The sequence below is a fragment of the Micromonospora sp. WMMD737 genome, assembly GCF_049179055.1.
Taxonomy (GTDB): domain Bacteria; phylum Actinomycetota; class Actinomycetes; order Mycobacteriales; family Micromonosporaceae; genus Micromonospora; species Micromonospora reichwaldensis.
This window is the reverse complement of the sequence record NZ_JBMHMH010000001.1, coordinates 3212267-3312500: the sequence shown is the minus strand read 5'-3', so window position 1 is coordinate 3312500 and position 100234 is coordinate 3212267. Positions and strand designations below refer to the sequence as shown.

The following is a 100234-nucleotide window of genomic DNA, read 5'->3' as shown; positions in this document are numbered from 1 at the left end:
GCAATCAGGTGTTGAGTGCAAGTACACAAGGGAGCTTGACTGTGAGACTGACAGGTCGAGCAGGGACGAAAGTCGGGACTAGTGATCCGGCACTTGCGAGTGGAAGCGGTGTCGCTCAACGGATAAAAGGTACCCCGGGGATAACAGGCTGATCTTCCCCAAGAGTCCATATCGACGGGATGGTTTGGCACCTCGATGTCGGCTCGTCGCATCCTGGGGCTGTAGCAGGTCCCAAGGGTTGGGCTGTTCGCCCATTAAAGCGGTACGCGAGCTGGGTTTAGAACGTCGTGAGACAGTTCGGTCCCTATCCGCCGTGCGCGTAGGATACTTGAGAAGGGCTGTCCCTAGTACGAGAGGACCGGGACGGACGAACCTCTGGTGTGCCAGTTGTCCCGCCAGGGGCACGGCTGGTTAGCTACGTTCGGAAGGGATAACCGCTGAAAGCATCTAAGCGGGAAGCTCGCTTCAAGATGAGGTATCCCACCCACCTTTGGTGGGGTAAGGCCCCCAGCTAGACGACTGGGTTGATAGGCCGGAAATGTAAGCCCGGTAACGGGTTCAGTTGACCGGTACTAATAGGCCGAGGACTTGACTACTAAGCTGCTACGCGTCCACTGTGCAACTCACAGCAAACGAACAACAGACCACGGTGTGTGTGGTGTTGTTTGATATGTTGATAGAGTTACGGCGGTCATGGCGGAGGGGAAACGCCCGGTTACATTCCGAACCCGGAAGCTAAGCCCTCCAGCGCCGATGGTACTGCACTCGGGAGGGTGTGGGAGAGTAGGACACCGCCGGACAATCTTTCAGTTCAGGGTCACCCTTGTCGGGGTGGCCCTGAACTGCGTTACGGACCCTTTTCTGCCGGGGCGGAAAGTCGAACCCCCGGGGACCCCCCCGAGTCCAAGTGGTGCGGGCGGAGATCTAGGTGGTGCCGGCGGAGTGTCCCCGGCAGCCTGGCGGGGAACCCGCGGCCCCGGCCTGGCAGGCATTCCGCTGCCCGATCGGCCCTGCTTCGGCGCACCCACCCGGACTCGGGCCGGGCCGCAGAGCATCAGCGTCGAGCCGGGCCAGGCCGCCAGAGCATCAGCCTCGGGCCGGGCCGCCAAGGCGTCAGCCGCGGGTCTGGATCTCCTCGCGCATGGCGCGGAACAGGCCGCCGGCGTCGTCGACGGAGCGACCCGGGAACATCGCCATCACCACGCTGCCGTGGTCGGCCCACCCGCAGACCGCGAAGTCGCCGCCGTCGCCGCTGGTGTTGCCGCACTTCATCACGCCGCCCAATCGCCCGGCGGGCACCTCGCGCAGCCCCGTCACCTTGCCGGTCTCGTCGCTCAGCAGGCCGAAGAGGCTGTCCAGGTCCCGCTCCGGCTGCCAGAGCACTGTCGTCCCGCCGAAGATCGGCACCGGGCGCTTGTCGTCGGCGGGATCCCGGTAGACGGTGCCGAAGCTGCTGTCCAGGTCGATGCCGGCGGCGAATCCGCTGCGCAGGTAGTCGGAGGTGCTGCGGGCCCGGTCGCTGTCGTCGCGTACGAGGCCCGCCACCCGGTCCGGGGTGGCCAGATCGGCGTCCTTCTGCTGGGCGATCCGCATGCCGGCCGTGCCGAGCACCGTGGCCCCCGCGAGCCCGACCACCGCCGCCAGGGCCCACGCCGCCCGCCGGCGCCCCGACCACGTCCCCCGCCGCTCCGGGGCGCTCTCCGGGTCCCGGTTGCTGAGTTGGATGGGCTCGTCGGTCAGGTCGATCGGTTCGGGCCCGTCGTCGAACGGGCGATCGGTGAGATGTGCGTCGGACATAGCCGACACCGTACGCGAACGGCAGGTGGCGCACGTCGGGTCCCGGGAAGCGCTCCGTAGACTTTCAGGGTGACCGAGAGACTGGATGCCCGACGCCCCGACGCCCCGACCCTTGCCGGCCAGTACCAGCCCGGCGAGGTGGAGCAGCGACGGTACGAGCAGTGGGTAGCCGCCGGCCACTTCCGGGCGTCGGCGGAGAGCGACAAGCCCCCCTTCACCATCGTCATCCCGCCGCCCAACGTCACCGGCTCCCTGCACATGGGCCACGCGCTGGACCACACCGTCCAGGACGCGCTGGTGCGGCGCAAGAGGATGCAGGGCCATGAGGCGCTGTGGCTGCCGGGCATGGACCACGCCGGGATCGCCACCCAGAACGTGGTCGAGCGGCAGCTCGCCGGCCAGGGCCTGTCCCGGCACGACCTGGGCCGGGAGAAGTTCGTCGAGCGGGTGTGGCAGTGGAAGGCCGAGTCCGGCGGCGCGATCCTCGGGCAGATGCGTCGCCTCGGCGACTCCGTCGACTGGGACCGTGAGCGCTTCACCATGGACGAGGGCCTGTCGCGGGCCGTCCAGACCATGTTCAAGAAGCTCTACGACGACGGGCTGATCTACCGAGCCAACCGGATCATCAACTGGTGTCCGCGCTGCCTGACCGCGCTGTCGGACATCGAGGTGGAGCACACCGACGACGACGGCGAGCTGATCTCGATCCGGTACAGCGACGACGTCGTGGTCGCCACCACCCGGGCCGAGACGATGCTCGGTGACACCGCCGTCGCCGTGCACCCGGACGACGAGCGCTACCGGCACCTGATCGGCACCGAGGTGGCCGTGCCGTTGACCGACCGGCGGATCCCGATCGTGGCCGACGAGCACGTCGATCCGAGCTTCGGCACCGGCATGGTCAAGGTGACCCCCGCGCACGACCCGAACGACTTCGAGATCGGCCAGCGGCACGACCTGCCGTCGCTGACGATCATGGACGAGCGGGGCGTCATCACCGCGCACGGCCCGTTCCAGGGCCTGGACCGCTACGAGGCCCGCCCGGCGATCGTCGCCGCGCTGCGCGAGCAGGGCCGGATCGTCGCGGAGAAGCGGCCGTACGTGCACGCGGTGGGGCACTGCTCCCGGTGCCGGACGACCGTCGAGCCGCGGCTGTCGCTCCAGTGGTTCGTCAACACCGCCCCGCTGGCCGAGGCCGCCGGCGACGCGGTGCGCGACGGCCGGGTGAAGATCGAGCCGGCGGAACTGGCCAAGCGGTACTTCGCCTGGGTCGACAACATGCACGACTGGTGCATCTCCCGCCAGCTCTGGTGGGGCCACCGCATCCCCGTCTGGTACGGCCCGGACGGCGAGATCGTCTGCGTCGGCCCGGACGAGGAGCCGCCGGGCGGCGAAGGCTGGCACCAGGACGAGGACGTCCTGGACACCTGGTTCTCCAGCGGCCTGTGGCCGTTCTCCACGCTCGGCTGGCCAGAGCGCACTCCCGACCTGGCGAAGTTCTACCCGACCAGCGTGCTGGTCACCGGCTACGACATCCTCTTCTTCTGGGTCGCCCGGATGATGATGTTCGGCCTGTACGCGATGGACGGCCGGCCGCCGTTCCACACGGTGGCCCTGCACGGCATGGTCCGCGACCAGCACGGCAAGAAGATGTCGAAGTCGTTCGGCAACGTGGTCGACCCGCTGGACTGGATCGAGCGGTACGGCGCCGACGCCACCCGGTTCACCCTCGCCCGGGGCGCCAACCCGGGCGGGGACGTGCCGGTCAGCGAGGACTGGTGCCAGGGCTCCCGCAACTTCTGCAACAAGCTGTGGAACGCCACCCGCTTCGCGCTGCTCAACGGCGCGCACACCGAGGGACCGCTGCCGGCGACCGACACGCTGTCGACGGTCGACAGGTGGATCCTGTCCCGGCTGGCGCACGTCACCGCCGCCGTGGACGAGCAGTTCGAGGCGTACGAGTTCGCGAAGGTCTGCGACCTGCTCTACCACTTCGCCTGGGACGACGTCTGCGACTGGTACGTGGAGCTGACCAAGCCGGTGCTCGCCGAGGACGGCCCGGCCGCCGAGGCCAGCCGCCGGGTGCTCGGGCACGTGCTGGACCAGCTGCTGCGGCTGCTGCACCCGGTGATCCCGTTCGTGACCGAGGAGCTGTGGACCGCGCTCACCGGCGGCGAGACGGTGATGACGGCCGCCTGGCCGGTGGCCGACCGTACCGGAGTCGACGACGCCGCGGAGGTCGAGGTCGGCACCCTCCAGCGGGTGGTGACCGAGATCCGGCGGTTCCGCTCGGACCAGGGGCTGCGCCCGACGCAGCGGGTCGCCGCGCGGCTCGACGGCCTGGCCGCCGCCGGCATCGCCGCGCACGAGCCGCTGATCCGGTCGCTGGTGCGCCTCGACGCGGCCGACGACGGCTTCCAGGCCAGCGCGACCCTCGCCATGCCCGGCGACGTGAGCGTGGCCCTGGACACCCGGGGGACGATCGACGTGGCCGCCGAGCGGGCCCGGCTGACCAAGGACCGGGCCGCCGCCGAGAAGGAGGCCGCGCAGGCCCGGGCGAAGCTCGGCAACCCGGCGTTCGTCGACAAGGCGCCGGAGCCGGTGGTCGCCAAGATCCGCGACCGGCTCGCCGTCGCCGAGGCCGACCTCGTCCGCATCGACGCCGCTCTGGAGGCGCTGCCCTCGTGACCGACCGCACCGATTTCGCCGCCGTCGAGGCCGAGCTGGCCGAACGCGGGTTCACCCGCATGGCCTTCGAGCTGGACAAGATCGAGTCGCTGCTGGACCTGCTCGGCAGCCCGCAGCGGGCGTACCCGTCGATCCACCTGACCGGCACCAACGGCAAGACCTCGACGGCCCGGATGATCGACTCGCTGCTGCGGGCGTTCGGGCTGCACACCGGCCGCTACACCAGCCCGCACCTGGAGAGCGTCCGGGAGCGGATCAGCCTGGACGGCGAGCCGGTGGACGAGGGACGGTTCGTCGCCACGTACCGGGAGGTCGAGCCGCTCGCCCGGCTGGTCGACGAGCGCTCGGCGGAGCCGCTGACGTACTTCGACATGACGACCGCGCTGGCCTTCGCCACCTTCGCCGACGCCCCGGTGGACGTTGCGGTGGTCGAGGTGGGTCTCGGCGGCGCCGAGGACGCCACCAACGTGATCCAGGCCGGGGTGTGCGTGCTCACCCCGGTCGGGCTGGACCACACCGAGTGGCTCGGCGACACCATCCAGGACATCGCGCTGGCCAAGGCGGGAATCATCCACAAGGGCGCGACGGTGATCTCCGCGGCGCAGGAGGAGGAGGCCGCCGGGCCGATCCTGGAGCGCTGTGCCGAGGTCGGCGCGACCATCGCCCGGGAGGGCGCCGAGTTCGGGGTGCTGCGGCGGGCGGTCGCCGTCGGCGGGCAGGTGCTCACCCTCCAGGGCCTCGGCGGCGTCTACGAGGAGGTGTTCATCCCGCTGCACGGTGCCCACCAGGCGCAGAACGCGGCGGTGGCGCTGGCGGCGGTCGAGGCGTTCCTCGGCGCCGGGGCGAAGCGGCAGCTCGACGTCGAGGCGGTCCGGGAGGGCTTCGCCACCGCCAGCTCGCCCGGCCGGCTGGAGCGCGTACGCAGCGCGCCCACCATCCTGCTCGACGGGGCGCACAATCCCCACGGGATGGCCGCCACGGTGGCCGCCCTCCAGGAGGAGTTCGCGTTCAGCAAGCTGGTCGCGGTGGTCGGCGTCCTCGCGGACAAGGACGCGGCCAGCCTGCTGGAGCTGCTGGAGCCGGTGGTCGACCAGGTCGTGGTGACCCGTAACAGCTCGCCCCGGGCGCTGCCCGCCCGGGAGCTGGCCGCGCTGGCGGCGGAGGTCTTCGGGCCCGAGCGGGTGGAGGTGGCCGAGGAGATGCCGGACGCGATCGAGGCGGCGGTGGCGATGGCCGAGGAGGACGTACCGGGGGAGCTGAGCGGGGTCGGGGTGCTGGTCACCGGGTCGGTGGTGACGGTAGCCGACGCCCGTCGGCTGCTGAAGCGATGACCGGGCCGGAGCGCGCCCCCGCGGCCGACGGCAACCCCGCAGGGCGCCCGCCGCGCCGCTCCGGGCTGCGCAACCCGGAGCGGGCGGTCCGTGGCCTCGGCGCCGGCACGCTCAGCCTGGAGGCGCTGGTGCTGGTGCTGGCCATCCAACCGATCCGGGTGGTCGGCGGCGACCTGGGCGGCGCCGCGATCGGGGCCGTGGTGGCGCTGGCCGTGGCGGCGGTGCTGCTCGCCGGCATGATGCGCCGGCCGTGGGCCTGGCACGCCGGCACCGCCCTGCAGGGACTGCTCATGCTGGCCGGCCTGCTGCACTGGTCGCTGCTGGTGCTGGGGATCGTCTTCGCCCTGGTGTGGGGCTACGCCCTGCACGTGCGCCGGATCATCCTGGGCTGACGGGTCAGGCCTCGCGAGCTGGGCTGACGGGTCAGGCCTCGGCGCGTTCCCGCCACTGGGTGAGGGCGATGCCGTGGCCGTCCGGGTCGCGGAACGCCGCCGCCCACACCTCCAGCTTCGTGCCCCGGTTGACCACCCGGGGGGCGTACGTGAACCGGACGCCCGTGCCGCGCAGCCGCTCGTAGGCGGAGCCGATGTCGTCGACCTCGAGGTTGACGTGCACCAGCCGGCGGCTGATCGGCGCGGCCTCGGTCACCTCGCGCAGAACCAGGCGGGTCGTCCCGGAGGAGAGGACCGCGTTGCCGGAGCCCCGGTCGACCTCGGCGAAGCCCAGGTCGCGGTAGAAGTCCAGCGAGCGGGGCAGGTCGGTGACCAGCAGGGTCAGCCCCACGCCGGCGATCGGCGACCCGAACTCGTCGCCGGCCGCCGCGGTCTCCTCGTCGTCGGCGTCGGGCGTCGCCGGGCCCGGACCGAAGATCGCCTCGTCCAGTTCCTCCGGGCTGATCCGGTCGTCGCGGACCCGGTCGCGTGGCGGGGCGGGATCGTCCAGGGGCAGGTCGAGCGGATCCGCCGGCGCGGCCATGTCGGGGCGCTCGCCGGGCGCGTCGAACCGCTCCTCGGCTGGCGGGCGGGGCGTCGGGGTGGCCCGGCGCGGCAGGGTGCCGGTGGTGGGCTGCTCGACGAGCGTGCCCTCCAGCACGACCGGCCCACCCGGACGCTGGTGCATCACGACGGGCTCGCGCTCCTCGGGCCGCCCGACCCGGTCCCCACCGAGCGGATCGCCCAGGGGATCCCCGACGGGGTCGCCCAGCGGATCGCCCACCGGCGCCCGGAAGTCGTCGCGGAAGTCGTCGCGGTAGTCGTCCCGGAAGTCGTCGTCCGGCGCCCGGTCCGCCCACGGCGGGGCCTCCTGCTGGATCAGCACGTCGTCCAGCGGCTCGGTGCCCGCGTACTCGGGCGGCAGGTCGGCCGCGACGGCGGCGGCGGTCTCCGCGTGGGTGGGCACGTCGTCCCAGAGCACCCGGACGTGGCGCTGGTCGTCCAGGGCCACCCGGATCGGCAGCGTCTGGCCGAGCGACGGCCACTTCGCCACCGGCACCCGCGGCTCGATGATCTTCTTGGACCGGGGCGGCAGCCCCGGGGCGTCGATCACCAACTGGAGTTCGCAGCGGCCGAAGGCGTACTGGGTGGGCGGCTCGGAGGCGCTGTGCACGTGCCCTTCGCCGATCACCCAGGTGCGACCGCCCCCGCGCACCGTGGCCAGCGCGATGGCCAGCACCAGCAGGGCGACGCCGAGCGCCACGATCGCCCAGCTCGTCATGCCCAGGCCGAAGAGGACGACGAAGGTGGCCACGGTGCCCAGCACCGCGGCGATCAGCTTGCGTACCGGTGCGATGGGCCGGTTCCCGCCATTCGCCACAGTGGACCTCCCGAGGGTCAAGGGCCAGGCTAGGCCGGATCGGCCGCCGGAGGAAGGACCGGCCGCCGCGCCGGTGCCGGGACCGGGTCGCTAGGCTGACCGTACCCAGCCCGACCGTCTTCCGCGCACAGGAGGAACCCAGCGTGTCCAGCAGCAGCCCCGATGAGCGCACCCTCGTACTGATCAAGCCCGACGCGGTCCGCCGCGGGCTGGTCGGCGAGGTGATCTCCCGCTTCGAGCGCAAGGGGCTGCGGATCGACGCGATGGTGTCCCGGACGATGGACGCCGCGCTGGCCGACGAGCACTACGCCGAGCACGTCGACAAGCCGTTCTACCCGCCGCTGAAGGACTTCATGACCGGCGGCCCGCTGGTGGCGCTGGTGCTCTCCGGCGACCAGGTCATCGACGTGGTGCGCGGGCTCGTCGGCGCGACCGACGGGCGTCGGGCGGCGGCCGGCACGATCCGCGGCGACCTCTCCCTGTCCAACCGCGAGAATCTGGTGCACGCCTCCGACTCGCCGGACAGCGCGAAGCGCGAGATCGCGCTCTGGTTCCCCGAGTTGGTCTGAGACACCCGCCGTCGCGGGGCCGGTGCGCGTCGCGCGCACCGGCCGCCTGCGTCGCGTCGCGGACCGTCACACCTCCGTGGGGAGGTCGGTGCGGCAGGTCACGGCGATCCGGTTCCACACGTTGATGGTGGCGATCGCCATCAGCAGGTCGGCGAGTTCCTTCTCGGACCACACCTTCGCCGCCGCGTCCCAGACGTCGTCGGGCACGCCGTGCTCGCCGAGCCGGGTCACCGCGTCGGTGAGCGCCAGCGCGGTCCGCTCCCGCTCGTCGAAGAAGGGCGCCTCCCGCCAGGCGGCGACGGCGAAGAGCCGCCGCTCCGACTCGCCCGACGCCAGCGCGTCCCGGCTGTGCATGTCGATGCAGAACGCGCAGCCGTTCAGCATCGACGCCCGCAGCTTCACCAGCTCCAGCACCGTGTGTTCGACGTTCGCCCGGACGTACTTCTCCAGCCCCAGCACGGCCTGGTACGCCTGCGGTGCCACCTCGGCCACGTTGATCCGTTGCATGACGGCCCTCCTCGGTCCGGTCTGTGTCGTCACCCATCCGACGACGCGCGCAGGCGCGGCGTGACACCGGCAGGCGTGAGCATGGTCACGCCGCTCGGCACCCCGGGCAGCCGGTGACCGGGCGGGTTTACTCGGCGGCGATCTTCGTGGGTGGTCGGGTAACCTTGGCGGTCGTAAGGCGATGACCCGGCCATCACCGGTGAGCCTCCGGAAGAACAGCCGGTTCACCCCGGCCCAGTAGAACCGGACGGGTCCGGCCCGTCACAGCCGGCCAACGAGCGGGCGGTCGATCCTGGCCGCCAAGCGGGGTGGTACCGCGGGCCTGCCCGGGGGCGCCGTCGAGGCGTACCCGAGAAGGCTCGTCCTCGCAGACCCACACGACAGTGAGCTGCGCGAGGAGAGCGACCCCCGATGGTCTATCCGTTGCACGAACCGACCGCCGCCGGCGTTCCGGCCAGCCCGGACCTGCCCGCGGTCGAGCGCCGCGTGCTGGAGCACTGGACGGCCGACAAGACCTTCGAGGCCTCCGTCGAGGCCCGACCGGCCTCCGGCCGGCGACCGGAGACCGGAGACGCAGCCGGAGGCGGCGTCGCGGGCGACGCCGACAACGAGTACGTCTTCTACGACGGCCCGCCGTTCGCCAACGGCCTGCCGCACTACGGCCACCTCTTCACCGGGTACGTGAAGGACGTGGTGCCGCGCTACCAGACGATGCGCGGCCGGCGGGTGGAGCGGCGCTTCGGCTGGGACTGCCACGGCCTGCCCGCCGAGGTGGTCGCCGAGAAGCAGCTGGGCATCACCAGCAAGGCGGAGATCCTCGACCTCGGCGTGGCCCGGTTCAACGAGGCGTGCCGCTCCTCGGTGCTGGAGTTCACCCACGACTGGGAGCGCTACGTCACCCGGCAGGCCCGCTGGGTCGACTTCGCCAACGACTACAAGACCCTCGACCTGGACTACATGGAAAGCGTCATGTGGGCCTTCAAGACCCTGCACGACAAGGGCCTGGTCTACGAGGGCTTCCGGGTGCTGGCGTACTGCTGGCGCTGCGAGACGCCGCTGTCGAACACCGAGACCCGGATGGACGACGTCTACCGGGACCGGCACGACCCGACGCTGTCGGTCTGGTTCGCGCTGACCCCCGACGAGAGCGCGCCGGAGCTGGTGCGCGGGCCGGTGCGCCTCGGCGTCTGGACCACCACGCCGTGGACCCTGCCGTCCAACCTCGCGCTCGCCGTCGGCCCCGACATCGAGTACGCCGTGCTGGAGCGCGACGGGCAGCGGTACGTGGTCGGGGCGGCGCGGCTGGCCGCGTACGCCAAGGAGCTGGAGGGCTACGAGCAGGTCGGCACCGTGTCCGGCCGGGACCTGGCCGGGCGGCGCTACACCCCGCTGTTCGACTTCCTCGTCGAGCAGGCCGGCCCGAACGCCTACCAGGTGCTCGGCGCGGAGTTCGTCACCACCGAGGACGGCACCGGGATCGTCCACCTGGCCCCGGCCTTCGGCGAGGACGACCAGAACGTCTGCAACGCGGCCGGCATCCCCACCATCGTCACGGTCGACGACCACACCCGGTTCACCGCGCTGGTGCCGCCGTACGAGGGCGAGCAGGTCTTCGACGTCAACAAGCCGGTGATCCGGGAGCTCAAGGAGCGGGGGGTGGTCCTCAAGCAGGACACCTACACCCACTCGTACCCGCACTGCTGGCGCTGCGACACCCCGCTGGTCTACAAGGCGGTGTCGTCGTGGTTCGTCGCGGTGACGAAGTTCAAGGACCGGATGGTCGAGCTGAACCAGCAGATCAACTGGACGCCTGGGCACATCAAGGACGGCTCGTTCGGCAAGTGGCTGGCCAACGCCCGCGACTGGTCGATCAGCCGGAACCGGTTCTGGGGCTCGCCGATCCCGGTGTGGAAGTCCGACGACCCGAACCACCCGCGTCTCGACGTCTACGGCTCGCTGGCGGAGATCGAGCGGGACTTCGGCGTACGCCTGACCGACCTGCACCGGCCGGCGGTGGACGAGCTGGTCCGTCCGAACCCGGACGACCCCACGGGGAAGTCGATGATGCGCCGGGTGCCGGAGGTGCTGGACTGCTGGTTCGAGTCCGGCTCGATGCCGTTCGCCCAGGTGCACTACCCGTTCGAGAACCGCGACTGGTTCGAGCACCACTACCCGGGCGACTTCATCGTCGAGTACATCGGGCAGACCCGCGGCTGGTTCTACACCATGCACGTGCTGGCCACCGCGCTGTTCGACCGGCCGGCGTTCCGCAACTGCCTCAGCCACGGGATCCTGCTCGGCTCCGACGGGCGCAAGATGTCCAAGAGCCTGCGCAACTACCCGGACGTCTACCACGTGTTCGACTCGTACGGCTCGGACGCGATGCGCTGGATGCTGATGTCCTCGCCGGTGCTGCGCGGCGGCGACATGGCGGTCACCGAGCCGGGCATCCGCGACGCCGTCCGGCAGGTGCTGCTGCCGCTGTGGAACGTCTGGTACTTCTTCTCGCTCTACGCCAACGCCGACGGCTACTCGGCGAAGCGGAACACGACGAGCACCCACCTGCTCGACAGGTACGTGCTGGCGAAGACGAACGAGCTGGTGTCGACGGTCCAGGAGCAGATGGACGCGTACGACATCTCGGGCGCCTGCGTGACCGTGCGGTCCTACCTGGACGCGCTGACCAACTGGTACGTGCGCCGCTCGCGGGACCGGTTCTGGTCGGGCGACGCCGACGCCTTCGACACCCTGTGGACGGTGCTGGAGACGCTGTGCCGGGTGGTGGCGCCGCTCGCGCCGCTGACCGCCGAGGAGATCTGGCGCGGCCTGACCGGGGAGCGGTCGGTGCACCTGACCGACTGGCCGTCCGCCGGGGAGTTCCCGGCCGACCACGAGCTGGTCGCCGCGATGGACGCCACCCGGGAGGTCTGCTCGGCGGCGCTGTCGCTGCGCAAGGCCAAGGGCCTGCGGGTGCGTCTGCCGCTGTCGACGCTGACCGTGGCCTCACCCGTCGCGGCGCAGCTGCGGCCCTTCGGCGACCTGGTCGCCGACGAGGTCAACGTGAAGGCGGTGGAGTTCACCGACGAGGTGTCGGCGTACTGCCAGCAGGTGCTGACCGTGGTGCCGCGCGCGCTCGGCCCCCGGGTGGGCAAGCAGGTGCAGCAGGTCATCAAGGCGGTCAAGGCGGGGGAGTGGGAGCTGGTCGACGGCGCCCCGGTCGCCGCCGGCGTCACCCTCGCCGAGGGCGAGTACGAGCTGCGCCTGGTCGCCGCCGACGCCGAGCACTCCGCCCCGCTGCCCGGCGGCGAGGGCGTGGTCGTGCTGGACACCGAGGTCACCCCCGAGCTGGCCGCCGAGGGGCTGGCCCGGGACGTCGTCCGGGTGGTGCAGCAGGCCCGCCGCGACGCCGACCTGGACGTCTCGGACCGGATCGTGGTGGCGTTGTCGGCCGGTGAGGAGGTGCGTGCGGCGGTGGCCGCGTACACCGACTTCGTGGCCCGCGAGGTGCTGGCCGACTCCGTCGACTTCGCCGACGGGGTGGACGGCTTCACCGGAGAGGTGGGCGAGGGCGAGCGGGTGACCGTGGCCGTCCGCAGGGTATGAGTCGGTGAGACGGGGGCGGCCCGGCGCAGTGTCGCCGGATCGCCCCCACCGGCCCTGACATGCCTGCTCACCAGGCGGTCGACCCGCCACCCGGGCGACGACGCGTGGACCCGTCGGTTACGGTGACACCGCCTGTTCGCACACACTCCGCCGGAGGACCAGTGCCCCTGCTCTACACCATCGGCAAGCTCACCGTGGCGCCCGCGCTCCGGCTGGCCTTCCGTCCGACCGTGGAGGGGTTGGAGCACATTCCGGACACAGGGGGTGCGATCTTCGCGGGCAACCACCTCTCGGTCGCCGACGAGCTGTTCCTCGGCACCGTGGTCCCCCGGCACCTGGCGTTCTGGGCCAAGTCGGAGTACTTCAAGGGCACCGGCCCGAAGGGCGCCCTCTCCAAGCACGTGCTCACCGGCCTGGGCGCCATCCCGGTCGAGCGGGCCGGCGGTCGGGCGGCGCTGTCCGCGTTCGACGCCGCCATCCCGGTGCTGAAGGCCGGCGACCTGGTCGCGGTCTATCCGGAGGGGACCCGGTCGCCGGACGGCCGGCTCTACCGGGGGCGCACCGGGGCGGTCCGGCTGGCGGTGGCGGCCGGCGTGCCGGTCATCCCGGTCGGCATGACCGGCACCGACAAGGCCCAGCCCATCGGCACCCGGGTGCCCCGCCCCGGCCGCGCCAAGATCACCATCCGGTTCGGCAAGCCGCTCGACTTCACCGGCCGGTCGGACGACCGCACGTCGCTGCGCGAGATGACCGACGAGGTCATGGCGGAGATCCAGAAGCTCACCGGCCAGGAGTACGTGCCCCGCTACGCCCCGCCGCGCGGGCACTCCGCCACCCCCGGCGACGCCCCGGCCTGAGCCCGGGCGCGGGGCGGCCGGAGCCGCGCCGCTGCGCCGTCGCGGGCGTGGGACCGCAGCGGTCCCTCGACCGGGCCGGCCCGACGGCGTCGGGCCGGTGGAGCCGCTACTTCTGGTTGGTCGTGACCATCTGCTCCCGCAGGGTGCCGAGCAGGGCGGCGCTGTCGTCGAGGGAGAGCCGGGTGAAGACCGCGGTGGCGATGCTGCCGTGGTCGACCGAGGTGCACACCACCACGTCCTGGCCGTCGGCGCGTCCCACCGCGCAACGCTGGTGCCGGCCGCGTACGCCGGTGTCGATGACCTGGGCCTCGCCGAGGGAGTACTGCCCGGTGAGGCGGGTGATCTCGTCCTCCGCGTCGGACTCCGGGGTGAACCGGAAGCCGGTGCCGCCGAAGATCGTCACCCGCTTGCCGGCGGGCGTGGCGTAGACGCCGGCGAAGGTCTTCTCGGCCAGCCAGTGCGCCTTGCGCACGTCCGCCTCCAACTGCTTGGCGGCCGCCTTGCTGGTGTTGTCGTCGCGCAGCCGCAGGTCGGCCACCTCGGCCGGCAGGCTGGCCTCGGCCGGGTACTGCGACGCCATCGGCACCCCGTAGTAGGCCGGGCAACCGCAGCAGCAGGCCAGCATGAGCAGCAGGAACCACGGCCAGCGGCGACGCTTGCGGGCGGGCCTGGGGGCGTACCCCCTGGGGGCCTGCTGGCCGGGTGGCGGGCCGGCCGGCGGCGCCGTCGCCCGCCGTTGCCTCGGCGGCGCGGGCGGCGGAGGCGGTGGTGGCGCCGGGCGGGCCGGGCCGGGCGCCCGGGAGACCGGCGGCGGGGAGACCGGGTAGGCCGCGGGCGGCGGGGAGACGGGGTACGCCGACGGCGGCGGGGCGGCCGGGTACGCGGCCCGCGGCGGTGCGGGGCGCGGTGGCTCCGGCGGCGCGGGGGAGTGCACGGGCGGCGCGGAGTGCACGGGCGGCGCTGGCGGCCCGGAGTACGGCCTGGGCGGCGGCGCGGCGGGGTAGGGCAGCGTCGGCGAGGGCGGCGGGGGCGGCGGCAGGTCCCACCCTCCGGTGTCCGCGCCCGCCCACGGGTCGACAGGCGTGCGGTGCTCGGCGGGCTGCTCGGGCGGGGGCGCCGGCGGAGGCGCCGGCACCGGGGGGATCTCGGCCGACTCGCCCCAGGCGCGCTTGCGCGGCTTCGGCGGGGGTACCGCCGCCGAACCGCTCCACCGGGGCGCGGGCGGTTCGGCCGGTAGCTCGTCGCGGGGGAACATCCGGGTGCCCTGCGGCCCCACGGCCGGTGGCTCGTCGCCGGGGAACATCCGGGTGCCCTGCGGTCCTGCGGCCGGCGGGCCGTCGTCGGGCAGCAGGCGGGTGCCCTCCGGGCCGGTGCCGGCGTCCCGCCCGGGCCCGGCGTCCCGGGTGCCCTCGGCCCCGGTGCCGTCGGCGTCCTGCGGCGCGGTGGCGTCACCCGTGTCCGGCCGGTCGGCGGCGTCACCCGAGCCGTGCGGCGCGGTGGCGTCGCCCGAGGCATGCGGCGCCGTGGCGTCGCCCGGGTCCGGCAGCGCGGCGTCGGCCCCGGCGCCGCGCGCCCCCGCGTCGTCCGGGTCCTGCCTTGCGACGGACGTCGCGGTCGGCCCGGGGTCGTCGGTGGGCAGCTCACGGGTGCCCTCCGGGCCCGTGCCGCCGGCGGGGGCGGGCGTTGCGGGGGAGGTCGGGGGCTCCTCGGTGACCGCCGGATCCGGACCCTGGTCCTGACCCGGGGGGCTCCCGTCGGCCGGCCGGTCCGTGCCCGGCTGCGGCTGCGGCATCGCGGCAATCTCCTCTCGCGCCGGTCCGAGGTTAGTACCGATGCGCCAGCGGGGCGATTCCGGCCACCGCCGTCGCCGGTACCGCAGGGCCGGGGCGGGCGCTGCGACGTGCCGGGGGCGCGGCGACCGGCGCCCCGAGGGCGTGGCGACCGGCGTGCGCGCGGTGGCCGCCGCCGGGCCGCGTACCCTTGGGCATCATGAGCGTCCCGTCCACCACGCCGCGCCCCGCCGCGGCCAATTCCGTCTGGCCCCTGCTGGAGCCGCTGCTGCCCCAGGTGACCAAGCCCATCCAGTACGTCGGTGGCGAGCTGGGCGCGGTGGTCAAGGACTGGGACGCGGCGGCCGTGCGCTGGGCGCTGATGTACCCCGACGCCTACGAGGTCGGCCTGCCCAACCAGGGCGTGCAGATCCTCTACGAGGTGCTCAACGAGCTGCCCGACGTGCTCGCCGAGCGGACCTACGCGGTCTGGCCGGACCTGGAGAAGCTGATGCGCGCCCACGGCGTGCCGCAGTTCACCGTCGACGCGCACCGCTCCGTGCGCGACTTCGACGTCTTCGGCGTCTCCTTCTCCACCGAGCTGGGCTACACCAACCTGCTCACCGCGATCGACCTGGCCGGCATTCCGCTGCTCGCCGCCGACCGCACCGACGCCGACCCGGTGATCGTGGCCGGCGGCCACGCCGCGTTCAACCCGGAGCCGATCGCCGACTTCGTCGACGCCGCAGTGCTGGGCGACGGCGAGGAGGCGGTCCTGGAGATCACCGGGATCGTGCGGGAGTGGAAGGCCGAGGGCTCCCCGGGCGGGCGCGACGAGCTGCTGCTGCGCCTGGCCCGCACCGAGAGCGTCTACGTGCCGCGCTTCTACGACGTGGACTACCTGCCCGACGGCCGCATCCAGCGGGTCGTGCCGAACCGGGCGGACGTGCCGTTCCGGGTGCACAAGCGCACGACCATGGACCTGGACGCCTGGCCGTACCCGAAGAAGCCCCTGGTCCCGCTGGCCGAGACCGTGCACGAGCGGTACGCCGTGGAGATCTTCCGGGGCTGCACCCGGGGCTGCCGGTTCTGCCAGGCCGGCATGATCACCCGGCCGGTGCGCGAGCGCTCCATCACCACCGTCGGGCAGATGGTGCGGGAGGGGCTGGAGTTCTCCGGCTTCCACGAGGTGGGCCTGCTGTCGTTGTCGTCGGCCGACCACTCTGAGATCGGCGACATGTGCTCCGGCCTGGCCCAGCAGTACGAGGGCACCAACGTGTCGCTCTCGCTGCCGTCGACCCGGGTGGACGCGTTCAACATCGACCTCGCGCAGGAGCTGTCCCGCAACGGGCGGCGCACCGGCCTGACCTTCGCCCCCGAGGGCGGGTCGGAACGGATCCGCAAGGTCATCAACAAGATGGTGTCGAAGGAAGACCTGATCCGCACCGTCGTCACCGCGTACACGAACGGCTGGCGGCAGGTGAAGCTGTACTTCATGTGCGGCCTGCCCACCGAGACCGACGAGGACGTCCTCGAGATCGCGGACATGGCCCACGAGGTCATCCGGGCCGGCCGGGCCGCCACCGGCTCGAAGGACATCCGCTGCACGGTCTCCATCGGCGGGTTCGTGCCGAAGCCGCACACCCCGTTCCAGTGGGCGTCGATGGAGCGGCCGGAGGTCATCGACGGCCGGCTCAAGATGCTCAAGCAGGCGATCAACGCGGACCGGTCGCTCGGCCGGGCGATCGGCTTCCGCTACCACGACGGCGAGCCGTCGCTGATCGAGGGCCTGCTCAGCCGGGGTGACCGGCGGGTCGGCGCGGTGATCCGGCGGGTGTGGGAGAACGGCGGCCGGTTCGACGGCTGGAGCGAGCACTTCTCCTACCAGCGCTGGGTGGAGGCGGCGACCGAGGTCCTGCCGGCCTTCGGCGTCGATCTCGACTGGTACACCACCCGCCAGCGCGACGAGCTGGAGGTCCTGCCCTGGGACCACCTGGACTCGGGCCTGGACAAGGACTGGCTCTGGCAGGACTGGCAGGACGCGCTCAGCGAGTACGAGCAGGACGACTGCCGGTGGACCCCGTGCTTCGACTGCGGCGTCTGCCCGTCGATGGACACCGAGATCCAGATCGGCCCGACCGGGAAGAAGCTCCTCCCGCTCACCCCGATCAACGGTCTGAAGCTCCCCACCGGCGCCCAGCAGTAGCCCCTGCGCACGGCGGGCACGCCCGCCGTGCGCAGGGTTGATCATGTGGTTATCGTCAGCGGCACGCGAGTCGCGAGCAGTGCCGTCACGATCAACCGGTTCCGACACGAGGAGCACGACGATCAGTAGGAAACCACAGCCAGAGGGCGGCCAGGCACCCGTCGTGCAGCGGGTCCGGATCCGGTACGCCAAGCGCGGCCCGCTGCGCTTCACCTCGCACCGGGACTTCGCCCGGGCGTTCGAGCGGGCGCTGCGCCGGGCGGGCGTGCCGATCGCCTTCTCCCAGGGCTTCACCCCGCACCCCAAGATCTCGTACGCCAGCGCGGCCCCGACGGGCGTGGCGAGCGAGGCGGAATACCTGGAGATCGGCCTCCGCGAGCAGGTCGACCCGGCGGAGCTGCGCGCCGCGCTGGACGCCGCCCTCTCGCCCGGTCTCGACGTGCTCGACGCCGTCGTGGCCGCCGGCGGGAGTCTTGCCGACCGGATCGAGGCGTCGCACTGGCGCATCGAGCTGCCCGAGGTCGACCCGGCCGTCCTGCAACGGGCGGTTTCCGCCTTCACGGCCGCCGAGGAAGTGCTGGTCGAGCGGATGACCAAGCAGGGCCGGCGCACCTTCGACGCCCGGGCAGCGGTGATCCGCATCGATGTGATCGCGTCGCCGGAGACGCCTTCCGGGGCACCGGCCGTACCGTGTGCGATACTCGAACTGGTCGTGCGGCAGGTCACCCCCTCCGTGCGGCCCGATGACGTCCTTTCCGGCCTCCGCGTGGTGGCCGACCTGGAGCCGCCGGTCTCGCCGAGGGTGATCCGGCTGGCACAGGGCACGCTGACCGCGCAGGATGCGATCGCGGATCCGTTGGAAGCGGACCGCGACGGGGCAACCATCGGTGAACGCTGACCGTCGGTCGGCGTTCAGGTAGGCAGACTTCGGCGGTCGCGCACCGTGCGCGCCCGGCGGAAACACTTTTGCGGCGACCCTGCGTGGCAGCGCTCACCCGCGCCCGGGGCAGCCAGAACTGGAGAACGTCCATGCTCGAGAACGAGCCCGAGGGCGGCGAACGGACCGGTTCACAGCCGGCCGACGAGACCGCTGACAACAGCACCGTCGACAACTCCGCCGGGGCGGAGAACGCCGCCGGCACCGCCGACGCCGGAACCGGCGGGGCCGAGCAGGCCCCGGCCGCGCCGGTCAAACGGCGTACGACCCGGCGACGGACCACGCCACTGAACCAGCCGGAGCAGACCGAGGTGCCGGTCGAGGCGTCGACGGCGCCCGTGCCGGGCCGCGGCGAGGCGCCCCAGGCCGAGGTGTTCGCCCCCGTCTCCGGTGATCTCGACGCCGCCCCGAAGGCGACGCGCCGCCGCCGCAAGGCCACCACCGCGAAGGCCGCCGAGGACACCACCGCGCCGCCCGCCGAGGCCGCCGGGCAGGCCCCCGAGGCCGCCGCGCCGCCCGCCGCGGCGGACCAGGCACCCGCCGAGCCGGCCGCGCCGCCGGCCAAGGCGACGCGTACCCGCCGGAAGAAGGCCGCCCCCGCCGCGGCTGAGCCGGCCGCGGAGACCCCGACCGACGCCCTCGGAGCCGGCACCGCGCCCACGGAGCAGCCGCCGGCCGCCGCCGGCATCGAGCCGGAGGCCGGCACCGGGTTCGGCGCCGCCGCCCCGCCCGCCGCGGTCAGCGGCGCGGAGAGCCGTTCCGGCGAGGTCCCGCCCGGCGTGGCGGTCACCCCGCCCGCCGAGGAGGAGCCGACCGAGGCCGTCGAGCCGGACGTCGAGCCGGAGCCGGTCGTCGAGCCCGAGCCCGTTGTCGAGCCCGAGCCGCGCACCCGCCGCCGGCGGGCCGCGCTCTCCGCGCCCACCGTGCTGTTCATGGCCCCGCAGCCGGAGGACGTCCCGGTCGCCCGGGTCGTGGTTCCCGCGCCGGAGCCGGAGGAGCCCGCCGCCGAGGAGCCGGCCGAGCCGGCGCGCCGCCGCCGGCGTGGCCGCCGCGACGTCGAGGCGGTCGAGGTCGTCGAGGCCGAGGAGCCGACCGAGGAGGCCGAGGAAGCCGCCGAGGACGAAGACGAGGACGAGGACGAGAGCGCCGCGGCCCGCCGCCGGCGCCGCCGTGGCCGTCGCGGCCGCGGCCGGGGCAAGGGCGGCGCGGAGGACGCCGAGGACGAGGAGTCCGAGGAGGCCGCGCAGGCCGAGGCGGAGGAGTCCGAGTCCGAGGGCGACGAGGACGAGGAGGCCGAGGGCGGCGACGCGCTGACCCGTCGCCGTCGTCGTCGCCGCCGCCGGGGCGCCGGTGACGTCGAGGCGGGCGCCGACGACGGCGTGCCGACCGTCGTCAAGATCCGCGAGCCGCGCAAGACCGTCGACGAGGTGCAGGGCGTCTCCGGCTCCACCCGGCTGGAGGCCAAGCGGCAGCGCCGCCGCGACGGCCGCGAGCAGCGCCGGACCCGGCCGCCGATCCTCAGCGAGTCGGAGTTCCTGGCCCGCCGGGAGGCCGTCGACCGGGTGATGGCGGTACGCCAGCGCGGCGACCGGACCCAGATCGCCGTCCTGGAGGACGGGGTGCTCGTCGAGCACTACGTCACCCGCAACTCCTCCGGCACCATGGCCGGCAACGTCTACCTCGGCAAGGTGCAGAACGTCCTGCCCAGCATGGAGGCGGCGTTCGTCGACATCGGGCGCGGGCGCAACGCCGTCCTCTACGCCGGCGAGGTCAACTGGGACACCACCGGCCTGGAGGGGCGGGCCCGCTCGATCGAGCAGGCGCTGCGCTCCGGCGACTCGGTGCTGGTGCAGGTCACCAAGGACCCGATCGGCCACAAGGGCGCCCGGCTGACCAGCCACATCGCGCTCTCCGGCCGACACCTGGTCTACGTGCCCCACGGCAACGCGTCCGGCATCAGCCGCAAGCTGCCCGACACCGAGCGCAAGCGGCTGCGGGACGTGCTGAAGAAACTGGTGCCGGACGGCGCGGGCGTGATCGTCCGGACCGCCGCCGAGGGCGCCAGCGAGGACGAGCTGGCGCGCGACGTCAAGCGGCTCCAGGCGCAGTGGGAGGACATCCAGGCCAAGGCGGCCGAGGGCGGCGCCCCGGTGCTGCTCTACGAGGAGCCGGACCTGGTCATCCGGGTCGTCCGGGACCTGTTCAACGAGGACTTCCGCGAGCTGGTGATCGAGGGCGAGCAGTCGTACGACATCGTCGAGTCGTACCTGTCGCACGTCTCCCCGGACCTGGTCGCCCGGCTGCGCCGGCACGTCGGCGCGGCCGACGTCTTCGCCGAGTACCGGATCGACGAGCAGATCATCAAGGGGCTGGACCGCAAGGTCTTCCTCCCCTCGGGCGGGTCGCTGGTGATCGACCGGACCGAGGCGATGACGGTCATCGACGTCAACACCGGCAAGTACACCGGCTCCGGGGGCAACCTGGAGGAGACGGTCACCCGCAACAACCTGGAGGCGGCGGAGGAGATCGTCCGCCAGCTCCGGCTGCGCGACCTTGGCGGCATCGTGGTGATCGACTTCATCGACATGGTGCTGGAGTCCAACCGTGAGCTGGTGCTGCGCCGGCTGACTGAGTGCCTGGGCCGGGACCGGACCAAGCACCAGGTCACTGAGATCACCTCGCTCGGGCTGGTGCAGATGACCCGCAAGCGGATCGGCGCGGGCCTGCTGGAGGCGTTCAGCGAGACCTGCGAGTGCTGCAAGGGCCGGGGCCTGATCATCCACACCGAGCCGGTGCCGGAGAAGCCGCGTTCCGGCGGCGGCAGCGCGGGGGAGAAGGTCAAGGCGGTCGCCTCGGCCGTGGCCGCCCCGGCGGCACCGGAGCAGGGCACCGGCACTTCCCGGCGGCGGGCGCGCAAGAGCGCGCCGGCCGAGCGCACCGTGGCCGAGGTCACCGAGACCGACGCCGACGCCGCGCCGAACGCCGAGTACCACGACACCATGGGCTACGACCTGTCCCGCTACGAGGCGGACACCGCCGCCGCCGGAGAGGTCGCCGACAGCCAGACGGGCGAGTCGGCGCGGCTGGCCGCCCCGGACGACCCGGACGCGCTCTCCGACGCCGACGGCGACGAGTCGGAGGGGGGCTCCGGCCGGCGCCGGTCCCGCCGCAGCGGCGCGCGGCGGCGTACCCGGCCGTGACCGGCTGACCGACCCGACGTGTGACAGGGCCCCTTCCCGGTGATGTCCGGCGGGAGGGGCCCTGTCGTATGGTCGATCCCCGGCCACGATCGGCCGCCTGCGGTCAGGAGAAGAACGATGCGCCGTATGCTCGCCGTCACCGCGCTCACCGCCGTCCTGCTCTCCGGCGCCGGATGCGCGGCCGAGCGCCCGGAGCGGGCCGGCCCGACCGGCGGCGCACCGAGCGGTGGCGTCACGCCGGGCGGATCCGTCGGCAGCGGGGCGCCGGGCACCGGGCCGGGGGCCGGCAGCGGGGCGGCCGGCGGCAACGCGCCCGAGGTGTGTGCCGCGGCACAGCGGGCCGGCGAGACGGCCGTGCGGACGTACGTCGAGGAACTCGGCAAGATGGTCGCGGCGGTCGGGGCGGACGACGCCGCGGCGGCCCGGACCGCCCGGGACCGCATCTCCACCGCGCTGACCGACTGGCGCAGCACGCTGCGGCGCGAGTCGACCCGGGCCGAGGACGCGCAGCTCAAGACCCTCCTCGCGGACATGGCGGCGGAGGTCGGCACGCTGGGCACCGACGTCGACTCGATCGACGAGACCGGGCTCGACCGGCTCCGGCAGCGCCTCGACCAGCTCTGCGCCCGCTGACCGGCGGGGCCGGTTTGGGCGTCGGCCCTCCGATGGCGTACGCTGGCCTGCGGTGCACTTTGGTGTACCGAGTTCTCGCGTGCCCGCGCCGCCGTGCCTCTGCTACCCGGCGAGCCGCCGCGGGAACAACCGACCGGCAACGGTGGGAAAGACGCCAGCAGCCTCAACGACAGGGAGTCCGCCTCCGATGTACGCGATCGTCAAGACCGGCGGCAAGCAGTACAAGGTCGCCGAGGGCGACGTGATCGAGGTCGAGAAGCTCGTCGGTGCCCCCGGCGACGCGGTGAAGCTCACCGCGGTGCTCCTCGTCGACGGTGACGACCTGGTGACCGACGCGGCGAAGCTTGCCAAGGTCGCGGTGTCCGGCGAGATCGCCGCGCACACCAAGGGCCCGAAGATCCGGATCCACAAGTTCAAGAACAAGACCGGCTACCACAAGCGCCAGGGTCACCGCCAGCCGTTGACCCAGGTCAAGGTGACCGGCATCTCCAGCGGGAAGTAGGTCGTCCTCAGATGGCTCACAAAAAGGGTGCGTCCAGCTCGCGTAACGGCCGTGACTCCGCGGCGCAGCGGCTCGGCGTGAAGCGCTTCGGTGGTCAGGTCGTCAGCGCGGGTGAGATCCTCATCCGTCAGCGTGGCACCAAGTTCCACCCCGGTGACCTGGTCGGCCGCGGCGGAGACGACACGCTCTTCGCGCTGGCCGCCGGTTCGGTCCAGTTCGGCACCAAGCGCGGTCGCAAGACCGTCAGCATCGTGCCGCAGCAGTAGTTCGAAGGCGTTGCGGGCCGCGGACCTCGTGTCCCGGCCCGCTTCGCTTTTTTCGTGCGGGGCGTGAACCTCGCTGGAAGGATTGACGCCCGTGGCGACGTTCGTTGACCGGGTCGTCCTGCACCTGCAGGCCGGCGATGGTGGGCACGGTTGTGTCTCGATCCACCGGGAGAAGTTCAAGCCGTTCGGCGGCCCCGACGGCGGCAACGGCGGGCACGGCGGCAGCGTGTCCCTGGTGGTCGACCCGCAGGTGACGACGCTGCTGGACTTCCACTTCCGCCCGCACGTGAAGGCCGAGAACGGCAAGGGTGGCGCCGGCTCGAACCGGGACGGCGCGAACGGCCGCAACCTCGTGCTCAAGGTGCCGAACGGCACCGTGGTGCAGGCTCCCGACGGCACGGTCCTGGCCGACATGGTCGGCGCCGGCACGACCTTCGAGGTGGCCCGGGGTGGGCGCGGCGGCCGGGGCAACGCGTCGCTGGCCAACGCCCGGCGCAAGGCCCCCGGCTTCGCCGAGCTGGGCGAGCCCGGCGAGCAGCTCGACGTGGTGCTGGAGCTCAAGAGCGTCGCCGACGTCGGGCTGGTGGGCTTCCCGTCGGCCGGCAAGTCGTCGCTGATCTCGGTGATCTCCGCCGCCAAGCCGAAGATCGCCGACTACCCGTTCACCACCCTCGTGCCCAACCTGGGCGTGGTGCGGCTGGACAACCACACCTTCACCGTCGCCGACGTGCCCGGCCTGATCCCCGGCGCGGCCACCGGCAAGGGGCTGGGCCTGGAGTTCCTCCGGCACATCGAGCGCTGCGCGGTGCTCGTGCACGTCATCGACACCGCCACCCTCGAGCCCGGCCGGGACCCGGTCGCCGACATCGACACCATCGAGGCCGAGCTGACCGAGTACGGCGGCCTGGCCGACCGTCCCCGGCTGGTGGCGCTCAACAAGGTCGACGTGCCCGACGGCCGGGACCTGGCCGAGATCGTCCGCCCCGACCTGGAGGAGCGCGGTTTCCGGGTGTTCGAGGTCTCCGCGGCGACCCGGGAGGGGCTCAAGGAGCTCATGTACGCCATGGCGGAGCTGGTGGAGCAGGGGCGCAAGGCCGCGCCGCCGGCCGAGGCGACCCGGATCGTGATCCGCCCCCGGGCGGTCGACGACGCCGGCTTCACCATCGAGGCCGCGGCGGACGGCGCCTGGGTCGTGCACGGCGTCCGTCCCGAGCGGTGGGTGCGGCAGACGAACTTCGACAACGACGAGGCCGTCGGCTACCTGGCCGACCGGCTGGCCCGCCTGGGTGTCGAGGAGAAGCTGGGCAAGGCCGGCGCGGAACCGGGCGACCTGGTCCGGATCGGCGAGCGGGAGTTCGACTGGCAGCCGACCCTCTACGCCGGGGCCGACTTCATCCCCGGCAACCGGGGCACCGACGTCCGGCTGGAGGAGAAGTCCACCCGGGCGTCCGCCGCGGAGCGGCTGGCGGCCCGCAAGGCCCGCCGGCAGCGCCCGGAGGACGACGTCGAGGGCACCGACGCCGACGTCTCCGACGACGTCGACCCGGCCGACGGCTTCGGCGACGCCGGGCCGGTCCGGGAGGCCGGCCCGTCCGACGGACCCGGTCCTTCCCAGGAGCCCGGTCCGTCCCGCATCGCGGCGGCGGGCGACGCCGAATAGCCCGCCCCGGCGGGCGACGCCGAATAGCCCGCCCAGCGGGCGATGCCGAATAGGCCGCTCAGGCGGGCGACGCCGGATGGCTCGTCGCGCTCCGTGCGCGGGTCGACTGCCGGAAACCTGCCCGAAATCCCCGCCGCCTAGCGTGGCCTGATGCTGATCGAGTCCCGCCCCGCCACCGACGCGGAGATCGACGCCCTGGTCGCCGCCCAGCAGCGCGAGCTGCGGGCGGCCGACGGCGGGCTGGACGGTCAGGCGACCGTCACCCACGACGACATCCGCTACCTGGTGGTGGTCGCCGACGGGCGGGCGGTCGCCTGCGGCGGGATCCAGGCGCTCGACGCGGGCACCGGCGAGGTGAAGCGGATGTACGTCCGCCCGGCCTACCGGGGGCGGGGCATCGCCCGGCAGTTGCTGACCGCGCTCGAGGAGTTGGCCTTCCAGCAGGGGTACGCGGTGCTCCGCTTGGAGACCGGCACGTACCTGCCGGCCGCGATCGGGCTCTACACCTCCAGCGGGTACGAGCCGATCCCGGTCTACGGCGAGTACGTCGGCAACCCGTACAGCGTGTGCTTCGCCAAGCGGCTGCGCGTGCCGGCCTGACGGGGCCGGGCGGTCAGTCGCCGGTGTGCGCGTGTTCGGCGGTGACCGGCTTCGACTCCGGCGAGGCGTGCTGACGCAGGAAGATGCTCAGCACGATCAGCGTGCCGACGGCGAGGAACTCGCTCTGCCAGTTCTGCATCGACTGGAACCAGAAGTCGCTCGTGCCGAGGAACTCCCACGCGCCGATCGGCGGCGCCCCGCTCTGCAGTGCCTGCTGCTGGTTGTAGTCGGCGGTCCCGCCGAGCAGGTGGCCGACGAACGAGCCGGCGAAGATCATCAGCAGCGCGATGGAGAGGCTGTTGCGGTAGACCACCAGGGGCAGCCCGCCGGCGCGTACGGGCCAGGGGGAGTCCGGGGTGGCCCGCCGCTCGTCGTCCTCGGGCCGGTCGGTCTGCCCCACCGGCTTCGACTCCGCCGACCCGCGCTGCACCAGGTAGGCGGTGAGCAGGACGTAGCCGCCCATCTGGAGGAACTCCGACTCCCAGTTCTCGAAGACCGACTCCATGAAGTGCCCGGTGCCCAGGTACGCCGGCCAGCTGGTCGGCGCGGCCCCGAACTCGGCCAGCTCCTGGTTGTACGTCTGCCAACCGAACACGCTCTGCAACACCAGGAAGACGAAGAAGGCGCCGAACATCGCCACGGTCAGCGCGTTGTCACGCAACCACCTCGGCATGACGACCTCCTCGTCGACGGACCTCCGACCTGCGTGCCCGAAGGGCGCGGCGGGCAAACGCCGCCACGCGGCGCGGGTCAGGGGCGGTCGAAGGGGTCGTCGGCCCGGGTGCCCGTGCCCACCTGGTTGGAGAGCAGCAGCCCGAAGGCGAGCATGCCGAAGCCGAGGACCAGGTGCAGCCAGTTGTCGGCGTCGTTGACCGGGATGAAGTTCGCCGCGCTCTCCCGGTCGATCGCGAAGCCGTACAGCCACAGGCCGAGGTAGAGGGCACCGCCGCCGGCGAGGAAGACCCGGGCCCCGGCGACGCTGCGGGCCAGCAGCAGGCCGGCCAGTCCGAAGCCCAGGTGCAGCGCGTTGTGCAGGATCGACACCTGGAACAGGCCGAGCAGCCGGGCCTCGGAGTGGTGGCCGGCGAACGTCATGTCGGCGTAGTTGACGGTGATGCCGGGGATGAACCCGAGCACTCCGATCAGGGCGAAGACCCCGGCCGCGGCCACGGCGGCGAGCTGCACCTTCGGCTTCGGGCCCGCCGGGCCGCCGCGTGCGTGTCGTGCCATCGATTCACCTCCGTGGACCCGCGGAACGCCCTGCCCGCGGCGCCGGCGGCGGCGGGAGTGTCCGCCACTGCGCGTGACAATGCCGACACGCGATCCGGCGATCCTCCATTTTGTAGCGGCCCGGCGGCGGCCCGCAGGGAAAGTCACGAAGGAGGTATGGAACCGGCGACGCAGGGTAGGTCAAGAGATGCGACGGCAGGAACCGGCCGGCGCATCCCCCCAGCACACGCAGCACACACCCGCGAAGACTTTCCGAGCGGAAGGGAAATCATGACCTACGATCTGTCACCCACGACTTCCACGTACGGGCAGGATTCGAGCAACGGCAGCGGCGTCCGCGAGCAGGCCCGTCAGGTCGGCTCGGAGGCCAAGCACGCCGGCGGCGCCGTCGCCGAGACGGCCAAGGAGCAGGGCCGGGAGGTCGTCGGCGAGGCGAAGCTCCAGGCGCGCAACCTCTACGGCGAGGCCCGCAGCCAGCTCGCCAGCCAGGCCGGCGACCAGCAGCGGCGCGCCGCCGGCGGGCTCCGTTCGCTGGCCGACGAGATGCGCTCGATGGCCGAGCAGGGCGGCCAGGCCGGCCCGGTGAGCGAGATCGCCCGCCAGGCCGCCGACCGGGTGCACGGCGTGGCCGGCTGGCTGGAGCAGCGCGAGCCCGGCGACCTGATCGCCGAGGTGCGCGACTACGCGCGTCGCAACCCGGGCACCTTCCTGGTCGGCGCCGCCGTGCTGGGTGTGCTCGCCGGCCGGCTGACCAAGAACATCTCGGCCGCCGGCGACGGCCAGGGTGGCAACGGCTACCCCGCGTACGGCTCGGGCGCCGGCTACGACCCGGAGCGGACCGCGGTCATCCCGACCCCGCCGGCCCCGCGCGCGGTGCCGGACGCCGTACCGCCGGGCGGCTACCTCGACCCGACCCCGGGCGCGTACGCCGACCCGCAGACCACCACCAGCTACGCCGACCCCGCCGGTGGCGTCGGCCAGCCGTTGCCGCCGGTGAGCCAGACCGACCCGCTGCCGGGCGTGCCGTCGACCGGGACCACCCGTCCGTGAGCCCACGAATCACCCGAAGGGAGGCGGCGGCATGAGCATGCCGACGCAGGGGGCGGGGCTGGACTCCGGCTACCACCCCCACGACGCGGACGAGGTCAGGGGCAGCTCGATCGGTGAGCTGATGCGCCAGGTCACCAGCGACCTGTCGACCCTGATGCGGCAGGAGGTCGAGCTGGCCAAGGCCGAGATCCGCCAGGAGGGCAAGAAGGCGGGCAAGACCGCCGGCTTCTTCGGCGGCGCCGGCTTCGGCGGCTACATGGTGGCCCTCTTCCTGTCGCTGGCCCTCTGGGCCGGGCTGTCCAACGTGATGGACGCCGGCTGGGCGGCGCTGATCGTGGCCGTCATCTGGGGCGCGATCGCCGCGATCCTCTACACCAAGGCCAAGAAGAGCGCCGAGCACATCCGCGGCCTCAAGCAGACCAACGACAGCGTGCAGCGGATCCCCGACGCGCTCAAGCCCCACCCGCAGGAGGTCACCCGATGAGCACCGACCCGGACCAGATCCGCCGGGAGATCGAAGCCACCCGGAACAACCTGAGTTCCGACGTGGACGCGCTGGCGTACAAGGTCAGCCCCGCCCGCATCGTCGACGACCGCAAGCAGCGGGCCCGCAACGCACTGCAGAATGTGAGGGACAAGGTGATGGGAACCGCTTCCGACCTGGGTCACAGCACCAAGCACGGCGCCCACGCGGTGGGCGACCACGCCTCCTCGGCGGCGTCCACCGTGAGCGACAAGGCCCACTCGGCCGCCTCGACGGTCAGCGACAAGGCGCACTCGGCGGCCTCGACGGTCAGCGACGCCGCGCAGCGGGCGCCGCACGTGATCCGGCAGAAGTCCGAGGGCAACCCGCTGGCCGCCGGCCTGATCGCCTTCGGCGTCGGCTGGCTCGCCTCCTCGCTGATCCCGGCGACCCGCCGCGAGCAGCAGGTGGCGTCGCAGGTCAAGGAGAAGGCCGGCGAGCACGCCGGGGCGGTGAAGGAGAAGCTGGGCGAGGTCGCCAACGAGCTGAAGGAGGAGCTGCGCGAGCCGGCGCAGCACGCCACCCAGTCGGTCCGCTCGACCGCCCAGGACGCGGTGCACGCCGTCAAGGACGACACCCGTTCGGCCGCGCACGACGTGAAGGACCAGGCGCAGCAGTCCCGCGAACAGGTGCGGTACTGACCAGCCCGATCACCGTACGCCGCAGCTCGCGGCCACTCCCGGAGCACCGTCCGGGGAGTGGCCGCGAGCTGTCGTGTGCGTGCCGGGCGGGTGGCGGTGCCCAGAGTCAGCGCAGGTGGCGGCGGAGGGTGCGTTCGAAGTGGGCGGCGCGGCGCACCCGGCCGCCCGCGTAGCGGACCCCGCCGAGGAGCAGGCGCCGGCCGACGGCGAGCCAGCCGCACACGCCGCGCTCCAGCACCCAGAGCGGGGCCGCCAGGGCGGTGGCCGGCGGGAAGACCGCGGCGCCCCCGCCCCTGCGCCGGCCCGCCTCGGCGAGCGCCACCGTGGTCACGGCCGCCCCGAGCAGCAGCGTCGGCCGCCGGGTCGCGACCGCCGCCGCCAGCGCCGGCAGGACCGCGAGCGAGGTGACCAGGCGGGCCGGCTGGGCCAGGTCGTCGTACGCCTGGCGGACCCGTTGGCCCAGGAAGTGGGCGGTGTCCGGCGGCAGCCGGCGTACGTGCAGCCAGGCGGGTGCCGCCTCGGTCCCCCCGTACGCGCGCACGGTGCGGATCAGCTCCAGGTTCTCGAAGAGCACGTCCGGGTCGTATCCGCCCATGGCGAGGAAGGTGCTCCGGCGTACCGCCAGGGTGCCGGGGTAGTCGGCGCCGAGCGCCCGGTTGAGCAGGGTGCGCCCGGTGTCCCACCACGCGTGCCAGGGCAGCGGATCGAAGTAGTTCTGCGGCCGGACCAGGTCCACCCGGTCGAGCAGCCGGTGCACGGCGAGCAGCCCCGCGTCGTCGTACCGGACGTCGTCGTCGGCGATCACCACGTGCTCGTGCCGGGCCGCGCCGACGCCGGTGAGCACCCCGGTCACCTTGCCGTTGACGCCGCGCAGGGCGGGATCCGGCCGCAGGTGCCGGACCAGGCCGCGCCAGGCCTCCGCGTGCCGGGCGAACACCTCCGGCGACGATCCGTCGACCACGGTCACGTCCACCAGGGCGCTCAGCCGCCGCAGGTAGGCGGTCAGTTCGGTCAGCCCGGCGTCGTCGGTCCAGCGCAGCGGCAGCACGTACGCCATGGGAAGCCGGCGCTCGGCGGCGCCCCCGGCCGTCGGCGCGCCGGTGCCGCGGCCGTCGCCGCCGGGAGCGGCACCGGCCGGGCGGGCCGGGGCGCTCACGCCCGCTCCGGGCGGCGGTAGACGGAGACGTGCTCGCGGCTGTGGTCGGTGAACGGCCGGCCGGACCAGTCCTCCCACCGGTGCTCGCGGCGCAGCCCGGCCAGCTCGGCCATCAGGTCGAGCTCCGCCGGCCAGGCGTAGCGGTGGTTGGCGGGCAGCAGGCGCACCCCGTCGTTGCCGATCCGGACCTTCGTGGTGGTCATCCGCTGCTCGGCGGGGTGCAGCAGGGCCGCCTCCAGCAGCACCACGTCCTCCGCCACCCGCACCGGCCGCAGCGCGCCGCCGGCGCGGAAGGCGCCCGGGTCGGGCACCCACGCCTCGACGACGAACCGGCCGCCGGGACGCAGGTGGGCGGCGGCGTTGCGGAAGCAGGCCACCTGGGCGGCCTGGTCCGGCAGCGCGAAGATCGTGTTGAACGCGAGCACCACCAGGGCGAACTCGCCGGGCACCCGGGTCTCGGCGAAGTCGCCGACGGCCACCTCGATCTTGTCCCCGCCGGGCTTGGCGCGCAGCCCGGCGGCCATCTCCGGGGAGCCCTCGACACCGGCGACGGTCAGTCCCCGGTCGACCAGCGGCAGGGCGAGGCGGCCGGTGCCGATGCCGAACTCGCACACCGGGCCGCCGTCGGCGAGCGCGGCGAGGCGCTCCACCGCCGCGTCCGGTGTCAGGTGCGCGTACGTCTCGTCGTAGACGTCCGCGGCGTGCCGGCCGTACTCGCTGGCGTCGAAGGACACGGAGCCTCCCGGTGGCGGTGGGTGCCCGCAGCAGGTGCCCGGTTATCGACCGGGCAAACCGGCGCGTCGTTTCGGTCGGGCGGTCCCGGGTAGCGCAACTGGTGCGGGTGGTCGATCCCCGGGCACCCGGGTGGAGGAGACGAGATGACCAGCAACGGAACGAGGTGGGCGCTGCTCGGCGCCACCACCGTGACCGTGGTCGGCGTCGGCAGGGCGGTGGCCCGTCGACGACGCCGGCACCAGCCCGAGCGCCGCGACGGCTGGTACGTGGTGCGGCGCGGGGTGACGATCGACAGGCCGGCGGCGGCGGTCATCGGCTTCTGGACCGACCGGGAGCGGATGGACCGGGCCCTGGCCGGGTGGGCGACCCTGGAGCGGCTCGACGACGACCGGTGGCGCTGCGTGGCGCGGGACCCGGCCGGCGGGGGCACCGAGTGGCGGTCGGAGATCACCGTCGAGGGACCCGGGCGGCTGCGCTGGCGGGTCACCGACGGGCCGGAGCAGGAGGGCACGGTCCACCTGACGCCAGCGCCCCGGGACCGGGGCACGGAGGTCCGCGCCGAGCTGCGGTGGCGCTCCGGGCCGCTGCGCCGGGCGTTCGGACTCCTCGGCGGCGACGACCCGGACCAGGCCCTGCGGGACGCGCTGCGCCGGGTGAAGGCGCTGGTGGAGTGCGGCCAGGTCATCGACACCCGGCGGGACCCGTCCGGGCGCGGCCCGGCCCAGGAGAAGGCGACCGACAAGGTGCGGGAGAGGCTGCGGACGGGAGGGCGGGCATGAGGGCGCTCTGCTGGGAAGGCGTCGGCAAGCTGGCCGTACGCGACGTGCCGGAGCCGCGGATCCGCGCCGAGGGCGACATCATCGTCAAGGTCGGCGCCAGCAGCGTGTGCGGCTCCGACCTGCACCTGATCAACGGCTTCCTGCCGGCGATGCGGGAGGGCGACGTCCTCGGCCACGAGTTCATGGGCGAGGTCGTGGAGACCGGCCCCGGCGTACGGCGGCTGCGCGTCGGCGACCGCGTCGTGGTCGGCTCGGTGGTGGCGTGCGGCGGCTGCTGGTACTGCCGCACCGAGCAGTACTCGCTCTGCGACAACTCCAACCCGCAGCCGGTCTTCACCGAGAAGCTCTGGGGCCACTCGCCGGCCGGCATCCTCGGCTACTCGCACGCCGCCGGTGGCTACTCCGGCAGCCACGCCGAGTACGTCCGCGTGCCCTTCGGCGACATCGGGGCGTTCCAGGTGCCCGACGGGGTGCCCGACGACTCGGTGGTGTTCGCCAGCGACGCGATGCCCACCGGCTGGATGGCCGCCGACTTCTGCGCGTTGAAGGGCGGCGAGGTGGTCGCGGTCTGGGGCGCCGGCGGGGTCGGCCAGATGGCGGCCCGGTCCGCCCAGCTCCTCGGCGCCGAGCGGGTGATCGTGATCGACCGGCTGCCGGAGCGGCTCGCCACCGCCGCCGACCGGCTCGGCGTGGAGACGGTCAACTACGCCGAGACGGATGTGCTGGAGGCGCTGCGGGAGATGACCGCCGGCCGGGGGCCGGACGCGTGCATCGAGGCCGTCGGCATGGAGTCGCACGACGTCGGCCCGGTGTACGCGTACGACAGGGCGAAGCAGGCGGCTCGGCTGCAGACCGGCCGCCCCACCTCGGTCCGGCAGGCGATCATGGCCTGCCGCAAGGGTGGCACGGTGAGCATCGTCGGCGTCTACGCCGGCCTGGTGGACAAGTTTCCACTCGGCGCGGCGATGAACAAGGCGCTGGTGCTGCGGATGGGGCAGATGCACGCCCAGCGCTACATTCCGATGCTGCTGGACCGGATCGCGGCCGGCGAGATCGATCCCGGTTACCTGGCCACCCACCCGATGTCGCTGGAGCAGGGCGCGCGGGGCTACGAGATGTTCGAGAAGAAGGAGGACGGCTGCCTACGCAGCGTCCTGCACCCGGCCTGAGCGCGATCGCGACCGCACCGCCCCGGGGCCGTCGAGGTCCCCGGGGCGGTGTCGGGTTCAGGCCGTGCGGCGGACGTTGGTGACCAGGAACCCGCTCGGCGGCAGCGCCGGCATCCGGTGCAGGCTCAACGCCAGGTCCTGCGGTGGCACGTCGTACCGCATCGTCGTGGTCAGGTTCGTCACCGCCCGCTTCATCAGCTCGATCGTGATCCACTCCCCGGCGCAGCGGTGACCGGTCAGGTGCTCGCCGCCGCCCTGCGGCACGAGGGCGAACGGGTCGCCCCGCCAACCGGTGAAGCGCTCCGGCCGGAACCGCTCCGGTTCCGGCCAGAGGGCCGGGTGGTGGTTGGTGCCGTACAGGTCGAGCAGCACCCGCCGGCCGCGCGGGAAGTGGTAGCCCTGCCAGTCGAACGAGCGCCGGACCCGGGCGGCGGCCACGGGGAAGAAGGGGTAGTAGCGGCGTACCTCCTGCACGAAGCTCTCGGCGGCCTCGTCGCTCTCCCGGACCCGTTCCCGCCAGGCCGGGTGGTCGTGCAGGGCCAGCGCGGCGAAGACGATGAAGCGGTCGACGGCGACCGTGGGCCGCAGCACGTTGAGCAGCTCGACGGCCGCGATCCGGCGGGGGAGCAGCCGCCCGTCGGCGTCGCGGTGCTCGGCGACCACCCGCAGCGCGCTGCCCTCGGGGGCGGGGAGCGCGCCGGCGCGCTGCCGGTCGACGAGCTGGCCGATCCAGCGTTCGCCCCGGCGGCGGCCCCACAGGCCACGCCAGTGCTGGGGGCCGAGCGCCGCCGGACCTTCGATCATCGCGTGCAGCTCGGCGGTACGCCGGTCCACCTCGGAGTTCGCGAGCGGCACGCCGGCCCAGGCGCAGACCGCGCGGGTCAGCATCCGGCCGACCTCGTCGTAGAGCACCACCGGCCCGCCCGACTCCCAGGACGGGACGCGGGCCCGCCACTCGTCGTCGAAGAGCTGCGCGAGCTGCCGGACCGCGGCCGGCGTCATCATCGACATGAACATGGCCTTGCGGTCGGCGTGGTCCGCCCCGTCGAGGCCCTGCACCCCGCCACGGCCGGTGAGGGTGCGCTGCGCCCGCTTCGGCATGGCGCCCGCCCGAACGAAGCGCTCGGTGTCGTAGAAGAGCTCCGCCGCCGCCCGGCCGCGCAGGCAGATGGTGGGCTCCAGCAGCAGCCGGGCCTGGAAGATGTCGGTGCCGTGGCGGTCGCAGCGTCGGCCGACGAAGCGGTAGCCGTCGCGCAGGAACGCCACCGAGCTGTCCGGGCTGCGCTCCGTCGGGATGGTCGCCATCGGGCCTCCTGACCGAAGGTGGCGGCCGTTGCCGGCCGGGTCCTGTCCGTCCCTCTGCGTCTACCCGGGCCGGCGTGCCTGAACCCCGCCGCCGGGTCGGCCGCGGCACGGGGCGGGCGGCGGGTGGTGCCGGGAAGGGGCCAGCGGACGACGCGTCTGCTGGCCCCTCCCAGGGACGCGGCGAGCTGGTTTCCTCGGGGGAGCGGTCCGCGCCGGTCCGCCGCCGGGACGACCCCGGCGGTGGCCGGGACGGAACGCGGGCGGTCCACCGCAGGACGAGGCCGCCCACGATCGCCACGGGGAGGACGCATGCGTGACAACAGGCCGGCGTACTGGCGGCAACGGCAGGCGCGGGAGGCGCTCGGCGCGGCAGGGGAGGTCGCCGGCGCGTCGTTGATCGCGCCGCCCCGCCGCTCGGCCCGGCCCGGCCGGTTCTTCACGGTGCACCTCGGCTTCACCGCCGTCGACCTGGCGTCGGCCCGGGAGTTGGCCGTCGGGTACGCGGAGGCGCTGAGTCTGCTGCGACCCGAGGTGGCCCTGGGCGCGTCGGCGCTGTCGCCGGCCGAGGCGTGGCAGCAGACCGAACGGTTGTTCTGCGGCGCGTCCGGCCCGGACGGCGAGCGCTGCGCCGACGTCGCCGGCCATCCCGGCTTCCATCACGCGCCGGGGCCGGGCGGGCTCGGCTGGGGCGACGGCGACTAGCCCGTCATTCGAGATCACCGATGCGGCAGTCGCGCGTGCGGGCGATGGGAAAGGTCGACCCGTAGGCGCGGCTGTCGGATATCCGTCGCGGACGCGAATCCGCGAGCGGACGATCGCATTTGCCGTCTCCGAAAATTGCCGTGTCGGGAATCCCGCCACCAGCCCATTCCGAAGCGGCGACAGCCCTGCTGAGGAATTGATCTCAGAATCCGCGCCGGAGCAACCTCGCCGCCGGCCGCCCGTTTTGTGGGTATTTAACGGGCGAATTTGCGCCGCCCGCGACTCCGAAAGGTCGGCCCCGATCACCAATGCCGGAAGTACCTCGTTTGTTCACCGAGGCAACCGCGCCAGGTGTTCGGGAGGTTGACTCCCCACCAGGCGGAAAACGACCGCTCCTGCGAGTTCGGGGGAATCGCACATGCACGTGATGCTGGCCTGGTTCGCCGACGACAATCTGTCGGAGAGCGCCCGGCGTGCCGCGAGACATCGCTTTGAAACGGCGGTCGCCGACGTGGTGCCCGACAGTTTCGTACGCCACGAATTCGGCGCCGACGACTGGGGCGTGACCGTCCTGCACCGCAGCGACCAGGGCGCCTACCGGTGGCCGGCCGTCGACACCGTCGGGCCGGTCACCGCCGTGTCGCTCGGGCTGCCCGTGGGCGTCGACGTGACGGGCGGCCCGGCGGCGCTGGCCGGGCGCCTGCTGGCGGGCGGGGAGGTGCACCGCGAGGTGGTGCCACCGTTCGGCCTGCTGGCCCTCGACGCGGCCGGGAACTTCGCCCTGCAACAGGACTGGATCGGCATGTGCCGGGTCTTCACGGGGCGGTCGGCCGGCCTGACGGCCTTCTGCACCCGGCCCGGCCTGCTGGCCGCGTTCCTGCACGGCGACCTGCGGCCCGACCTGGACGGCTGGGCGTCGTACACCCTCTGCGGGCACTTCGGCGGCGACAGCTCCCCGGTGCGGGGCGCCCGACTGCTCCGCCCCGGCGAGCGGGTGACCGGCCGCCGGCGCGACGGCGGTGGGTGGCAGCTCACCACCACCACGAAGTACGCGACCGACGACGTGGTGCGGGACGGGCTGGCGGCGCAGGGCCGACCGGTGACCGAGCTGCTGGACCGCGCCGCCGACGCCATCACGACCACCGCCGCCAGCATCCACGGCCTCTACGACGAGGACATCACCCTCGGGCTGTCCGGTGGGAAGGACTCCCGGCTCATCGCCGCGTCGCTGATCGCCGCCGGCCGGACCCCCAGGTTCCTGACCAACGAGGACACCCGCGCCGAGGGCGAGGTCGCCCGCGAACTGGTGCGGATCCTGCGCGACAAGCGGGGGCTGCACCCCGAGCACACGCTCCGGCTCGCCGGGGCGCGGGCCAACGTGCTCGGGACCGGCCTGCACGAGCGGGGCCGGCGACTGCAACGGCTGACCGACCACCAGTTCCCCTCCAGCTACCTGGTGCGCCCCGCCGGCCCCGGGCGCCTGGTCGACCAGGCCGGCCCGGCGACCTTCACCGGTGCCGCCGGCGAACTCGCCACCGAATACTGGTATCCCCCGACGGACGACGACGGCGGGCCGTCCCCGCAGGAGACCGCCCTGGCCCGGCTGCTGAACGCCGTACCGTCGGGCGTGGCCGACGCGGCCGTGGTCACCGCGGAGCAGGAGAGGATCCGCGGCCTGCTCGACCACGGCAGCGGGCTCGGCCTGCACGACCTGCGCCTGGTCGACTACATCTACCTGGTGGAGCGGGTCCGCCGCTGGTACACCTCCGCCTACGCGATCGGGATGGTCACCCCGTTCCTCTCGCCCGGCTTCGTCGCCGCCACCTTCGCGTTGACTCCCGGGCAGAAGCGCGAGCGGCTGATGCACACCGGGCTGATCGCCCGCCTGGTGCCCGAGTGGGCACAGGTCCCGTTCGTCAGCGTCTCCACCGGCCCGTCCACCGCCACCCGGGTGTGGGAGGGCGACGGCCTCCAGGCCATGGCCGAACTGCTGGACACCGCGCACGGCCCGCTGACCGGTCTCGTCCGGCGGCCCGCCGTGGAGAAGGCGCTCCGCACCGCCGCCCGGGGCGGCCGACCCGACCAGCGGACGCTGCAACAGTTCACCTGGCTGGCGCTCGCCTCCGAGCAGCTCGAACCGGGCACCACCCGGCCCGCCACCGGTGCCGCGTACGCCCGGATCACCGCGCCCCCGCAGCAGCGCCAGCCGGCCGGCGGCGCGGTGGCCCGACTGCGCTGGGTCAAACGGACCCGGCTCGGTGGCCGGCTCTGGTCGGCGGTGGCCAAGCGGGTGCGGCCACGGCGACCGAGCCGGTGAGCGGGCCCGCCACCTGACTCGACCGCCGGCACGGGGCCGGGCACACGGAGCGCCCGGCCCCGCACCGCCGCCCGCCTGGGGCGCAGCCGGCCATCGACGATGTCCTATTGCGAAGCCTGCGTGACCACGAGTAGCTTGGCACCGTTGCAGAGCCGAGCCGGCCTCGCACCCGTACGTCGCACTCGTCACGAGCGCGCCGCGCACCGCCATCCGCGTGCGCCTGGGCAGGCGTGCCTGTGCCCCGATCCGTCGGGGCCTCACCCTGAGGTAGGCCATGAAGAGAAGACTTCTCTCGGTCGGCGCTGCGTTCCTCGCCGTCGCCGCGTCCGTGCTGGTGTTCGTCAAACCGGCGGACGCGGCCGTGGGACTGCACGTCGAGGGGCGCCACATCGTCGAGGCGAACGGCCAGCCGTTCGTCATGCGGGGCGTCAACCACCCCCACGTCTGGTACACGGGCGAGACCGACTCGTTCGCCGACGTCAAGGCGCTCGGCGCCAACACCGTCCGGGTGGTGCTGGGCACCGGCAAGCGCTGGGGTCCGTCCACCGACGTCGCCGACGTGATCTCACTGTGCAAGCAGAACCGGCTGATCTGCGTACTGGAGGTCCACGACACCACCGGCTACGGCGAGGAGGGCGCCGCCGCGTCGCTCGACGAGGCGGTCGACTACTGGATCAGCCAGAAGAGCGCGCTCGTCGGCCAGGAGAACTACGTCGTCATCAACATCGGCAACGAGCCGATCGGCAACGTCAACGCCGGCCAGTGGACCGCCGCGACCACCGCCGCGATCACGAAGATGCGGGCCAACGGCTTCGAGCACCTGCTCATGGTCGACGGGCCGAACTGGGGCCAGGACTGGCAGTACGTCATGCGGGACAACGCGCAGGCGATCCTGGACGCCGACAGCCGGCACAACACCGTGCTCTCCATCCACATGTACGCGGTGTTCAACACGGCCGCGGCCATCACCAACTACCTCGACCGGTTCGAGGACAACGGCTGGCCGCTGGTCATCGGCGAGTTCGGCTGGCGGTTCAACGCCAACGAGGTCGACCACGAGACGATCCTGGCCGAGTCGCAGGCCCGTGGCCTGGGCTACCTCGGCTGGTCCTGGAGCGGCAACACCGACCCCGTCCTGGACATGGCCACCAGCTTCGACCCCGCGCGGCTGACGACCTGGGGCGAGCGGATCTTCAATGGCGCCAACGGCATCAGGGCCACCGCCAGGGAGGCCACGATCTTCGGCGGTGGGCCGAGTCCCACCGCGACGGTGACGCCCACGGTCAGCCCGACGGTCTCGCCGACCCCGACGGACCCGCCCAGCCCCACCCCGACCAGCGGCACCAGGTCCTGCACCGCCGCCTACCGGATCGTGGGCCAGTGGCCGGGCGGCTTCCAGGGCGAGATCCGCATCACCGCCGGGAGCGCGCCGATCAGCGGCTGGACCGTGGCGTGGGCCCTCGCCTCCGGCCAGGCCGTCAACCAGGCCTGGAACGCGACGGTCACCACCAGCGGATCCGCCGTCGCCGCGCGCAACGTGAGCTACAACGGCAGCCTCGGCCCGGGTGCCGGCACGGTCATCGGCTTCCTCGGCTCGTGGAGCGGCACCAACCCCGTTCCGCCGCTGACCTGCACCGCCACCTGACGGCCGAGCGTGCGGGCCGGGCGCGGTCAGCCCGGCCCGCACGCCCGGGCAGGCAGCGGCCAGCCCGACCTCAGTCCAGGTCGAACTCGCCGTCCTGGGCACCGGCGACGAAGGCGTCCCACTCGGCCTGAGTGAAGACCAGGACCGGGCCCTCCGGCTCGGCGGAGTTGCGCATGCCGATCAGGTCGTCGACGAAGGCGACCTCGACGGCGCTCTCGGAGGTGTCGCCCTCGGCCCGCTGCCAGACCGCCCGGGAGAGGTCGAAGTCACCCTTGGGGTGCGAAGCCATCGTTCAGTCCTCCAGTGCCAGGGGGTCATGAGGGAAACACGCACGGTTCCCCATCGGGCAGGATAAGCGGATGCCGAGCCTGACCCGTGTAGAGGCGACCGCGCGTGGCGCGGCGATCACCGTCGAGTCCTATCAGGTGGACCTCGACCTGACCGGCGACGGCGAGCGGTTCCGCTCCGACGTCACCATCCGCTTCCGGGCGACCCCCGGCGCGGAGACCTTCGTCGAGGTCCAACCCGCGAAACTGCTGGCGGTACGACTCAACGACCGCGACGTCGACCCGGCCACGCTGGCCGACAACCGGCTGCCGCTGACGGGGCTGGCCGAGGCCAACACGCTCACCGTCGCCGCCGAGATGGCGTACTCGAACACCGGGGAGGGGATGCACCGCTTCGTCGACCCCGCCGACGGCGAGACCTACCTCTACGCGATGTCCTTCCTGGACAACGCGCAGCGCATCTTCGCCGCCTTCGACCAGCCCGACCTGAAGGCCCCGGTCACCATGTCGGTCACCGCCCCGCCGGAGTGGACCGTCGCGGCCAACGGCCAGCTCGCCGCCACGCCGCGCCCCGGGCGCTGGGAGTTCGCCCCGACGGCGCCGCTGGCCACGTACTTCGTCTCGCTGATCGCCGGCCCCTGGCACGTCCGGCGCGGCGAGCACGACGGCATCCCGCTCGGCGTCTACTGCCGGCGCTCCCTGGCGGCACACCTGGACGCCGACGCCGAGGAGATCCTCACGGTCACCGGGCAGTGTCTCGACCGGTTCCACCAGCTCTTCGCCGAGCGCTACCCGTTCGGCAAGTACGACCAGGCGTTCGTGCCGGAGTTCAACGCCGGCGCGATGGAGAACCCGGGGCTGGTCACCTTCCGCGACGACTACGTGTTCCGCTCCGCGGTCACCGACACCGAGCGGGAGCAGCGCGCCACCACCATCGCCCACGAGATGGCGCACATGTGGTTCGGCGACCTGGTCACCATGCGCTGGTGGGACGACCTGTGGCTCAACGAGTCCTTCGCGGAGTACCTCGGCACCCGGGTGACCGCCGAGGCGACCCGCTTCGACCAGGCCTGGACGACCTTCGCCCTACGGCGCAAGGCCTGGGGCTACGCGGCCGACCAGCGCCCCTCCACCCACCCCGTGGCGCCCGAGGAGGTCGCCGACGCCGCCGAGGGCCTGCTCAACTTCGACGGCATCTCGTACGCCAAGGGCGCCAGCGTGCTGCGGCAACTGGTCGCCTGGCTCGGCGACGACGTCTTCCTCGCCGGCCTCAACGCCCACTTCGCGAAGCACCGGTTCGGCAACGCCACCCTGACCGACCTGCTCGGCAGCCTCGCCACGGCCGCCGGGCGGGACCTGTCCGGCTGGGCGCGACGCTGGCTGCGCTCGGCGCAGGTCGACACGCTGCGCGCCGAGGTCAGCGTCGACGCGGACGGCCGCTACCGCCAGGTGGCGATCCGGCAGAGCGCCCCCGACTCGCACCCGGTGCTGCGCCCGCACCGCATCGGCGTCGGCCGGTACGCCACCGACGGGACGGTCGTCCGGACGGAGGTCGACCTCGACCCGGACGCCGACGGCGGCCGTACGGTGCTGACCGGGCTGGTCGGCGAGCCGGCGGCCCGGCTGCTGCTGCCCAACGACGGCGACCTGACGTTCGCCAAGATCCGGCTCGACCCCGCGTCGGCGGACGCCGTGCCGCTGGTGCTGCCCGGCCTGGCCGATCCGCTGGCCCGGGCGCTGCTCTGGGGCGAGGCGCTGGACGCCGCCACCGACGGGGAGCGTCCGGTCGCCGGCCTGGTGGCCCTGATCGCCGCCGCCCTCCCCGCCGAGACCGAGGTGATCATCGCCGAGGACGTGCTCGCGCTCAGCCGCTCGCTTGTCGACCGCTACCTCGACCCGCCCGCCCGCGAGGCCGCCCTGGCGCAGGTCGCCGCCGCCTGTTGGAAACTGCTCGACGGCGCCCCGGCGGGCGGCTCGCTCCAGCTCGCGGCGGCCCGGGGCTGGATCGCCGCCAGCACCGACGCCGACCGGCTGGCCGGCTGGCTCGACGGCCGGGACGTCCCGCCGGGGCTGGCGGTCGACGCCGAGCTGCGCTGGGCGCTGCTGCTGCGGCTGGTGGTGCTCGGCGCGGCCGGCGCGGCGGAGATCGCCGCCGAGGCCGCGGCCGACCCGAGCGCCGCCGGTACCGAGCGGGCCGCCCGCTGCCGCGCGGCGCTGCCCGATCCGGCCGCCAAGCGGGCCGCGTGGGAGATCGTCGTGTCGAACACCGAGCTGTCGAACCGCATCGTCGAGGCGACCGCGGAGGGGTTCTGGCAGCCGGAGCAGGCCGAGCTGACCGCCGGCTACGTGGCGCGGTACTTCGCCGACATGCCGGCCGCCGCGCGGGCGCGTACGCCCTGGGTGGCCGACCACGTCGCGAGACTGGCCTTCCCCCGGCACGCCGTGGCGCAGCCCACCCGGGAGGCGGCCGCGGCGCTGCTGGCCCGCGACGACGTCACCCCCGGCCTGCGCCGCGTGGTGACCGACGCCGACGACGACCTGCGCCGCGCCCTGGTCGCCCGGACGGCGGTCGCCGCGGCGGCGGCCTGACGGCCGACGGGGTGGTCGCCGGCGGCCAGCGTGAGGGCGCCGAGGCCGGGCCGTCGGACGGGACGGTCCGGCGGCCCCCCGGGGTCGCCGGTTCCGCCCGGCCTAGGATCGCGGGGTGGAGGAAGACATCCGGCGGGTCGGGATCATGGGCGGCACCTTCGACCCGATCCACCACGGGCACCTCGTCGCGGCCAGCGAGGTGGCGGACCGGTTCGGGCTGGACGAGGTGGTCTTCGTCCCCACCGGCCAGCCGTGGCAGAAGGCGGACGAGCCGGTCAGCCCGGCGGAGGACCGCTACCTGATGACGGTCATCGCCACCGCCTCCAACCCGCGCTTCCAGGTCAGCCGGGTGGACATCGACCGGGGCGGGCCCACCTACACCGTCGACACCCTGCGTGACCTGCACGCCGAGTACGGCCCGAAGGTGCAGCTGTTCTTCATCACCGGGGCGGACGCGCTGGAGCGGATCCTCTCCTGGAAGGACCTGGACGAGATCTTCGAGCTTGCCCATTTCATCGGGGTGACCCGGCCGGGCTTCGAGTTGACCGCCGCGCACCTACCGGCCGACACGGTGAGCCTGGTGCAGGTCCCGGCCATGGCCATCTCGTCCACGGACTGCCGGGCCCGGGTCGCCCGGGGGGAGCCGGTCTGGTATCTGGTGCCGGACGGTGTGGTGCAGTACATCGCCAAGCGACGCCTCTATCAGCAGTGATTCGGCCCGTTATGGGGCGGTTCGGGCGGGTAACGCGCCAGAACTGACGAGTCGGGATTCCACCGGGTGTGAGACGCTTGGAGGATCGCACGGTTGATCGAAGGAGAACGGTGACAATTTCCGAACGCGCCCACGAGTTGGCCATCGCCGCCGCCCAGGCCGCGGCCGACAAGAAGGCGCAGGACATCGTCATCATCGACGTGGGCGACCAGCTCGCCATCACCGACGCGTTCCTGCTCGCCGCGGCTCCCAACGAGCGTCAGGTGCTCGCCATCGTCGATGCCATCGAGGAGCGGCTGCTGGAGCTGCCGGAGAAGGCCAAGCCGATCCGGCGCGAGGGCGAACGGGGCGGCCGGTGGGTGCTGCTCGACTACGTCGACATCGTGGTGCACGTCCAGCACACCGAGGAGCGCGAGTTCTACGCCCTCGACCGGCTCTGGAAGGACTGCCCGACGATCCCGTTCGTCGACCGCGACCTCGTCGACGCCGAGTCCGGCACCGGCTCCACCACCGCGGAATGACCCGCCTGATCATCTGGCGGCACGGCAACACCGACTGGAACGCCGCCAGCCGGGTCCAGGGGCAGACCGACGTACCGCTCAACGACCTCGGCCGCGAGCAGGCCCGCACCGCGGCGCCCCTGCTGGCCGGGCTCCGGCCCGACGCCATCGTGGCCAGCGACCTGAGCCGCGCGGCGGACACCGCCGCCGCGCTGGCCGCGCTGACCGGGCTACCGGTGCGCACCGACCCACGGCTGCGGGAGCGCCACTTCGGTTCCTGGCAGGGGCTCGCCCTCACCGAGGCCGAGGAGCGCCACCCCGCCGAGTTCGCCCGCTGGCGGGCCGGCGACCCGGACCCGGGCGCCGGCATCGAGACCCTGGACGACCTCGGCAAGCGGATGGGCGCGGCCCTGTCCGACGCCGCCGACGCCGTGCCCGGCGGCACCGTGGTGGTCGCCACCCACGGCGGCGCGGCCCGGCAGGGCTGCGGCCACCTGCTCGGCTGGGAGCACGCCGTCCTGCGCACCATCGGCGCGCTGCAGAACTGCCACTGGACCGAGCTGCGCCACGACGCCACCCGGGGCTGGCACCTGCGCGCCCACAACGTCGGCCTGATCACCGTCCCGGCCACCGAGGCCGTCTGACCCGGGCGTTCCCCGACGACATCGGCTAGCGTGCCGGGCATGCCCGTCGCGGTCGTCACCGACTCCACCGCCTACCTCCCGCCCGAGCTGCTGCGCGTGCACCGGCTGACGGTGGTGCCGCTGGCCGTCGTGCTCAACGGCGCCGAAGGGCTGGAGGGGGTGGAGACCACCCCCGCCGACGCCACCCGGGCGCTCGGCGGGCGGCGCGTCTCGGTGAGCACCTCCCGCCCCGCGCCGGAGCAGTTCGCCCAGACGTACCGGGAGCTGTTCGACGCGGGCGCCGACGGGATCGTCTCGGTGCACCTGTCGGCCGAACTCTCCGGCACGGTGGAGGCCGCCCGGCTGGCCGCCGCCGGGTTCGACGACCGGGTCGCCGTGGTCGACAGCCGCTCGACCGGCATGGGCCTCGGCTTCCCCGCCGTCGCCGCCGCCACGGCCGCCGAGCGGGGCGGGGACCTGTCGGCGGTACGCGACGCCGCCGTCGACGCCATCGCCCGTACCAGCATCTGGTTCTACGTCGACACGCTGGAGTTCCTCCGCCGGGGCGGCCGGATCGGCGCCGCCGAGGCGCTGCTCGGCACCGCCCTGTCGGTCAAGCCGATCATGCACATGCCGGACGGCGCGATCGTCCTCAGGGACAAGGTGCGTACGGCCAGCCGGGGCGTGGCGCGGCTGGTCGACCTGGCCGTCGAGGCCGCCGGGGACGCCGACGTCGACCTGGCCGTGCACCACCTCGCCGCGCCGCAGCGGGCGGAGGCGCTGCTGGAGGCGCTGACGGCCCGGCTGGGCGACCGCCTGCACGACTCGTACGTCTCGGAGGCCGGCGCGGTGGTCGCCGCGCACGCCGGGCCCGGCCTGGCCTGCGTCGTCGTGCACCGCCGGCCGCCGGTCAGCGGCTGAGGCGTCCTGTCGACGTGATCGCTGTCGATCACGCGGGGCAGCGCCGACACCTGTCCGGATGCCATCGTGACCCGATGAAGGACGACCTGCACAGTTACCTCAAGGGCGGCCGTGACGCACTGCTGTGGAAGCTCGACGGGCTCGGCGAGTACGACGCCCGGCGCCCGCTGACCCCGACCGCGACCAACCTGCTCGGTCTCGTGAAGCACGCGACGGCCATGGAGATCCTCTACTTCGGCGTCGTGTTCGGCCGGCCGTTCGGGCAGGAACTGCCGTACGTCGGCGACGCCGCCGAGACCAATGCCGACATGTGGGCGACCGCGGACGAGAGCCGCGAAGAGATCGTCGCGTCGTACCGTCGCGCCAGCTCCCACGCCGACACCACCATCGAAGCCCTCGCACTCGACGACGTCGGCCGGGTGCCGTGGTGGGGCGACGCCACGGTCACACTGCACCGCGTCCTGGTCCACGTCGTCGCGGAGACACAACGGCACGCCGGCCACGCGGACATCGTGCGCGAGTTGGTCGACGGCGCGGCCGGGCTGCTACCCGGTAACGACAACCTGCCACCCGCTGACGAGCCGTGGTGGCGGGACCACCACCAACGGGTGGAGCAGGCTGCCCTCGACGCCGGCAACCGCTAGGACGGGGCAGGTGAGCGGTCCGGGTCCCGGCGCGCGCTGAGCTGCGGTTCTTCGCCGCCCTAGCACATCACCCGCATGATCAGGCGGTTGTCCACAGGCGGCGCCGTCATCCACAGCCGTGCCCCGGCCGGCCGCGCGCCCCGGGCTCGCGGACCTAGCTTCGCGTCGTGTCAGAAGACGAGGAGACGGTGGTCCGGGAACGACTGCGCCAACTGGTGGCGGGCTGGCCGTCGAGCGCCGCACCGGCGCACCCCGGCGGGTCCGCCGATCCCCTGGACCGGACCGGCGAACCCGCCGGGCCGTTCGACGACCGTCAGAGGGCGGCCGGGCCGTTCGACGACCCTCAGGGGTCCGCCGGGCTGTCCGTCGACAGTCCGGGATCGGTCGGGGTGCCGGAGCCGGTCGTGGCGCTGCCGCCCCGCACAGCGGTGCCGCCGGCCCGCACAGCGGCGCTGCCGTCCCGCACAGCGGCATTGCCGGCCGGCGCGGCGGCGGCGCCGGAGCCCGACCCGCCGACCCGGGCCCCCGAGGCCGGTGTGGCGTCCCGGTTGCCGGGGCCCGGGGCGTTCGACCCCGGCCGGCGGGGGGTGCGGGCGCTCGCCGCCGTCGCCGTGCTGGTGGTGCTCGGGGCCGGCTTCTGGGCCTGGCGGTCCCGGCCGCAGACCGAGCCGGTCCGCCCGGTCGCCACCGCCGAGGCATCCGATGCGACGGTGACCGGCCTCGCGGAACCGGCCGCCACGTCGGCCGGCGAGCTGGTGGTCGCGGTCGCCGGCAAGGTACGCCGTCCCGGGCTGGTCCGGGTGCCGGCCGGCGCGCGGGTCGCCGACGCCGTGGAGGCGGCCGGCGGGGCGCTGCCGGGGGTGGACGTGGCCCTGCTCAATCCCGCCCGCAAGGTCACCGACGGGGAACTGATCCTGGTCGGCGTCACGGCACCGCCGGGCGCGGCGCCCCCGCCCGGGGCGGCTCCCGGCGGCGCGCCAGGAGCGCCCGGCGCGGGCGGCCGGCTCAACCTGAACACCGCGACGCTCGCGCAGCTCGACGCGCTGCCGGGCGTCGGACCGGTGCTCGCCCAGCGCATCCTCGCCCACCGCGACCAGCAGGGCGGCTTCCGCTCGGTCGGCGACCTGCGCCAGGTCGACGGCATCGGCGACGCGCGCTACGAGCAGCTCAAGGACCTGGTGACGGTGTGACGGCGGGCAGCGCGCTGGGCTCGCCCGGTATCGACCCTGGCCTCGGCCCCGGTCCTGGCTCCGGCCCTGGCTCGGCCGGCTCCGGCCCTGGCTCGGCCGGCTCCGGCCCTGGCTCGGCCGGCTCCGGCCCTGGCTCGGCCGGCTCCGGCCCTGGCTCGGCCGGCCCCGGCCCGGTCGGCTTTGGGACGTCCGGCGCCGATGCCGGGGACGAGCGGGTCGCGGCCATCGACCTGCGGCTGGCCGGACTGGCGGTGGCCACCTGGCTCGCCGCGCTGGCCGGGCTGCACCTGACCGTCGGCGGGACCATCCTGCTGGCGGCGGTGGCCGCCGGGGCGGCCGGGCTGGGCGGGCTGCACCTGGCCGGCGTCCTCGGGCGGCCGGGCGACCCCGTCCGGCGGTACGGGTGGATCGCCGTCGCCGTGCTGCTCGGCGTGGTCTGCGGCGCGACGGCCACCGCCGCGCGACTGTCCGTCCGCGACTCCGGTCCCGTTCGCGCACTGGTCGAGGAGCGGGCGGTCGTCACCGCCGAACTGGTCGTCCGCGACGACCCACGCCCCGTACGCGGCATCGCCGGGCGCCCGGCCACCCTGCTCGTGCCGGCCGAGCTGACCTGGTTCACCGGGCCGGACGGACGGCGGGTCGCGACGCCGGCCCGCGTGCTGGTCCTCGCCACCGATCCCGCCTGGCGGGGGCTGCTGCCCGGTCAGCGGCTGACCGCCGAAGGACGGCTCGCCGCCCCGCGCGGCGGCGACCTGACCGCGGCGGTGCTGAGCGCGGCCGGACCGCCGGTGCCGCACGGGGCCGCCCCGTCGCCGCAGCGCGCCGCCGGATCGTTGCGGGCCGGGCTGCAACGCGCCTGCCTGCCGCTCCCCGACGAGCAGGGCGGCCTGCTGCCCGGCCTGGTGGTCGGCGACACGAGCCGGCTGCCGCCCACCGTCGAGGAGGACTTCCTCGCCACCGGCATGACCCACCTGAACGCGGTCTCCGGCTCCAACGTGGCCATCGTCGTCGGGGCGGTGCTGCTGCTGGCCCGGTGGGCGCGGGCCGGGCCGTGGCTGGCCGCCGGGCTCTGCGGGCTGGCGCTGGTGGGCTTCGTCATCCTGGTCCGTCCCTCGCCGAGCGTGGTACGCGCCGCCACCATGGGCGCCATCGGGCTGGCGGCGTTGGCGGCCGGGCGCCCCCGGGCGGCGCTGCCCGCCCTCTCCGCCGGGGTGGCGGTGCTGGTGCTGGTCGACCCGGAGCTGGCCGGCGACGCCGGCTTCGCGCTCTCCGTGCTGGCCACCGGGGGCCTGCTGCTGCTCGCCCCGAGGTGGCGCGACGGGCTGCGTCGGCGCGGGGTGCCGGCCGGGCTCGCCGAGGCGCTGGCCGTGCCGGCGGCCGCGCAGCTCGCCTGCGCCCCGGTGGTGGCCGGGATCTCGGGCACGGTGAGCCTGGTCGCCGTGCCGGCCAACCTGCTGGCGGTGCCGGCCATCGCGCCCGCCACGGTGCTCGGGGTGCTGGCGGCGGCGGTGTCGCCCATCTGGCCGGCCGGGGCGGAGTTCGTCGCGTGGCTGGCCAGCTGGCCGGCCTGGTGGCTGGTCATGGTGGCGCGGCACGGCGCGCGGCTGCCGGCGGGCACGCTGCCGTGGCCGGGCGGGGTGCCGGGGGCCCTGCTGCTGGCCGGGCTGACCGTCGCGCTGCTGGTGGCCACCCGGCACCCGGTCGTCCGCCGGCTGGTGGCGGTGGTCGTCGTCGCCGTCGTGGCCGGCACGCTGCCCGTACGGCTGGCCGCCCCCGGCTGGCCCCCGGCGGGCTGGGTGGTCGCCGCCTGCGCGGTCGGCCAGGGCGACACCGTGGTGCTGCCGGTGGCGGCCGGCCGGGCGGTGGTGGTCGACGCCGGGCCGGACCCGGGAGCGGCGGACGGCTGCCTGCGTCGGCTGGGCGTACGGGAGGTCGCGCTGCTGGTGGTCAGCCACTTCCACGTCGACCACACCGGCGGCGTGGCGGGCGTGTTCCGGGGTCGACCGGTGGGCGCCGTGCTCACCCCCCAGTGGTCGGAGCCCGCCGCCGGGCGGGAGCTGGTCCTCGCCGAGGCCGCGGCGCACTCCGTCGACGTGGTGGCGGGCGCGGCCGGGTGGCGGTACCGGGAGGGCGGCGTCGAGTTCACCGTCATCGGCCCGCCCCGCCCGATGCGCGGCACCAGGTCGGACCCGAACAACAACTCGCTGATGTTGCTCGCCACCGTCTCCGGCGTACGGATCCTGCTCGCCGGGGACGCCGAGACCGAGGAGCAGCGGGCGCTGCTGGACGGCATCTCGCCGGGCGGCCTGCGGGCCGAGGTGCTGAAGGTCGCGCACCACGGGTCGGCCTACCAGGACCCGGCCTTCCTGGACGCGGTGCGTCCCGTGGTGGCCCTGGTGCCGGTGGGGACGGGCAACACCTACGGGCATCCCAATCCGGCGGTGCTCGGGCGGCTGGCCCGGGGCGGGGCGCGGGTGTTGCGTACCGACACGGAGGGGGACGTGGCGGCGGTGCTCGGCCGGGCCGGCCTGGGGGTGGCGACACGAGGCACGCCGCCGGGCCGACAACGGTAGGAATCGACGCCGATTATTGGCTTTAGCGGTGTACTGAGGTAAATGTCTGGATTTGCGCTGAGTGCGGGCTCCGCAACCGGAGTGCCGACGAGCAGACTGGATCCGGCCGCCGGCCGTGCGAATATGGGCGGCGTGACCGCCGCCAGCTTCGCTCCTATTCTGCTCGTCCTCGGCGACGAGGAGCTGCTCGCCACGCGCGCGGTCACCGAAGCCGTCGCGAAGGCCCGCAGCGTCGACCCCGACGTGGACGTCCGCGAATACCAGGCCGGTGCCCTCGTCGTCGGCGAGATCGCCGAGATGCTCAGCCCGTCCCTCTTCGGCGGCCGACGGGTGCTGGTGCTGCGCGCCGGCCAGGACGCCCGCAAGGACCTGGTGGCGGCCCTGCTGGCGTACGCGAAGAATCCCGACCCGGACGTGCAGCTGATCGTGCTGCACCTCGGCGGGGCCAAGGGCAAGGCGTTCGCCGACGGGCTGAAGGCGGCCGGGGCGACGGTGGTGCCGGCGGCCAAGCTCAAGGGGCACCGCGACAGGGTGGCCTTCGTCCGGGACGAGATCCGCCGGGCCGGCGGGAAGTGCACCGACGACGCGGCCGAGACGCTCATCGCGGCGGTCGGCAACGACCTGCGCGAGCTGGCCGCCGCCTGCTCCCAGCTGATGGCCGACACCGACGGCCGCATCGGCGCCGACACGGTCTCCCGCTACTACCGGGGGCGGGTCGAGGTGACCGGCTTCACCGTCGCCGACGCCGCCATGGTGGGCGACGTGCCGGCGGCGCTGGAGGCGCTGCGCTGGGCGCTGCACGTGGGGGTCGACCCGGTGCCGATCGCCGACGCGATCGCCGACGGCGTCCGCACCGTGGCCCGGGTGGCCGCCGCCGGCCGGGGCGACCCCTTCCAGTTGGCGAGCACCCTCGGCATGCCGGCGTGGAAGATCAGGTCCGCCCAGCAGCGGGCCCGTGGCTGGACGCCCGAGGGGCTGGTCGAGGCGATGCGGGCGGCTGCCGAGTGCAACGCGGCCGTCAAGGGCGGCTCGGACGACCGCGCGTACGCGCTGGAGCGGGCCGTGTTCTCGGTCGCCGCCGCCCGGCAGGGCGGCGCCCGGTGAGCGGAGCACCCCGCGGCTCGTGGGCCACGATCCCCGCCGACGAGGAGCGGTACCGTCCGCTCTACGCGCGCCTGCTCCGGCTGCGCTTCGTCAACCCGGGCGGGGTGCTCTGCTTCCTCTTCTTCGAGGGCGCCGTCGCGCTCGCCGCGCTGCTCGCCCTCGCCGAGCTGGTCACCTGGTGGTCGGTGCTCGTCCTGCCCGCCACGGTGGCCGCGATGGTGAAGCTCAACGACATGGTGGCCGCGATGGTGGTCCGCACCGCCGCCCTCGTGCCCGAGCAGGAACGGGACCGTTTCCGCCAGCAGATGGAGCCGGTGGTCGGCCGGGCCAGGGTCGACTGGGTCGCGCACACCGTGCCGGGCGTCGTCGTCACGGCGTCGCCGGTGCCGCACGCCGCGCGGGCCGTACGCGACCGGCAGATGTACCTGGACGCGCAGCACGGCACGGGGGAGCGCGACGGTGGCCGCGCGGATGCCGAGTTCGGCCCGCAGCGCGCTCACCCCGACCCGCTGGGCTGACGATCCGCCACCGGTCACTGCGACCCGGCGACCGATCAGTGCCCGGCAGTCCGTGGCCCACCCGGTGCCGCCCCGCTCAAGATCTTGGAAGAAAACGGCCCCGGTGAGGGCCGGTTTCCGCCAAGATCTGCTGTGCAACCGACGGCGATCTGCTGTGCGACCGACGGCAAGCCACGGAGAGCCGCAGCGAACGACGGCGGGGCACGGCGGACGACGGGGCGTCCGCAGCACAGCGTGTGAAACGCAGACAGCCGGAAGCCCCGGGTCGTGCCCGGGGCTTCCGGTCAGGTCTGAGGTCGCCTCGTCAGGCGGAGAGCGACACCACGCGCCGGGCGATCGCGGACTTGCGGTTCGCGGCCTGGTTCGAGTGGATCACGCCCTTGCTGACCGCCTTGTCCAGCTTGCGCGAGGCGTCCCGCATGAGGATGGTGGCCTTCTCGACGTCACCGGCCTCAGCAGCCTCGTTGAACTTCCGGACGGCGGTCTTCAGCGACGACTTGACCGACTTGTTACGCAGCCGGCGCTTCTCGTTCTGCCGGTTGCGCTTGATCTGGGACTTGATGTTCGCCACGCGACAGCCTCGTCTTGATAGCTCGGGTTGGTCTGCATTCCGCGCGCGACGAGCATGCGTCATCGCTGCGCGAAGAGCCAGGTTACCAGGTCGCCCGGGACGAGCCAAAACGGCTCGGTCCCGCCCTGGTGGGTGCCGTAGCCCCGTGCCCGTGGCGTCCGGTCCGGGTACCCACGCGGCCACGTCCCGCCGGGCGCGGGCACGCCCCACACCACAACCGAGGACGCCCACACAACCTGCCGCACCGGCCGCCAGGCGTTCCGCTTGGCCGACCGCTGACAACGCCGACCCCTGACAACGCCGACCCCTGACAGCGCCGACCCCTGACAGCGCCGATCATGCAGTTGTGGTGCCTCGCGAATGGGGCGTACAGGGACTTACTGTCCACCACAAGTGCATGATCGACGCCGGGAGAGCGGGAGCGACGGCGCGGGAGAGCGGGAGCGGCGGCGCGGGCGAGCGGGAGCGACGGCGCGGGCGAGCGGTCCGGTCAGGTCCAGCCCTGCCGGCGGGCGAGCCAGCCGAGTGACTGCTCGCCGCTCCACCGCTGGTGCGCCGGGAGGTGCGGCGACGCGGTACCGGGCGCCGAGGCGGCGGTGGTGAGGAAATAGCCGGAGAGGGCGGCGAGGCTGGCGTCCAGCGCGTCGGGAGGCGCGCCCGCCGATGCCGGGTGCCGGGCGAAGAGCGCGTCGGCGTCCAGGCCGTCGGCGTACGCGGTGAGCAGCAGGGTCACCAGGTCGAACCAGGGCGGCCCCTGGCAGAGCCACGTCCAGTCGCAGAACCAGGCCCGCCCCGCCCCGTCGATCAGCACGTTGTCCAGCCGCAGGTCGCCGTGGATCAGGCCGGTCGCGCCGGCGGCGTACGCGGGGAGACGGGACTCCAGCGCGACCAGCGCGGGCAGGCGGTCCCGCAGCGGCGTGGGCAGCGGCGGTGCCGGCTCCCGGCCGGCGGCCACCTCGCCCCACCAGAGGATGTCGTCTCGGGCCAGGTCGGCGAGGTGGGGCAGCCCGAGTTCGCGCAGCCCGGCCGGCGCACCGGCCAGCGCGGCGGCGACGTCGGCGTACCCGGTCAGGGTCGCGGTCAGCTCGGCGGGGTCCCAGGGCAGCCGGGGCGTGTGCCCGTCGACGGCGTCGAGGCAGAGCGCGAACCAGCCGGCCTCGTACAGCGTCCACCGGGGGCGGGGCGCCGGTAGCCCGGCCGGGAGCCGGTCGAGGATCGCGGCCTCCCGGGCGTACCAGTCGACCAGTCGCGGTTGCTCGGCGGTGGCCGCGGCCTTGACGAAGGCCCGGCCCCCGGCGGCGGTGCGGAGCACGGCGGCGAAGCCGCGGGTGAAGCCGGCGGCGGCGACCCGGGCCGCGACCACGGGCGCGCCGAGGCGGTCGCCGATGGCGGTACGCAGCGCCGCCGGCAGCGTCGCCCACTCCGGCCGGCGGGCGGTCGCGTGGTACGGCACGGGCGGCGGGGACGTCGGGGTCACGCCACCATGCTGCCGGGTGGCGGGTCGGCCCGCACCGTCCCGGCGCCCGCCGGCCGCGACCCGCCGGGCCTGCGGTGGCGGGGCGGGGGCGGCGCGCGGTCTGCCAGACTGCCAGGCCATGAGGACCGACGACTTCTGGCAGTTGATCGACCGGGCCCGGGCCGGCGGCGGGGGAGAGCCGCACGCGGTCGCCGCGCGGGCCGTCGCCCTGCTCGCCGAGCGCGACCCGGAGGACATCGTCGGGTACGCCCGCCACCAGGCGCGGGTGCTGTCCGCCTCGCACAAGGTCGACCTCTGGGGCGCCGCCTACCTGATCAACGGCGGTGTGTCCGACGAGGGCTTCCACCACTTCCGGGGCTGGTTGATGACCCAGGGGCGCGAGGTGTTCGCACGTGCCGTCGCCGACCCGGACTCGCTGGCCGGGTTGTCCCAGGTCAGAGCGGCCTCGCTCAGCGGTGAGGAGTTCTCGGCCGCCGAGATGCTGGCGGCGCCGTGGGACGCGTACCGCCGGGTCACCGCCGCCGAGCTGCCGGCGGACCCGGAGCCGGCACCGGTGCCCGACCTCAACGACTTCTGGGACTTCGACGACGAGGAGGAGGCGAAGCGGCGGCTGCCCAGGCTCGCCGCCCTCTTCGTCGAGCCCCCCGCCGAGTGACCCCGCTCGCGGGGTGGTCCCGGCGGCGGGGATCGCCCGCGCAGCGGACGCGCGGCGGCGACGTGGGAGCATAGAGGGGGCCGGCGACGTGCCGGCCCGCTCACGTCAGCCGATCAGAACGGACCGCTGTGCCACCGACGCTCGATTCCGGCGCGAACGCTCCTGGTGCCACCGACCCGGCGCGCATCCGGAACTTCTGCATCATCGCCCACATCGACCACGGGAAGTCGACCCTGGCCGACCGGATGTTGCAGCTCACCGGCGTGGTCGACCCCCGGCAGATGCGTGCGCAGTACCTCGACCGGATGGACATCGAGCGCGAGCGCGGCATCACGATCAAGAGCCAGGCCGTCCGGATGCCCTGGACCATCCGGGAGGGCGACCGGGCCGGCGAGACCGCCGTGCTCAACATGATCGACACCCCGGGCCACGTCGACTTCACCTACGAGGTGTCCCGGTCGCTGGCCGCCTGCGAGGGCGCGGTCCTGCTGGTCGACGCCGCGCAGGGCATCGAGGCGCAGACCCTGGCGAACCTCTACCTGGCGCTCGAGAACGACCTGCACGTCATCCCGGTGCTCAACAAGATCGACCTGCCGGCCGCCCAGCCGGAGAAGTACGCGGAGGAGCTGGCCCACCTCATCGGCGGCGACCCGGCGGACTGCATCAAGGTCTCCGGCAAGACCGGCGAGGGCGTGCCGTACCTGCTCGACGAGATCGTCCGGCAGTTCAAGCCCCCGGTCGGCGACGCGGAGGCGTCCGCCCGCGCCATGATCTTCGACTCGGTCTACGACGTCTACCGGGGCGTGGTCACCTACGTCCGGGTCATCGACGGGCGGATCAGCGCCCGCGACCGGATCAAGATGATGTCCACCGCCGCCGTGCACGAGCTGCTGGAGATCGGCGTCATCTCGCCCGAGATGGTGAAGGCCGACGCGCTCGGCGTCGGCGAGGTGGGTTACCTCATCACCGGCGTGAAGGACGTCCGCCAGTCCCGGGTCGGTGACACGATCACCATCAACTCGCGGCCGGCCAAGGAGGCACTCGGCGGCTACAAGGACCCGAAGCCGATGGTCTACTCGGGCCTCTACCCGATCGACGGCTCCGACTACCCCAACCTGCGCGAGGCGCTGGACAAGCTCAAGCTCAACGACGCCGCGCTCGACTACGAGCCGGAGACGTCCGGCGCGCTCGGCTTCGGCTTCCGGTGCGGCTTCCTCGGCCTGCTGCACCTGGAGATCATCCGGGAGCGGCTGGAGCGCGAGTACAACCTCGACCTCATCTCCACCGCCCCGAACGTGGTCTACCGGGCCATCACCGAGGACGGCGAGGAGATCGTCGTGACGAACCCGAGCGAGTACCCCACGGGCAAGATCGCCGAGGTGTACGAGCCGGTCGTGCGCGCCACGGTGCTCACCCCGAACGACTACGTCGGCGCGGTGATGGAGCTCTGCCAGGGCCGGCGGGGCAGCCTGCTCGGCATGGACTACCTCTCCGCCGACCGGGTCGAACTGCGTTACACGCTGCCCCTCGCGGAGATCATCTTCGACTTCTTCGACCAGTTGAAGAGCCGCACCAAGGGCTACGCCTCGCTGGACTACGAGCCCTCCGGCGAGCAGGCGTCCGACCTGGTGAAGGTCGACATCCTGCTGCACGGCGAGCCCGTGGACGCGTTCAGCGCGATCGTGCACAAGGACAAGGCGTACAACTACGGCGTCACGATCGCGGCGAAGCTGCGCAACCTGATCCCGCGCCAGCAGTTCGAGGTGCCGATCCAGGCGGCGATCGGCAGCCGGGTGATCGCCCGGGAGACCATCCGGGCGATCCGCAAGGACGTGCTCGCCAAGTGCTACGGCGGTGACATCAGCCGCAAGCGCAAGCTGCTGGAGAAGCAGAAGGAGGGCAAGAAGCGGATGAAGATGGTGGGCCGGGTCGAGGTCCCCCAGGAGGCCTTCATCGCCGCGCTCTCCTCCGACTCCGGCGACGGGAAGGCCCCCGGCAAGAAGTGACCGCCGCCGGTGCGTCCGGCGGATGACGACGTACGACGGCCGGCGCCCCGGCCGGGCTGCGGACCCTCGGTGGTCCCGCCCGGCCCGGGCGCCGGCCGTTCGCGTCGGAGGAATTTTTCAGCCCCGCGGCCCCGCGCTCCGCCCGCCGGACGGAAGGGCGCCACCTGCGGAAATGATCGCGCGGGTGCGGTCACTGGCCCATGCGCCATTGATGTACGACGTCGTCCTCGTCGGTCGAACCGGTTTGGGTTTTCTGCGGGTCGGGAACTTAGCGGTCACGACAGGAACACCACAGACAGTGGAACTGATTCATTTTTGAAGGAGGAGGGCGACGTGGAGCTCACCGTTTGGGGCATCGTCACTGCGCTCATCGTTGGTCTTATCATCGGCGCTCTGGGTCGCCTGCTCGTGCCGGGCCGCCAGAACATGCCGATGTGGCTGCACATGCTGATCGGTGTCGGCGCCGCGCTGCTGGGCACCGTGCTGGCCCGGGCGATGGGTATCGCCACGGAGACCGCCGGTGTCGACTGGGGCGAGCTGCTGGTCCAGGTGGTGCTGGCTGCGATCGCCGTGGCGCTGGTCGCCGGTGTGGGTCGTCGCCGCAGCGTCACCCACCGGTAATCCCCGTACCGCTCGACGGGCGTCCGACCGCACAGGTCGGGCGCCCGTTTCGCGTACGCCCCGGGGCCCCTCGCGGGCGGTCCGGGGCGTCCGTCCGCCCGGTCCCGGCGGCGCTGCGGCGGTGCCCGAAGTCCGGTCTGGAGCGTGCCGAACCGGTGCCTGAGAAAAGCGGTTTGGAATTTCGGCGGGTCGGGAACTTAGCGGTCACGACAGGAACACCACAGATCGTGGAACTGACTTTCTCAAGGAGGAGGGCGACATGGAGCTCACCGTTTGGGGCATCGTCACTGCGCTCATCGTCGGTCTCATTGTCGGCGCTCTGGGTCGCCTGCTCGTGCCGGGCCGCCAGAACATGCCGATGTGGCTGCACATGCTGATCGGTGTCGGCGCCGCGCTGCTGGGCACCGTGCTGGCCCGGGCGATGGGTATCGCCACGGAGACCGCCGGTGTCGACTGGGGCGAGCTGCTGGTCCAGGTGGTGCTGGCTGCGATCGCCGTGGCGCTGGTCGCCGGTGTGGGTCGTCGCCGCAGCGTCACCCACCGGTAATCCCCGTACCGCTCGACGGGCGTCCGACCGCACAGGTCGGGCGCCCGTTTCGCGTGCGCCCCGATCGTCTCGGTGTGCCCGGTTTCGCTCCCTCGCCCGGCCGCGCGTGATCGACCCGCTGCGGTACCGTCGCCTCTCTTTCGCCAACCGCCCACTGTCGTAAAGGAATTTTTCCTACTAAGGTGCGGCGGAGAAGGTTAGTGCCAAGCGGCGCGAGGGAGATGTGGCGTGAACAGGTGGAAGCGGCTGGCCCCGGTCACCGCCGTCGTGGCCTCGGCCGCGATGGTGCTGGCCGGTTGCGGTGGCTCGGATGACGACAAGGCCGCCGACAACAGCAAACTGACGGTCTGGATGATGGGCGAGGGCAGCGAGGCGCAGACCAAGTTCCTCGACGGCGTCGAGACCGAGTTCCGGCAGAAGCACCCGGACACGGACGTGGTGGTCCAGTACATCCCCTGGCTCGAGGCGCCGAAGAAGTTCCAGGCCGCGCTCGCCGGTGGCGAGGGGCCGGACATCACCGAGCTGGGCAACACCGAGACCCAGGGCTGGGCGGCGCAGGAGGCGCTGGCCGACGTCACCGACCGGATGAACGGCTGGACCGAGGGCAAGGACCTCCTCCCCGACCTGGTCAAGAACGCCCAGCTCGACGGCAAGCAGTACGGCGTCCCGTGGTACGCCGGCGTCCGGGGGATGTACTACCGCACCGACTGGTTCGCCGAGGCGGGCGTGAAGCCGCCGACCAACTGGGACGAGCTGGTCGCCGCCGCCAAGACCGTGCAGGCCAAGAAGCCGGGCACCTACGGCATCGCGCTGCCGGGCAACTCCGAGCTGCCCTTCTACTCGTTCCTGTGGGGCGCCGGCGCGGAGATCGCGACGCAGCAGGGCGGGTCCTGGAAGTCCGGCTACAACACGCCCGAGGCGCAGAAGGCCGTCAAGTTCTGGACGGACCTGGTGACCGTGCACAAGGTGGCCCCGCCGGCCGCCGCGGGCTGGAACGAGATCGACGCCCGGACCCAGTTCGCCACCGGCAAGGCGGCGATGGCCTTCGCCGGCAGTTGGCAGCAGGGCGCCATCAAGAAGGACAACCCGGAGATCGAGAAGGTCTGGGGCACGTTCCCGATCCCCGGTCCCGACGGCAAGGCGGCGCCCGGCTTCGCCGGCGGCTCCGACGTCGCGATCTGGAAGGACAGCGAGCGGCAGGACCTCGCCTGGGACTACCTGACCGTGCTGGTGAACAAGAAGAACGACCAGGCCTTCGCCGACAGCCTCGGCTTCTTCCCGGTCTACAAGGACCTGGTCGGCGGCGACAAGTACGCCAACGACAAGATCATGTCGGCGTTCGCCACCACGATGCAGAACACCAAGCTCACGCCGCTCACCCCGAAGTGGGTGGAGGTCAGCCGGACCAAGACGGTGACCCAGGCGATGAACAGCTCGGTCATGAAGGGTCAGAAGACGGTCGAGAAGGCTACCGCCGACGCGGCCGCGGAGATGGAAAGCATCCTCAACGCCAAGTGACCACGCTGACCGAGGCGCCGGAGACGGCCGCCGCGCGGGAGACCCCCGCGCGGCGGCGTCGCCGGGTGGACCGCCTGCCCTACCTGCTGCTCCTGCCCTGCCTGGTGATCATCGGCGTGCTGCTGCTCTGGCCGCTCGGCCAGGTGGTGGTGATGTCCTTCCACCAGCTCAACAACGTCCGACAGCTGCGCGGCGACCGTGAGTGGCCGTGGGTGGGCCTCGGCAACTACGCCGAGATCCTCAGCGATCCGTTCTTCCTGACGGTGCTGCGCAACACCGTGCTCTTCGCGGTGGCCAACGTCGTGCTCACGATGATCCTGGGCACCCTGGTCGGGCTGCTGCTCAACCGGCTCGGCAAGAAGATGGCCGCCTTCGTGGCCAGCTGCGTGATGCTCGCCTGGGCCACCCCGGCGCTGACCGGCACGATCGTCTGGAAGTGGATCTTCGACGACACCAGCGGCCTGGTCACCTGGTTGTTCAACGCGCTGCCCGACGGGCTGTCGCAGAGCCTCTTCGGGCGCAGCGACTGGACGGGCTACGGCTGGTTCAACTCGCCCCTGCTGTTCTTCTCGATCCTGACGCTGGTGGTGGTCTGGCACTCGTTCCCGTTCATCGCGGTCAGCGTGCTCGCCGGCCTCAAGAGCGTGCCGAGCGAGCTGCACGAGGCGGCCCGGGTCGACGGGGCCGGCCCGTGGAAGGTGTTCTGGAAGATCACCTTCCCGCTGCTGCGGCCGGTCTTCGGGATCCTGATCGTGCTCTCCACGATCTGGGACTTCAAGGTCTTCACCCAGCAGTTCGTGCTGGCCGGCGGCACGCAGGACCGGCCGACGTTCATGCTCTCCATCTACTCGTACGCGGAGGCGTTCTCACCCCCGCCGAAGTACGGTCTCGGCGCCGCGATCGCGGTGATCCTCACCCTGATCCTGCTGGTGGTGACCGGCCTCTACGTCCGCATGGTGCTCAAGCAGGAGGAGGACGCGTGACGCGACGCGGAGGCGGCGGGGGCGCGAAGCGACTCGCGCTCAACGGCGCGGGGCTGCTGGTGGCGCTCTTCGCCGCGTTCCCGGTCTACTGGATGATCGCGACCTCGCTGAAGCCGAGCTCGGAGATCTTCTCGTCCACCCCCCGGCCGGTGCCCACCGAGCCGACCCTGGAGCACTACCGGCAGATCCTCACCGGGAACCTGATCCCGGGCGTCACCTTCGGCGACTTCTTCCTCAACAGCGCGCTGGTCGCGGTCTGCACCGTGGTGCTCAGCGGGCTGGTGGCGCTGCTGGCCGCCACCGCCGTGGCCCGGTTCCGGTTCAAGCTGCGGACGACCTTCCTGATCATGCTGCTGATAGTGCAGATGATCCCGCTGGAGGCGCTGGTCATCCCGCTGTTCCTGATGATCCAGCGGCTCGGGCTCTACAACACCCTGCCGAGCCTGATCCTCACCTACCTCGGCTTCTCGCTGCCGTTCGCGGTGTGGATGCTGCGCGGCTTCGTCGCCGCGGTGCCCAAGGAACTGGAGGAGGCCGCCGCCATCGACGGGGCCAGCCGGGCGCAGATCTTCCGCAAGGTCCTCTTCCCGCTGGTGGCGCCCGGGCTGGTGGCCACGAGCATCTTCTCGTTCATCACCGCCTGGAACGAGCTGATCTTCGCGCTGACCTTCATCAACGACCAGGAGAGCTACACCCTGCCGGTCGCGATGACGTTCTTCTTCGGCCGCGACGACACCGCCTGGGGCCCGGTGATGGCCGCGTCCACGCTGTTCACCCTGCCGGTGATCATCTTCTTCCTGCTGGTGCAGCGGCGGATGGTCTCCGGCTTGGTGGCCGGCGCCGTCAAGGGCTGACCCCGCATGCACGGGGAGCGTGTAAGGAAGGGCGGTCTGCGGGGCGGGCTAGGCTGGCCGCCATGACGGGCAGGCTGGCTTCGGTGAACCTCGGCGGCGTGACCGAGGCGGAATGGGCGGGCGACGCGAGCGGTCGCAGCGGCATCGACAAGCGGCCGGTCGGCGGCCCGGTGCTGCTGCGCGTGGACGGGGTGGCCGGCGACTTCATCGGCGAACGCGCCCACCACGGCGGTCCGGAGCAGGCGGTCTACGCGTACGCCGAGGAGGACGCGTCCTGGTGGGCGGGGGAGATGGGCCGCAGCATCCGCCCCGGCGGCTTCGGGGAGAACCTGACCACGTACGCGGTGGACGTGACGGGCGCCGTGATCGGCGAGCAGTGGGCGGTCGGGTCCGCCCTGCTCCAGGTGACCAAGCCGCGCACGCCGTGCACCACCTTCGCCGGCTTCTGGGGCGTACCCGACCTGATCAAACGGTTCACGGTACGGGCGACGCCCGGGGCGTACCTGCGGGTGCTGCGCGAGGGGGAGGTCGGCGCGGGGGACCCGGTCGAGGTGGTGGACCGGCCCGCGCACGGGGTGACGATCGGCGAGGTGTTCCGGGCCCTGAGCCTGGAGCCCGAGCTGCTGCCCCGGCTGCTCGACGCGCCCGACCTGCCGGACGGGGTCCGGGAGAAGGTGCGCCGCCGGCTCGCCGGCCGGAGCTGACGGCGGGCGGCTGAACGGGAACGGGCCCCGTCCCGTGGGGGAGGGGGCCCGTCCGACGTCGGCTCGGCGCGCGCCGGGTGACCGGCTCAGCGCAGCCAGGGCACGTTGCGGTCGAGCAGGCCGCGCTGCTTGAGCTCCTTGCGCAGCGGGATCTCGTCGTCGATGTAGCCGTCCCAGTTGATGCCCCAGTAGTTGGCGGTGTGGGTGCCCTCACCGCAGAGCTGGCGCTGCACCGGCGTGCGGTTGGCCCACCACTCGCCGTCCTTGTCGATGTGCAGCTCGTCCAGCGGGCGGATCCACCGGTAGGTGTAGCCGACGAAGAGCATCTTGCGGGTGATGGTCGACAGGTTGGTGGACCGCGAGTGCCACTGGCGGCGGTCGAAGATGAAGGCGTCGCCGGGGTTGGCGGTGATCTCCACCGTGCCCTCCGGGTCCGGGTTGTGCACGGAGGTGTCCTCCGGGCGGGGCAGCGAGTTCCACAGGTGGCTGCCCGGGATCACCTTGGTGGCGCCCCGGCCGTTCTCCGACAGGTCGGAGAGGACGTAGGCCACCTTGAGCGAGAACATCGGCCGGGGCAGGTTCGGGTCCATCGTCTCCGGGTCGGAGTTCTGCCGGTAGCCGTCCTGGTGCCATCCCCAGTAGGGCTTCTCCGGCTCCGCCGCCGGCGGGGTGACGTCCAGGTGGTTGTGGTGGGTGTAGATGTTCCAGCCGGCCAGGCCCCACATGTACGGAAAGGCGATCGGGTGGGTCAGCAGGTCGCCGAAGAGCTCGTCGCGCTCCAGGAAGCCCAGCAGGTGCAGGGTGCCGTCCTTGGTGGTGGTGCCCTTCGCCTTCTCCTCGGCGTAGACGCGGTCCACCGCCGCCTCCAGCGCCGCCCGGTGGTCCTCCGTCAGGACGTTGCGCAGCAGGAGGAAGCCCTGCTCGTGGAATTCCTTGCGGTCGGTGTCACTGATCGGTTCGTAACCGGTCCGGTCGCCGTAGTCGAACACTTCGACGTACCCCTCCCCATGAGGCGAAACCATTGCTGGCACAGGCCGCCGATCGTAACCCGCTGGTTTCGGGGCGGGGTACTGCCCAGCACGATATGCGACCGTTGTCCGGACTGTGGGGAGCGACGCGGTGACGATCCGTCAGAGCCGGGCGGCGTGCCGGGAGTTATCGCCGGTTATGCCGGTTTGCGCGGTGACTGCCGGTAAGGAGATCGGGGCCACTACGCCTCGGCGAAGACCTCCGCCACGACCCGCCCGGTGGCCGGCGTGTCGTCGGTCCGGTTCCAGGTGCCGTCGCGGGCCGTCCACTCCAGGTCGCCGAAGCGCACCCGCTTCACGCCGTGGTCCTGGGCGTGCGAGACGAGCCAGTGCGCGTACCGCCAGCCCCGCAGCTCGTCGGCGGCCGGGACCGTCAGGCCCGTCAGGTCCGCCGCGGTGCTCGCGCCGGCCAGGCCCCAGTCCAACGACAGGCCGCGGGTCAGCGCGGTCGCCGCGGCCTCGCCGCGCATCGCCGGGTCGCGGCCCACCGTGCAGGCGACCGCGCCCGTGGCGTGCCCGAGCAGGGCCCGGGTCAGCACCTCGGACTCGTCGGCCCACTTCTCGTACGCCTCCGGGAAGGCCGAGCGCTGCACCTTCTGCGCCGCGTCGGTGACCCGCATCTGCTCCCAGCCGCGCACCTTCTTCAGCCCGGCGTAGAACTTCCTGGCCGCGTACCGGGGGTCGCGGATCTGCTCCGGGGTGCCCCACCCCTGGCTGGGACGCTGCTGGAACAGCCCGACCGAGTCGCGGTCGCCGCCGGCGAGGTTGCGCAGGCCGGATTCCTGGTAGGCGGTGGCCAGCGCCACGACGACGGCCCGCTCGGGCATCTTCCGCTGGATGCCGATGGCCGCGATCGTCGCCGCGTTGGCCATCTGGTCGGGGTCCAGCGCCACCCGGCCGTCCGCCTGCACCGTGCAGGTCCGGCTGGCCAGGGGGAGACGCAGCTGCCCGCCCATCTGCCGGATGACGATCCAGATCCCGACCGCGACGAGGACGACGAGGACGACACCGCCCGCCACGACTGCCCGAGTACGCACCCACACCCCCTGATCGACAGTCCGACAAGCGTACGTCCCTCGTGGTGCCTTCCGGGTCGTCCGACCGGTTCTCCAAAGAGCGCCGGGCGTGGCACCGGCCCGCCGGGCGGGCGCCCCGGCGGGCCGCCGGGACGCAACCCGCAGTCCCCGCTCACCGCGCGGCCACACCCCCGCCCCGGCCCGGTGTCACCGCTCGGCGCCCGCGTCGCCGTCGGCGGGCACCCAGCGCGCCGGCCGCTTCTCCCGGAACGCCAGGACGCCCTCGCGTCCCTCCTCCGACAGGAAGTACCCGGTCGAGAGGGTGGACAGGCCGGCGATCTCCGCCCGCAGGTCGGCGGCGGGCGGCCGGCGCAGCAACTGCTTCGCCCCGGCCAGTGCGCCCGGTGCCCCCCGCACCAGAGAGTCGCAGTACCCCGCAACCGCCGCGTCCAGTCCGTCCGCCGGCACGGCGGCGGTGACCAGGCCGATCTCGGCCGCCCGCCGGCCGTCGAAGGTGTCGCCGGTCAGGTAGAGCTCGGCCGCCGCGCGCGGGTGCAGCCTGGGCAGCACGGTCGCGGAGATGACCGCCGGCACCACGCCGATCCGCACCTCGGTGAAGGCGAACGTCGCCTCCCGCGCGCACACCGCCAGGTCGGCCGCCGCGATGAGACCGAGGCCGCCCGCCCGGGCCGGGCCGGCCACCTTCGCCACCACCGGCTTCGGGCACTCCCAGACCGCCGCGAGCACGTCGCCGAGCATCCCGGCCGGCACGCTCCCGCTGGCGTATGCGGCGGCCGTCTCCTTCAGGTCCGCGCCGGAGCAGAAGACGGGACCCGTGTGGTCGAGCACGATCACGCGTACGGCGTCGTCGGCGACCGCCTCGGCGAGCCCGGCCAGCAGCTGGGTCATCAGCGGCGTGGAGAGCGCGTTGCGGTTGTGCGGGCTGTCCAGGGTGAGCGTGGTCACCCCGCGGGCCGTGGCGACCCGTACGAGCGCGTCGGGAGAGGTCATGGAAGGGCACACTAGTGGCCATGCCCGGCGTCCTTCCAGAAGGCGAAACCGTCCCCGTCGACGGGTCGCTGCCCGCCACCGCCACCCGTGCCGTCGGCGCGCGCGGCTTCGGCGTGTACGTGCACGTGCCGTTCTGCGCCAGCCGCTGCGGCTACTGCGACTTCAACACGTACACGGCCGCCGAGCTGGGCGGCGGGGCGGGCCGGGAGGACTACGCCGACACCGTGCTGGCCGAGCTGGCGCTCGCCCGCCGGGTGCTGGGCGACGCACCGCCGCCCCGGGTGGACACGGTCTTCGTCGGCGGCGGCACCCCGACCCTGCTCCCCGCCGACGACCTGGCCCGGATCCTCGACGGCATCGACCGCACCTGGGGGCTCGCGCCCGGCGCCGAGGTGACCACCGAGGCCAACCCGGAGTCGGTCACGCCCGAGTCGCTGAAGGCGCTGCGGACCGCCGGCTACACCCGGATCTCGCTGGGCATGCAGTCCGCCGCGCCGGGGGTGCTGGCGATCCTCGACCGCACGCACAGCGCCGGCCGGGCCGTCGCCGCCGCCCGCGAGGCCCGCGACGCCGGGTTCGACCACGTCAACCTGGACCTGATCTACGGCACGCCGGGGGAGACCGAGGCCGACTTCGCCGCCTCCCTCGACCAGGTCGTCGCCGCCGGGGTGGACCACGTCAGCGCGTACGCCCTGATCGTGGAGGACGGCACGCGGCTGGCCGCCCGGATGCGGCGCGGCGAGCTGCCGTACCCCTCCGACGACGTCGCCGCGGACCGCTACCTCGCCGCGGACGCCGCCCTCGGCGCGGCCGGCCTCTCCTGGTACGAGGTGTCCAACTGGGCCCGCGACGAGGCGGCCCGGTGCCGGCACAACCTGCTCTACTGGACCGGCGCCGACTGGTGGGGCCTCGGCCCGGGGGCGCACAGCCACGTCGGCGGCGTGCGCTGGTGGAACGTCAAGCACCCCACGACGTACGCGAAGCGGCTGGCGGCGGGCGGCTCGCCCGGCCTGGCCCGCGAGGTGCTCACGGCCGACGAGGCGCACATGGAGGACGTCATGCTCCGGCTGCGCCTCGCCTCCGGACTGCCCCTGGACGCCCTCGACGACGCCGGTCGGGCCGGCGCCGCGCGGGCCCTCGCCGACGGGCTGCTGGCCGCTGACGAGCACGCGGCGGGCCGGGCCGTGCTGACCCTGCGGGGCCGGCTGCTCGCCGACGCGGTCGTCCGCGACCTGCTGCCCTGAACCGCGTGCCGGGGCCGGCCGGGGGAGCGGCCGACCCGGGTCACCTGGTGAAGGTGTAGGTCAGCGGGTAGCGGTAGAGCACGCCCTCGTTGGCCTTGACGCCGCCGACGATGCCGAAGATCAGCGGCACCAGCGTGACGAGCATGGGAACGAAGAACAGCACCCCGCAGGTGATCAGCGTGACCACCCAGCTCAGCACCCCGACGATCGTCCAGGTGAGCTGAAAGTTCAGCGCCGCGACGGCGTGCGCCCGGGCGGTCGGCGACTGCTGCCCCCGGACCATCAGCGCGATGAGCGGCGCCAACCAGCCGAGCAGGCCGCCGCCGACGATCACGCCGGCCGCGCCGCCGAAGTGGGCGATCAGGGCCCAGGTCTTGTCGTCGTTGCTGGCGAAGCCGCCCGCCGGCGGTCCGTAGCCGCCACCGGCCGGATAGCCGGCCCCCGGCGCTCCGTAGCCGCCGGGCGGGGGAAAGCCGCCGGGCGGGGGAAAGCCTCCGGGCGGTCCGTAGCCACCGGGCGGCGGGTAGTCGCCGGGCGGGGGATGACCGCCCGACGGCGGGTAGTCGCCGGGCGGAGGGTAGCCGCCCGACGACGGCTGGTCACCGGTGGGCGGCGGATAGCCACCGGGTGGAGGATGGCTGCCCGGGCCCGGTGCCCCGGACAGTGGTGCGGTGGGGTCGCCGGAGCCGGCGGGGCCGGGAACCCCCGACGGGGCGGTCGGGTCCGGCGGGAAGCCGGGGTCCCCCGCTCCGGGAGGGCGAGGTGGTTCAGTCATGGAGGTCACGGTAGGGGCAGCCGGCAAGGCGGCACCAGCGCGACACCGGCCGGGACGCCCCGAACACCGGCCCCACGGGGGCGTCGGGCGGGCCCGCGCGGTCGCCGATCGGACTGATCACCCCAGGTCGATCATCGCGCGGGCGGCCCCGCCGACGTAGACTGGCACTCGCTACAGTCGAGTGCCAGCAGCCCGCCCCGGCCCCCCGCGTGCCGGGGCCGACGTGCGACAGGAGGTGGGGAGGATGGGTCTCGACGACCGCAAGCTCGCCGTGCTGCGCGCGATCGTCGAGGACTACGTCGCCACGCAGGAGCCCGTCGGCAGCAGGGCGCTGGTCGAGCGGCACCAGCTGGGGGTCTCACCGGCGACCGTCCGCAACGACATGGCCGTGCTGGAGGAGGAGGGCTACATCCGCCAGCCGCACACCAGTGCCGGCCGGGTGCCCACCGACCGGGGCTACCGGCTCTTCGTGGACCGGCTGTCCCGGGTGAAGCCGCTCAGCCCGGCCGAGCGCCGGGCGATCGAGCGGTTCCTGGTGGGCGCCGTCGACCTCGACGACGTGGTGCACCGCACCGTCCGGCTGCTGGCGCAACTCACCCGGCAGGTCGCCGTCGTGCAGTACCCGAGCCTGGCCCGTTCCTCGGTGCGCCACCTGGAGTTGGTGCCGATCTCCACCACCCGGCTGATGCTGGTCATGATCGCCGACACCGGCCGGGTCGAGCAGCGGCTGGTCGAGCTGCCCGCGCCGATCCCCGCCGACGACGTCACGGACCTGCGCCGGCTGGTCAACGAGAAGCTGGTCGGCACCCGGCTGTCGGAGACCCCGCCGCTGGTGCAGGCGCTCGTCGAGGAGTCGGTGCCGCACCTGCGCCCGGCCATGACCACCCTCTCCACCGTGCTGCTGGAGACGCTGATCGAGCGGCACGAGGAGCGGATCGCGCTGGCCGGGACGGCCAACCTCACCCGCGGCGGGCTGCTCGACTTCCAGGGCTCCCTGCGCCCCATCCTGGAGGCGCTGGAGGAGGAGGTCGTCATGCTCAAGCTCATCGGCGAGGCGGAGCCGAGCACGACGCGGGTGCTGATCGGCGACGAGAACGAGATCGACAACCTGCGCGCCGCCTCGGTGGTCAGCACCGGCTACGGGCCGGGCGCGACCAGCGTCGGCGGCCTCGGCGTGCTGGGGCCGACCCGGATGGACTACCCCGGCACCATCGCCACGGTGCGGGCCGTGGCACGCTACGTGGGCGAGCTGCTGGCCCAGAACTGACCAGTCAGGGCCGACGGCCGGCTCCGGCCGCCGACCGGCGCAACGCGAGACGAACATGAGGACACGGAACGCAGTGGCCAGGGACTACTACGGCATTCTCGGCGTGAGCCGGGAAGCCTCCGACGACGAGATCAAGCGCGCCTACCGCAAGTTGGCGCGGCAGTTCCACCCGGACGTGAATCCGGATCCGGAGGCCCAGGAGAAGTTCAAGGACATCAACGCCGCGTACGAGGTCCTCTCGGACGACCGGAAACGGCAGATCGTCGACCTGGGCGGTGACCCGCTCGCCCCCGGTGGCGGGGGCGCGGGTGGCCCGGGCGGCCCTGGCGGCGCCGGGCCGTTCGTCGGCTTCCAGGACATCATGGACGCGTTCTTCGGCGGCGCGGCCGGCGGTTCGCGGGGTCCGCGACCGCGGACCCGGCCCGGCGCCGACGCGATCCTGCGGCTGGAGCTGGACCTGCACGAGACCGCGTTCGGCGTCGAGGCGCCGATCACCGTCGACACCGCCGTGCTCTGCACCACCTGCTCCGGCGCCGGCACGGCGGCCGGCACCCACCTGGCCACCTGCGAGGCGTGCGCCGGCCGGGGCGAGGTGCAGTCCGTGCAGCGCACCTTCCTCGGCCAGGTGGTCTCCGCCCGGCCGTGCACGGTCTGCCAGGGCTACGGCACCACCATCCCGCACCCGTGCCCGACCTGCGCCGGCGACGGTCGCGTCCGCACCCGCCGTTCGCTGACGGTCAAGATCCCGGCCGGCGTCGAGGACGGCATGCGCATCCGCCTCGCCCAGCAGGGTGAGGTCGGTCCGGGCGGCGGCACGGCCGGCGACCTCTACGTGGAGATCCACGAGCGCCCCCACGACGTCTACTCCCGCAAGGGCGACGACCTGCACTGCCGCGTCACGGTGCCGATGACCGCGGCGGCCCTCGGCACCCGGCTGACCATCAAGACGCTGGACAGCGAGGAGACGGTCGACGTCAAGGCCGGCACCCAGCCGGGCAGCACGCTGCGGCTGCGCGCCCGGGGCGTGCCGCACCTGCGTGGCACCGGCCGGGGTGACCTCTACGTCCACCTCGACGTGCGCACCCCCACCAAGCTCGACGCCGACCAGGAGAAGATGCTGCGCGACTTCGCCAAGACGCGGGGCGAGGAGGTCGCCGAGCTCACCAAGCAGGGCGGCTTCTTCTCCCGGATGCGCGACGCCTTCAACGGCCACGCCTGAGCGGCCTGACCGCCCCGGCGTCCGCCGGGGCGGCTAGCCTGATCGTCGTGTCCGCGCCGCTGTTCCTGGTCGAGTCGCTGCCCACCGCCGACCAGCTCACCCTGGGCGGCCCCGAGGGGCACCACGCCGCCACGGTGCAACGACTGCGCGTCGGCGAGGAACTCCTGCTCGCCGACGGCCGGGGCGGCACCGCGTCCGCGGTGGTCACGGCCGTCGGCCGGGGCAGCCTCGAACTCGACGTGATCTCCCGGGGGTACGTCGACGCGGCCGTCCCCCGGCTCGTCGTGGTGCAGGGCATCGCCAAGGGCGACCGGGGCGAGCTGGCCGTGCAGGCGATGACGGAGGTCGGGGTGGACGAGATCGTGCCCTGGGCGGCGTCCCGCTCGGTGGCGCAGTGGCGCGGCGACCGGGGCGCCCGGGCCCGGGAGAAGTGGGTGGCGACGGCCCGGGAGGCGGCGAAGCAGGCCCGCCGGTCGTGGCTGCCGGTGGTGGCCGGCGCCCCCGACGAGTCCACCGCGACGGTGGCCCGCCGGATCGCGGGCGCCGCCGCGACGTTCGTCCTGCACGAGGAGGCGCGGGAGCGGCTGACCACCGTCGAGCTGCCCGCCGCCGGTGAGATCGTGCTGGTCGTCGGCCCGGAGGGCGGCATCGCCCCGGCCGAGCTGACCGCCTTCACCGAGGCCGGCGCCCGGCCGGTGCGGCTGGGGCCCTCGGTGCTGCGTACGTCGACCGCCGGGGTGGCCGCCCTCAGTGTCCTGGCCACCCGCCTCGGCCACTGGTGACCGCCGGCGGCACCCGACCACCGGGGTAGCCCATCAACGGCACGGGCCTCGCCGGCGCGTCGCGTCCCGCTTGGTCGGGGCGCGCGTCCGGCAGAGGTCAGAGCCTGGGAAAGACGTGCACCGTCTGCTCCTCCGGGTCCAGGTCCAGCCCGGCCGGGCCGATGATCAGCGGGTCCGGTACGCCGACCACCTCGTGGTCCTTGTCGTAGTAGTCGAAGCGGCTCAGCACGTGGCGCATCGCCTCGATCCGGGCCCGCTTCTTGTCGTTGCTCTTCAACACCGTCCACGGTGCGTCGGCGGTGTCGGTGTAGAAGAACATCGCCTCCTTGGCCTCGGTGTACTCGTCCCACTTGTCGAGCGAGGCGATGTCCATGTCGGAGAGCTTCCACTGCCGCACCGGGTCCACCTGGCGGACGGCGAACCGGGTGCGCTGTTCGTTCTGCGACACGGAGAACCAGAACTTGACCAGGCGGATGCCCGAGCGCACCAGCATCCTCTCCAGTTCGGGGGCCTGGCGGAGGAACTCGAGGTACTCCTTGCGGGTGCAGAAACCCATCACCCGCTCCACCCCGGCGCGGTTGTACCAGGACCGGTCGAACAGCACGATCTCGCCGGCCGCCGGCAGGTGCCCGAGCCACCGCTGGAAGTACCACTGGGTGGACTCCCGCTCGTTCGGCTTGGCGAGGGCCACCACGGACGCGCCGCGCGGATTGAGGTGTTCCATGAAGCGCTTGATCGTCCCGCCCTTGCCGGCCGCGTCGCGCCCCTCGAAGAGGATCACGAGCCGCTCACCGGACTCCCGGATCCAGTCCTGGAGCTTCAGCAGCTCGATCTGGAGCAGCCGCTTGTGGTGGTCGTACTCCGTGCGCTCCATGCGCTCGTCGTACGGGTAGTCCTCCCGCCAGGTGTCCACCGGGCTGCCGTCCGGGCGCAGCAGTACGGGATCGTCGTCGTGACCGTCGACCACCTGGTAGTCGTCGGTGAGGTCCAGCACGCTGTCCGTCATGCCGGCAACCCTTACCCCGGCAGTGCCCGCCGTCACCCCCGCCACGCTGGGAGTTCGCTGAGGAACGAAGCCGGTCAGCTGCGCAGGTAGGACGCGCCGTTGAGGTCGACGATGGTGCCGGAGGCCCACTCCGCCTGCGGGGAGGCGAGCCAGTGCACGGCGGCGGCGATCTCCTCGGGGCGGGCCACCCGGTTGAACGGGCTCTGCGCCCGGATCGCGGCACCCCGCTTCCCGCTCAGGTGTCCGGTGGTCATGTCGGTCTCCACGAAGCCCGGGGCGACCGTCGCGATCGTGATGCCGTACGGGGCGAGGGCCACCGCCAGCGACTGCCCCAGCGCGTTCAGCCCCGCCTTGCTCGCCCCGTACGCCGGCTGCTCCGGCTCGCCCCGGAAGGCACCCCGGGAGGAGACGTTGACGATCCGGCCGCCCCGGTCGCGCATGTGCTGCGCGGCGCACCAGATGACGTTGCCCGCGCCGGTCAGGTTGGTCTCCAGCACCTGCCGCCACTGCGCGCGCCACTGCTCGTAGGAGGCGCCGAAGACCGGGTGCGGGGCGTCCCGCTCGCCGTACACGCCGGCGTTGTTGACCAGCACGTCGAGCCCGCCGAGCAGGCCGGCCGCCTCGTCGACCATGGCCCGTACGGCGTCCGGGTCGGTGAGGTCGGCGCGGACCACGACGTGCCCCTCACCGGGCAGTTCGGCGCGTAGCCGTTCGGCCAGCTCCGCCGAGTCCCGGTGGTGGATCGCCACCCGGTCGCCGCCTGCCGCGAACGCGGTCGCCACCGCCCGCCCGATGCCGCGCGAGGCCCCCGTCACCAGTACCGCCCGTGAAGTCACGCCGGCCATCATGCCTGGCGCGCCCACGGCTGCCCCGCCCGCGGTCGGCATGCGGCCCGCCCGGGGTGCGAGGAAGGGGCCCTTCCGCTACCGCAGGCGTTGACAAGGTGCCCTTCCTTACACTGCCCCGCATGGGAACCGACTGCCTCTTCTGCCGCATCGTCGCCGGCGAGATCCCGGCCACGATCGTCCGGGAAACCGCCACCACGCTCGCCTTCCGTGACATCGACCCTAAGGCGCCGGTGCACGTGCTGGTCATCCCGAAGGAGCACTACGCCGACGTGGCGGCGCTCGCCCAGGGCGATCCGGCGCTGGCCGGGGAGGTGCTCGCCACGGCCGCCACCGTGGCCGAGGACGAGGGACTGCTCGGCGACGGCTTCCGGCTGATGTTCAACACCGGCGCGTACGGCGGCCAGGAGGTCTTCCACGTGCACGCGCACGTGCTCGGCGGGGCGCCACTGGGCCCGATGCTGGCCCGGAACCTCGCGTGACGGCGGTCGGCGACCGGCTCTCGCGGATGGTCCGGACGGTCCAGGCGCAGGCCCGGGTGCCGGCGGTGTCGGCGGCCCTGCACCGGGCGGACCGCCCGCTCTGGGCGTGCGCCGTCGGCGGGACCGGCAACGACACCGAGCTGGGGCCGGGCACCCGGTTCCGGATCGGGTCGGTCACGAAGACGTTCACCGCCGTGCTGACCCTCCAGTGCCGCGACGACGGCCTGCTGGACCTCGACGACCCGCTGGACCGGCACCTGGACCTGCCGGCCCACGGCGAGCTGACGGTGCGCCGGCTGCTGTCGCACACCGCCGGCCTGCAACGCGAGCCGTACGGCGACGTCTGGGACACCCTGCGCACGCCGGACGCCGACGGGCTGGTCGTCGACCTGGCCCGGGCCGAGCTGGTGCTGCCCCCGGGCCGCCGCTACCACTACTCGAACCTCGGCATGGCGCTGCTCGGCCGGCTCGTCAGCCACCTGCGGGGCGGCACCTGGGCGGAGGTGCTCGCCGAGCGGGTGCTTGCCCCGCTGGGGCTGGCCGGGACCTCGACGGAACCCGGGCCGCACGCCGCGACGGGGTTCCTGGTCGACGCCTACTCCGACGAGGCGCGCCCCGAGCCGCCGACCGACTTCAGGGCGCTCGGTCCGGCGGCGCAGCTCTGGAGCACCGCCTCCGACATGGCCCGCTGGGCGGCCTTCCTCGCCGACCCGGCGGCGCTGGATCCGGCCGGCGCCGTGCTCGCCCCGGCCACGCTCGACGAGATGTGCTGGCCGGCGACGGTCACCGACGAGACGCTCTGGGCCGACGGCTTCGGGCTGGGGCTGATCCTGGTGCCGCAGGGCAAGCGGATCATGCACGTCGGGCACTACGGCGCGATGCCCGGCTTCCTGGCCGGCGTCTACGGCCGGCGGGGCGGGGAGGGCACCCCCGGCGCCATGGGGGTCGCGGTGCTCGGCTCCTCCGGCACCGCCGGCGAGGTCCTCGACCTGCCGCACCGGCTGCTGGCCGCCGCGGTCGAGCACGACCCCGCCGACGTCACGCCCTGGCAGCCGGGCCCGCCCGCCCCCGAGGGCGTACGCGGGCTGCTCGGCCGCTGGTGGGGGGAGGGTTTCGAGTACGTCTTCTCCTGGCACGACGGCGAGCTGCGGGCCCGGGGCGCCGACGATCCGGCCGGAAAGCCGCCGTCGGTCTTCGTCGCGCTGCCGGACCGGCCGGACGTGTTCCGCACGGTCTCCGGCCGGGAGGCGGGGGAGCTGCTCCGGCTGACCCGGGACGAGCACGGCACGGTGGTGCGGATGCACTGGGCGACCTACCGGTTCACCCGGCACCAGGAGACCTTCGAGCGGTACGACTTCCGAGTCGGCTCCTGACGCGCGCGACCGGACGGGCCGAGGACCCGCCCCGTCCGGTCCGCCCGGTCCGCCGACGAGGTGACCGGCCCGCCCGTGCCCCACGCGCGGAAATGGGCAGGGTGCCACCGCTGTTGGAAAGATAAGATGGCAGCAACGTCAGCGCGCCGCGCCAGCAGGCCGGCGCCGAGATCGAGAGCAGGTGCGCAGGGCCCCTCGGCCCGACCTATGACCGGCACCCCACCTCCCGGCCCGCCCCGGGTGCAGACCAGGATCACCGTCCCGGATTCCAAGATCATGGTCAACCTGCTCGGCGCGGGTGACGAGATCCTGCGACTGGTCGAGCGCTCGGTCGACAGCGACGTGCACGTCCGGGGCAACGAGATCACCATCACCGGCGCCCCCGCCGACAACGCCCTCGCCGAGCGGATCTTCAGCGAGCTGCTGGAACTCATCGAGAAAGGCGAGACCCTGACCACTGACGCCGTGCGGCGTACCGTCGGCATGCTCGAGCAGGGCGGCGCCGAGCGGCCCGCCGAGGTCCTGACGCTCAACATCCTCTCCCGGCGCGGCCGCACCATCCGTCCCAAGACGCTGGGGCAGAAGCGCTACGTCGACGCGATCGACGCGCACACCATCGTCTTCGGCATCGGCCCCGCCGGCACCGGCAAGACCTACCTGGCGATGGCGAAGGCCGTCCAGGCGTTGCAGGCCAAGCAGGTCAACCGGATCATCCTGACCCGGCCGGCGGTCGAGGCGGGGGAGCGGCTCGGCTTCCTGCCCGGCACGCTCAACGAGAAGATCGACCCCTACCTGCGCCCGCTCTACGACGCGCTGCACGACATGCTCGACCCGGATTCCATCCCCAAGCTGATGGCGGCGGGCACGATCGAGGTCGCGCCGCTGGCGTACATGCGGGGGCGGGCGCAGCCCTATGACGCCCGGGTCCTGACTCCGGAAGGCTTCAAGCCGTTCGGGTCGCTCCGGGTGGGTGACCTGGTGATCGGCTCGAACGGGACGCCCACGCCGGTGATCGGCATCTTCCCGCAGGGACGCAAGCAGGTCTACCGGGTCACCGCCCAGGACGGCGCGTCCACCCTCTGCTGCGGCGAGCACCTCTGGACCGTCGCGACGCCGGAGGACAAGCGGCGCGGCCGTCGGCGCACCCTCGAGACGCGCCAGATGGTCGGCAAGGAGCGGCGGGGGCACGCCCACCGGTACGAGCTTCCGGTCGTGGCGCCCGTGCACATGGAGCCGCAGGACGTCCCGCTCGACCCGTACGCGGTTGGTCTGCTGCTCGGGGACGGCTCGATCTCGTCACGAGCGACGCCCGCCTTCTGCACGGCGGATCCGGAGCTCGCCGTCGCACTCGAGGCAGCGCTGCCCGACATCGAACTCGTCCGCAAGGGCGACTACGACTACGTCCTCCGGCACGTCAACGGGCACCGGGGCGGGGTGATCGTCGCCAACCCGGTCACGGTCGCCGTCCGCGAGCTGGGCCTGGCCGGGGCCACGTCGGGCACGAAGTTCGTGCCCGACGTCTACAAGAACAACAGCCTCGACGTCCGCTTGGCCGTGCTTCAAGGTCTGCTGGACAGCGACGGCGGGCCGGTCGTCCAGGCCGGGCGCACGTGCCGGGTGCAGTACTCGACGACCTCCCCGCGGCTGCGGGACGACGTGGTGCACCTGGTCCAGTCGCTCGGCGGCGTGGCCACGTGGCGGGTGCGGGAGGCCGAGGGCCGCCAACCGGGGCTGGCCAAGGGACGTCCTGTTCCCTACCGCGCCGACGCGTACGTCGTGGAGATCCGGCTTCCCGCCGGTGTGCCGCCGTTCCGCCTGTCGCGCAAGCGTCGGCTGTACGACGAGCACGGGGGCGGCCGGCCGATGCGCTTCATCGACTCGATCCTCCCGGCGGGGTTCCAGGAGACGATGTGCATCCAGGTCGCGGCGGAGGACTCGCTGTACGTGACCGACGACTTCCTGGTCACGCACAACACCCTCAACGACGCCTTCATCATCCTCGACGAGGCGCAGAACACCACGCCCGAGCAGATGAAGATGTTCCTCACCCGGCTCGGCTTCAATTCCAAGATCGTCGTCACCGGTGACGTCACCCAGGTGGACCTTCCCGGCGGCACGACCAGTGGCCTGCGGGTGGTCCGGGAGATCCTGGAGAACGTGGAGGACGTGCACTTCGCCGAGCTCTCCAGCTCCGACGTGGTCCGCCACCGGCTGGTCGGGGAGATCGTCGACGCGTACGCCCGCTGGGACGAGCGGGAGAACCAGCAGGCGCAGAGCGTGCACGCCGTGCCGGGGCGGTCCGCCCAGGGCGGCCGGGCCGGCCGGCGCCGCTAGACCGAGGGAAGACTGTTGTCCATCGAGATCGCCAACGAGTCGGGTGTCGACGTCGACACCGACGCCGTGCTCGCCGTGGCCCGGCACGCCCTCGACGAGATGGGGGTCAACCCCCTCGCCGAGCTGTCCGTGCTGCTGGTCGACATCGACTACATGACCGAGCTCAACCATCGGTGGATGGGCGGCGACGGCCCGACCGACGTGCTCGCCTTTCCCATGGACGAGGGCAGCGTCGACCACGGGCCCGGTGAGACGTCCGCCGCCGGCGGCGAGCCCGCACTGCTCGGCGACATCGTGCTCTGCCCGGAGGTGGCGGCCAAGCAGGCGGCCACCGCCGGTCACGCCGCCGCCGACGAGTTGCACCTGCTCACCGTGCACGGGGTGCTGCACCTGCTCGGCTACGACCACGCCGAGCCGGAGGAGGAACGGGAGATGTTCGCCCTCCAGGCCCGGCTGCTGGCGAGCTGGCGGTCGACCCGGTCCCGGTGATGGCCACCCCGACACTGGCGGCCGCCGCCACCGGCCTGCCCGATCTGCAACTGCTGGTCTTCGCGGCCGGCCTGGTGGTGCTGGCCGGCCTCATCGCCATGACCGAGGCGGCTCTCGCCGCAGTCTCGCCCGCCCGCGCCGCTGAGCTGGCCCGCGACGGCGCGCGGGGCGCACGCACGCTCCAGGCCGTCGCCGGGGACGTGGTCCGCCACCTCAACCTCCTGCTCCTGCTGCGGTTGCTCGCCGAGCTGACCGCCACCACCCTGGTGGCGCTGGTCGCGGTCGACACCTTCGGCGCGGGCTGGCGCGCGGCGCTGGTCACCGCCGGCGCGATGACCGTGATCAGCTTCGTGGTGGTCGGGGTCGGCCCCCGGACCATCGGGCGGCAGCACGCGTACGTGGTCGGGCGGTCCGTCGCCCCGCTGGTCCGCTGGCTGGGCCGGGCGCTCAACCCGCTCGCCTCGCTGCTGATCCTGATCGGCAACGCGGTCACGCCGGGCCGGGGCTTCCGGGAGGGGCCGTTCGCCACCCAGGTGGAGCTGCGCGAGCTGGTCGACCTGGCCGAGCAGCGCGGTGTCGTGGAGCACGGCGAGCGGCAGATGATCCACTCGGTCTTCGCGCTCGGCGACACCATCGCCCGGGAGGTGATGGTGCCGCGTACCGAGATGGTGTGGATAGAGGAACGCAAGACGCTCTCCCAGGCGTTGGCGCTCTTCCTGCGCTCCGGTTTCTCCCGGATCCCGGTCATCGGCGAGAGCGTCGACGACGTGCTCGGCGTGCTCTACCTCAAGGACCTGATCCGGCGGACCCAGGGTGGTGCCCCGGAGGACCGGCAGCTCCCGGTCGCCGAGCTGATGCGCCCCGCCACCTTCGTGCCCGAGTCCAAGCCGGTCGACGACCTGCTCTCGGAGATGCAGGCCGCCCGCAACCACCTGGTCATCGTCGTCGACGAGTACGGCGGCACCGGCGGGCTGGTCACCATCGAGGACATCCTGGAGGAGATCGTCGGCGAGATCACCGACGAGTACGATGTCGAGCGCCCGCCGGTCGAGCACCTCGACGACGGGGCGGTGCGGGTCACCGCGCGGCTCCCGGTGGAGGATCTGGGCGAGCTGTTCGACACCGACCTCCCCACCGACGAGGTGGAGACCGTCGGCGGCCTGCTCGCCCAGTCCCTGGGCCGGGTCCCGATCCCCGGGGCGCAGGTCGAGGTCGCCGGGCTCCAGTTGGTCGCCGAGGGCACCACCGGCCGACGCAACCGGATCGACACCGTGCTGGTGAGCCGGGCGGAGTCGACCGACACGCAGAACGGCCCGGGGCGTGGCGAGCACGCCGAGCCCCGGGACGACACGAACCGATCCGAGGAGAGGCAACCCGCCGATGCCTGAGTCACCCGCCGTACCGGCCGCCCGGCCCACCCCGTCCGACCCGGTCGAGCTGAGCGCCGAGGACGGCAAGCTGGTCGTCCTGGCGCGGGGCGCGCGTGGCCGGGTGGGCGCCGTGGAGGGCGCGGCGGTCCGCGACCAGGACGGTCGGACGTACGCGGCGGCCAGCGTGTCGCTGCCCTCGTTGACGATCACCGCGCTCCAACTCGCGGTGGCGTCCGCGGTGGCGGCCGGCGCGACCCGGCTGGAGGCCGCCGTGGTGGTCACCGAGGCGTCGACGCTGGACGGCGCGGGACACGCGGCGGTACGCGACCTCGCCGCGGACGCGCCGATCCACGTGGCCGCCCCGGACGGGTCCGTCCTCGGCACGGTGGTCGAGTGAGCGATCTCCAGCCGCGCCCCTACCGGGCCGGGTTCGCCTGTTTCGTCGGCCGGCCGAACGCCGGCAAGTCGACGCTGACCAACGCGATCGTCGGGCAGAAGATCGCCATCACCTCGAACAAGCCGCAGACGACCAGGCACATCATCCGGGCCGTCCTGCACCGCCCGGAGTCCCAGCTCGTGCTGGTCGACACCCCGGGGCTGCACCGCCCCCGTACGCTGCTCGGCGAGCGCCTCAACGACCTGGTCCGGCAGACCTGGAGCGAGGTCGACGTGATCGGCCTCTGCATCCCGGCGGACGAGCCGATCGGGCGGGGCGACCGGTTCATCACCGGCGAGTTGGCCGAGTTGAAGGCCACCGTGCTGGCGGTGGTCACGAAGACCGACCTGGTGGACCGTAAGCGGCTGGCCGAGCAACTGCTCGCGGTCAGCGAGCTGGGCGAGTTCGCCGAGGTGGTGCCGGTCAGCGCGGTCTCCGGGCACCAGGTGGACACCCTGGTCGACGTGATGACCGGCTACCTTCCCGAGTCGCCGCAGCTCTACCCCGACGACATGCTCACCGACGACCCGGAGCAGGTGCTGGTCGCCGAGCTGATCCGGGAGGCCGCCCTGGAGGGCGTCCGCGACGAGCTGCCGCACTCCATCGCGGTGGTCGTCGAGGAGATGGTCCCCGAGGGCCGGCTCATGAAGATCTATGCCGACGTCTACGTCGAGCGCCCCAGCCAGAAGGCGATCGTGATCGGCCACCGGGCGAGCCGGCTCAAGCACGTCGGCACCACCGCCCGCCAGCAGATCGAGGAGCTGCTCGGCACCCGGGTCTACCTCGACCTGCACGTCCGGGTGGCGAAGGACTGGCAGCGGGATCCGAAGCAGCTGCGCAAACTGGGCTTCTGACGCCTAGGGGCCGGGACGCGCCGCGTCCCGGCCCAGAGCCCGTCGGACGCATGATCGGTATCGGTCGGACGTATGGAAGATGTCACCTTCTGGTGGGTTCCCTTCTGTTTGGCATGCTCGGCCCGGAGGGTAGGGGGTAGGACAGCCCCCGTATCCCCGGACATAGATGCAGGCTGATGCGAAACCGATACCTGGACCTGCTCCGCTTCCTGGCCATCGTTCGAGTCGTCGTCTACCACGTCACCGGTTGGGCCACGCTGACCCTCGTCTTCCCGGCGATGTCGGTGATGTTCGCGCTCGCCGGCTCGCTGATGGCGGCCTCACTGCACCGGTGGGGGCCGGGGGCGGTCGTGCGCCGGCTGCGGCGCCTGCTGCCGTCGCTGTGGGTGCTCGCCGCCGTCTTCGTACCGGCCATGCTGCTCACCGGGTTGCCGCTGAGCCCGAAGGTGCTGCTCTGGCTCTTCCCCATCGCCGACCCGCCGGCCAACGGCTGGGGCGCGATCGCGCTCAGCGTGATCTGGTACCTGCGCGACTACCTATGGTTCGTGCTCGCCTCGCCGGCGGCCCTCTGGCTGTTCCGGCGCGCCCCGGTGCCCACCCTGATCGCCCCGTACGCCCTGCTCGCGGCGGCCGAGCTGGGCCTGCTCCCGGCGCTGCCGGTGGCGCTGCACCAGTTCGGGCTCTACTTCGGGGCCTGGCTGCTCGGCTTCGCCCACCAGGCCGGCATGCTGCGCCGCCTCGCCAACCGGGTGCTGGTCCCGGTCGCGCTGGCCCTCGCCGCCGCCGGGGCCGCCTGGATCGTCACCCACCCGGGACCGCGCGGGTACGACCTGAACGACAACCCCCTGGGCAACGCCCTCTGGTCGGCGGCCTTCGTCCTCGTGCTGCTCGGTCGGGGGCCGGCGAGCGCACCATGGGTGGACCGCAGCGCCGCGTTCGGCCGGGTGGTGACCATGTTCAACCGGCGGGCGCTCACCGTCTACCTGTGGCACATGCCGTTCGTGGTGGCGCTCACCCCGCTGGTCGACGTGGTGGGCTGGTCGCACCAGGACCCGCTCGGCCTGGCGATCCGGGTGGCGCTGGTCTTCGCGCTGGTCGCGGCGGTGACCGCCCTCGTCGGTTGGGTGGAGGACGTGGCGGCCCGCAGGCCGCCGGAGCTGGTCCCCGGCCGGGCCCGTCCCGGCCCGGCCACCGTCGGCGCGTCCGCCGACAGCAGGGCCGGCGGACCGGCCACCCGGCACAAGGTCGACAACCACCGGGCCGGCGGACCGGCCACCCGGCACGGGGTCGACGGCAGGGCCCGCGGACCGGTCAGCGGGCGGGCGGTGGTGCCGGCGCCCCGGGCCGCGCGCGAGCCGGAGACCGTCGAGATCAACGCTGGGTGAGCGTGATGTCGCCGCTGCCGGTGGAGAGGTCGAGCACCAGCGTGGCGGACGGGTCGTCGGTGACGCCCAGTTCGGCGTCGCCGCCGTCGGTGGTGGAGCGGACCCGGTAGCGGCCCGCCGGCACGACCAGGTCGACGCTCCCGCTGGAGGCGTGCACCCGCGCCGAGGCCGGCGTCGTGAGGTCGACGGTGATGTCCCCGGAGCCCGTCTCCGCGTCCACCCCGCCGCCGAGGCGGTGCCCGGTGATGTCGCCCGACGAGGTACGCAGCGTGGCCGCGGCGGCGACCTCCTCGACCTCGACGTTGCCGGAGCCGGTCTGGGCGCGTACGGGCCCGCCGGCGCCGGCCACCTGGATGTTGCCGGAGCCGGTCTCCGCGCGTACGGGGCCGCTGGAGGCGGTCACCCGGATGTTGCCCGAGCCGAGCCGCATCTCCACCGGGCCCACCCTGCTCAGGTCGACGTCACCGGAGCCGGTCTCGCCCTTCACGCTCACCCCGTCCGGGGCGGTGACCTCGTAGGAGATGCTGCACCGGGAACCGCAGTCGGTGTCCAGCACCAGCTCGCCGCCCTTGACCTCGTACGTCGCGTCGGGCTGACCGCCCTGGTAGCGCACCACCCGCTTGATCCGCACCTCATCCTGCGCGCCGATGGCGCGGACGGTCACGTCGCCGGCCCCCGGAAGCACCCGGATGCTGTTGATCCGGACCGCCTCGGTGTTGTCGTAGTCGAGCCGGCGGAAGGACAGGTTGTCGCACCCGGCGGCGACGATCAGGGTGGTGGCCGCAGCGAGCGCGGCGGCGGTGCGGTGCAGAGCCATGCGAGCACGCTACGAGGCGTGACGGCCCCCGCGCATCGGGGTTCCGCACGCGGACACCCCGAGCTGACCCTGATTCCGCACCCCGAGAGAGAATGGTCCGATGGCCGGGTACCGCCGACAGCTCTACCGCGACGACGCGGTGGTCCTGCGCGTGCAGAAGCTCGGCGAGTCCGACCGGATCATCACCCTGCTGACCCGCCGGCACGGCCGGCTCCGCGCGGTGGCCCGGGGGATCCGCCGCACCACCAGCAAGTTCGGGGCCCGGCTGGAGCCGTTCGGTCACGTCGACCTCCAGCTCGCCGGCGACCCGAAGGGCAACCACGGCAGCTCGCTGCACACGGTCAGCCAGGTCGAGGGCATCGACCTCTACGGCAAGCGGTTCCTCGGCGACTATTCCCGCTACACGGCGGCCAGCGCGATCGCCGAGACCGCCGAGCGGCTCACCCCCGTCGAACGGGAGCCCTCGCTGCGGCTGTTCCAGCTCACCCTGGGCGCGCTGCGGGCGCTCGCCGAGGGCAGTCACGACACCACCCTGGTGCTCGACGCGTACCTGCTGCGGGGCATGACGCTCGCCGGTTGGGCGCCGGCGCTGACCGCCTGCGCCGTCTGCGGCACGCCGGGGCGGCACCGGGCGTTCTCCGTACCGGCGGGGGGCGCGGTCTGCCCGGACTGCCGGCCGCCCGGCGCGGCCCATCCGGCCCCGGCCACCATCGACCTGATGTCCGCGCTGACCAGCGGCGACTGGCGGGTCGCCGACGCCACCGAGACCGGCGTACGCCGGGAGTGCAGCGGCCTGGTCGCGGCACACCTGCAGTGGCACCTGGAGCGCGCGCTACGCTCGCTGCCGCTGGTCGACCGGGGCGCCCCGGGGGCCGGCCCGGTCCCGCCGCCGCCCGGCGTCGGGTCCGGTGCGGACGGTGTGAACAGGGGGAGAACCGAGTGATCCGATCGATGAGGGCCGGGCGTCGCGAGCCGGTGCCGCCGACTCCGCACCCGTCGGGCGCCCGGCCGCCGGCGCTGCCCGCCGACGCGGTGCCGCAGCACGTCGCCGTGGTGATGGACGGCAACGGCCGGTGGGCCAAGGATCGCGGGCTGCCCCGCACCAAGGGCCACGAGGCGGGGGAGTTCTCCCTCTTCGACACGGTCGAGGGCGCCATCGAGATGGGCATCCCCTACCTGTCGGCGTACGCCTTCTCCACCGAGAACTGGCGGCGCTCGCCGGACGAGGTCCGGTTCCTGATGGGCTTCAACCGCGACGTCATCCGCCGCCGCCGTGACCAGCTGGTCGACCTGGGGGTGCGGGTGGTCTGGTCCGGCCGGGCCGGCCGGCTCTGGAAGAGCGTCATCTCCGAGTTGCAGACGGCGGAGGAGATGTCCCGGGGCAACTCGACGCTGACCCTCCAGTTCTGCGTCAACTACGGCGGTCAGGCCGAGATCGCCGACGCCGCCGCCGCCATCGCCCGCGACGTGGCGGCGGGCCGGCTGGACCCTGGGAAGGTCAACGAGAAGACTGTCGCGAAGTACCTCTACCACCCGGAGATCCCCGAGGTGGACCTGTTCCTGCGTCCCTCCGGCGAGGAGCGGATCTCGAACTTCCTGCTCTGGCAGACCGCGTACGCCGAGCTGATCTTCCTCGACACGCTCTGGCCCGACTTCGACCGCCGCCACCTCTGGTACGCCTGCGAGCTCTACGCGCAGCGGGACCGTCGCTTCGGCGGCGCGCTGCCCAACCCGGTCGCCCCGCCGCCCGCCTGAGGCTTACCGCCCGGTCGTACGGGGTACCACGGTGGTCAGCAGCCACCGACGGAGGTGAACCCACATGATCCAGAAGCGTATTGCCCAGTGGGCGATGATGGCCGTCGCCGTGCCGTTGGCGGCGGCGGGCGCGCGCCGGCTCAGCCACACGCTGGAGGCCCGCCGCGGCCCGACCGGGGTGAGCCGCCTGCTCACCAAGGGCGCCGACATGCTCCGCCCGCAAAAGGCGAAGCGCCGCCGCTTCTTCTGACCACCCCCCGCCCACCCACCCGCAAACCACACCCCGTGCCCGAACCCGAACCCCCGACCCGTCCGTCGATCATGCAGTCGTGGTGCCCCGCGAAAGCCCCACACCGGGGCGTTCCGACCACCAGAAGTGCATGATCGGCTCGCGGGTCGGGGGTTCGGGTCAGGTTCTGGTTTCGGTGCGGTCGGTGGGCCAGCGGGTGTGGAAGGTGCCCTCGCGGTCCACGCGCTGGTAGGTGTGCGCCCCGAAGTTGTCCCGCAGCGCCTGGATCAGGGCGGCCGGCAGCCGCTGGGCGCGCAGCGCGTCGAAGTACGCCAGCGACGAGGCGAACGCCGGAGCCGGCACGCCCGCCCGCGCCGCGTCGGCCACCACGCGCCGCCAGCTCGGCACGCCGTCGTTCACGGTGTCCGCGAACCACGGCGCCACCAGCAGCGTCGGCAGGTCGGGCCGCTCGTCGTACGCCTGGCGGATGCGGTCGAGGAAGCGGGCCCGGATGATGCAGCCGCCCCGCCAGATCGTCGCGGTGCCGCCCAGGTCGATGCCCCAGTCGTACTCGCGGGAGCCGGCGCGGATGTGGTCGAAGCCCTGCGCGTACGCGACGATCTTCGAGGCGAGCAGGGCGCGGCGGACGTCCTCGACGAAGGCGTCGGGGTCCTCGACCCGCCAGGTCGCGCCCGCGTCCGGAAACGCCCGCCGGGCCGCCTCGCGCTGGTCGGCGTGCCCGGACAGCGAGCGGGCGAAGGTCGCCTCGGCGATGCCGGTGATGGGGATGCCCAGGTCGAGCGCGCTCTGCACCGTCCAGCGGCCGGTGCCCTTCTGCTCGGCGCGGTCCAGCACGACGTCCACGAACGCCCGCCCGGTGGCCGCGTCGGTGTGCGCCAGCACGTCGGCGGTGATCTCGATCAGGAAGGACTCCAGCTCACCGGAGTTCCAGCCACGGAAGGTCTCCGCGATCTCCGCCGGCTGCGCGCCCAGTCCGGCCCGCAGCAGGTCGTACGCCTCCGCGATGAGCTGCATGTCGGCGTACTCGATGCCGTTGTGCACCATCTTGACGAAGTGCCCGGCGCCGTCCGGCCCGATGTGCCGGCAGCACGGCACCCCGTCCACCTGGGCGGCGATCCGCTCGAAGATCGGCCCGAGCGTGCGGTACGACTCCGCGGATCCGCCCGGCATGATGCTCGGGCCGCGCAGGGCGCCCTCCTCGCCACCGGAGACGCCGGTGCCGACGAAGTGCAGGCCGTGGGCCCGTAGCGCCTCCTCCCGCCGTCGGGTGTCGGCGAAGTGCGCGTTGCCGCAGTCCACGACGATGTCGCCCGCGTCGAGCAGCGGGACCAGCTCGTCGACCACGGCGTCGGTGGGACCGCCCGCCTTGACCATCACGATGACCGCGCGGGGCCGCTCCAGCGACGCGACGAAGTCGGCCATCGACTCGGCGGGCAGGAACGTCCCCTCGTCCCCGTGCTCCTCGACGAGGCTGCGGGTGCGCTCCGGTGACCGGTTGTGCACCGCCACGGCGAAACCGTTGCGGGCCAGGTTGCGGGCCAGGTTCCGGCCCATCACCGCCAGCCCGGTCACGCCGATCCGTGCTGTCGCCCGCCCGGCCATCCGTCCGCCCTCCGCCGTCGACACCCGCCGGTGCGACCGTATCGCCGGGCGGGGCGCCCCGGAGCCGTGTCGGGCACTCCGTCACCGCCACGTGGCGGTCGCCCCGAAGGGCACGAGGGCCGCCCGACGATCCTGCGCCGGGCGGTCTCCCCGGGACGCAACCGGCCCCGAGACCCTTCGCCGGGCGGCCTGCCTCCGCGAGGCGTGCCCGGCCTGCCGTGGACCCTGCCGGGCGGCCTCTGCGGAGGCGCGACCGGCCGGTCGCGGACCCCGCCGGTAATTCGGCTGCGCGCGAACGGTGGGGCGGCTAGCGTGTGGGCATGCGCAACTGACGCCCCACTTCCGAGCCGACCCGCCGCATCGCCGCGGGTCCGCGTGCTCCCGGGCGTCCGCATCCCGCACCTGCCGTCGACGGCGGTGCTCCTCGTGGTCGATCCCGGGCAGCTGTCCCGATCCCGCCCGACCGTCGCGTGACGGTCGCCGAACGAGACGGGCCCCGGTCACCGGACGTCGCTCCGGTGCGGCAGGGCCCGCAGACCGAGGAGGCACCGGATGCCCGCCAGGCGCAACCCGAAGAAGTCCCGTACCACCGTCCCCACGCCGTCCGTCGCGGACCTGACGCCCGTCAACCTCGACGAGGTGGCGGTCGCGCCGGTCGTGCCGGCGCTGCCGGTCGACCGGCCGGCGGCGCCGAAGGCCGGTCCGCCGGTCTCCGGCGCCGGCCGCTCCGGCACGCTGCGCGGCCAGAAGGCCGGGCAGGCCCGCCGGTACGCCTTCCGGCGCAGCTGACGGTGCCGGCCGGGTGGAGCCGTCGTCACCGGCGCCTCCACCCGGTCCGCCCGCCCGCACGCGCTCGACCACCCGGGCATGCGCCTCCACCCGGCCCCGCCCGCCGACCAACGGGCGGCGTCAGCCGATCAGCGGGCGGAAGGTGCCGAGCAGCACGCTGACGGTCAGCGCGGCCCCGGCGAGCACCGCCGCGCCGGCGATCAGCAGGCCGTCGGCGGCGACGAAGCGCTGTCGCCGGGCGACGGTGCGCGGGACCCCGGCGTCGAAGCCCCGGGCGTCCATCGCCACGGCCAGCCGGGTGCCCCGGCGGATCGCCCCGACGAGCAGCGCGAAGGCCGTCGACACGAACAGCCGCAGCTTCGCCAGGGGGTTGCGGCCGGCCTCGACCCCCCGGGCGCGACGCGCCATGGAGATCATCTGCCACTCCTGCCCCAGCAGCGGCACGAGCCGGAACGCGGCCAGCGCCCCGATGGCGAACCGGGCCGGCGCCTTCGCGTTCTGGATCAGCGCGTCCGCCAGGTCGGTCGGGTCGGTGGTGGCGAAGACGATCACGCCGGGCAGCGCCACCGCGAACATGCGCAGCACCAGGCCGAGCGCGGTGAGCAGCACCCCGGAGGTGACCACCACCGGACCGGCCTCGACCAGCACCCGGCCGGAGCGCTCGGCGGCGAAGAGCACCAGCGTCACCACCACGCCGACCGCGCCGACGAGCAGCGGCCAGGCCCGCCGCGCCAACACCCGGAAACGGACCCCGAACAGCGGCAGCAGGGCCAACTCGACGGCGATCGCGATGGCCGGGGCCACCGGGTCCAGGGTGGCGATCAGGATGAACGAGAACACCAACGCCGCGGCGAGCTTGGCCACCGGGTTGCGCCGGGCCAGCAACGCCTCCGGCGCGGCGACCGGCTCGAAACTGATCACGCCCGCCTCATGCTGGAGCGGCGGTCTGGGTGGGTGACCGGTGCGGCGGTTCGGACGCTGGTCACGGGCGCTCCAGGGTGAGGCGGCGGTCTGGGTGGGTGACCGGTGCGGCGGTTCGGACGCTGGTCACGGGCGCTCCAGGGTGAGGCGGCGGTCTGCCAGGGCGGCGACGAACTCCGGGTCGTGGGTGACGGCGACCAGGCCGTGCCCGGCGTCGCGCAGCTCGGCGAAGAGGTCCACCAGCTCCAGCCAGGTCCGCCGGTCCTGGCCGAAGGTCGGTTCGTCGCAGACGAGCAGGCGGGGCGCGGTGGCCAGGGCTGTCGCCACGCTCAGCCGCCGCGCCTCCCCGCCGGAGAGGGTGTACGGGTTGGCGGCGGCGAGTTTCGTCAACCGCAGCCGGGACAGCAGGGTGTCGACGGTGGTCCGGACCGCCGCCTCGGGCTGGGCGGTGCGGCGCGGCCCGAGCGCCAGCTCGTCGAAGACGGTGTTGGTGACGAACTGGTGCTCCGGGTCCTGGAAGACCGAGCCGATCCGGCGGGCCAGTGCCGGGGCGCGCCAGCGGTGCGGTGGAGTGCGGGCGTCTCCACGGGCCAGTGCCGTCGTCGCGGCGATCCGGCCGGCCCCGGGCTTGAGTAGCCCGCCCAGCAGCAGGGCGAGGGTCGACTTGCCGGCCCCGTTGGGCCCGACGACGGCGAGCGCCTCGCCGGCGCGTACCGCCAGGTCGACGGGGGCCAGCCGGGGCGGCAGGCCGAGCCGGTCGGCGGCGAGCAACACGTCGCCGGGCGGCGCGGTCGCGTGGCGGGGCGGTACCGGGCGGCCGGGCACCCAGACGCCCTCGTCGGCGAGCGTGTCGCCGTGCGTACCGAAGACGGCCTCGGGCGTGCCGTCGGCGCGGACGCCGCCGCCGGGTTCGAGCACGACCACCCGGTCGACCAGGGGCAACGCCTCGGCGACGCGGTGCTCGACCAGGATCAGCGTGGTGTCGGCGTCGAGCGCGCCGGCCACCGCCGCCCGGATCAGCGCCGCGCCGGTCGGGTCGAGGTTGGCGGTCGGCTCGTCGAGCAGCAGCAGGCCGGGGCGTAGGGCCAGCACCCCCGCCAGGGCGAGCCGCTGCTGCTCGCCGCCGGAGAGCGCGGCGGTGGGGCGGTCGCGGGGGTACGGGAAGCCGACCCGGGTCAGCGCCTCGTCGACGCGGGGCCAGATCTCCTCGGCGGGGGTGCCGCGGTTCTCCAGCCCGAACGCGACGTCGTCGCCGCTGCGGGCCATCACGAGCTGGGTCTCCGGGTCCTGGAAGACGATGCCCACCCGCTCCCGGCCCTTGCGGGGGTCGAGCCCGTCGATCTCGACGGTGCCCTCCTGCTCGCCCGAGTCCTCGGGCAGCAGCCCGGCCAGCGCGGCGAGCAGCGTGCTCTTGCCGGCCCCGGAGGGCCCCAGCAGCAGCACCCGCTCCCCGGCTTCCACGCGCAGGTCGACCCCGCGCACGGCCCAGGCCCGCCGCCCGGCATGCCGCCACCCGAACCCCCGCAACGTCACCGCCCCCACGCCGCCCCCTCCCGACCCAACCCCAACCCCAACCCCAACCCACCCACCCCCCCACCCAACCCCACCCCACGGCGTCGATCATGAGGTTGGCGGCACCAACGGAGATCGACATCGCCGTCAACCTCATGATCGCCAGCGCCGCGGGGTGGGGTGGGTGGGTGGGCGGGTCAGATCGGGGTGCGGTCTCGGGCGGCGGGGAAGCGGTCCAGGGCGCCCGTGGTGGCCAGGGCGCGGGTCAGGGCCCAGCCGCCGGCACCCGCGACGATCGTGGCGCTGACGATGGTGAGCAGGGCGTAGGGGATCCGGTAACTGCCCAGCGCGTACTCGGTGTTCCAGACGAAGAAGTCGAACAGGGCCGCGCCGAGGCCGGTCAGCGCGCCCGCGATCAGCGCGGTGGGCAGCCGGAACGAGCGGTACCGGAACGCGGCGAAGGCCAGCTCGGCGCCGAGACCCTGGATCAGGCCCTGGACGATGGTGACGCCGCCCCACTCCGAACCGAGCAGCGCGGAGACCGTCGCCGCCACCGCCTCGCAGAAGAGCGCCGCGCCGGGCTTGCGGATCACCAGACCGCCGAGGACGGCCGGGACCAGCCAGACGCCGTACATGATCGCCTGGCTGGCGGGGAAGAACGCGAACGCCGGGTCGACGGCCCGCCACAGCAGGCCCCAGGCCCAGAAGATGACGCCGAAGGCCACCGCGATCACGGCCGCGACGACGACGTCGACGGTACGCCACCGGGTGGCGGTGTTGTTGTCTCGCATGATTGCTCCCAGTCCCGAACGAGAACCAGGAGAAGACGCACGCCGCGCCCGGAACGTACCGGACGTCGACGCGGCTGGAGGTCGACCGAACTCCCTGCGCTGGCATTACCCAGATCAGGTTCGAGGGTCTGCGGGCGGTGCCCGCACTCTCAGCGCTGTGCGCTCCCCTGTCGGATGTGAAGTTGTGGCCCGACGCTAACACCTTCGAAGATCATCGGGCAAAGTGATCTTTCCGCAGCTCATCGGCGCGGTCGATCGACGCCGTCCGTGCCGGCCCGGTACCCTCGGGCGGCCACTGGAATCCGGCAGAGGGACACGTACGTGACATCCGAGGCTGACCGCCGCGCGCCGGACGGGTCGCACCCGGGCGCGGTGGGCGTGGCCGCCCCGGGCGTACGCGAGGAGAAGCCGGCGGCGCCCCGCGGCCCGGACCGGCGGGTCGGGTCGGTGGAGGTCCTCGCCGGCCTGCTGATCCTGCTGGTCGTCTTCCGCGAGCCGCTCGCCCGGGCCCTCTCCGCGCCCCGGTTGCAGACCTGGACCACCGTCTTCGTCTCGGTCATGGTGCAGGCGGTGCCGTTCCTGGTCTTCGGGGTGCTGCTCTCCGCGGTGATCGCCGTCTTCGTGCCCCGGTCGTTCTGGGCCCGGGCGCTGCCGCGGCACCCCGCGCTCGCGGTGCCGGTGGCCAGCGCGGCCGGCGTGGTGCTGCCCGGCTGCGAGTGCGGGGCGGTGCCGATCGCCGGATCGCTGATCCGGCGCGGGGTCACCCCGGCCGCCGCGTTGGCGTTCCTGCTCGCCGCCCCGGCGATCAACCCGATCGTGCTGACCGCCACCGCCGTGGCCTTCCCCGACGACCCGGCGATGGTCCTCGGCCGGGCCGTCGCGAGCCTGCTCGTGGCGATGGTCATGGGCTGGCTGTGGCTGCGCCTCGGCCGGGCCGACTGGATCCGGCTGCCGCGCCGGCCGGAGCTGGACGGCGGCCCGCGCGGGCAGGCGTTCTGGGGGGCGGTCCGGCACGACGTCACGCACGCCGGCGGCTTCCTGGTCATCGGCGCGGCGGCCGCCGCCACGATCAACGTCGTGGTGCCGGAGCGCTGGTTGCAGACGCTCGCCGACGAGCCGGTGCTGTCGGTGCTCGCGCTGGCCGTGCTCGCCGTGCTGCTCTCCCTCTGCTCCGAGGCGGACGCCTTCGTCGCCGCCTCGCTGTCGCAGTTCTCGCTGACCTCCCGACTGGTCTTCCTGGTGGTGGGGCCGATGGTCGACCTCAAGCTCATCTCGATGCAGGCCGGCGTCTTCGGCCGGCGGTTCGCGCTGCGGTTCGCCCCGACCACCTTCGCGGTGGCCGTCGCCGTGGCCGCCGCGACCGGGGCGGTGCTGCTGTGAACCGGCAGGCGCAGGCGGTCGTCCTGCTGCTGCTCGGCGGCGCGGTGGTCCGGGCCAGCCTCACCGACCTGCACCTGCGCTACGTCAAGGAGGGGCTGCGGCCCTTCCTGATCGCCGCCGGCCTGCTGCTGGTGGCCGCCGCGGTCATGACCCTCTTCTACGAGCTGCGCCCGCTCCTGCGGCGCACGCCCGCCGGCCACCACGACGGCCCGGCCGGTGGGCGGCGGCCCCGGCGCACACCCGGCCCCGACGCTCCCACCGCCGCCACCGACGACGAGGGCGACGACGGGCACGAGGGCGACGACGGGCATGCCGGGCACGAGGGCGACGGCGGGCATGACGGGCACGGACACCGCGAGCCGCGGGTCGGCTGGCTGCTGATCCTGCCCGTGCTGGGCCTGCTGCTGGTCGCCCCGCCGGCCCTGGGCTCGTACGCGGCCGGGCAGGCCGGCACCGCCGTCACCACCCGGCAGCAGCCGTCCGACTACCCGCCGCTGCCCGCCGGCGACCCGGTGCGGGTGACCGTGCTCGACTACGCCTCCCGGGCCCTGTTCGACCGGGGCACCTCGATCGGCGAGCGCCGGGTCCAGCTCACCGGCTTCGTCACCACCGGCCCCGACGGCCGGCCGCTGCTGGCCCGGATGGTGCTCTCCTGCTGCGCCGCCGACGGGCGGCCGGTCAAGCTGGGCCTGACCGGCGCGGCCCCCGACGGGCTCGCCGACGACACCTGGATCGAGGTGACGGGCCGCTACAGCGACCGCATCGCCCGCGACCCGGTCAACGACGCCGAGATCCCCTACCTGGACGTGGAGTCCTGGCGGCAGGTGCCCGTCCCCCGGCAACAGTACGAGTGACAGGTGGGCCCGGCAGTCCCGGGCGGCCAGGTGCGGCGCTGGGTAGGCTCACGATCATGCGGATCGAGGCCCGGGGGTTCACGTTCGAGGTCCGCGTCGGCGGACCGGAGGGCGGCACGCCCGTCCTGCTGCTGCACGGCTTCCCCCAGCACGGCGGGGAGTTCGACGACGTGGTGCCCGCGCTGCACGCCGCGGGACTGCGCACGTACGCGCCGGACCAGCGCGGCTACTCGCCGGGCGCCCGGCCCGAGGCGGTCGAGGCGTACCGGCTGCCGGAGCTGGTCGCCGACGCGGTGGGCGTACTCGACGCGCTGGGCGTCGACGCGGCGCACCTGGTGGGGCACGACTGGGGCGCGGTCGTGGCCTGGGCCGTCGCGGCCCACCACGCCGACCGGGTGCGCACGCTGACCGCGGTCTCCGTGCCGCACCCCGCCGCCATGGCGTGGGCGCTGACCGAGGACGCGGGGCAGAAGGCGCGCTCGGCGTACATGACGGTGTTCCGCAAGCCGGGCACGGCGGAGAAGGCGCTGCTGGTGCTGGGCGCGACCGGGCTGCGCCGGATGCTGCACGGGGTCGGCGACGACGCGCGGGTGGCCTCGTACGCGGACCCGATGCGCGAGCCGGGCGCGCTGACCGCCGCCCTGAACTGGTACCGCGCGATGTCCCGCCGGGACCTGGCCGCCACCGGGCCGGTGGCGGTGCCGACCACCTACGTGTGGAGCGGTCGCGACATCGCGATCGGCCGGACCGCCGCCGAGGCGTGCGCCGAGCACGTGACCGCCGACTACCGCTTCGTCGAGCTGCCCCGGGTGAGCCACTGGATCCCCGACGAGGCGCCCGCCGCGCTGGCCGAGGCGATCCTGGCCCGGGTGCACGACCCGGTCTGACCTTCCCCGCGACACCGGCCGGCGGACGCCGGGCCCACCCCTGACGGAGGTACGACATGGACCGAGCAGACACGACGGTGAAGGCCGAGGACTTCCTGGCCGTGGTGACCGACACGATGCACCGGGTCGCCGAGAGCCAGCGCGAGGCGGTGGGGCGGGCCGCCGACCTGATCGCCGAGGCGGTACGCGCCGACGGCGTGGTCCACGCGTTCGGCACCGGCCACTCCGAGGCGCTGGCCATGGAGATCGCCGGGCGGGCCGGCGGGCTGGTCCCGACGAACCGCATCGCCCTGCGGGACCTGGTGCTGCTCGGCGGCGCCCCGGTCGACGTGCTCGGGCCGCTGCTGGAGCGTGACCCGGCGGTGGCGCACCGCCTCTACGAACTGGCCCCGGTCGGCCCCCGGGACGTCTTCGTGCTCGCCTCCAACTCGGGCGTGAACGGCGCGATGGTGGAGTTCGCGTCGCTGGTCAGGGAGAAGGGCCACGGGCTGGTAGCGATCACCTCGGCGCAGCACTCCGGGCAGATGACCTCGCGCCACCCGTCGGGACGCAAGCTCGCCGACTTCGCCGACGTGGTGCTCGACAACGGCGCCCCGTACGGCGACGCGACGCTGCCACTGCCCGGCGGGGGCGCGGTCGGCGCGGTCTCGTCGATCACCGCGGCGCTGCTGGCGCAGCAGATCACGGTCGAGGTGGTGGCGCGGCTGCTGGCGGCGGGGGAGCGGCCCCCGGTCTACCTGTCGGCCAACATCGCCGGTGGCGACGAGCACAACAACGCCCTCGAGGCCCGGTACGCGGGCCGGATCCGCCGCGGCTCCTGACGCCTTGTGGCTACGGTCGGCCGCATGACGGTCGACCCGGAACCGGCGCGTCAGACAGTGACGTGAGTCGGTTTCGCGCGTCGACGGGTGGGGCATCAGCGATGCTGCCGCCGGCCGCCCCCGCCGGCAGTACCGTCTGACCGGAGGTAGCGCGTGTCCAAGGAAACCGAGAAGCAGCGCTGGCAGCGCAACTTCGCCGACCTGCTCCAGGAGCTTCGGGTCGCCCAGACCGGCGTGCAGATCCTCTTCGCGTTCCTGCTCACCCTGCCGTTCAGCAACGGCTTCACCCGTACGAGCGGCTTCCAGAAGGACGTCTACATCGTCGCGTTGCTGGCCGCGGCCGCCGCCACCGCGATGATCATCTCTCCGGTGGCGTTCCACCGCGCGCTGTTCCGGCAGGGCCGCAAGCCGGAGCTGGTCCGGTTCGCCCACCGGATGGCCAGCGGTGGGCTCGCCTTCATGCTGATCTCGATGGTCAGCGCGGTGCTGCTGATCACCGACTTCGTGCTGGACCGGAGCATCGCCCTGGTGCTCAGCGGCCTCACCGGCCTCTGGTTCCTCACCTTCTGGGTGTTCCTGCCGTTCTCCCGCCGCAACTGGGGCGACGACGACACCGACGACGACGAGAACGAGCCACGGTCCCTCAGCGACTGACGAAGGTCGACACAACTCGATATTTACCAATCGCTACCCCTGGGTAACACCCGGGGGTAGCGTGCTGTTCGTCGAGCACGTTGACGCATCCGGACCGAGGTTCGAGGGGGCCGCCGTGACCGCGACACACAACAGCCGACCCGCGCCCGACGGATCAGGCGCCGACCAGCCGCCGCCATCGACAGACGCCCCGCCTGCCGCCGCCGGCAACCCGCCTGCCGCCGCCGACTCCCCGCCCGCGGCCGGCGCAGCCGGGCCCCTGCCGACCGAGGCCGGCCAGGTCTCCGAGAAGGAGGCCCGACAGGTCGCCGAGGCGGCCCGGGAGTCCTCCTGGGACCGTCCCAGCTTCGGCAAGGAACTCTTCCTCGGCCGGTTCCGGCTCGACCTGATCAACCCCTGGCCGCGCTCCGACCCGGCGGACGTCGCCCGCGCCGACGAGTTCCTCAGCCGGTTCCGCGAGTTCCTCGCCTCCGAGGTGGACGGTGCCGCGATCGAGCGGGACGCGTCCATCCCGGACGAGGTGTTCCAAGGAATGGCCCGGCTCGGCGCCTTCGGCATGAAGATCGACCGGTCGTACGGCGGGCTCGGACTCAGCAACCTGCACTACTGCCGGGCGCTCATGCTGGCCGGCTCGGTCAGCCCGGCGATCGGCGCGCTGCTCTCGGCGCACCAGTCGATCGGGGTGCCGCAGCCGCTGAAGATGTTCGGCACCGCCGAGCAGAAGCAGCGCTTCCTGCCCCGGCTCGCCGCCGGTGAGGTGTCGGCGTTCCTGCTCACGGAACCGGACGTCGGCTCCGATCCGGCCCGGCTGGCCACCACCGCCGAGCCCACGCCCGACGGCACCGGCTACCGCCTCAACGGCGTGAAGTTGTGGGCCACCAACGGCACCGTCGCGTCCCTGCTCGTGGTGATGGCCCGGGTGCCCGCCGCCGAGGGGCGGCGCGGCGGGATCACCGCCTTCGTCGTCGAGGGCGACACCGAGGGCATCACGGTCGAACGGCGCAACGCCTTCATCGGCCTGCGTGGCCTGGAGAACAGCCTGACCCGCTTCCACGACGTCTTCGTACCGAAGGAGAACGTCATCGGTGGCGAGGGCAAGGGCCTCAAGATCGCGCTGACCACCCTGAACACCGGGCGGCTGTCGCTGCCGGCGATGTGCGTCGGCGCCGGCAAGTGGGCGTTGAACGTGGCCCGGGAGTGGGCCGTCGACCGGGTGCAGTGGGGCCGGCCCGTGGGCGAGCACGAGGCGGTGGCCCAGAAGCTGTCCTTCATCGCCGCGACGACGTACGGCATGGAGACCATGCTGGACCTCTGCTGCCTGCTCGCCGACGACGACCGTAACGACATCCGGATCGAGGCGGCGCTGGTCAAGCTCTACGCCAGCGAGATGGCCTGGAAGATCGCCGACGAGCTGGTGCAGATCCGGGGCGGTCGCGGCTACGAGACGGCCGACTCCCTCGCCGCGCGGGGCGAGCGACCGGCCGCCGTCGAGCAGCTGCTGCGCGACCTGCGGATCAACCGCATCTTCGAGGGCTCCACCGAGATCATGCACCTGCTCATCGCCCGGGAGGCGGTGGACGCCCACCTGTCGGTCGCCGGAGACATCATCGACCCGGACGCCGGGCTCGGCCGCAAGGCGAAGGCCGGGGCGCGGGCCGGTGCCTTCTACGCGAAGTGGCTGCCCACCCTCGCCGTCGGCAGGGGACAGCGCCCATCGGCGTACGCCGAGTTCGGCCCGCTCGCCGGCCACCTGCGGCAGGTGGAGCGCGCCTCGCGCAAGCTGGCCCGCTCGACGTTCTACGCGATGTCCCGCTGGCAGGGAAAGATGGAACGCAAGCAGGCGTTCCTCGGCCGGGTGGTGGACATCGGCGCGGAGCTGTTCGCGATGTCCGCGGTCTGCGTGCGCGCCTACGCCGAGCGGGACACCCGCCCCGAGGACGTCGAGCTGGCCGACCTGTTCTGCCGGCAGGCCCGGGTACGCGTCGACGCGCTCTTCACCGCCCTGTGGGACAACACCGACTCCGTCGACACGGCCGCCGCGAAGCGGATCCTGGCCGGGCGCTACGCCGCGCTGGAGGACGGCGTGATCACCCCCGCCGACGACCTGCCCTGGGTGGCCCCTTGGTCGCCGGGCCCGTCCACCACCGCCGACACCCGCCGCCGCATCCCACCCCCGCCCCCGCCCCCACCCCCGCCCCCACCCTCCTCCTGACCACCCCTCCCCGGCCCGCCCGCTGGCGTCGATCATGCAGTCGTGGTGCCCCGCGAAAGGCGCGAAAGCGACCGTTCCGGGCGCCATAACTGCATGATCGCCGGGCCGGGCCGGGCCGGGGCGGGCCGGGGCGCGGCGGGGCGCGCTGGGTGGGGCCGGGTCAGCGAGTGCCCTTCAGGCCGAGGTGGCGTAGTTCCAGGGCGGCCAGGGCGTCGACCGTGGCGTCGTCGCCGCGTCGCCACGACTCGGCCACGTCGGGGGCGATCCGGGTCAGCCGGCCCAGCGGCTGGGTGGCCAGCGCGCGCAGGGCGAGCAGGTCCCGGCCGGCGGGCGCGGCGGCCAGCTTCGCGGCCGAGCCGGCGCGGCGCATCCAGCGCACCCGCAGCGGCAGCCAGCCGAAGAACACCAGGCCGAGAGGGAAGACCAGCACGGCGACGGCCAGCGCGAGGGCGAGCTGGTCGACCAGTTCCTGCTGGTCGCGCCCCGCCTCGGCCAGCGAGCGGGCGGCGGTGGCGGCCCGCTCGAACGGCGCGGTCAGCTCGTCGCCGACCAGCGGCACCCGGCCGACCTTGCCGCCGGCGTCGGCCAGGTTGTCGGCCAGGCCGCCGCCGGCGCCCTCCAGCTTCTGCCCGGGTACGGCGAGCTTCTGGACCAGGTCGTGCAGCCACAGCGCGCCACGGATCGCGCCGTACACCCAGGCGACGACGAGCAGGTCGGTGATCAACTGTCGGACGGCGGTCGGGAAACGATCGGCGTAGATCTTCACGCCGGACAGCGTGCCACGTGCGCGGGCCCCTGGCACGGCGCGAACGACGGCACACCGCCCGGCGGACGGCGGGCGCCGACGCAACGTGGCCCGGCGGGCGCCGACGCAACGTGGCCGGCGGACGGCGCAACGTCGGACCCGCGCCCGCGGTGGCGGGCGGGCGCTGGCCAGCGCTACGGGCGGACCCGGCGGACTACGCTACGGGCGGGGTCAGCTCGCGCAGGCCGGGCAGGTGCCGAAGATCTCCAGGGTGTGGCTGACGTCGGCGTAGCCGTGCTTCGCCGCCACCCGCTCGGCCCAGCTCTCCACCGTCGGCCCCGCCACCTCCACGGTGCGGCCGCAGGTCCGGCAGACCAGGTGGTGGTGGTGGCCCTCGCTGCACCGGCGGTAGAGGTGCTCGCCGCCCGGCGGGCGCATCACGTCGATCTCGCCCGTGTCGGCGAGCCCCTGGAGCGTGCGGTAGACGGTGGTCAGCCCGACCCGCTCGCCGCGCTCGCGCAGCATCGCGTGCAGCTCCTGCGCGCTGTGGAAGCCCTCCAGCTCGCCGAGCAGCGCGCTCACCGCCGAGCGCTGCCGAGTGTTGCGGACCGTGGAACCCGCCATGATCATGATCCCTCCCCGGCGTGGCTCACCGCGTCGGCCACGATGTGTGCGACGTGCTCGTCGACCAGCGCGTACGCGATCTCGCGACCCCGCCGGGAGCCGCGCACCACGCCGGCGCCCCGCAGCACCCGCAGGTGCTGGGAGACCAACGGCTGGGCGGCGCCGAGCTTGTCGACCAGCTCGTGCACGCAGCGCTCGCCCTCGGCGAGCTCGCTGACGATGGCCAGCCGGATCGGTGCCGAGAGGGCACGCAGCAGCTCGCTCGCGCCCTCGAAGGCGTCGTAGCCTGATCCGTCGGTCACCCTGTAACGGTAACCAATCCCACCGACACGGCGCTGACCAGGATCAGTGGAGCACGACCTCGTGCGGCTCCGGCGCGGGCGCGGCGGCGGGGGTGCGCCGCCGGCGCAGCGTCCGCCACGCCGCGCCGAGGACCGCGACCACCCCGAACGAGGCGATCGCCATCAGCACCACCGAGGCGCCGGGGGCGGTGTCGGCGTTCGCGGCCACCCAGACCCCGGAGCCGGCGGCGAAGAGCCCGAGCGCCATCGCCGCCGCCATCGTGCTGCGGAACCCCCGGGTCACCTGCTGCGCGGTGGCCACCGGCACCACCATCAGCGCGCTGATCAGCAGCACCCCGACGGCCCGCATGGCGATCGTCACCGTGACGGCGGTGGCCACGGCGAGCAGCAGGTTGAGCGTGCGTACCGGCAGGCCGGAGACGCGGGCGTACTCCTCGTCGTGGCAGACCGCGAACAGGGCCGGGCGCAGCGCCAGCATGGTCACCCCGATCGCGACGCCGAGCACCGCGATGGTGGTCAGGTCCTGCGGGGAGATCGTGGTCAGCGACCCGAACAGGTAGGCGTTGAGGTTGGCGCTGGTGCTGTCGGAGAGCCCGACCAGCGTCACGCCGCCGGCGATGCCGCCGTAGAAGAGCAGGGCCAGGGCCAGGTCGCCGGAGGTGCGCCCGCGGGCGCGGACCAGCTCGATGGTGATCGCGCCGGCGGTCGCCACGGCCACGGCGACGAGAACGGGGGAGCGGTTGAGCAGCAGGCCCGCGCCGACGCCGGTGAGCGCCACGTGCCCGACCCCGTCGCCGATCAGGGCGAGCTTCCGCTGCACCAGGTAGATGCCGAGCGCCGGGGCGGCCAGGCCGATGATCAGCGCGCCGATCAGGGCCCGCTGCATGTAGGGGTACTGGAAGAGTTCCATCTCAGCTGCTCCACAGCCCGGCGGGCTCGTCGGGACCGTGCGGGTGCACGTGGTCGTGGTCGGGCTCCGCGTGGTGGCCGGCGGGCTCGGGCACCGCGCCGTCATGGCAGATCCCACCCTGGTGTACGACGACCGCCCGGCTGATCAGCGGCCGCAGCGGCCCGAGCTCGTGGGCCACCAGCAGCACCGTGCCGCCATCGGCGACGAAGGCGTGCAGCGCGCCGGCGAACGCCTCCTGGCTGGCGGCGTCGACCCCGGCGGTCGGCTCGTCGAGGACCAGCAGCTCCGGCTGGCCGGCCAGCGCCCGGGCGATCAGGGTGCGCTGCTGCTGCCCGCCGGAGAGGGTGGCCACGGGATCGCGGGCCCGGTCGGCCAGCCCGACCGCCTCCAGCGCGGCGGTCACCGCCGCCCGGTCCGCCGCGCCGGCCGGGCGCAGCACCCCGCGCCGGGCGAGCCGACCGGCGGCCACCACCTCGCGGACGGTGGCCGGTACGCCGCTGCCGGCGCCGAGGCGCTGCGGGACGTACCCGATGCGGTGCCGCTGCCGGAAGCGGCGCAACGGGCGGTCGAAGAGGGTGACCGACCCGGAGCTGAGCGGCACCAGGCCGAGCGCGGCGCGGATCAGGGTGGACTTGCCGGAGCCGTTGGCGCCGAGCACCGCGACCACCTCGCCGGCGGTCACGGTCAGCGAGACGTCGCGCAGCACGGGGCGGCCGTCGTAGCCGACCACCCCGTGCGCGACGGTGATGACTGGGGTTGTCACGAGCAGCTCAACGCCGTCCTCAGGGTCGCAAGGTTGGTACGCATCACCGAAAGGTAGTCGCCGCCGCCGGTGGACAGCCCCTCCAGGGGGTCCAGCACCGCGGTCTTCGCGCCGACCTCGGCGGCGATGGTCTCGGCCACCTTCGGGCTGACCAGCGTCTCGAAGAAGATCGTGGTGGCCTTGTGCTCCCGGGCCTCCTGGGCGACCTCGGCCAGGCGCTGCGGGGACGGCTCGTTGTCGGGGCTCAGCCCGGTGATGCCGATCTGCTCCAGCTGGTAGCGCCCGGTCAGGTAGCCGAAGGCGGTGTGGCTCACCACGATCTCCCGCCGCTGGCAGGTCTTCAGCCCGGCCGTGAACTCGGCGTCCAGCTTCTCCAGCTCGACGCGCAGCGCCTTGGCGCGGGCCGTGTAGTCGGCGGCACGGTCCGGGTCGGCCCGGCCGAGCCGCTCGGCGAGCTTGTCGCCGACCGTGGCGAGGCGGGTCGGGTCCAGCCAGAGGTGCGGGTCCTTGGCGCCGCCCTCCTCGTGGCCGGGCTCCTCGGCCTTGCCCGACTCCTCGGGGTGGGCGTGCTCCTCACCCTCGTGGTCGTGGTCGTGGCCGCCCGCGGCAGCGTCCAGCAGCGGCTGCACGGTCGACACGTCGAACGCGCGGTCCTTGGCGTTCTGCTCGACGGCCTCGTCCAGCGCAGGCTGGAAGCCCTTGAGCAGGACGACCAGCTCCGCCTCGGCGACCTGGCCGACCTGGCCCGGGTTCAGCTCCAGGTCGTGCGGCTCCGCCCCCGGCTTGACCAGGTTGCTCACGTTCACCGCGTCGCCGCCGATGCGCTCGGCGAGGAACTGCAGCGGGTAGAAGGCGGCCACCACGTCGACCCGCTGCGGGTCGGCGCCGGTCGTGCCGTCGTCGGAACAGGCCGTGACACCGCCCAGGGCGAGCAGGGCGGTGGTGGCGACGGCCAGGGTGCGCGGGGCGGAGCGGATGTTCATGACATGAACTGTCCGCGACAACGATAATGATTGTCAAAAACGCATGCTTGCATGTCAGAGCAGCTTCACCAGGCCCGCGGTGACCAGCAGGATGAGCGCCACCAGCCGGATCACCCGGGTCGGCACCGTCTGCACCGACCAGGTGGTGACCAGCAGCGCAGCCACGGCCGCGGCGAGCAGCAGGGTCAACAGCCCGCCGACCACGCCTGGGGTGAAGAACGCGACAAGCACCAGCACGAGGGTGACCAGGAACACCGTCGTCGGGTTCGCCCGGGCCAACCGGGCCGGCATCCGGCTCTGCGTACGCTGCATCCCACAGACTCTACGAGGAGGAACCCCGTGCTGGTGACGAACCGGTTCGTGGTGGACGTCGATGTCGCCGACGAGTTCACCGAGCGGGCGCACGCCGCCCTCGCCGCGCTCGCGGCCCGCCCCGGTTACCTGCGCGGCCAACTGGTCCGGGCGCTGGACGACCCCCGGCACTGGTGCCTGGTCACCGAGTGGGAGTCGGTCGGCACCTACCGGCGGGCCCTGGGCGGCTTCGATGTCAAGATCACCGCTGTGCCGCTGCTCGCCGAGTCGCTCGACGAACCGTCGGCGTACGAGGCGCTCGCCACCGCCGCCCCGGGCGGGGACGTCGTCCCGGCCGCCAGCGATCGGGCCGCTGGTCCTTACCGCTGAGCCCGCGGGCACTACATTGCTTGCATGACCGCTCCCGGACCGGCGACCCCGCCGCCGTACCCTCCGTCGCCCGGCCAGCAGGGGGCGCAGCCGCCCGCCGTGCCCGGCCCGCCGGCGGACCCGGGCGTGCCCGCCCCGCCGGCCGGGCCGGGGGTCACCCCGCCGTTCGCGGCGCCGCCCACCGAGGGGCGCAACACCCGGCTCTGGCTCGGGCTGGGCGCCGGGGCGCTCGCCGTGCTGCTCTGCTGCGGCGGTGGCGGCGCGGCCGTGGTGGGTCTGGCCGTGACCGGGGTGCAGGCCGTGCGCGAGCAGGGACGCACCGTCTCCACCGACTACTACCGCGCGCTCGTCGAGCGGAAGTACGGCGCGGCGTACGACCAGCTCTGCGATGACGCGCAGCGGCGCGAGTCACGCCGCGAGTTCGAGCGCCGGGTGGCCGCCGAGCCGCAGATCGCGACCTTCCGGGTGGGCGACGTGGACGCCGTCTCCCTCACCGTGCCCGTCGACGTCACCTACACGGGCGGCCGGCAGGACCGGCAGGAGGTCGCCCTCGGGCAGGACCAGCAGACCGGCGGCATGGAGGTGTGCGGGGTGAGCTGACCCGCCCCCGGTATTCTGCTGGGCCCGGGACGGCACGGGTCGTACCGTTGTCCCGAACTGTTCCTTCCGTCCTTACCGCGTCCCCGCCGACCGCCAGTCGGCGTAGGAGGAAACATGCCAGCCGACCGTATCGACGCCGTCGTCAGCCTCGCCAAGCGCCGAGGCTTCGTCTTCCCCTCCAGCGAGATCTACGGAGGCACCCGGTCGGCGTGGGACTACGGTCCGCTCGGCGTGGAGCTGAAGGAGAACGTCCGCCGGCAGTGGTGGAAGACGATGGTCCAGCAGCGCGACGACGTGGTCGGCCTCGACTCCGCCGTGATCCTGGCCCGCGACGTCTGGGCCGCCTCCGGCCACCTGGACGCGTTCGTCGACCCGCTGACCGAGTGCCAGTCGTGCCACAAGCGGTTCCGGGCCGACCACCTCGAGGAGGCGTACGAGGCCAAGCACGGCAAGCCGCCGGCCTCGCTGACCGAGCTGAACTGCCCGAACTGCGGCAACAAGGGCACCTTCACCGAGCCGAAGATGTTCAACGGCTTGATGAAGACCTTCCTCGGCCCGGTCGAGAGCGAGGAGGGCATGCACTACCTGCGGCCCGAGACCGCCCAGGGCATCTTCGTCAACTACAAGAACGTCGAGACGGTCGCCCGCAAGAAGCCGCCGTTCGGCATCGCCCAGACCG

The 100234-nt window shown here is 73.5% G+C and carries 93 protein-coding genes, 2 rRNA genes, 4 pseudogenes and 1 riboswitch (2 of these 100 cut by a window edge); of the genes and pseudogenes, 69 read left to right on the top strand and 30 right to left on the bottom strand.

Annotation, left to right across the window (positions count from 1 at the left end):
- Together ACN27A_RS14155 and rrf are read left to right on the top strand one after the other, a co-directional pair.
- Positions 1–596 (top strand): 23S ribosomal RNA (locus ACN27A_RS14155); it begins 2514 nt to the left of the window's first position.
- Between the two features lie 87 nt (positions 597–683).
- A 5S ribosomal RNA gene (rrf, locus tag ACN27A_RS14150) occupies positions 684–800 on the top strand.
- 313 nt (positions 801–1113) lie between these two features.
- On the opposite strand, the gene ACN27A_RS14145 is transcribed toward rrf, so the two are convergent.
- Positions 1114–1797 (bottom strand): hypothetical protein, encoded by a 684-nt coding sequence (locus tag ACN27A_RS14145; protein WP_421453401.1) that lies wholly within the window; start codon positions 1795–1797, stop codon positions 1114–1116.
- Positions 1798–1866: 69 nt separating this feature from the next.
- Between ACN27A_RS14145 and ACN27A_RS14140 the strand changes: the two genes are divergently transcribed.
- The 3 genes from ACN27A_RS14140 to ACN27A_RS14130 are packed head-to-tail and all read left to right on the top strand — an operon-like array spanning position 1867 to position 6208.
- Complete coding sequence (locus tag ACN27A_RS14140) at positions 1867–4485, top strand: valine--tRNA ligase (RefSeq protein ID WP_421453400.1); 2619 nt, start codon at positions 1867–1869, stop codon at positions 4483–4485.
- The gene (locus ACN27A_RS14135) at positions 4482–5816 is read left to right on the top strand and encodes a bifunctional folylpolyglutamate synthase/dihydrofolate synthase (RefSeq protein WP_421453397.1); all 1335 of its coding nucleotides are present in this window, start codon (positions 4482–4484) and stop codon (positions 5814–5816) included. Before ACN27A_RS14140 ends, ACN27A_RS14135 begins: the two co-directional genes overlap by 4 nt.
- Positions 5813–6208, top strand: coding sequence for a DUF4233 domain-containing protein (locus tag ACN27A_RS14130; RefSeq protein WP_421453394.1), 396 nt, complete (start codon positions 5813–5815; stop codon positions 6206–6208). The genes ACN27A_RS14135 and ACN27A_RS14130 overlap by 4 nt, the downstream gene beginning before the upstream one ends.
- A gap of 31 nt (positions 6209–6239) precedes the next feature.
- Here the strand turns inward: ACN27A_RS14130 and ACN27A_RS14125 are convergent, their stop codons facing one another.
- Complete coding sequence (locus ACN27A_RS14125) at positions 6240–7628, bottom strand: VOC family protein (RefSeq protein WP_421453392.1); 1389 nt, start codon at positions 7626–7628, stop codon at positions 6240–6242.
- Positions 7629–7771: 143 nt separating this feature from the next.
- Here ACN27A_RS14125 and ndk point away from each other — a divergent pair, with 143 nt between their 5' ends.
- A complete protein-coding gene (gene ndk / locus ACN27A_RS14120; RefSeq protein WP_132240451.1) occupies positions 7772–8197 on the top strand; it encodes a nucleoside-diphosphate kinase in 426 nt (141 codons plus the stop codon).
- Positions 8198–8263: 66 nt separating this feature from the next.
- Here the strand turns inward: ndk and ACN27A_RS14115 are convergent, their stop codons facing one another.
- Complete coding sequence (locus ACN27A_RS14115) at positions 8264–8704, bottom strand: carboxymuconolactone decarboxylase family protein (RefSeq protein WP_421453389.1); 441 nt, start codon at positions 8702–8704, stop codon at positions 8264–8266.
- Positions 8705–9115: 411 nt separating this feature from the next.
- Between ACN27A_RS14115 and ileS the strand changes: the two genes are divergently transcribed.
- A complete protein-coding gene (ileS, locus tag ACN27A_RS14110; protein WP_421453386.1) occupies positions 9116–12307 on the top strand; it encodes an isoleucine--tRNA ligase in 3192 nt (1063 codons plus the stop codon).
- 161 nt (positions 12308–12468) lie between these two features.
- On the top strand, positions 12469–13164 hold the full coding sequence (locus ACN27A_RS14105; RefSeq protein ID WP_421453384.1) for a lysophospholipid acyltransferase family protein: 696 nt from the start codon (positions 12469–12471) through the stop codon (positions 13162–13164).
- Positions 13165–13270: 106 nt separating this feature from the next.
- Here ACN27A_RS14105 and ACN27A_RS14100 read toward each other — a convergent pair whose 3' ends face one another.
- Positions 13271–14467, bottom strand: a complete 1197-nt coding sequence (locus ACN27A_RS14100) for a hypothetical protein (RefSeq protein ID WP_421458462.1) — start codon at positions 14465–14467, stop codon at positions 13271–13273.
- Between the two features lie 686 nt (positions 14468–15153).
- Between ACN27A_RS14100 and ACN27A_RS14095 the strand changes: the two genes are divergently transcribed.
- The 8 genes from ACN27A_RS14095 (at position 15154) to ACN27A_RS14060 (ending at position 24937) form a co-directional block, all read left to right on the top strand.
- Entirely contained in the window at positions 15154–17139 is a 1986-nt protein-coding gene (locus ACN27A_RS14095; protein ID WP_421453382.1) for a TIGR03960 family B12-binding radical SAM protein, read from the top strand.
- 163 nt (positions 17140–17302) lie between these two features.
- Positions 17303–18037 carry a TIGR03936 family radical SAM-associated protein gene (locus ACN27A_RS14090; protein ID WP_311413759.1) on the top strand — a complete coding sequence of 245 codons (735 nt, stop codon included), beginning with the start codon at positions 17303–17305 and terminating at the stop codon, positions 18035–18037.
- A 131-nt stretch (positions 18038–18168) separates the two neighbouring features.
- Positions 18169–21276: an Rne/Rng family ribonuclease gene (locus tag ACN27A_RS14085; RefSeq protein WP_421453380.1), complete on the top strand. Its 3108-nt coding sequence runs from the start codon at positions 18169–18171 to the stop codon at positions 21274–21276.
- Positions 21277–21393: 117 nt separating this feature from the next.
- Positions 21394–21909 carry a hypothetical protein gene (locus ACN27A_RS14080; RefSeq protein WP_421453377.1) on the top strand — a complete coding sequence of 172 codons (516 nt, stop codon included), beginning with the start codon at positions 21394–21396 and terminating at the stop codon, positions 21907–21909.
- A 187-nt stretch (positions 21910–22096) separates the two neighbouring features.
- Positions 22097–22411: a 50S ribosomal protein L21 gene (rplU, locus tag ACN27A_RS14075; RefSeq protein WP_088975625.1), complete on the top strand. Its 315-nt coding sequence runs from the start codon at positions 22097–22099 to the stop codon at positions 22409–22411.
- Positions 22412–22422: 11 nt separating this feature from the next.
- Positions 22423–22677: a 50S ribosomal protein L27 gene (rpmA, locus tag ACN27A_RS14070; protein ID WP_013288010.1), complete on the top strand. Its 255-nt coding sequence runs from the start codon at positions 22423–22425 to the stop codon at positions 22675–22677.
- 91 nt (positions 22678–22768) lie between these two features.
- The gene (gene obgE, locus ACN27A_RS14065; protein WP_421453372.1) at positions 22769–24337 is read left to right on the top strand and encodes a GTPase ObgE; all 1569 of its coding nucleotides are present in this window, start codon (positions 22769–22771) and stop codon (positions 24335–24337) included.
- Between the two features lie 150 nt (positions 24338–24487).
- Positions 24488–24937 carry a GNAT family N-acetyltransferase gene (locus ACN27A_RS14060; protein WP_357577642.1) on the top strand — a complete coding sequence of 150 codons (450 nt, stop codon included), beginning with the start codon at positions 24488–24490 and terminating at the stop codon, positions 24935–24937.
- A 13-nt stretch (positions 24938–24950) separates the two neighbouring features.
- Here ACN27A_RS14060 and ACN27A_RS14055 read toward each other — a convergent pair whose 3' ends face one another.
- Both ACN27A_RS14055 and ACN27A_RS14050 read right to left on the bottom strand, forming a co-directional pair.
- On the bottom strand, positions 24951–25610 hold the full coding sequence (locus ACN27A_RS14055) for a DUF6766 family protein (protein WP_421453369.1): 660 nt from the start codon (positions 25608–25610) through the stop codon (positions 24951–24953).
- A gap of 77 nt (positions 25611–25687) precedes the next feature.
- On the bottom strand, positions 25688–26167 hold the full coding sequence (locus ACN27A_RS14050) for a DUF4383 domain-containing protein (RefSeq protein WP_421453366.1): 480 nt from the start codon (positions 26165–26167) through the stop codon (positions 25688–25690).
- Between the two features lie 270 nt (positions 26168–26437).
- On the opposite strand from ACN27A_RS14050, the gene ACN27A_RS14045 reads away from it, so the two are divergent.
- The 3 genes from ACN27A_RS14045 to ACN27A_RS14035 are packed head-to-tail and all read left to right on the top strand — an operon-like array spanning position 26438 to position 28381.
- A complete protein-coding gene (locus tag ACN27A_RS14045) occupies positions 26438–27217 on the top strand; it encodes a hypothetical protein (RefSeq protein WP_421453363.1) in 780 nt (259 codons plus the stop codon).
- Between the two features lie 31 nt (positions 27218–27248).
- Positions 27249–27701: a phage holin family protein gene (locus ACN27A_RS14040; RefSeq protein ID WP_421453360.1), complete on the top strand. Its 453-nt coding sequence runs from the start codon at positions 27249–27251 to the stop codon at positions 27699–27701.
- On the top strand, positions 27698–28381 hold the full coding sequence (locus tag ACN27A_RS14035; protein WP_421453359.1) for a DUF3618 domain-containing protein: 684 nt from the start codon (positions 27698–27700) through the stop codon (positions 28379–28381). Before ACN27A_RS14040 ends, ACN27A_RS14035 begins: the two co-directional genes overlap by 4 nt.
- Positions 28382–28487: 106 nt before the next feature.
- Here the strand turns inward: ACN27A_RS14035 and ACN27A_RS14030 are convergent, their stop codons facing one another.
- Positions 28488–29537, bottom strand: a complete 1050-nt coding sequence (locus ACN27A_RS14030) for a glycosyltransferase (RefSeq protein ID WP_421453356.1) — start codon at positions 29535–29537, stop codon at positions 28488–28490.
- The gene (locus tag ACN27A_RS14025; RefSeq protein ID WP_421453353.1) at positions 29534–30271 is read right to left on the bottom strand and encodes a class I SAM-dependent DNA methyltransferase; all 738 of its coding nucleotides are present in this window, start codon (positions 30269–30271) and stop codon (positions 29534–29536) included. Before ACN27A_RS14025 ends, ACN27A_RS14030 begins: the two co-directional genes overlap by 4 nt.
- Before the next feature lie 144 nt (positions 30272–30415).
- On the opposite strand from ACN27A_RS14025, the gene ACN27A_RS14020 reads away from it, so the two are divergent.
- Together ACN27A_RS14020 and ACN27A_RS14015 are read left to right on the top strand one after the other, a co-directional pair.
- Positions 30416–31051 (top strand): cyclase, encoded by a 636-nt coding sequence (locus tag ACN27A_RS14020; protein ID WP_421453351.1) that lies wholly within the window; start codon positions 30416–30418, stop codon positions 31049–31051.
- Entirely contained in the window at positions 31048–32220 is a 1173-nt protein-coding gene (locus ACN27A_RS14015) for a zinc-dependent alcohol dehydrogenase (protein WP_421453347.1), read from the top strand. Before ACN27A_RS14020 ends, ACN27A_RS14015 begins: the two co-directional genes overlap by 4 nt.
- Positions 32221–32277: 57 nt before the next feature.
- Here the strand turns inward: ACN27A_RS14015 and ACN27A_RS14010 are convergent, their stop codons facing one another.
- Complete coding sequence (locus tag ACN27A_RS14010) at positions 32278–33525, bottom strand: cytochrome P450 (protein ID WP_421453344.1); 1248 nt, start codon at positions 33523–33525, stop codon at positions 32278–32280.
- Between the two features lie 309 nt (positions 33526–33834).
- Between ACN27A_RS14010 and ACN27A_RS14005 the strand changes: the two genes are divergently transcribed.
- The 3 genes from ACN27A_RS14005 to ACN27A_RS13995 all read left to right on the top strand — a co-directional run bounded on the left by ACN27A_RS14005 (position 33835) and on the right by ACN27A_RS13995 (position 38189).
- Complete coding sequence (locus tag ACN27A_RS14005) at positions 33835–34227, top strand: hypothetical protein (protein WP_421453341.1); 393 nt, start codon at positions 33835–33837, stop codon at positions 34225–34227.
- 418 nt (positions 34228–34645) lie between these two features.
- The gene (locus tag ACN27A_RS14000) at positions 34646–36544 is read left to right on the top strand and encodes a hypothetical protein (protein WP_421453338.1); all 1899 of its coding nucleotides are present in this window, start codon (positions 34646–34648) and stop codon (positions 36542–36544) included.
- 274 nt (positions 36545–36818) lie between these two features.
- Positions 36819–38189: a cellulase family glycosylhydrolase gene (locus ACN27A_RS13995; RefSeq protein WP_421453335.1), complete on the top strand. Its 1371-nt coding sequence runs from the start codon at positions 36819–36821 to the stop codon at positions 38187–38189.
- A 70-nt stretch (positions 38190–38259) separates the two neighbouring features.
- Here the strand turns inward: ACN27A_RS13995 and ACN27A_RS13990 are convergent, their stop codons facing one another.
- Positions 38260–38478 carry a DUF397 domain-containing protein gene (locus ACN27A_RS13990; protein WP_151452795.1) on the bottom strand — a complete coding sequence of 73 codons (219 nt, stop codon included), beginning with the start codon at positions 38476–38478 and terminating at the stop codon, positions 38260–38262.
- 70 nt (positions 38479–38548) lie between these two features.
- On the opposite strand from ACN27A_RS13990, the gene pepN reads away from it, so the two are divergent.
- From pepN to ACN27A_RS13940, 10 genes and pseudogenes are all read left to right on the top strand, one after another.
- Complete coding sequence (gene pepN, locus ACN27A_RS13985) at positions 38549–41065, top strand: aminopeptidase N (protein ID WP_421453332.1); 2517 nt, start codon at positions 38549–38551, stop codon at positions 41063–41065.
- A 115-nt stretch (positions 41066–41180) separates the two neighbouring features.
- Positions 41181–41777 (top strand): nicotinate-nucleotide adenylyltransferase, encoded by a 597-nt coding sequence (gene nadD, locus ACN27A_RS13980; protein WP_357577631.1) that lies wholly within the window; start codon positions 41181–41183, stop codon positions 41775–41777.
- A gap of 110 nt (positions 41778–41887) precedes the next feature.
- Positions 41888–42298 (top strand): ribosome silencing factor, encoded by a 411-nt coding sequence (rsfS, locus tag ACN27A_RS13975; protein ID WP_132240430.1) that lies wholly within the window; start codon positions 41888–41890, stop codon positions 42296–42298.
- Entirely contained in the window at positions 42295–42921 is a 627-nt protein-coding gene (locus ACN27A_RS13970; protein ID WP_421453328.1) for a histidine phosphatase family protein, read from the top strand. Before rsfS ends, ACN27A_RS13970 begins: the two co-directional genes overlap by 4 nt.
- Before the next feature lie 39 nt (positions 42922–42960).
- Positions 42961–43821, top strand: a complete 861-nt coding sequence (locus tag ACN27A_RS13965) for a DegV family protein (RefSeq protein WP_421453325.1) — start codon at positions 42961–42963, stop codon at positions 43819–43821.
- 74 nt (positions 43822–43895) lie between these two features.
- Entirely contained in the window at positions 43896–44465 is a 570-nt protein-coding gene (locus tag ACN27A_RS13960; RefSeq protein WP_421453324.1) for a DinB family protein, read from the top strand.
- Between the two features lie 359 nt (positions 44466–44824).
- Complete coding sequence (locus tag ACN27A_RS13955; RefSeq protein WP_421458461.1) at positions 44825–45655, top strand: helix-hairpin-helix domain-containing protein; 831 nt, start codon at positions 44825–44827, stop codon at positions 45653–45655.
- A gap of 227 nt (positions 45656–45882) precedes the next feature.
- Positions 45883–48228: pseudogene (locus ACN27A_RS13950) on the top strand (ComEC/Rec2 family competence protein); the annotation flags it as partial.
- Positions 48229–48351: 123 nt separating this feature from the next.
- Positions 48352–49332 carry a DNA polymerase III subunit delta gene (gene holA / locus ACN27A_RS13945; protein ID WP_421453321.1) on the top strand — a complete coding sequence of 327 codons (981 nt, stop codon included), beginning with the start codon at positions 48352–48354 and terminating at the stop codon, positions 49330–49332.
- Positions 49329–49850: a hypothetical protein gene (locus ACN27A_RS13940; RefSeq protein ID WP_421453318.1), complete on the top strand. Its 522-nt coding sequence runs from the start codon at positions 49329–49331 to the stop codon at positions 49848–49850. The genes holA and ACN27A_RS13940 overlap by 4 nt, the downstream gene beginning before the upstream one ends.
- A 304-nt stretch (positions 49851–50154) precedes the next feature.
- On the opposite strand, the gene rpsT is transcribed toward ACN27A_RS13940, so the two are convergent.
- Positions 50155–50421, bottom strand: coding sequence for a 30S ribosomal protein S20 (gene rpsT, locus ACN27A_RS13935; RefSeq protein WP_132240425.1), 267 nt, complete (start codon positions 50419–50421; stop codon positions 50155–50157).
- A 490-nt stretch (positions 50422–50911) separates the two neighbouring features.
- Positions 50912–52135: an aminoglycoside phosphotransferase family protein gene (locus tag ACN27A_RS13930; RefSeq protein WP_421453315.1), complete on the bottom strand. Its 1224-nt coding sequence runs from the start codon at positions 52133–52135 to the stop codon at positions 50912–50914.
- Here ACN27A_RS13930 and ACN27A_RS13925 point away from each other — a divergent pair.
- From ACN27A_RS13925 to ACN27A_RS13890, 8 genes are all read left to right on the top strand, one after another.
- Entirely contained in the window at positions 52017–52553 is a 537-nt protein-coding gene (locus tag ACN27A_RS13925) for a DUF4240 domain-containing protein (RefSeq protein ID WP_311413783.1), read from the top strand. The two genes, ACN27A_RS13930 and ACN27A_RS13925, sit on opposite strands and share 119 nt — an antisense overlap.
- Before the next feature lie 128 nt (positions 52554–52681).
- On the top strand, positions 52682–54559 hold the full coding sequence (gene lepA / locus ACN27A_RS13920; RefSeq protein ID WP_421453311.1) for a translation elongation factor 4: 1878 nt from the start codon (positions 52682–52684) through the stop codon (positions 54557–54559).
- A gap of 333 nt (positions 54560–54892) precedes the next feature.
- The gene (locus ACN27A_RS13915) at positions 54893–55180 is read left to right on the top strand and encodes a GlsB/YeaQ/YmgE family stress response membrane protein (protein WP_151452805.1); all 288 of its coding nucleotides are present in this window, start codon (positions 54893–54895) and stop codon (positions 55178–55180) included.
- A 259-nt stretch (positions 55181–55439) separates the two neighbouring features.
- Complete coding sequence (locus ACN27A_RS13910) at positions 55440–55727, top strand: GlsB/YeaQ/YmgE family stress response membrane protein (RefSeq protein WP_421453307.1); 288 nt, start codon at positions 55440–55442, stop codon at positions 55725–55727.
- A gap of 228 nt (positions 55728–55955) precedes the next feature.
- Positions 55956–57245 carry a sugar ABC transporter substrate-binding protein gene (locus tag ACN27A_RS13905; RefSeq protein ID WP_421453306.1) on the top strand — a complete coding sequence of 430 codons (1290 nt, stop codon included), beginning with the start codon at positions 55956–55958 and terminating at the stop codon, positions 57243–57245.
- Complete coding sequence (locus tag ACN27A_RS13900; protein WP_421453303.1) at positions 57242–58228, top strand: carbohydrate ABC transporter permease; 987 nt, start codon at positions 57242–57244, stop codon at positions 58226–58228. The genes ACN27A_RS13905 and ACN27A_RS13900 overlap by 4 nt, the downstream gene beginning before the upstream one ends.
- Positions 58225–59082 carry a carbohydrate ABC transporter permease gene (locus ACN27A_RS13895; protein WP_311413787.1) on the top strand — a complete coding sequence of 286 codons (858 nt, stop codon included), beginning with the start codon at positions 58225–58227 and terminating at the stop codon, positions 59080–59082. The genes ACN27A_RS13900 and ACN27A_RS13895 overlap by 4 nt, the downstream gene beginning before the upstream one ends.
- Positions 59083–59144: 62 nt before the next feature.
- Entirely contained in the window at positions 59145–59786 is a 642-nt protein-coding gene (locus tag ACN27A_RS13890; protein WP_151452810.1) for an MOSC domain-containing protein, read from the top strand.
- Between the two features lie 86 nt (positions 59787–59872).
- Here the strand turns inward: ACN27A_RS13890 and ACN27A_RS13885 are convergent, their stop codons facing one another.
- The 3 genes from ACN27A_RS13885 to ACN27A_RS13875 all read right to left on the bottom strand — a co-directional run bounded on the left by ACN27A_RS13885 (position 59873) and on the right by ACN27A_RS13875 (position 62841).
- Positions 59873–60808: a phytanoyl-CoA dioxygenase family protein gene (locus tag ACN27A_RS13885; protein ID WP_421453300.1), complete on the bottom strand. Its 936-nt coding sequence runs from the start codon at positions 60806–60808 to the stop codon at positions 59873–59875.
- A 188-nt stretch (positions 60809–60996) separates the two neighbouring features.
- Complete coding sequence (locus ACN27A_RS13880) at positions 60997–61857, bottom strand: hypothetical protein (protein WP_421453298.1); 861 nt, start codon at positions 61855–61857, stop codon at positions 60997–60999.
- Positions 61858–62037: 180 nt separating this feature from the next.
- Positions 62038–62841 (bottom strand): enoyl-CoA hydratase-related protein, encoded by an 804-nt coding sequence (locus ACN27A_RS13875; protein ID WP_421453295.1) that lies wholly within the window; start codon positions 62839–62841, stop codon positions 62038–62040.
- A 20-nt stretch (positions 62842–62861) separates the two neighbouring features.
- On the opposite strand from ACN27A_RS13875, the gene hemW reads away from it, so the two are divergent.
- Positions 62862–64085, top strand: a complete 1224-nt coding sequence (gene hemW / locus ACN27A_RS13870) for a radical SAM family heme chaperone HemW (protein ID WP_421453292.1) — start codon at positions 62862–62864, stop codon at positions 64083–64085.
- Between the two features lie 40 nt (positions 64086–64125).
- Here hemW and ACN27A_RS13865 read toward each other — a convergent pair whose 3' ends face one another.
- The gene (locus tag ACN27A_RS13865) at positions 64126–64860 is read right to left on the bottom strand and encodes a DUF4870 domain-containing protein (protein ID WP_421453290.1); all 735 of its coding nucleotides are present in this window, start codon (positions 64858–64860) and stop codon (positions 64126–64128) included.
- 244 nt (positions 64861–65104) lie between these two features.
- Between ACN27A_RS13865 and hrcA the strand changes: the two genes are divergently transcribed.
- The 3 genes from hrcA (at position 65105) to ACN27A_RS13850 (ending at position 68128) form a co-directional block, all read left to right on the top strand.
- Positions 65105–66127, top strand: a complete 1023-nt coding sequence (hrcA, locus tag ACN27A_RS13860; RefSeq protein WP_421453287.1) for a heat-inducible transcriptional repressor HrcA — start codon at positions 65105–65107, stop codon at positions 66125–66127.
- 73 nt (positions 66128–66200) lie between these two features.
- The gene (gene dnaJ / locus ACN27A_RS13855) at positions 66201–67346 is read left to right on the top strand and encodes a molecular chaperone DnaJ (protein WP_192581261.1); all 1146 of its coding nucleotides are present in this window, start codon (positions 66201–66203) and stop codon (positions 67344–67346) included.
- Between the two features lie 47 nt (positions 67347–67393).
- On the top strand, positions 67394–68128 hold the full coding sequence (locus ACN27A_RS13850; RefSeq protein ID WP_421453285.1) for a 16S rRNA (uracil(1498)-N(3))-methyltransferase: 735 nt from the start codon (positions 67394–67396) through the stop codon (positions 68126–68128).
- Positions 68129–68225: 97 nt separating this feature from the next.
- Here the strand turns inward: ACN27A_RS13850 and ppk2 are convergent, their stop codons facing one another.
- Together ppk2 and ACN27A_RS13840 are read right to left on the bottom strand one after the other, a co-directional pair.
- Positions 68226–69134 (bottom strand): polyphosphate kinase 2, encoded by a 909-nt coding sequence (ppk2, locus tag ACN27A_RS13845; RefSeq protein ID WP_151452819.1) that lies wholly within the window; start codon positions 69132–69134, stop codon positions 68226–68228.
- 74 nt (positions 69135–69208) lie between these two features.
- A complete protein-coding gene (locus ACN27A_RS13840; protein WP_421453282.1) occupies positions 69209–69970 on the bottom strand; it encodes an SDR family NAD(P)-dependent oxidoreductase in 762 nt (253 codons plus the stop codon).
- Positions 69971–70101: 131 nt separating this feature from the next.
- On the opposite strand from ACN27A_RS13840, the gene ACN27A_RS13835 reads away from it, so the two are divergent.
- From ACN27A_RS13835 to ACN27A_RS13790, 10 genes and pseudogenes are all read left to right on the top strand, one after another.
- Positions 70102–70461: a histidine triad nucleotide-binding protein gene (locus tag ACN27A_RS13835; protein WP_132240408.1), complete on the top strand. Its 360-nt coding sequence runs from the start codon at positions 70102–70104 to the stop codon at positions 70459–70461.
- On the top strand, positions 70458–71834 hold the full coding sequence (locus ACN27A_RS13830; RefSeq protein WP_421453279.1) for a serine hydrolase domain-containing protein: 1377 nt from the start codon (positions 70458–70460) through the stop codon (positions 71832–71834). The genes ACN27A_RS13835 and ACN27A_RS13830 overlap by 4 nt, the downstream gene beginning before the upstream one ends.
- A gap of 207 nt (positions 71835–72041) precedes the next feature.
- Positions 72042–72788, top strand: a pseudogene (locus ACN27A_RS13825) (PhoH family protein); the annotation flags it as partial.
- Between the two features lie 207 nt (positions 72789–72995).
- Positions 72996–73541 (top strand): annotated as a pseudogene (locus tag ACN27A_RS13820) (LAGLIDADG family homing endonuclease); the annotation flags it as partial.
- Positions 73542–73808: 267 nt separating this feature from the next.
- Positions 73809–74168, top strand: a pseudogene (locus tag ACN27A_RS13815) (PhoH family protein); the annotation flags it as partial.
- Positions 74169–74183: 15 nt separating this feature from the next.
- Positions 74184–74657, top strand: coding sequence for an rRNA maturation RNase YbeY (gene ybeY, locus ACN27A_RS13810; RefSeq protein ID WP_132240405.1), 474 nt, complete (start codon positions 74184–74186; stop codon positions 74655–74657).
- Positions 74633–76045 (top strand): hemolysin family protein, encoded by a 1413-nt coding sequence (locus ACN27A_RS13805; protein ID WP_132240462.1) that lies wholly within the window; start codon positions 74633–74635, stop codon positions 76043–76045. The genes ybeY and ACN27A_RS13805 overlap by 25 nt, the downstream gene beginning before the upstream one ends.
- Positions 76038–76424: a cytidine deaminase gene (locus ACN27A_RS13800; RefSeq protein ID WP_101412356.1), complete on the top strand. Its 387-nt coding sequence runs from the start codon at positions 76038–76040 to the stop codon at positions 76422–76424. Before ACN27A_RS13805 ends, ACN27A_RS13800 begins: the two co-directional genes overlap by 8 nt.
- The gene (gene era / locus ACN27A_RS13795; RefSeq protein ID WP_421453276.1) at positions 76421–77317 is read left to right on the top strand and encodes a GTPase Era; all 897 of its coding nucleotides are present in this window, start codon (positions 76421–76423) and stop codon (positions 77315–77317) included. Before ACN27A_RS13800 ends, era begins: the two co-directional genes overlap by 4 nt.
- Before the next feature lie 176 nt (positions 77318–77493).
- Entirely contained in the window at positions 77494–78702 is a 1209-nt protein-coding gene (locus ACN27A_RS13790; RefSeq protein ID WP_421453273.1) for an acyltransferase family protein, read from the top strand.
- Here ACN27A_RS13790 and ACN27A_RS13785 read toward each other — a convergent pair.
- Positions 78689–79519 carry a DUF4097 family beta strand repeat-containing protein gene (locus tag ACN27A_RS13785; RefSeq protein WP_421453270.1) on the bottom strand — a complete coding sequence of 277 codons (831 nt, stop codon included), beginning with the start codon at positions 79517–79519 and terminating at the stop codon, positions 78689–78691. The two genes, ACN27A_RS13790 and ACN27A_RS13785, sit on opposite strands and share 14 nt — an antisense overlap.
- A gap of 100 nt (positions 79520–79619) precedes the next feature.
- Here ACN27A_RS13785 and recO point away from each other — a divergent pair, with 100 nt between their 5' ends.
- The 3 genes from recO to ACN27A_RS13770 all read left to right on the top strand — a co-directional run bounded on the left by recO (position 79620) and on the right by ACN27A_RS13770 (position 81524).
- Positions 79620–80462: a DNA repair protein RecO gene (recO, locus tag ACN27A_RS13780; protein ID WP_421453267.1), complete on the top strand. Its 843-nt coding sequence runs from the start codon at positions 79620–79622 to the stop codon at positions 80460–80462.
- Between the two features lie 8 nt (positions 80463–80470).
- On the top strand, positions 80471–81274 hold the full coding sequence (locus tag ACN27A_RS13775) for an isoprenyl transferase (RefSeq protein WP_421453264.1): 804 nt from the start codon (positions 80471–80473) through the stop codon (positions 81272–81274).
- Positions 81275–81338: 64 nt separating this feature from the next.
- Positions 81339–81524 (top strand): hypothetical protein, encoded by a 186-nt coding sequence (locus ACN27A_RS13770; RefSeq protein ID WP_311413809.1) that lies wholly within the window; start codon positions 81339–81341, stop codon positions 81522–81524.
- A 159-nt stretch (positions 81525–81683) separates the two neighbouring features.
- On the opposite strand, the gene gndA is transcribed toward ACN27A_RS13770, so the two are convergent.
- Positions 81684–83126, bottom strand: a complete 1443-nt coding sequence (gene gndA, locus ACN27A_RS13765; RefSeq protein WP_421458459.1) for an NADP-dependent phosphogluconate dehydrogenase — start codon at positions 83124–83126, stop codon at positions 81684–81686.
- A 552-nt stretch (positions 83127–83678) separates the two neighbouring features.
- Here gndA and ACN27A_RS13760 point away from each other — a divergent pair.
- Entirely contained in the window at positions 83679–83915 is a 237-nt protein-coding gene (locus tag ACN27A_RS13760; RefSeq protein ID WP_421453262.1) for a hypothetical protein, read from the top strand.
- A gap of 120 nt (positions 83916–84035) precedes the next feature.
- Here ACN27A_RS13760 and ACN27A_RS13755 read toward each other — a convergent pair whose 3' ends face one another.
- From ACN27A_RS13755 to ACN27A_RS13745, 3 genes are all read right to left on the bottom strand, one after another.
- Positions 84036–84836 carry an energy-coupling factor transporter transmembrane component T family protein gene (locus tag ACN27A_RS13755; protein ID WP_151452832.1) on the bottom strand — a complete coding sequence of 267 codons (801 nt, stop codon included), beginning with the start codon at positions 84834–84836 and terminating at the stop codon, positions 84036–84038.
- Positions 84837–84962: 126 nt separating this feature from the next.
- The gene (locus ACN27A_RS13750; RefSeq protein ID WP_421453259.1) at positions 84963–86378 is read right to left on the bottom strand and encodes an ABC transporter ATP-binding protein; all 1416 of its coding nucleotides are present in this window, start codon (positions 86376–86378) and stop codon (positions 84963–84965) included.
- Positions 86379–86545: 167 nt separating this feature from the next.
- A complete protein-coding gene (locus ACN27A_RS13745) occupies positions 86546–87139 on the bottom strand; it encodes an ECF transporter S component (protein WP_421453257.1) in 594 nt (197 codons plus the stop codon).
- Between the two features lie 73 nt (positions 87140–87212).
- Positions 87213–87318: riboswitch (TPP riboswitch) on the bottom strand.
- Between the two features lie 199 nt (positions 87319–87517).
- Between ACN27A_RS13745 and ACN27A_RS13740 the strand changes: the two genes are divergently transcribed.
- The 6 genes from ACN27A_RS13740 (at position 87518) to ACN27A_RS13715 (ending at position 93947) form a co-directional block, all read left to right on the top strand.
- Positions 87518–88519: a permease gene (locus ACN27A_RS13740; protein ID WP_421458458.1), complete on the top strand. Its 1002-nt coding sequence runs from the start codon at positions 87518–87520 to the stop codon at positions 88517–88519.
- Positions 88516–89373, top strand: coding sequence for a TIGR03943 family putative permease subunit (locus ACN27A_RS13735; protein ID WP_421453254.1), 858 nt, complete (start codon positions 88516–88518; stop codon positions 89371–89373). Before ACN27A_RS13740 ends, ACN27A_RS13735 begins: the two co-directional genes overlap by 4 nt.
- A gap of 56 nt (positions 89374–89429) precedes the next feature.
- The gene (locus ACN27A_RS13730; protein WP_421453252.1) at positions 89430–90260 is read left to right on the top strand and encodes an alpha/beta fold hydrolase; all 831 of its coding nucleotides are present in this window, start codon (positions 89430–89432) and stop codon (positions 90258–90260) included.
- Between the two features lie 56 nt (positions 90261–90316).
- Positions 90317–91081 (top strand): sugar isomerase domain-containing protein, encoded by a 765-nt coding sequence (locus ACN27A_RS13725; protein WP_132240392.1) that lies wholly within the window; start codon positions 90317–90319, stop codon positions 91079–91081.
- A gap of 153 nt (positions 91082–91234) precedes the next feature.
- Positions 91235–91735, top strand: coding sequence for a DUF6328 family protein (locus ACN27A_RS13720; RefSeq protein WP_421453249.1), 501 nt, complete (start codon positions 91235–91237; stop codon positions 91733–91735).
- A gap of 115 nt (positions 91736–91850) precedes the next feature.
- Positions 91851–93947 (top strand): acyl-CoA dehydrogenase family protein, encoded by a 2097-nt coding sequence (locus ACN27A_RS13715; protein WP_421453247.1) that lies wholly within the window; start codon positions 91851–91853, stop codon positions 93945–93947.
- Positions 93948–94107: 160 nt separating this feature from the next.
- Here ACN27A_RS13715 and ACN27A_RS13710 read toward each other — a convergent pair whose 3' ends face one another.
- From ACN27A_RS13710 to ACN27A_RS13680, 7 genes are all read right to left on the bottom strand, one after another.
- Entirely contained in the window at positions 94108–94713 is a 606-nt protein-coding gene (locus tag ACN27A_RS13710; protein WP_421453245.1) for a hypothetical protein, read from the bottom strand.
- A gap of 210 nt (positions 94714–94923) precedes the next feature.
- On the bottom strand, positions 94924–95316 hold the full coding sequence (locus ACN27A_RS13705; RefSeq protein WP_192581556.1) for a Fur family transcriptional regulator: 393 nt from the start codon (positions 95314–95316) through the stop codon (positions 94924–94926).
- Positions 95317–95318: 2 nt separating this feature from the next.
- The gene (locus ACN27A_RS13700; RefSeq protein ID WP_088998913.1) at positions 95319–95618 is read right to left on the bottom strand and encodes an ArsR/SmtB family transcription factor; all 300 of its coding nucleotides are present in this window, start codon (positions 95616–95618) and stop codon (positions 95319–95321) included.
- Between the two features lie 43 nt (positions 95619–95661).
- On the bottom strand, positions 95662–96528 hold the full coding sequence (locus ACN27A_RS13695; protein WP_132240388.1) for a metal ABC transporter permease: 867 nt from the start codon (positions 96526–96528) through the stop codon (positions 95662–95664).
- Between the two features lies 1 nt (position 96529).
- Positions 96530–97291, bottom strand: coding sequence for a metal ABC transporter ATP-binding protein (locus tag ACN27A_RS13690; RefSeq protein ID WP_421453240.1), 762 nt, complete (start codon positions 97289–97291; stop codon positions 96530–96532).
- Positions 97288–98274, bottom strand: a complete 987-nt coding sequence (locus tag ACN27A_RS13685; RefSeq protein WP_421453237.1) for a metal ABC transporter substrate-binding protein — start codon at positions 98272–98274, stop codon at positions 97288–97290. The genes ACN27A_RS13690 and ACN27A_RS13685 overlap by 4 nt, the downstream gene beginning before the upstream one ends.
- Before the next feature lie 54 nt (positions 98275–98328).
- Positions 98329–98586: a hypothetical protein gene (locus tag ACN27A_RS13680; RefSeq protein ID WP_421453234.1), complete on the bottom strand. Its 258-nt coding sequence runs from the start codon at positions 98584–98586 to the stop codon at positions 98329–98331.
- Between the two features lie 27 nt (positions 98587–98613).
- Here ACN27A_RS13680 and ACN27A_RS13675 point away from each other — a divergent pair, with 27 nt between their 5' ends.
- The 3 genes from ACN27A_RS13675 to ACN27A_RS13665 all read left to right on the top strand — a co-directional run.
- Positions 98614–98955 (top strand): antibiotic biosynthesis monooxygenase family protein, encoded by a 342-nt coding sequence (locus ACN27A_RS13675; RefSeq protein WP_311414944.1) that lies wholly within the window; start codon positions 98614–98616, stop codon positions 98953–98955.
- 126 nt (positions 98956–99081) lie between these two features.
- Positions 99082–99555, top strand: coding sequence for a hypothetical protein (locus ACN27A_RS13670; RefSeq protein ID WP_421458457.1), 474 nt, complete (start codon positions 99082–99084; stop codon positions 99553–99555).
- Between the two features lie 114 nt (positions 99556–99669).
- A protein-coding gene (locus tag ACN27A_RS13665) for a glycine--tRNA ligase (protein WP_421453232.1) crosses the window boundary here: on the top strand, positions 99670–100234 show its start. The gene runs 815 nt beyond the window's last position; 565 of the gene's 1380 nt are visible here — the first part of the coding sequence; its start codon is at positions 99670–99672; its stop codon lies off the right edge, out of view.

What these genes read in the sequence shown, in the direction of transcription:
- ACN27A_RS14145 (WP_421453401.1), bottom strand. Translation starts at nt 1,797, where the DNA reads ATGTCCGACGCACATCTCACCGATCGCCCGTTCGACGACGGGCCCGAA.
- holA (WP_421453321.1), top strand. Translation starts at nt 48,352, where the DNA reads ATGGGCGGCGTGACCGCCGCCAGCTTCGCTCCTATTCTGCTCGTCCTC.
- ACN27A_RS14050 (WP_421453366.1), bottom strand. Translation starts at nt 26,167, where the DNA reads ATGGCACGACACGCACGCGGCGGCCCGGCGGGCCCGAAGCCGAAGGTG.
- ACN27A_RS13925 (WP_311413783.1), top strand. Translation starts at nt 52,017, where the DNA reads ATGAGGACCGACGACTTCTGGCAGTTGATCGACCGGGCCCGGGCCGGC.
- ACN27A_RS14005 (WP_421453341.1), top strand. Translation starts at nt 33,835, where the DNA reads ATGCGTGACAACAGGCCGGCGTACTGGCGGCAACGGCAGGCGCGGGAG.
- pepN (WP_421453332.1), top strand. Translation starts at nt 38,549, where the DNA reads ATGCCGAGCCTGACCCGTGTAGAGGCGACCGCGCGTGGCGCGGCGATC.
- rplU (WP_088975625.1), top strand. Translation starts at nt 22,097, where the DNA reads ATGTACGCGATCGTCAAGACCGGCGGCAAGCAGTACAAGGTCGCCGAG.
- ACN27A_RS13965 (WP_421453325.1), top strand. Translation starts at nt 42,961, where the DNA reads ATGCCCGTCGCGGTCGTCACCGACTCCACCGCCTACCTCCCGCCCGAG.
- ACN27A_RS14085 (WP_421453380.1), top strand. Translation starts at nt 18,169, where the DNA reads ATGCTCGAGAACGAGCCCGAGGGCGGCGAACGGACCGGTTCACAGCCG.
- ACN27A_RS13890 (WP_151452810.1), top strand. Translation starts at nt 59,145, where the DNA reads ATGACGGGCAGGCTGGCTTCGGTGAACCTCGGCGGCGTGACCGAGGCG.
- ACN27A_RS13930 (WP_421453315.1), bottom strand. Translation starts at nt 52,135, where the DNA reads ATGTCCTCCGGGTCGCGCTCGGCGAGCAGGGCGACGGCCCGCGCGGCG.
- ACN27A_RS13785 (WP_421453270.1), bottom strand. Translation starts at nt 79,519, where the DNA reads ATGGCTCTGCACCGCACCGCCGCCGCGCTCGCTGCGGCCACCACCCTG.
- ACN27A_RS14095 (WP_421453382.1), top strand. Translation starts at nt 15,154, where the DNA reads ATGAGCGTCCCGTCCACCACGCCGCGCCCCGCCGCGGCCAATTCCGTC.
- ACN27A_RS14040 (WP_421453360.1), top strand. Translation starts at nt 27,249, where the DNA reads ATGAGCATGCCGACGCAGGGGGCGGGGCTGGACTCCGGCTACCACCCC.
- recO (WP_421453267.1), top strand. Translation starts at nt 79,620, where the DNA reads ATGGCCGGGTACCGCCGACAGCTCTACCGCGACGACGCGGTGGTCCTG.
- ACN27A_RS14100 (WP_421458462.1), bottom strand. Translation starts at nt 14,467, where the DNA reads ATGTTCCCCGGCGACGAGCCACCGGCCGTGGGGCCGCAGGGCACCCGG.
- ACN27A_RS14000 (WP_421453338.1), top strand. Translation starts at nt 34,646, where the DNA reads ATGCACGTGATGCTGGCCTGGTTCGCCGACGACAATCTGTCGGAGAGC.
- ACN27A_RS14035 (WP_421453359.1), top strand. Translation starts at nt 27,698, where the DNA reads ATGAGCACCGACCCGGACCAGATCCGCCGGGAGATCGAAGCCACCCGG.
- ACN27A_RS13960 (WP_421453324.1), top strand. Translation starts at nt 43,896, where the DNA reads ATGAAGGACGACCTGCACAGTTACCTCAAGGGCGGCCGTGACGCACTG.
- ACN27A_RS13910 (WP_421453307.1), top strand. Translation starts at nt 55,440, where the DNA reads ATGGAGCTCACCGTTTGGGGCATCGTCACTGCGCTCATCGTCGGTCTC.
- ACN27A_RS13875 (WP_421453295.1), bottom strand. Translation starts at nt 62,841, where the DNA reads ATGACCTCTCCCGACGCGCTCGTACGGGTCGCCACGGCCCGCGGGGTG.
- hrcA (WP_421453287.1), top strand. Translation starts at nt 65,105, where the DNA reads ATGGGTCTCGACGACCGCAAGCTCGCCGTGCTGCGCGCGATCGTCGAG.
- ACN27A_RS14010 (WP_421453344.1), bottom strand. Translation starts at nt 33,525, where the DNA reads ATGGCGACCATCCCGACGGAGCGCAGCCCGGACAGCTCGGTGGCGTTC.
- ACN27A_RS13770 (WP_311413809.1), top strand. Translation starts at nt 81,339, where the DNA reads ATGATCCAGAAGCGTATTGCCCAGTGGGCGATGATGGCCGTCGCCGTG.
- rpmA (WP_013288010.1), top strand. Translation starts at nt 22,423, where the DNA reads ATGGCTCACAAAAAGGGTGCGTCCAGCTCGCGTAACGGCCGTGACTCC.
- ACN27A_RS13775 (WP_421453264.1), top strand. Translation starts at nt 80,471, where the DNA reads ATGAGGGCCGGGCGTCGCGAGCCGGTGCCGCCGACTCCGCACCCGTCG.
- ACN27A_RS13970 (WP_421453328.1), top strand. Translation starts at nt 42,295, where the DNA reads ATGACCCGCCTGATCATCTGGCGGCACGGCAACACCGACTGGAACGCC.
- ACN27A_RS13695 (WP_132240388.1), bottom strand. Translation starts at nt 96,528, where the DNA reads ATGGAACTCTTCCAGTACCCCTACATGCAGCGGGCCCTGATCGGCGCG.
- ACN27A_RS13995 (WP_421453335.1), top strand. Translation starts at nt 36,819, where the DNA reads ATGAAGAGAAGACTTCTCTCGGTCGGCGCTGCGTTCCTCGCCGTCGCC.
- ACN27A_RS13800 (WP_101412356.1), top strand. Translation starts at nt 76,038, where the DNA reads ATGCCTGAGTCACCCGCCGTACCGGCCGCCCGGCCCACCCCGTCCGAC.
- ACN27A_RS13680 (WP_421453234.1), bottom strand. Translation starts at nt 98,586, where the DNA reads ATGCAGCGTACGCAGAGCCGGATGCCGGCCCGGTTGGCCCGGGCGAAC.
- ACN27A_RS13685 (WP_421453237.1), bottom strand. Translation starts at nt 98,274, where the DNA reads ATGAACATCCGCTCCGCCCCGCGCACCCTGGCCGTCGCCACCACCGCC.
- ACN27A_RS14055 (WP_421453369.1), bottom strand. Translation starts at nt 25,610, where the DNA reads ATGCCGAGGTGGTTGCGTGACAACGCGCTGACCGTGGCGATGTTCGGC.
- ACN27A_RS14015 (WP_421453347.1), top strand. Translation starts at nt 31,048, where the DNA reads ATGAGGGCGCTCTGCTGGGAAGGCGTCGGCAAGCTGGCCGTACGCGAC.
- ACN27A_RS13885 (WP_421453300.1), bottom strand. Translation starts at nt 60,808, where the DNA reads ATGGTTTCGCCTCATGGGGAGGGGTACGTCGAAGTGTTCGACTACGGC.
- ACN27A_RS14130 (WP_421453394.1), top strand. Translation starts at nt 5,813, where the DNA reads ATGACCGGGCCGGAGCGCGCCCCCGCGGCCGACGGCAACCCCGCAGGG.
- ACN27A_RS13760 (WP_421453262.1), top strand. Translation starts at nt 83,679, where the DNA reads ATGCCCGCCAGGCGCAACCCGAAGAAGTCCCGTACCACCGTCCCCACG.
- ppk2 (WP_151452819.1), bottom strand. Translation starts at nt 69,134, where the DNA reads ATGACGGACAGCGTGCTGGACCTCACCGACGACTACCAGGTGGTCGAC.
- ACN27A_RS13730 (WP_421453252.1), top strand. Translation starts at nt 89,430, where the DNA reads ATGCGGATCGAGGCCCGGGGGTTCACGTTCGAGGTCCGCGTCGGCGGA.
- ACN27A_RS13990 (WP_151452795.1), bottom strand. Translation starts at nt 38,478, where the DNA reads ATGGCTTCGCACCCCAAGGGTGACTTCGACCTCTCCCGGGCGGTCTGG.
- ACN27A_RS14045 (WP_421453363.1), top strand. Translation starts at nt 26,438, where the DNA reads ATGACCTACGATCTGTCACCCACGACTTCCACGTACGGGCAGGATTCG.
- ACN27A_RS13865 (WP_421453290.1), bottom strand. Translation starts at nt 64,860, where the DNA reads ATGACTGAACCACCTCGCCCTCCCGGAGCGGGGGACCCCGGCTTCCCG.
- ACN27A_RS14020 (WP_421453351.1), top strand. Translation starts at nt 30,416, where the DNA reads ATGACCAGCAACGGAACGAGGTGGGCGCTGCTCGGCGCCACCACCGTG.
- ACN27A_RS14115 (WP_421453389.1), bottom strand. Translation starts at nt 8,704, where the DNA reads ATGCAACGGATCAACGTGGCCGAGGTGGCACCGCAGGCGTACCAGGCC.
- hemW (WP_421453292.1), top strand. Translation starts at nt 62,862, where the DNA reads ATGCCCGGCGTCCTTCCAGAAGGCGAAACCGTCCCCGTCGACGGGTCG.
- ACN27A_RS13790 (WP_421453273.1), top strand. Translation starts at nt 77,494, where the DNA reads ATGCGAAACCGATACCTGGACCTGCTCCGCTTCCTGGCCATCGTTCGA.
- ACN27A_RS13705 (WP_192581556.1), bottom strand. Translation starts at nt 95,316, where the DNA reads ATGGCGGGTTCCACGGTCCGCAACACTCGGCAGCGCTCGGCGGTGAGC.
- ACN27A_RS14060 (WP_357577642.1), top strand. Translation starts at nt 24,488, where the DNA reads ATGCTGATCGAGTCCCGCCCCGCCACCGACGCGGAGATCGACGCCCTG.
- ACN27A_RS13725 (WP_132240392.1), top strand. Translation starts at nt 90,317, where the DNA reads ATGGACCGAGCAGACACGACGGTGAAGGCCGAGGACTTCCTGGCCGTG.
- ACN27A_RS14080 (WP_421453377.1), top strand. Translation starts at nt 21,394, where the DNA reads ATGCGCCGTATGCTCGCCGTCACCGCGCTCACCGCCGTCCTGCTCTCC.
- ileS (WP_421453386.1), top strand. Translation starts at nt 9,116, where the DNA reads ATGGTCTATCCGTTGCACGAACCGACCGCCGCCGGCGTTCCGGCCAGC.
- gndA (WP_421458459.1), bottom strand. Translation starts at nt 83,126, where the DNA reads ATGGCCGGGCGGGCGACAGCACGGATCGGCGTGACCGGGCTGGCGGTG.
- ACN27A_RS13835 (WP_132240408.1), top strand. Translation starts at nt 70,102, where the DNA reads ATGGGAACCGACTGCCTCTTCTGCCGCATCGTCGCCGGCGAGATCCCG.
- ACN27A_RS13745 (WP_421453257.1), bottom strand. Translation starts at nt 87,139, where the DNA reads ATGCGAGACAACAACACCGCCACCCGGTGGCGTACCGTCGACGTCGTC.